The organism is Streptomyces sp. NPDC086147, from assembly GCF_040702165.1.
In the GTDB taxonomy this organism is placed as follows: Bacteria; Actinomycetota; Actinomycetes; order Streptomycetales; family Streptomycetaceae; genus Streptomyces.
Map to the genome: position 1 here is coordinate 223155 of NZ_JBFBJO010000006.1, position 111740 is coordinate 334894.

At 73.3% G+C, this 111740-nt stretch carries 109 protein-coding genes, 1 tRNA gene and 1 riboswitch (2 of these 111 cut by a window edge); of the genes, 61 read left to right on the plus strand and 49 right to left on the minus strand.

Features of this window, described 5'->3' with window-relative positions; translation table 11 throughout:
- Positions 1-722, minus strand: partial view of an MFS transporter gene (locus tag AB0398_RS16390; RefSeq protein WP_366375600.1) — the beginning only. 727 nt of this gene lie to the left of the window's left edge; only the first 722 of its 1449 coding nucleotides appear in the window; its start codon is at positions 720-722; its stop codon lies beyond the left edge, outside the window.
- Positions 723-930: 208 nt separating this feature from the next.
- Here AB0398_RS16390 and AB0398_RS16395 point away from each other — a divergent pair, with 208 nt between their 5' ends.
- From AB0398_RS16395 to AB0398_RS16405, 3 genes are all read left to right on the plus strand, one after another.
- Positions 931-1695 (plus strand): hypothetical protein, encoded by a 765-nt coding sequence (locus AB0398_RS16395; RefSeq protein WP_366375601.1) that lies wholly within the window; start codon positions 931-933, stop codon positions 1693-1695.
- Between the two features lie 57 nt (positions 1696-1752).
- Positions 1753-2334 carry a hypothetical protein gene (locus tag AB0398_RS16400; RefSeq protein ID WP_366375603.1) on the plus strand — a complete coding sequence of 194 codons (582 nt, stop codon included), beginning with the start codon at positions 1753-1755 and terminating at the stop codon, positions 2332-2334.
- 72 nt (positions 2335-2406) lie between these two features.
- Positions 2407-2811, plus strand: a complete 405-nt coding sequence (locus tag AB0398_RS16405; RefSeq protein ID WP_366375880.1) for a DUF4259 domain-containing protein — start codon at positions 2407-2409, stop codon at positions 2809-2811.
- 100 nt (positions 2812-2911) lie between these two features.
- Here the strand turns inward: AB0398_RS16405 and AB0398_RS16410 are convergent, their stop codons facing one another.
- The gene (locus AB0398_RS16410) at positions 2912-3991 is read right to left on the minus strand and encodes a helix-turn-helix domain-containing protein (protein ID WP_366375605.1); all 1080 of its coding nucleotides are present in this window, start codon (positions 3989-3991) and stop codon (positions 2912-2914) included.
- 52 nt (positions 3992-4043) lie between these two features.
- On the opposite strand from AB0398_RS16410, the gene AB0398_RS16415 reads away from it, so the two are divergent.
- The gene (locus tag AB0398_RS16415; protein ID WP_366375607.1) at positions 4044-4439 is read left to right on the plus strand and encodes a cupin domain-containing protein; all 396 of its coding nucleotides are present in this window, start codon (positions 4044-4046) and stop codon (positions 4437-4439) included.
- Positions 4440-4452: 13 nt separating this feature from the next.
- On the opposite strand, the gene AB0398_RS16420 is transcribed toward AB0398_RS16415, so the two are convergent.
- The 3 genes from AB0398_RS16420 to AB0398_RS16430 are packed head-to-tail and all read right to left on the minus strand — an operon-like array spanning position 4453 to position 5907.
- Complete coding sequence (locus AB0398_RS16420; RefSeq protein ID WP_366375609.1) at positions 4453-4869, minus strand: hypothetical protein; 417 nt, start codon at positions 4867-4869, stop codon at positions 4453-4455.
- 20 nt (positions 4870-4889) lie between these two features.
- Positions 4890-5099, minus strand: a complete 210-nt coding sequence (locus tag AB0398_RS16425) for a DUF397 domain-containing protein (protein WP_366375611.1) — start codon at positions 5097-5099, stop codon at positions 4890-4892.
- Complete coding sequence (locus AB0398_RS16430; RefSeq protein ID WP_366375613.1) at positions 5059-5907, minus strand: helix-turn-helix transcriptional regulator; 849 nt, start codon at positions 5905-5907, stop codon at positions 5059-5061. Before AB0398_RS16430 ends, AB0398_RS16425 begins: the two co-directional genes overlap by 41 nt.
- Before the next feature lie 85 nt (positions 5908-5992).
- Here AB0398_RS16430 and AB0398_RS16435 point away from each other — a divergent pair, with 85 nt between their 5' ends.
- Both AB0398_RS16435 and AB0398_RS16440 read left to right on the plus strand, forming a co-directional pair.
- A complete protein-coding gene (locus AB0398_RS16435; protein WP_366375615.1) occupies positions 5993-6400 on the plus strand; it encodes an ATP-binding protein in 408 nt (135 codons plus the stop codon).
- A 46-nt stretch (positions 6401-6446) separates the two neighbouring features.
- The gene (locus AB0398_RS16440) at positions 6447-7076 is read left to right on the plus strand and encodes a class I SAM-dependent methyltransferase (RefSeq protein WP_366375617.1); all 630 of its coding nucleotides are present in this window, start codon (positions 6447-6449) and stop codon (positions 7074-7076) included.
- A 54-nt stretch (positions 7077-7130) separates the two neighbouring features.
- Here AB0398_RS16440 and AB0398_RS16445 read toward each other — a convergent pair whose 3' ends face one another.
- On the minus strand, positions 7131-8936 hold the full coding sequence (locus AB0398_RS16445; RefSeq protein ID WP_366375619.1) for a hypothetical protein: 1806 nt from the start codon (positions 8934-8936) through the stop codon (positions 7131-7133).
- A gap of 327 nt (positions 8937-9263) precedes the next feature.
- Between AB0398_RS16445 and AB0398_RS16450 the strand changes: the two genes are divergently transcribed.
- Positions 9264-10142 (plus strand): N-acetylmuramoyl-L-alanine amidase, encoded by an 879-nt coding sequence (locus AB0398_RS16450; RefSeq protein WP_366375621.1) that lies wholly within the window; start codon positions 9264-9266, stop codon positions 10140-10142.
- Positions 10143-10255: 113 nt separating this feature from the next.
- Complete coding sequence (locus AB0398_RS16455; protein WP_366375623.1) at positions 10256-11125, plus strand: DUF5336 domain-containing protein; 870 nt, start codon at positions 10256-10258, stop codon at positions 11123-11125.
- A gap of 73 nt (positions 11126-11198) precedes the next feature.
- Here AB0398_RS16455 and AB0398_RS16460 read toward each other — a convergent pair whose 3' ends face one another.
- The 4 genes from AB0398_RS16460 to AB0398_RS16475 form a co-directional block, all read right to left on the minus strand.
- On the minus strand, positions 11199-11756 hold the full coding sequence (locus tag AB0398_RS16460) for a hypothetical protein (protein ID WP_366375625.1): 558 nt from the start codon (positions 11754-11756) through the stop codon (positions 11199-11201).
- Positions 11757-11862: 106 nt separating this feature from the next.
- A complete protein-coding gene (locus AB0398_RS16465; protein WP_366375627.1) occupies positions 11863-12963 on the minus strand; it encodes a prenyltransferase in 1101 nt (366 codons plus the stop codon).
- Positions 12960-13694 carry a class I SAM-dependent methyltransferase gene (locus AB0398_RS16470; protein WP_366375628.1) on the minus strand — a complete coding sequence of 245 codons (735 nt, stop codon included), beginning with the start codon at positions 13692-13694 and terminating at the stop codon, positions 12960-12962. Before AB0398_RS16470 ends, AB0398_RS16465 begins: the two co-directional genes overlap by 4 nt.
- A gap of 73 nt (positions 13695-13767) precedes the next feature.
- On the minus strand, positions 13768-15135 hold the full coding sequence (locus tag AB0398_RS16475; protein ID WP_366375630.1) for a glycosyltransferase family 4 protein: 1368 nt from the start codon (positions 15133-15135) through the stop codon (positions 13768-13770).
- A gap of 207 nt (positions 15136-15342) precedes the next feature.
- On the opposite strand from AB0398_RS16475, the gene AB0398_RS16480 reads away from it, so the two are divergent.
- The 9 genes from AB0398_RS16480 to AB0398_RS16520 all read left to right on the plus strand — a co-directional run bounded on the left by AB0398_RS16480 (position 15343) and on the right by AB0398_RS16520 (position 24588).
- Positions 15343-15957 (plus strand): TetR family transcriptional regulator, encoded by a 615-nt coding sequence (locus tag AB0398_RS16480; protein WP_366375632.1) that lies wholly within the window; start codon positions 15343-15345, stop codon positions 15955-15957.
- A gap of 109 nt (positions 15958-16066) precedes the next feature.
- A riboswitch (cobalamin riboswitch) is annotated at positions 16067-16145 on the plus strand.
- 92 nt (positions 16146-16237) lie between these two features.
- Positions 16238-17488 carry a prenyltransferase/squalene oxidase repeat-containing protein gene (locus tag AB0398_RS16485; protein ID WP_366375634.1) on the plus strand — a complete coding sequence of 417 codons (1251 nt, stop codon included), beginning with the start codon at positions 16238-16240 and terminating at the stop codon, positions 17486-17488.
- Positions 17485-18168 (plus strand): SCO2322 family protein, encoded by a 684-nt coding sequence (locus tag AB0398_RS16490; RefSeq protein ID WP_366375636.1) that lies wholly within the window; start codon positions 17485-17487, stop codon positions 18166-18168. Before AB0398_RS16485 ends, AB0398_RS16490 begins: the two co-directional genes overlap by 4 nt.
- The gene (locus AB0398_RS16495; RefSeq protein WP_366375638.1) at positions 18165-19301 is read left to right on the plus strand and encodes an energy-coupling factor transporter transmembrane component T; all 1137 of its coding nucleotides are present in this window, start codon (positions 18165-18167) and stop codon (positions 19299-19301) included. The genes AB0398_RS16490 and AB0398_RS16495 overlap by 4 nt, the downstream gene beginning before the upstream one ends.
- Positions 19298-21139, plus strand: a complete 1842-nt coding sequence (locus AB0398_RS16500; RefSeq protein WP_366375639.1) for an ATP-binding cassette domain-containing protein — start codon at positions 19298-19300, stop codon at positions 21137-21139. Before AB0398_RS16495 ends, AB0398_RS16500 begins: the two co-directional genes overlap by 4 nt.
- On the plus strand, positions 21136-21999 hold the full coding sequence (locus AB0398_RS16505; RefSeq protein ID WP_366375641.1) for an ECF transporter S component: 864 nt from the start codon (positions 21136-21138) through the stop codon (positions 21997-21999). Before AB0398_RS16500 ends, AB0398_RS16505 begins: the two co-directional genes overlap by 4 nt.
- Before the next feature lie 286 nt (positions 22000-22285).
- Positions 22286-22687, plus strand: coding sequence for a transglycosylase SLT domain-containing protein (locus AB0398_RS16510; protein WP_366375643.1), 402 nt, complete (start codon positions 22286-22288; stop codon positions 22685-22687).
- Positions 22688-22813: 126 nt separating this feature from the next.
- Entirely contained in the window at positions 22814-23923 is a 1110-nt protein-coding gene (locus AB0398_RS16515) for a DUF2330 domain-containing protein (RefSeq protein WP_366375645.1), read from the plus strand.
- Positions 23920-24588, plus strand: a complete 669-nt coding sequence (locus tag AB0398_RS16520) for an O-methyltransferase (RefSeq protein ID WP_366375646.1) — start codon at positions 23920-23922, stop codon at positions 24586-24588. Before AB0398_RS16515 ends, AB0398_RS16520 begins: the two co-directional genes overlap by 4 nt.
- Before the next feature lie 29 nt (positions 24589-24617).
- Here AB0398_RS16520 and AB0398_RS16525 read toward each other — a convergent pair whose 3' ends face one another.
- Together AB0398_RS16525 and AB0398_RS16530 are read right to left on the minus strand one after the other, a co-directional pair.
- A complete protein-coding gene (locus tag AB0398_RS16525) occupies positions 24618-25223 on the minus strand; it encodes a TetR family transcriptional regulator (RefSeq protein ID WP_366375648.1) in 606 nt (201 codons plus the stop codon).
- 129 nt (positions 25224-25352) lie between these two features.
- A complete protein-coding gene (locus tag AB0398_RS16530; protein ID WP_366375650.1) occupies positions 25353-26444 on the minus strand; it encodes a serpin family protein in 1092 nt (363 codons plus the stop codon).
- A gap of 733 nt (positions 26445-27177) precedes the next feature.
- Here AB0398_RS16530 and AB0398_RS16535 point away from each other — a divergent pair.
- From AB0398_RS16535 to AB0398_RS16545, 3 genes are all read left to right on the plus strand, one after another.
- Positions 27178-27327, plus strand: a complete 150-nt coding sequence (locus tag AB0398_RS16535) for a hypothetical protein (RefSeq protein WP_366375652.1) — start codon at positions 27178-27180, stop codon at positions 27325-27327.
- Positions 27328-27439: 112 nt separating this feature from the next.
- Positions 27440-27769: an antibiotic biosynthesis monooxygenase gene (locus AB0398_RS16540; protein ID WP_366375654.1), complete on the plus strand. Its 330-nt coding sequence runs from the start codon at positions 27440-27442 to the stop codon at positions 27767-27769.
- A 45-nt stretch (positions 27770-27814) separates the two neighbouring features.
- A complete protein-coding gene (locus AB0398_RS16545) occupies positions 27815-28318 on the plus strand; it encodes a GNAT family N-acetyltransferase (protein ID WP_366375656.1) in 504 nt (167 codons plus the stop codon).
- A 15-nt stretch (positions 28319-28333) separates the two neighbouring features.
- Here AB0398_RS16545 and AB0398_RS16550 read toward each other — a convergent pair whose 3' ends face one another.
- Both AB0398_RS16550 and AB0398_RS16555 read right to left on the minus strand, forming a co-directional pair.
- Complete coding sequence (locus AB0398_RS16550; protein WP_366375658.1) at positions 28334-30391, minus strand: MFS transporter; 2058 nt, start codon at positions 30389-30391, stop codon at positions 28334-28336.
- Positions 30392-30835: 444 nt separating this feature from the next.
- Entirely contained in the window at positions 30836-31474 is a 639-nt protein-coding gene (locus AB0398_RS16555) for a hypothetical protein (RefSeq protein ID WP_366375660.1), read from the minus strand.
- A gap of 31 nt (positions 31475-31505) precedes the next feature.
- Here AB0398_RS16555 and AB0398_RS16560 point away from each other — a divergent pair, with 31 nt between their 5' ends.
- The 5 genes from AB0398_RS16560 to AB0398_RS16580 all read left to right on the plus strand — a co-directional run bounded on the left by AB0398_RS16560 (position 31506) and on the right by AB0398_RS16580 (position 35627).
- Positions 31506-31694: a peptidoglycan-binding domain-containing protein gene (locus tag AB0398_RS16560; RefSeq protein WP_366375662.1), complete on the plus strand. Its 189-nt coding sequence runs from the start codon at positions 31506-31508 to the stop codon at positions 31692-31694.
- A gap of 301 nt (positions 31695-31995) precedes the next feature.
- Complete coding sequence (locus AB0398_RS16565; RefSeq protein ID WP_366375664.1) at positions 31996-32664, plus strand: HAD-IA family hydrolase; 669 nt, start codon at positions 31996-31998, stop codon at positions 32662-32664.
- A 383-nt stretch (positions 32665-33047) separates the two neighbouring features.
- Positions 33048-33698, plus strand: coding sequence for an HNH endonuclease family protein (locus AB0398_RS16570; RefSeq protein WP_366375666.1), 651 nt, complete (start codon positions 33048-33050; stop codon positions 33696-33698).
- Between the two features lie 319 nt (positions 33699-34017).
- Positions 34018-34497 carry a DoxX family protein gene (locus AB0398_RS16575; RefSeq protein ID WP_366375882.1) on the plus strand — a complete coding sequence of 160 codons (480 nt, stop codon included), beginning with the start codon at positions 34018-34020 and terminating at the stop codon, positions 34495-34497.
- A 500-nt stretch (positions 34498-34997) separates the two neighbouring features.
- Positions 34998-35627 (plus strand): VTT domain-containing protein, encoded by a 630-nt coding sequence (locus AB0398_RS16580; RefSeq protein WP_366375884.1) that lies wholly within the window; start codon positions 34998-35000, stop codon positions 35625-35627.
- Here the strand turns inward: AB0398_RS16580 and AB0398_RS16585 are convergent.
- Positions 35587-35853, minus strand: a complete 267-nt coding sequence (locus tag AB0398_RS16585) for a DUF2277 domain-containing protein (protein WP_366375668.1) — start codon at positions 35851-35853, stop codon at positions 35587-35589. The genes AB0398_RS16580 and AB0398_RS16585 overlap by 41 nt on opposite strands.
- A gap of 77 nt (positions 35854-35930) precedes the next feature.
- Positions 35931-36164: a hypothetical protein gene (locus AB0398_RS16590; protein WP_030208456.1), complete on the minus strand. Its 234-nt coding sequence runs from the start codon at positions 36162-36164 to the stop codon at positions 35931-35933.
- A 188-nt stretch (positions 36165-36352) separates the two neighbouring features.
- Here AB0398_RS16590 and AB0398_RS16595 point away from each other — a divergent pair, with 188 nt between their 5' ends.
- Positions 36353-37111 carry a GntR family transcriptional regulator gene (locus AB0398_RS16595; RefSeq protein ID WP_366375669.1) on the plus strand — a complete coding sequence of 253 codons (759 nt, stop codon included), beginning with the start codon at positions 36353-36355 and terminating at the stop codon, positions 37109-37111.
- Positions 37112-37147: 36 nt separating this feature from the next.
- Here AB0398_RS16595 and AB0398_RS16600 read toward each other — a convergent pair whose 3' ends face one another.
- On the minus strand, positions 37148-37759 hold the full coding sequence (locus tag AB0398_RS16600; protein WP_366375670.1) for a DUF4231 domain-containing protein: 612 nt from the start codon (positions 37757-37759) through the stop codon (positions 37148-37150).
- A gap of 247 nt (positions 37760-38006) precedes the next feature.
- Here AB0398_RS16600 and AB0398_RS16605 point away from each other — a divergent pair, with 247 nt between their 5' ends.
- On the plus strand, positions 38007-38414 hold the full coding sequence (locus AB0398_RS16605) for a hypothetical protein (RefSeq protein ID WP_366375672.1): 408 nt from the start codon (positions 38007-38009) through the stop codon (positions 38412-38414).
- A gap of 64 nt (positions 38415-38478) precedes the next feature.
- On the opposite strand, the gene AB0398_RS16610 is transcribed toward AB0398_RS16605, so the two are convergent.
- Positions 38479-38553 (minus strand) — tRNA-Val (locus AB0398_RS16610).
- A gap of 266 nt (positions 38554-38819) precedes the next feature.
- Between AB0398_RS16610 and AB0398_RS16615 the strand changes: the two genes are divergently transcribed.
- The 3 genes from AB0398_RS16615 (at position 38820) to AB0398_RS16625 (ending at position 41200) form a co-directional block, all read left to right on the plus strand.
- Positions 38820-39482, plus strand: a complete 663-nt coding sequence (locus tag AB0398_RS16615) for a DUF4097 family beta strand repeat-containing protein (protein WP_366375673.1) — start codon at positions 38820-38822, stop codon at positions 39480-39482.
- 34 nt (positions 39483-39516) lie between these two features.
- Complete coding sequence (locus AB0398_RS16620) at positions 39517-40923, plus strand: hypothetical protein (RefSeq protein ID WP_366375675.1); 1407 nt, start codon at positions 39517-39519, stop codon at positions 40921-40923.
- Between the two features lie 61 nt (positions 40924-40984).
- A complete protein-coding gene (locus AB0398_RS16625; RefSeq protein WP_366375677.1) occupies positions 40985-41200 on the plus strand; it encodes a zinc ribbon domain-containing protein in 216 nt (71 codons plus the stop codon).
- An 18-nt stretch (positions 41201-41218) separates the two neighbouring features.
- Here the strand turns inward: AB0398_RS16625 and AB0398_RS16630 are convergent, their stop codons facing one another.
- The 3 genes from AB0398_RS16630 to AB0398_RS16640 all read right to left on the minus strand — a co-directional run bounded on the left by AB0398_RS16630 (position 41219) and on the right by AB0398_RS16640 (position 45921).
- Complete coding sequence (locus tag AB0398_RS16630) at positions 41219-42037, minus strand: HAD family hydrolase (RefSeq protein WP_366375886.1); 819 nt, start codon at positions 42035-42037, stop codon at positions 41219-41221.
- 113 nt (positions 42038-42150) lie between these two features.
- Positions 42151-44739, minus strand: coding sequence for a phosphoribosyltransferase (locus AB0398_RS16635; protein WP_366375679.1), 2589 nt, complete (start codon positions 44737-44739; stop codon positions 42151-42153).
- A gap of 18 nt (positions 44740-44757) precedes the next feature.
- On the minus strand, positions 44758-45921 hold the full coding sequence (locus AB0398_RS16640; protein WP_366375680.1) for an HpcH/HpaI aldolase/citrate lyase family protein: 1164 nt from the start codon (positions 45919-45921) through the stop codon (positions 44758-44760).
- Between the two features lie 187 nt (positions 45922-46108).
- On the opposite strand from AB0398_RS16640, the gene AB0398_RS16645 reads away from it, so the two are divergent.
- Complete coding sequence (locus AB0398_RS16645) at positions 46109-46981, plus strand: TerD family protein (RefSeq protein ID WP_366375682.1); 873 nt, start codon at positions 46109-46111, stop codon at positions 46979-46981.
- Positions 46982-47011: 30 nt separating this feature from the next.
- Here the strand turns inward: AB0398_RS16645 and AB0398_RS16650 are convergent, their stop codons facing one another.
- The 6 genes from AB0398_RS16650 to AB0398_RS16675 all read right to left on the minus strand — a co-directional run bounded on the left by AB0398_RS16650 (position 47012) and on the right by AB0398_RS16675 (position 51570).
- Positions 47012-47749: a Tellurium resistance gene (locus AB0398_RS16650; RefSeq protein ID WP_366375684.1), complete on the minus strand. Its 738-nt coding sequence runs from the start codon at positions 47747-47749 to the stop codon at positions 47012-47014.
- 100 nt (positions 47750-47849) lie between these two features.
- On the minus strand, positions 47850-48989 hold the full coding sequence (locus AB0398_RS16655) for a DUF475 domain-containing protein (RefSeq protein ID WP_366375686.1): 1140 nt from the start codon (positions 48987-48989) through the stop codon (positions 47850-47852).
- A gap of 29 nt (positions 48990-49018) precedes the next feature.
- Positions 49019-49594, minus strand: coding sequence for a TerD family protein (locus AB0398_RS16660; RefSeq protein WP_030210759.1), 576 nt, complete (start codon positions 49592-49594; stop codon positions 49019-49021).
- An 84-nt stretch (positions 49595-49678) separates the two neighbouring features.
- Complete coding sequence (locus AB0398_RS16665; protein WP_053647320.1) at positions 49679-50254, minus strand: TerD family protein; 576 nt, start codon at positions 50252-50254, stop codon at positions 49679-49681.
- Between the two features lie 173 nt (positions 50255-50427).
- Positions 50428-50886: a peroxiredoxin gene (locus tag AB0398_RS16670; RefSeq protein ID WP_366375688.1), complete on the minus strand. Its 459-nt coding sequence runs from the start codon at positions 50884-50886 to the stop codon at positions 50428-50430.
- Between the two features lie 261 nt (positions 50887-51147).
- A complete protein-coding gene (locus AB0398_RS16675) occupies positions 51148-51570 on the minus strand; it encodes a DUF3052 domain-containing protein (protein ID WP_366375689.1) in 423 nt (140 codons plus the stop codon).
- 417 nt (positions 51571-51987) lie between these two features.
- Here AB0398_RS16675 and aceE point away from each other — a divergent pair, with 417 nt between their 5' ends.
- Positions 51988-54720, plus strand: a complete 2733-nt coding sequence (gene aceE / locus AB0398_RS16680) for a pyruvate dehydrogenase (acetyl-transferring), homodimeric type (protein WP_366375691.1) — start codon at positions 51988-51990, stop codon at positions 54718-54720.
- 113 nt (positions 54721-54833) lie between these two features.
- Here the strand turns inward: aceE and AB0398_RS16685 are convergent, their stop codons facing one another.
- Positions 54834-55172 (minus strand): peptidase inhibitor family I36 protein, encoded by a 339-nt coding sequence (locus AB0398_RS16685; RefSeq protein WP_366375888.1) that lies wholly within the window; start codon positions 55170-55172, stop codon positions 54834-54836.
- Between the two features lie 278 nt (positions 55173-55450).
- Positions 55451-57073 (minus strand): MFS transporter, encoded by a 1623-nt coding sequence (locus AB0398_RS16690; protein ID WP_366375693.1) that lies wholly within the window; start codon positions 57071-57073, stop codon positions 55451-55453.
- 136 nt (positions 57074-57209) lie between these two features.
- On the opposite strand from AB0398_RS16690, the gene AB0398_RS16695 reads away from it, so the two are divergent.
- From AB0398_RS16695 to AB0398_RS16725, 7 genes are all read left to right on the plus strand, one after another.
- Entirely contained in the window at positions 57210-57854 is a 645-nt protein-coding gene (locus AB0398_RS16695; RefSeq protein WP_366375695.1) for a TetR family transcriptional regulator, read from the plus strand.
- Between the two features lie 110 nt (positions 57855-57964).
- Positions 57965-59185 (plus strand): alpha/beta hydrolase, encoded by a 1221-nt coding sequence (locus AB0398_RS16700; protein ID WP_366375697.1) that lies wholly within the window; start codon positions 57965-57967, stop codon positions 59183-59185.
- 65 nt (positions 59186-59250) lie between these two features.
- On the plus strand, positions 59251-60207 hold the full coding sequence (locus AB0398_RS16705) for a DUF4429 domain-containing protein (protein WP_366375699.1): 957 nt from the start codon (positions 59251-59253) through the stop codon (positions 60205-60207).
- A 95-nt stretch (positions 60208-60302) separates the two neighbouring features.
- A complete protein-coding gene (locus tag AB0398_RS16710) occupies positions 60303-61715 on the plus strand; it encodes a sensor histidine kinase (RefSeq protein ID WP_366375701.1) in 1413 nt (470 codons plus the stop codon).
- Positions 61712-62392 (plus strand): response regulator transcription factor, encoded by a 681-nt coding sequence (locus AB0398_RS16715; protein ID WP_366375702.1) that lies wholly within the window; start codon positions 61712-61714, stop codon positions 62390-62392. Before AB0398_RS16710 ends, AB0398_RS16715 begins: the two co-directional genes overlap by 4 nt.
- 202 nt (positions 62393-62594) lie before the next feature.
- Positions 62595-63575, plus strand: coding sequence for an alpha/beta hydrolase (locus AB0398_RS16720; protein ID WP_366375704.1), 981 nt, complete (start codon positions 62595-62597; stop codon positions 63573-63575).
- Positions 63572-64786, plus strand: a complete 1215-nt coding sequence (locus AB0398_RS16725) for an acyltransferase (protein WP_366375706.1) — start codon at positions 63572-63574, stop codon at positions 64784-64786. Before AB0398_RS16720 ends, AB0398_RS16725 begins: the two co-directional genes overlap by 4 nt.
- A gap of 17 nt (positions 64787-64803) precedes the next feature.
- Here AB0398_RS16725 and AB0398_RS16730 read toward each other — a convergent pair whose 3' ends face one another.
- Positions 64804-65829, minus strand: a complete 1026-nt coding sequence (locus AB0398_RS16730; RefSeq protein WP_366375708.1) for an aldo/keto reductase — start codon at positions 65827-65829, stop codon at positions 64804-64806.
- Positions 65826-66278: a MerR family transcriptional regulator gene (locus tag AB0398_RS16735; RefSeq protein ID WP_366375709.1), complete on the minus strand. Its 453-nt coding sequence runs from the start codon at positions 66276-66278 to the stop codon at positions 65826-65828. The genes AB0398_RS16730 and AB0398_RS16735 overlap by 4 nt, the downstream gene beginning before the upstream one ends.
- Before the next feature lie 106 nt (positions 66279-66384).
- Here AB0398_RS16735 and AB0398_RS16740 point away from each other — a divergent pair, with 106 nt between their 5' ends.
- The gene (locus tag AB0398_RS16740; RefSeq protein ID WP_366375889.1) at positions 66385-67203 is read left to right on the plus strand and encodes a serine hydrolase domain-containing protein; all 819 of its coding nucleotides are present in this window, start codon (positions 66385-66387) and stop codon (positions 67201-67203) included.
- Between the two features lie 50 nt (positions 67204-67253).
- The gene (locus AB0398_RS16745; RefSeq protein WP_366375711.1) at positions 67254-67526 is read left to right on the plus strand and encodes a hypothetical protein; all 273 of its coding nucleotides are present in this window, start codon (positions 67254-67256) and stop codon (positions 67524-67526) included.
- Between the two features lie 104 nt (positions 67527-67630).
- On the opposite strand, the gene AB0398_RS16750 is transcribed toward AB0398_RS16745, so the two are convergent.
- From AB0398_RS16750 to AB0398_RS16770, 5 genes are read right to left on the minus strand one after another with little or no spacing between them, the layout of a single operon-like run.
- Positions 67631-68224: a hypothetical protein gene (locus tag AB0398_RS16750; RefSeq protein WP_366375712.1), complete on the minus strand. Its 594-nt coding sequence runs from the start codon at positions 68222-68224 to the stop codon at positions 67631-67633.
- The gene (locus AB0398_RS16755) at positions 68221-69732 is read right to left on the minus strand and encodes a HAMP domain-containing sensor histidine kinase (RefSeq protein ID WP_366375713.1); all 1512 of its coding nucleotides are present in this window, start codon (positions 69730-69732) and stop codon (positions 68221-68223) included. The genes AB0398_RS16750 and AB0398_RS16755 overlap by 4 nt, the downstream gene beginning before the upstream one ends.
- Positions 69729-70412: a response regulator transcription factor gene (locus AB0398_RS16760; RefSeq protein ID WP_125667274.1), complete on the minus strand. Its 684-nt coding sequence runs from the start codon at positions 70410-70412 to the stop codon at positions 69729-69731. Before AB0398_RS16760 ends, AB0398_RS16755 begins: the two co-directional genes overlap by 4 nt.
- 32 nt (positions 70413-70444) lie before the next feature.
- Positions 70445-72103, minus strand: coding sequence for a murein biosynthesis integral membrane protein MurJ (gene murJ / locus AB0398_RS16765; protein ID WP_366375715.1), 1659 nt, complete (start codon positions 72101-72103; stop codon positions 70445-70447).
- Entirely contained in the window at positions 72100-73278 is a 1179-nt protein-coding gene (locus tag AB0398_RS16770; RefSeq protein WP_366375717.1) for a peptidoglycan bridge formation glycyltransferase FemA/FemB family protein, read from the minus strand. The genes murJ and AB0398_RS16770 overlap by 4 nt, the downstream gene beginning before the upstream one ends.
- A gap of 204 nt (positions 73279-73482) precedes the next feature.
- Here AB0398_RS16770 and AB0398_RS16775 point away from each other — a divergent pair, with 204 nt between their 5' ends.
- The 4 genes from AB0398_RS16775 (at position 73483) to AB0398_RS16790 (ending at position 76361) form a co-directional block, all read left to right on the plus strand.
- Positions 73483-74643: an Ig-like domain-containing protein gene (locus tag AB0398_RS16775; protein WP_366375719.1), complete on the plus strand. Its 1161-nt coding sequence runs from the start codon at positions 73483-73485 to the stop codon at positions 74641-74643.
- 122 nt (positions 74644-74765) lie between these two features.
- Positions 74766-75590, plus strand: a complete 825-nt coding sequence (locus AB0398_RS16780; RefSeq protein ID WP_366375721.1) for a helix-turn-helix transcriptional regulator — start codon at positions 74766-74768, stop codon at positions 75588-75590.
- Positions 75574-75768, plus strand: coding sequence for a DUF397 domain-containing protein (locus tag AB0398_RS16785; RefSeq protein WP_366375723.1), 195 nt, complete (start codon positions 75574-75576; stop codon positions 75766-75768). Before AB0398_RS16780 ends, AB0398_RS16785 begins: the two co-directional genes overlap by 17 nt.
- Before the next feature lie 161 nt (positions 75769-75929).
- Positions 75930-76361, plus strand: a complete 432-nt coding sequence (locus AB0398_RS16790; protein ID WP_366375724.1) for an Imm1 family immunity protein — start codon at positions 75930-75932, stop codon at positions 76359-76361.
- A 50-nt stretch (positions 76362-76411) separates the two neighbouring features.
- On the opposite strand, the gene AB0398_RS16795 is transcribed toward AB0398_RS16790, so the two are convergent.
- The gene (locus AB0398_RS16795; RefSeq protein WP_366375726.1) at positions 76412-76957 is read right to left on the minus strand and encodes a 2'-5' RNA ligase family protein; all 546 of its coding nucleotides are present in this window, start codon (positions 76955-76957) and stop codon (positions 76412-76414) included.
- Between the two features lie 123 nt (positions 76958-77080).
- Between AB0398_RS16795 and AB0398_RS16800 the strand changes: the two genes are divergently transcribed.
- Together AB0398_RS16800 and AB0398_RS16805 are read left to right on the plus strand one after the other, a co-directional pair.
- Positions 77081-77536 carry a hypothetical protein gene (locus tag AB0398_RS16800; protein WP_366375728.1) on the plus strand — a complete coding sequence of 152 codons (456 nt, stop codon included), beginning with the start codon at positions 77081-77083 and terminating at the stop codon, positions 77534-77536.
- On the plus strand, positions 77533-80307 hold the full coding sequence (locus AB0398_RS16805; RefSeq protein WP_366375729.1) for a tetratricopeptide repeat protein: 2775 nt from the start codon (positions 77533-77535) through the stop codon (positions 80305-80307). Before AB0398_RS16800 ends, AB0398_RS16805 begins: the two co-directional genes overlap by 4 nt.
- Before the next feature lie 74 nt (positions 80308-80381).
- Here the strand turns inward: AB0398_RS16805 and AB0398_RS16810 are convergent, their stop codons facing one another.
- Positions 80382-81041 carry a pirin family protein gene (locus AB0398_RS16810; protein WP_366375731.1) on the minus strand — a complete coding sequence of 220 codons (660 nt, stop codon included), beginning with the start codon at positions 81039-81041 and terminating at the stop codon, positions 80382-80384.
- 92 nt (positions 81042-81133) lie between these two features.
- On the opposite strand from AB0398_RS16810, the gene AB0398_RS16815 reads away from it, so the two are divergent.
- From AB0398_RS16815 to fabF, 5 genes are all read left to right on the plus strand, one after another.
- Positions 81134-82315 carry a helix-turn-helix domain-containing protein gene (locus AB0398_RS16815; RefSeq protein WP_366375733.1) on the plus strand — a complete coding sequence of 394 codons (1182 nt, stop codon included), beginning with the start codon at positions 81134-81136 and terminating at the stop codon, positions 82313-82315.
- Positions 82316-82404: 89 nt separating this feature from the next.
- Positions 82405-83325, plus strand: coding sequence for an ACP S-malonyltransferase (locus tag AB0398_RS16820; RefSeq protein WP_366375734.1), 921 nt, complete (start codon positions 82405-82407; stop codon positions 83323-83325).
- Positions 83326-83343: 18 nt separating this feature from the next.
- Positions 83344-84375, plus strand: a complete 1032-nt coding sequence (locus AB0398_RS16825) for a ketoacyl-ACP synthase III (protein ID WP_366375736.1) — start codon at positions 83344-83346, stop codon at positions 84373-84375.
- Positions 84376-84430: 55 nt separating this feature from the next.
- Positions 84431-84679: an acyl carrier protein gene (locus AB0398_RS16830; RefSeq protein WP_366375737.1), complete on the plus strand. Its 249-nt coding sequence runs from the start codon at positions 84431-84433 to the stop codon at positions 84677-84679.
- 78 nt (positions 84680-84757) lie between these two features.
- Positions 84758-86020, plus strand: a complete 1263-nt coding sequence (fabF, locus tag AB0398_RS16835) for a beta-ketoacyl-ACP synthase II (protein ID WP_366375739.1) — start codon at positions 84758-84760, stop codon at positions 86018-86020.
- A gap of 71 nt (positions 86021-86091) precedes the next feature.
- Here fabF and AB0398_RS16840 read toward each other — a convergent pair whose 3' ends face one another.
- Positions 86092-86586, minus strand: coding sequence for a DUF3145 domain-containing protein (locus AB0398_RS16840; protein WP_366375740.1), 495 nt, complete (start codon positions 86584-86586; stop codon positions 86092-86094).
- Between the two features lie 259 nt (positions 86587-86845).
- Between AB0398_RS16840 and AB0398_RS16845 the strand changes: the two genes are divergently transcribed.
- Positions 86846-87733, plus strand: a complete 888-nt coding sequence (locus AB0398_RS16845) for an SGNH/GDSL hydrolase family protein (RefSeq protein WP_366375742.1) — start codon at positions 86846-86848, stop codon at positions 87731-87733.
- A 61-nt stretch (positions 87734-87794) separates the two neighbouring features.
- Here the strand turns inward: AB0398_RS16845 and AB0398_RS16850 are convergent, their stop codons facing one another.
- Positions 87795-90278 (minus strand): glycoside hydrolase family 3 C-terminal domain-containing protein, encoded by a 2484-nt coding sequence (locus AB0398_RS16850; RefSeq protein WP_366375744.1) that lies wholly within the window; start codon positions 90276-90278, stop codon positions 87795-87797.
- A gap of 141 nt (positions 90279-90419) precedes the next feature.
- Here AB0398_RS16850 and AB0398_RS16855 point away from each other — a divergent pair, with 141 nt between their 5' ends.
- Positions 90420-91034: a TetR/AcrR family transcriptional regulator gene (locus AB0398_RS16855; protein ID WP_366375746.1), complete on the plus strand. Its 615-nt coding sequence runs from the start codon at positions 90420-90422 to the stop codon at positions 91032-91034.
- Here the strand turns inward: AB0398_RS16855 and AB0398_RS16860 are convergent.
- On the minus strand, positions 91019-91570 hold the full coding sequence (locus AB0398_RS16860; protein WP_366375747.1) for an EF-hand domain-containing protein: 552 nt from the start codon (positions 91568-91570) through the stop codon (positions 91019-91021). The two genes, AB0398_RS16855 and AB0398_RS16860, sit on opposite strands and share 16 nt — an antisense overlap.
- A 193-nt stretch (positions 91571-91763) precedes the next feature.
- Between AB0398_RS16860 and AB0398_RS16865 the strand changes: the two genes are divergently transcribed.
- Positions 91764-92483: a carbon-nitrogen hydrolase family protein gene (locus AB0398_RS16865; protein WP_366375749.1), complete on the plus strand. Its 720-nt coding sequence runs from the start codon at positions 91764-91766 to the stop codon at positions 92481-92483.
- 80 nt (positions 92484-92563) lie between these two features.
- Here AB0398_RS16865 and AB0398_RS16870 read toward each other — a convergent pair whose 3' ends face one another.
- Positions 92564-94774, minus strand: a complete 2211-nt coding sequence (locus AB0398_RS16870; protein ID WP_366375751.1) for a M4 family metallopeptidase — start codon at positions 94772-94774, stop codon at positions 92564-92566.
- Positions 94775-95042: 268 nt separating this feature from the next.
- Between AB0398_RS16870 and AB0398_RS16875 the strand changes: the two genes are divergently transcribed.
- Complete coding sequence (locus AB0398_RS16875) at positions 95043-96026, plus strand: LysR family transcriptional regulator (protein ID WP_366375753.1); 984 nt, start codon at positions 95043-95045, stop codon at positions 96024-96026.
- Positions 96027-96085: 59 nt separating this feature from the next.
- Here the strand turns inward: AB0398_RS16875 and AB0398_RS16880 are convergent, their stop codons facing one another.
- From AB0398_RS16880 to AB0398_RS16890, 3 genes are all read right to left on the minus strand, one after another.
- Positions 96086-96877, minus strand: a complete 792-nt coding sequence (locus tag AB0398_RS16880; protein WP_366375754.1) for an EI24 domain-containing protein — start codon at positions 96875-96877, stop codon at positions 96086-96088.
- Between the two features lie 159 nt (positions 96878-97036).
- On the minus strand, positions 97037-97459 hold the full coding sequence (locus tag AB0398_RS16885; protein ID WP_366375756.1) for an organic hydroperoxide resistance protein: 423 nt from the start codon (positions 97457-97459) through the stop codon (positions 97037-97039).
- 72 nt (positions 97460-97531) lie between these two features.
- Complete coding sequence (locus tag AB0398_RS16890; protein WP_366375758.1) at positions 97532-98545, minus strand: NADP-dependent oxidoreductase; 1014 nt, start codon at positions 98543-98545, stop codon at positions 97532-97534.
- Positions 98546-98650: 105 nt separating this feature from the next.
- Between AB0398_RS16890 and AB0398_RS16895 the strand changes: the two genes are divergently transcribed.
- Positions 98651-99085, plus strand: a complete 435-nt coding sequence (locus AB0398_RS16895) for a MarR family transcriptional regulator (protein ID WP_366375760.1) — start codon at positions 98651-98653, stop codon at positions 99083-99085.
- A 28-nt stretch (positions 99086-99113) separates the two neighbouring features.
- Here AB0398_RS16895 and AB0398_RS16900 read toward each other — a convergent pair whose 3' ends face one another.
- On the minus strand, positions 99114-100064 hold the full coding sequence (locus AB0398_RS16900) for a hypothetical protein (RefSeq protein WP_366375762.1): 951 nt from the start codon (positions 100062-100064) through the stop codon (positions 99114-99116).
- A 302-nt stretch (positions 100065-100366) separates the two neighbouring features.
- Here AB0398_RS16900 and AB0398_RS16905 point away from each other — a divergent pair, with 302 nt between their 5' ends.
- From AB0398_RS16905 to AB0398_RS16920, 4 genes are all read left to right on the plus strand, one after another.
- Entirely contained in the window at positions 100367-101443 is a 1077-nt protein-coding gene (locus AB0398_RS16905; RefSeq protein WP_366375764.1) for a rod shape-determining protein, read from the plus strand.
- Between the two features lie 63 nt (positions 101444-101506).
- The gene (locus AB0398_RS16910; protein ID WP_366375766.1) at positions 101507-103132 is read left to right on the plus strand and encodes a GAF domain-containing protein; all 1626 of its coding nucleotides are present in this window, start codon (positions 101507-101509) and stop codon (positions 103130-103132) included.
- A gap of 124 nt (positions 103133-103256) precedes the next feature.
- Positions 103257-104441 carry a NarK/NasA family nitrate transporter gene (locus AB0398_RS16915; protein ID WP_366375891.1) on the plus strand — a complete coding sequence of 395 codons (1185 nt, stop codon included), beginning with the start codon at positions 103257-103259 and terminating at the stop codon, positions 104439-104441.
- Between the two features lie 187 nt (positions 104442-104628).
- The gene (locus AB0398_RS16920; RefSeq protein WP_366375768.1) at positions 104629-106083 is read left to right on the plus strand and encodes an acyl-CoA synthetase; all 1455 of its coding nucleotides are present in this window, start codon (positions 104629-104631) and stop codon (positions 106081-106083) included.
- Positions 106084-106144: 61 nt separating this feature from the next.
- On the opposite strand, the gene AB0398_RS16925 is transcribed toward AB0398_RS16920, so the two are convergent.
- From AB0398_RS16925 to AB0398_RS16935, 3 genes are all read right to left on the minus strand, one after another.
- Positions 106145-109831: a S8 family serine peptidase gene (locus AB0398_RS16925; protein ID WP_366375769.1), complete on the minus strand. Its 3687-nt coding sequence runs from the start codon at positions 109829-109831 to the stop codon at positions 106145-106147.
- A 199-nt stretch (positions 109832-110030) separates the two neighbouring features.
- Positions 110031-111293, minus strand: a complete 1263-nt coding sequence (locus tag AB0398_RS16930) for an MFS transporter (protein ID WP_366375771.1) — start codon at positions 111291-111293, stop codon at positions 110031-110033.
- Positions 111290-111740, minus strand: partial view of a GNAT family N-acetyltransferase gene (locus AB0398_RS16935; RefSeq protein WP_366375772.1) — the 3' portion only. The gene runs 2 nt beyond the window's last position; only the last 451 of its 453 coding nucleotides appear in the window; its start codon straddles the right edge of the window (only 1 of its three bases is visible, at position 111740); it ends in the stop codon at positions 111290-111292. Before AB0398_RS16935 ends, AB0398_RS16930 begins: the two co-directional genes overlap by 4 nt.

Below are 111740 nucleotides of genomic sequence, written 5' to 3' on the forward strand. Positions count from 1 at the left end.
CAGCCCGCCTCCTCGGTCTGGACGATGCCGTACGCGAGGGTGGCGAGCCCGCCGGTGACCAGGATCGCGCCCGGCAGGTCGAGGCGGCGGCCGGTGCCGGGGCGGCTCTCGCGGAGCCAGAGGAGAGCGCCGGTGAGGACGAGCGCGCCTATGGGGACGTTGACGAGGAGGACCCAGCGCCAGGACAGCAGGTCGACGAGGAGGCCGCCGACAAAGCCGCCCGCCGCGCCGCCGGCCGCGCCGACCGCCGTCCAGGTGCCGATGGCCCGGCTCCGGGCGGGCCCGGGGGCGACCGCGCCGGTGACCAGGGTCAGGGTGGCGGGCGACAGGACGGCGGCGCCGAGCCCCTGCACGGCGCGCCCGGCGACGAGCTGCCAGCCCTCCTGCGCGAGGCCGCCCGCGACGGACCCGGCGGTGAACACCACGAGCCCGAGCAGGAACATCGCCTTGCGCCCGTAGAGGTCGGCGGCCCGCCCGCCGAGCAGCATGAACCCGGCGAAGGCGATCGAGTACGCGTTGAGGACCCACTGGAGACCGAGTCCCGAGAGCCCGAGGTCGGCCCGCAGCGACGGCAGCGCCACGTTCACGACGGAGACGTCGAGCACCACGAGGAACTGCCCCGCGCAGGCGACCAGGACGACCGCCCAGGCGCGGGGCGCGGGTGCGGGAGGGACGACGGGGGACGTACTGGTGGCGGAGTCGGTCTGCGGCATGACGGTCATGGTCGCAGAGGCCTTCGGCCCCGTACATACGCCGTGGGTCCTACGGCCGTGGCCCGATCCCGGTCCCGGCCCACGGGACCCGCGTCCGGACCGCCCCGCCACCGTCCGCCCGCATTCCCCCGCGAACGACGGCGTCCGGGGCCGGTAGGGTGGGAATCTTCGGCCGGCGGAAGCCGCCCGGAGTACCGGCAAGGCGGTCCCGACACCGATGGACGTCGACGAGACTCCCCCACGCATCCGCCTCGACCGCGCCCTGGACGGCCTGGCCGTCACCTTCCGCGGCATGACCGCCCGGAGCGACGAGGTCCAGTGCGACTGCCACTGGGGCGGCGAGGAGGAACTGGCGCTCCTGAAGGTCCCGGACGTCGTGCTCGACCCGGACCTCCTGCACCGCACGTGGACGGCTCCCGACTGGAGCGACCAGGGCGCGGTGCTGCGCCGCATCCTGCCCCAGTTCGCCGGGGTGCTCGTCGCCGGCCGGGTGGAGCCCCTGTTCGGCATGCACGAGGTGGGACGGGCGATCGTCCGGGGCGAGTGGTGGCGGTGGCCCGGGCGGCAGGCGGAGGCCGTGCGGGAGTTCCTGCACGCCTGGTGGGCCCACGCCCTCACCGACTCGGACCCCGTCGTCCCCGTCCACGAACTCCTCGCGTTGTGCGCGGAGGCGTCCGGCACGCTCGGCCCGTGGCTCGCGGTCTGGGAGGCGCTCGACGAGGACGTGGCCGACCGGCACCTGGCCGAGGCCGCCGAGCACTGGAACCACGAACTGCTGGGCGACGAACTCCCCTGGCACACCTGGGAGGAGGAGAACGAGGAGCTCTTCCGGACCGAACTCACCGCCTGGTTCGTCCGCCACGCCCCCGTCCGGCTCGGCCCCTCGGGCGTCCACGAGGACCTGCTCCACCGCGTCAGACTCATGGGTCTGACCGGCCCCGCCCGCTGGGAGGACCCCCACTGGCCCGGCCACCGCGCCTGAGCCGGTCCCCCTTGTGACAGCATCGTCGCGGGGACCGGGCCGTACACGGGAGGGAACATGGGCGCGAGCTGGTCGGCACTGTTGATCGCGGTGGTCGGCGTGGCGGGAACGCTGGGAGCCGCGCTCCTGACGCAGGTCCGCGCGGACCGCACCAAACGCATGGAGCTGCAGGCCGCCGCCGACCAGCGGCGCGAGGAACGCGACCACGCCGAGGAGCTGCTCCGGGCGGAGCGGGCCCTGCAAGGGCAGCGCGAGAGCCTGGAGCGCCGGCGCGCCTGCTACATCACGCTGAACACCGCCGCGCGCCAGTACCTGACGGAGATGACCAACCACCTCCACGCACTGGCGCGCGGTGAGGACGTCACCGCGTCCCTGGAGAACCTGGAGGCGGCCAGGGTGGCCTACCGGGAGAGCTACGCGGAGTCCCAGATGATCGTCCCCGACGTCGTCTCGCGCCCCGCCAGCGCGGCCAAGACGCGCTTGAACGCGGCCTACGGAAAGCTCAGGAAGTACGCGGCCGACCCCGCCGCCCACGCGGCCGAACTGGGGACGATGGAGGCCGAACTCCACCAGGACGTCTGGCCCTACGTGGGCGCGATGAAGAAGGCGATGCGCGCCGACCTGGGCGTCGAGGACTGAGCGGACCGCCCGTTGTCAGTGGGGGCTGCCACGATCGTCACGAACCCGGACGACGGAGAGAGCGAGTACGCCATGGGCACCTGGGACATCGGCCCCTTCGACAACGACACCGCCGCCGACTTCTCCTACCGGGTGGACGAGGCACCGGTGGAGAGGAAGGCGGAGGTGTTGCGCGGTGCCTTCCGGGAGGTGGTCGGCACCGGTGGCGCGTACCTGGACGCGGACGTGGCGGTGGAGGCGATCGCCTCGGCGGCCCTGCTCGCGGCGCAGTGCCCCGGCGGGGAGCCGGTCACGACGTCGTACGGCCCGAAGGAGCCCCTGCCCGTCCTCCCGGCCGAGCTCCGTCCGGAGGCCGTGGCGGCCCTGGACCGTGTGCTCGTCGAGCCTTCCGAGCTGCTGGAGTTGTGGGAGGAGTCGGACGGGGAGGAGTGGAAGGCGGGGGTACGGGGGCTGCGGGCGGTTCTGGCGGGAGCGTGAGGGCCGGCCGGCCCCCGTGCTCGGCCGTCGGGCGCACCGCGTGACTCCGGCCCCGCCATGCCGGCGGCGGCCTCCGCGACCCGCCCGGCAGACCCGCCGCTCATGCGGCCCCCTCGTCGCGTTCGTGCCCGGTGCGGCCGCGCGTGGCCGGCCGGACCCGTGCCCCGGTCACTCCGGACGGGAGCGGGACGGGCCCGTAGCGGTGGCGGTACTCCGTCGGCGTGAGGCCCGTCTCGCGCCGCATCAGGGTCCGCAGGTTCGCCGCCGTGCCCAGGCCGCTCCCCCGCGCGACCGCGTCGAGACGGACCTCGCCCCGTTCGATCAACCGGCAGGCCAGGGCGACCCGTTCGCCCGTCAGCCACGCCAGTGGCGTCGTGCCCAGTTCCGACCGGAAGCGGCGGTGCAGGGTCGCCGGGCTGACGGCGGCCCGGTCCGCCAGGTCCGCGACGGCCAGCGGCCGGTCGAGCCGCTCCTGCGCCCACGCGAGGACCGGCGCGAGCGACGCGTCGGGCACGTCCGGTACGGGGCGCTCGACGAACTGCTTCTGTCCGCCGTCCCGGTGGGCCGCGAAGACCAGGCGCCGACTGACCGCGTTCGCGGTCTCCGCGCCGTGGTCGCGCCGGACGACGTGCAGCCCGAGGTCGAGCGCCGCCGAGCTCCCCGCCGCCGTCAGGACGTCCCCGTCGTCCACGAACAGCACGTCCTCCTCGAACCGTACTGCCGGGAACCGCCGCCGGAAGGAGTCCGCCCACTGCCAGTGCGCGGTGGCCCGCCGCCCGTCGAGCACCCCCGCCTCCGCGAGCGTGAAGGCCCCGCTGCAGAAGCCGACCAGCCGGGCCCCGCGCGCGTGCGCCCGCCGTACCGCGTCGAGCACGTCCGGGCGGCGCGGCATCTCCACGTCGGGCCGGTTCGGCACGATCACCGTGTCCGCCCCGTCCGCCGCCTCCAGCCCGGCGACCCCGGTGAGGGTGAAGAAGCCGTCCCGCATGAGGGTGTCCGGATCCGGCGAGCAGAGCCGGAAGTCGTACAGCAGCTCCCGCCCCTCCCCCAGCTCCGGCCTGCGCAGCCCGAAGACCTCCGTGGCACAGCCGAGCTCGAAGGGGTTGGAGTGCGCGTCGACGATCACGACGACCCGGTGGAGCGGCGTGGCCGGACGCGGCTGCGAGGATCCTTGCGGCATGTGCGATTCCCAGCACTCGCGCCGGGACCGCGCCACGGCCGAGGATCGGTCCATGACCGCCGAACCCCTCTCCCTCGCCACCGCCCTGGCCTCCTTCGACGCCCTCTGGAGCCCTCGCGTCGCCACCCGCGTCAACGACTACGACGTCCGCGTGGCGAAGGTCCGGGGCGAGCACGTCTGGCACGCCCACGACGACACCGACGAGTTCTTCCTCGTCCTCGACGGCGAGCTGCGCATCGCCCTGCGCGAGCCCGCCGGCGAGCGCACGGTCCGCCTCCCCCGCGGCTCCGTCTTCACCGTCCCGCGCGGCACCGAGCACCGCCCGTCCTCCCCCGACGGCGCCTCGATCCTCATGTTCGAGCCCACGGGCACGTCCACGGTCGGCGACCGCCACGACGAGGTCCCGTCCCACGTCGACGCGACGACGGGGCATGCCCTGGACCTCTGACGCCGGGCGCCTCTCAGCGGGACCCGCGCCGCCGACGCATGACCGTGAGCACCACGCTCGTGACGGTCGCGGCGACGGCGGTCCCTCCGAGAACCAGGAGCCCCGGGTTGACCCACCACGGGACGATCTCCATGCCCCGGCACACCAGGCTGACGGGAAGTGCGCTGCTGTGGTCCGGATAGGTCTTCATCCCCGCCTTGAAGTAGCAGGCGTCTTCCGGGAAGAGGAACGGCATGTACGAGAGGCCGTAGAGGTGCAGTGCGCCGCCCGCGAGGTACGCGAGCGCGGCGATCCAGGCGGCCTTCTTGGCAGCGGTACGAGCGGGGCGGGGCGCCCAGAGCCAGGGCGGTTCGTCGCCCCTGCGGGCCCGGACGAGGCCCGCGTACGTGATCCCCGCCCAGGTCGGTAGCGCCAGGGCGAGGATCACCATTCCTATGAGGGTCGCCACGGTCAGCGGCCGAGACGCCCCTCGGCGGCGGCGCCCACGAAGGCCGCGAAGGCGGCCGGGGCGGCGAGGAAGGCGGGGCCTTCGGGGTTCTTGGAGTCGCGCACGGCGACGTGGGCGGTGAGGTCGGCGACCTCGACGCACTCGCCGCCGTTGTCGCCGCTGTACGAGGACTTACGCCAGCGGGCGCCCGTCAGATTCTGGTCGGTCCCCATATCGTTCCTCCATGACGCGGGTGATCAGTTGGACCGACTTCTCCACCGAGAGAGCGGCGGCCCGTAGATGATCGTAACGGAGTGACCCCTCCCTGAACGCGGCTGAATCGGCGGTCATATGGCCCTGGACGAAGTCCTCGGTATAGACAAGGTCCGGGTCGTCCTCGAAGCGCAGCAGGGTGAAGGAGCCCATCAGGCCCGCGTGCGCTCCAGAATCGAACGGGAGGATCTGGATCTTCACCCACTCCCTCTCCTGCATGCGTAACAGGTGGGCGAGTTGTTCTCGCATCACCTCGCGCCCGCCGATCTCCTGGTGCAGTACCGCCTCGCTCAGGATGACCCAGAGCAGGGGCGGAGTTTCGCGGTCCAGGATGCGCTGCCGATCGATGCGGGCCGCGACCTTGGCGTCGAGGCCGTCCTCGGTCCTGGCACCCAGGACCGCTCGGGCGTACGCGTCCGTCTGGAGCAGGCCGTACACCACCTGGTCCTGGAAAGTGCAGAGGTACGTCGCCCGCGCCTCCATGTCCGCGTACGGCTGGAACCACGCGGGCAACTGGCTCTTCAGCACCAGCCCCACAAGCCGTGAGAACGTCCCGCCCGTCATCAACGCCGCGTCGAGTTGTTCCGAGAACCGCCGCGTCGGGACCTTCTTCGCCGTCTCTATCTGGCCGATCAGCGAGCCCGTGCAGTAGACGACGTCACCGAGTTGCGACTGGTTCAGTCCTGCCTCCTCCCTCAGACGGCGTAATTCCGCTCCGTAGTAGTCCAGCGGCGAGGCGCTGGGATCGAGGTTGCGGATGTTGACCACGGCGAGGTCACCCCCCAGATCGACGCGACGAGGCGTTGTGTTCGGGCCGTAGCCGAGCGTAACGAAGCGGGACCATCCTGGGGGCATGAATCAGGCAACAGACCTCTACCCTGCGGAACTTGCGTCGAGTTACCGCATGGGCTTCACCGTCGGTGAGCACTCCGCCGGTCACATGCGCCGCATCCTGCACATGTTCCTCACGCGCTGGGAACTCGTCCGATTGTCCGACTCCGCGACCCTCGCGCTCACCGAGCTGGTCGCGAACGTCGTCCGGCACGTGCCGGGCCGCCGGTGTTCCGTGCTGATCCTGCGGGAGCCGTACGGGCTGCGGGTGGAGGTGGCGGACGGGGTGCCCGGGACCGTGGTCGCGAAGGCGGGCGGGGAGCTGGACGAGGGCGGGCGGGGGCTCGTCCTGGTGGAGGCCGTGACGGACCGGTGGGGGGTCGAGGAGCGGGCCGGCGGGAAGACGGTGTGGTTCGAGTGCGACGCGTAGGGCACGATGGGCGCCCGTACCGCCGTACTCGCCAGTAGGAGCCACCATGTCCGAGCCCAGCCCCGAGATCCTTGCCGCCTTCGAGGCCGCGAAGGGCTTCATGCCCGTCGGGGAGGGGCTCGCGCTGTACGGGGCTGCCACCGAGGCCGCGAAGCTGGGGCTGCCGCTCCTGGAGGTCGGGACGTACTGCGGGCGGTCCACGGTCCTGCTCGCGGACGCGGCCCGGCGGGCGGGGACGGTCGCGGTCACCGTGGACCACCACCGGGGCAGCGAGGAGCAGCAGCCCGGGTGGGAGTACCACGACCCGACCGTGGTGGACCCCGAGGTGGGGCTCATGGACACCCTGCCGACCTTCCGGCGGACCCTGCGCAAAGCGGGCCTGGAGGAGCACGTGATCGCGGTCGTCGGGCGCTCCCCGCAGGTGGCGAAGGTGTGGGCCGGGCAGCTCGGCCTCGTGTTCGTCGACGGCGGGCACACCGACGAGCACGCCGTGAACGACTACGAGGGCTGGGCCCCCAAGGTCACCCCCGGCGGTCTGCTCGTCATCCACGACGTCTTCCCGGATCCGGAGGACGGCGGCCAGGCCCCGTACCGGATCTACCTCCGCGCCCTGGAGTCGGGCGACTTCGAGGAGGTCTCGGTGACCGACTCGCTGCGGGTGCTGCGCCGCCGCTGAGGCGGGAACGGGCGACGGCCGCCCCTCGTGGAAGAAGGGCGGCCGCCGGGTGCCTCAGAAACCGGACGTCACGTACAGGCAGTTCGTGTAGCTGTAGTTCGGCTCGATCTTCGTCTTGCTGATCTTGGTGTCCCCGACCGTCGTCGTGCCCGTGCCGGCCCGCTTCTGGAGGAAGTGGTAGGTGCCGGCGGGCAGCAGCAGCGTCGCCTTGGGGTACTTCGAGGACGGGCCGGTGCACGCCTTGATCTTCTTCGGGTCCAGGAAGACCGAGCTCGGGTACTTCGTGCAGGTCGCGCACGCGTTCAGCGTGACCTTGCCGGTCGTCGGTCCCGTGTAGAGCAGCTCGACCGAGCCGGGGCCGTCGTTGCTCACCACCATGACCATCCGGCTGCCGCCGGGGGCCGCCGCCGGGGGCAGGCCCTTGCCCGCCTCGGGCTCCTCGTCCGCTATCTCGGCCGCGATGGCGATCGAGCGCGCGTGCGCGGCCTTCGGGCTGTTCGGGTGGTCCTTGGCGAACTGGGTCATCGTCGTGGCCGCGTCGTCGAACTCCTTGGCGCGGAACTGCGAGGTCCCGCAGGCGAAGTCGCCCTTCTCGACGGCCGCCGCGGTCTCCCGCGCGGCCTGCGCGAAGACGGCGTCCGGCAGCGCGTCCACGGAGCCGCGGAGCGTGCGCAGTTCGACGACGGTCCCGCAGGGCGCGCCGCCGCCGTCGACGGCGGCCGACCGCGTCTTGATGGCCTCGCGGACGGCGGGCTCGACGCGGGTCGCCTGGGCCGACTTCGGGAAGGTGTCGAGGAGTTCGTTCAGGCTCACCTCGGCGGCCGGTTCGGCGGACTGCACGCCGAGCGCGGCCGTCCCGCACCCGTAGAGCGACTCGGCCAGCGGCTCGTCCGCCTTGGCCGGCCGGGTGCCGAGGAGGTCCTTGTCGACCGTCCCGGCCAGGCCCCGCAGGTGCTTGAGCGGCGCGACCGCCTTGCAGTGGTCCTTCTTCGCGTACGGGGCGGAGAGCTGCGCGTAGTACGCGTCGAGGCGCGCGGGGACCAGCTTCCCGGCCCGCGAGCCCGCGTGCTTCGTGCCGAGGTCCTGGTAGGTGGCGAGCGCCAGGCGGTAGAGGGGCTCGGCCCGCTCGAAGAGGAGCCCCTCGCCGGACTTCACCCGCTCGTCGGCGACGGTGAGGCGGGCGAGCAGGGCCTCCTCCCTCGCCTCCTCGCGGGCCGCGCCGTACGCGAGGGAGCCTCCGGCGGGCACGGCGAGCAGCACCAGGGCGAGCGGCAGCGCCAGGCGCCGGAGGGCCGCGCCGGTCCGGAGGGTCGCGCGCAGCCCGCGCCGGAAGCCGTCGGCCGCGGCGACGAGCAGCAGGACGCCGTACCCGACGAGGACGCCGACGGGCACGCCGTCGACGTCGGCGGGCAGCGCGACCACCAGGAGGGCGGCGGTGGCGAGCCAGCAGAGCGCGGCGCCGACCCAGTGGCGCAGGAGCACGTATCCCAGGCCGAGGCCGGAGAGGTTGAGCAGGGCGATCGCGGCGGCCTGCGCCGGGTTCGCCGGGCCGGGCGGCTGCGCGGGCGGCCCGTCCCCGGGCGGCGGGCCGTACCCAGGAGGTCCGTAGCCCGGCGGTCCGTAGCCCGGCGGCGGCCCGTAGCCGGGCGCGGTCGCGGGGCCGGACCGGGGGTATCCGTATCCGGGCGCGGCGGCGCCCGCGCCGACGGGCACCGCGCCGGAGGGCTCGCCGGAAGCCCGGTCGGAGCCCTGCCCGGAGGCCGCCGGGGGCGGGCCGAAGGCGAGCGTGGGCGTGGCGGGCGGCTGCGCCGGCGGGGGCGGAGCGGCCGGGGTCTCCGGGGTCCGGTCCGCCGGGGGCACCGGGGCCCAGGGCGGCGCCTCCGGCGCCGGAGCCGTACGCGGGTCCGGAGCGCTCCGGCCCCGGTCCTGGTTCTGGTTCGAGCGGTCTAAGGCGTCCCCTCCCGGGATCCTGTCGGCCGGCTCGGGACGTGCGTCGTTCGGTTCTTCCCCCACCACGGTCCCCCTCGTGGGTCCATGCGCGGTGGCACCCCACCGTCGCCTCTCATGACTACCCTTCACCGTCCCGGCACACGCGTCCACCGTTCTTCCCCGGCGGTGACCAACCCGGTACGTAGCCGGTGCGGGCCCCTGCGGGATTTCGCCCCGCGCAAGGCCTAAAGTCGCGGGGTGCCGAACGACCACCGGAAGACCGCCCGCCGTCCCCTCGCCCTCGTCCTCGCCGCCACGGGCTGCTGCGCCGCGCTCGCCGGGTGCGGTGCCACCCCGGACCCGGCCGGCCCGCCGTCCGGGAAGGGCCCGGAGCAGTCGGCGACCCGGAGCACCCCGCAGCCGAGCCGCACTCCCTCCACAGCCCCCTCGGTGCCGGAGAACCGTTCCCTCGCCGGGCGGACCGTCGTCGTCGACCCCGGTCACAACCCCGGGAACTTCCGGCACTCCGAGGAGATCGACCAGAAGGTGAACATCGGGACGAACCGCAAGGAGTGCGACACCACGGGCACGTCGACGAACGACGGGTACACCGAGGCCTCCTTCACCCTGGACGTCTCGCACCGGCTGCGGGACCTGCTCACCGCGCGCGGGGCGAAGGTGGTGTTCACCCACGACGCCGACCGTCCCTGGGGCCCGTGCATCGACGAGCGGGCGCGGATCGGCAACGAGGCGCGCGCCGACGCCGTCGTCTCCGTCCACGCGGACGGTTCGGCCGCCGGGCACCGCGGATTCCATGTGATCCTCCCCGCACGCGTGCGGGAGGGCGCCGCCGACACCGCGAAGATCGTCGGCCCCTCCCGTGAGCTGGGCGAACGGATCGCGGACCGGTTCGCCCGCGCCACCGGCACCGCGCCCGCCAACTACCTCGGCGGAGGTACGGGGTTGGACGTACGGGATGATCTCGGCGGACTCAATCTCTCAACCGTCCCCAAGGTGTTCGTCGAATGCGGCAATATGCGTGATCCGAAGGACGCGCAGCTCCTCGCGTCGGCGGTGTGGCGGCAGAAAGCGGCGCAGGGGATCGCGGACGGCATCGCCACCTACCTCCGGGGGTAGAACCGGCGGGCGATAGATTCTCCGTACGAGGGGGCCGCCCCCCTGCCATGACTTGAGCGCCACCCGTCGCGACGACGACCGACGCGACGACGACCCGACGAAGGACTTCTCACGTGAATATCCGCTCCCTCACCCGAGGCGATGGCGTGCTGATCGGCGCAGCGGTGGTGCTGTTCATCGCCTCGTTCCTCGGCATTTCGAGCTGCGACGGCCCGGCGTCGATCTGCGACCAGATCGACAGCCCGAACTCGTGGGAGGCGTCGCCGCTCGGCTGGGGCTCCTTCTTCCTGGGCATCGTCGGCGCCGCCCTCGTCGTCGCCTCCCGCGCCCTGCCGCAGCAGCGCAAGGTGGCGGGTCTGGAGCTCGGTCAGGTCGGTGCCGCGTTCACCATCGCCTCCGCGTGGACCCTGCTCATGTGGATCTTCGAGGCGACCAACGCCGGCGCCGGTCTGATCCTCGGCCTGATCGCCTCCCTGGTCCTCGCCGCCGCCGCGGTCGCCGGTCCGCTGGTCCCGGCCCTCCAGGCCCCGCTGGTGGGTGCGCCGCGTCCGCAGACCCCGCAGCCGTACGGCATGCAGCCGGGCCAGCCCGGCCCGCAGGGCGTCCCCGGCGGTTACGGCTACCCGGGCGCGCAGCAGCAGCCCTACGGGGGCGCGCACGACGCCTCGCACGGCACCGGCCACCCGTTCGGCGCGCAGGCCCCCGCCCCGCAGTCCCAGCCGCAGGCCCAGCCGCAGGCCCCGAAGCAGCCCGAGCCGCAGCAGGCCCCGGCGCAGCCGGCCTCGGACTTCGCCCCGTTCTGGTTCGCGGTCCCGGTCGCCCGTCCGCTGTACGCGGAGGACGGCGGACAGGCCCCGATCGCCGAGCTGGCGCCCGGCACCTGGTACCTGGCGGTCGAGCAGCGCGGCCAGGCCCTGGTGGCGCAGACGCAGGACGGGCGCCGCGGCGTCCTCCAGGACACCACCGGCATCCAGCGCGGCTGACCGGTCCCGCACGCGGCGCGCGGCCCCCGTCCGGATCCTCGGTCCGGACGGGGGCCGTCGTCGTTCCCGGGGCTCAGCCCCCGAGCTGGGACGTGCTGGGCACCTGGTCCTTGACCTCCGCGCCCGCGCTCCTGCCCGCCTCCTTGACGCTGTTGATCACGCTCTCGAAGGCGCCGACGTCCCCCTCGCCCACCTCGCCCTTGCGGAACTTGGTGCCGAGGTCCTTGAGCGAGTCGATCCCGGCGGTGAGCGGCGCGACCGCCTTGGAGAGCAGCGGGTCGCCCTTGGCGTTCTCCGTCGCCGCCTTGAGCCGGTTGTAGGCGAAGGCGCCCGCGAGACCGGCCTTCACCAGGGCGAAGGTGCGCCCGTCCGCGCCCTTCTTGAACGTGCCCGCCCGGTACGGCTTCACGATCCACTGGTACGTGGCGCCCGCGGCCAGACCGGCGTTGGCGACGAACCGGGTCTTGGCCAGCTTCTGCCGCTCGGCGCTGCCCGACGGGGCCGGGGACGCCGAGGGGTTCGCGGAGGCGCTCGCGCTCTGCCCGCCGTCGTCGCCGCAGGCGGCGGTGGTCAGGAGCAGGGCGCAGCACAGCGGCAGCGCCACGGCTCCGCGCGTAAGGGTTCCGGGCACGGCAGGACCTCCCTGGGGGCTGTGGCGCCAGCCTCGCCCCGGGCCCGTACGGGCGCCACCGGGGCGACTCCGTACGGGTACCGGTCCTTCGGGTCCTTCGGGCCCCTCAGGGGGTGAGGTCCCCGCAGCAGTCCGGTTCGAGGCCGGACGGGAGGCGTTCGCCGCCGAAGACGGCGACCGTGGCCTCCTCGCCGCCGAGCGCGGCCACCGCGAGCAGCAGGGACCCGGCGGTCCAGCTCGTCTGCTCCTCGGGCCACATCGCCTTGTCGGCGTCCGTGTCGCCCTCGAAGACGTACCCCGTCCAGTACATGCCGTTCGCGGCCCGCAGGTGCTGGATGTCCTGGAGGATGGTGAGGGCCCGGTCGGACTCCCCCACCGCCCAGAGGGCGAGGGCGAGTTCGCAGCTCTCGCCGCCGGTGACCCACGGGTTGGGGAGCACACAGCGGACACCGAGGCCGGGCACGACGAACGCGTCCCAGGACGCGTCGATCCGGGCCCGCGCCTCCTCGCCGGTGACGGCGCCGCCGAGGACCGGGTAGTACCAGTCCATCGAGTAGCGGGACTTGTCGAGGAAGCGCTCGGGGTGGCGGCGGATCGCGTGGCCGAGGGCCCCGGCCGCCAGCTCCCAGTCCGGCTGCGGTTCCTCGCGGGCCTCTGCGACGGCGAGGGCGCAGCGCAGGGCCTGGTGGATCGAGGAGCTGCCGGTGAGGAGGGCGTCGGCGACGGGCTCGCCGGACGGCTCGCGCTTCCAGCCGATCTGGCCGCCGGGCTGCTGGAGTCCGAGGACGAACTCGACGGCCGCGTAGACGACGGGCCACATCCGGTCGAGGAAGGCGTCGTCGCCGGTGGACAGGTGGTGGTGCCAGACGCCGACCGCTATGTACGCGACGAAGTTGGTCTCCCGGCTCCGGTCGGTGATCCGCTCCGGGTCGCCGTCGTGGTAGGCGGCGTACCAGGAGCCGTCGGCGTTCTGGTGCCGGGCGAGCCACTCGTAGGCGCGGGCGGCGGCGGCATGCTCGCCGGCCGCGTCCAGGGCCATGGCGGCCTCGATGTGGTCCCAGGGGTCGAGGTGGTGGCCGCGGAACCAGGGGATCGCACCGTCCTCGCGCTGGACGGCGAGTATCCCGGCGACGGTCTCGGCGGCCTGCTCGGCGGTGAGCACCCCGGGCAGGACGAGGTGCTCGGCGATCCGCTCGGGGCTCGTCACTCGGCATCGGCCTTCGGGAGGTGCGGCTTGGTCGCGTAGGCCACGAAGCTCTTGCCGACGACCGGGTTGAGGAGCTGCTCGGCGACCCGGGTCAGGGCGGGCTTCTTCATGATGTCCCAGACCAGGAGCTTGTGGTACGCCCGGACCGGCAGCGCCTTGTCGTTGTCGACTCCGAAAGCGCACTTGAGCCACCAGTACGGCGAGTGCAGCGCGTGCGCGTGGTGGGTGCCGTACGGCCTGAGGCCGGCCTGCCGGATCTTGCCGAGGAGTTCGTCGGCCTTGTAGATGCGGATGTGGCCGCCCTCGACCTCGTGGTACGCGTCGGAGAGCGTCCAGCAGACCTTCTCGGGGCCGTAGCGGGGGACGGTGACGGCGATCCGGCCGCCCGGCTTGAGGACGCGGACCATCTCGGCGAGGACGCCCTTGTCGTCCGGGATGTGCTCCATGACCTCGGAGATGATGACGACGTCGAAGGACTCGTCGGGGAAGGGCAGGTTGAGGGCGTCGCCCTCCATCGCGGTCGCGGTGGCGCCGGCCGGGGCCTCCCCGGCCTCCTTCATGGCCGCGAACCACTTGGCGACCTCGCGGATCTCCTCGGCGTTCTGGTCGAGGGCCACCACCCGGGCGCCGCGCCGGTAGCACTCGAAGGCGTGCCGGCCCGCACCGCAGCCCAGGTCGAGCACGCGGTCGCCGGGGGCGAGCGGGAAGCGGGTGAAGTCGACGGTCAGCACGAGGGCCTGCCTTCGCGGTCGGGACGGGGGCGGTGCGGGTGGAGGTCGTACGGTTCGGGCGCGTGCGCGGTGGTCACCGGCGGGGGCCCGGGGAGGCGGCGCCCCGGCGGGCGATCGCCTCGCGGTACAGCTCGGCCGTGCCCAGGGCCGCGCGGGCCCAGGTGAAGCGGTCCAGGACCCGGTCCCGTCCGGCGGCGCCGAGCCGGGCGCGCAGCTCCGGGTCGCCGAGGACCCGGCTGAGGGCGGCGGCGAGCGCGCCGGCGTCGCCGGGCGGCACCGCGAGGCAGGTCTCGCCGTCGGGGCCCGCGACCTCGGGGATCGCGCCGCCGGTGGTGGCGACGAGCGGGGTGCCGGTGGCCATGGCCTCGGCGGCGGGCAGCGAGAACCCCTCGTACAGCGAGGGCACGCAGGAGACCTGGGCGGAGCGGACGAGGTCGACGAGCTCGGCGTCGCTGATGCCCTTGACGAACTCGACGGCGCCTTCGAGGCCGTACCGCTCGATGGCCCGGGCCACGGGGCCGTCCTCGGCGCGCTTGCCGACGACGACGAGGTGCGCGTCGGGGTTCTCGGTGCGGAGCTTGGCGAGCGCCTCGATCAGGTGGATCAGGCCCTTGAGGGGGACGTCGGCGCTGGAGGTGGTGACGATCCGGCCGGGGACCTCGGCGACCGAGGGGTCCGGGGACCAGAGGTCGGTGTCGGCGCCGATGTGGACGACCCGGACGCGGTCCTCGCGCACGCCGAGGTGCTCGACGATCTCCTGGCGGGAGGTGCCGGAGACGGTGAGCACGGACGGCAGGCGGCGGGCGACCCGCTTCTGCATCGTGGTGAAGGCGTACCAGCGGCGGACCGAGAGGCGGCGCTTCCAGCCGTCGGCGGCGTCGAGTTCGAGGCCGCGGTCGACGGTGATGGGGTGGTGGATCGTGGTGACGAGGGGCGCGCCGAGCGCGCGCGGGCCGCCGAGGAGCCCGTACCCGAGGGTCTGGTTGTCGTGGACGACGTCGAAGTCGCCGCGGCGGGCGGCGAGCATGCGCCGGGCCCGCAGGGAGAAGGTGAGCGGCTCGGGGAAGCCGCCGGTCCACATGGTGGCGACTTCCAGGGCGTCGATCCAGTCGCGGTACTCGTCGCGCTTCGGGGTCCGGAAGGGGTCCGGGGAGCGGTAGAGGTCGAGGCTGGAGATCTCGGTGAGCGGCACGCCCTCGTCGAGCGTGGGGTACGGCTGGGAGCCGATGACCTCGACGGTGTGGCCGAGGCGGGCGAGCTCGCGGGAGAGGTGCCGGACGTAGACGCCCTGGCCCCCGCAGAAGGGGTTCCCCTTGTACGTGAGGAGAGCGATCCGCAACGTGGAGGTCTCCCCTGTTCGGGCACGGCCGAGAACTCGGGGGCTGTCACCGGGGTCGGTGACGGCCTGTCGGGGGCCTGTCTCTACGGCCTCGGCGGTCATGCGCGGCCCCCTTCGAGCGTGCGTTTCGCCGGAGCGTAACCGCTGGCGTTAATCTAGAACAAGTTACAGACTCGGCCGTCGTCAGGTCGTCCGGGAAGGACAGAATCTACCGGCAGGTAGCACCGCGGTGAGATCCGGAGCGGGTGATTCGCGCCACGGCGGCGCCGCCGCCATACTGTCGCTCCCCACCGCACGGAACGGGACCCCATGACCGCAGACAACAGGGCGGACCACGGCGCCGCCGCGCCCCTCACGGAGCGCCAGGAGGCGCGGCGGCGGCGCATCCTGGACGCCAGCACGCGGCTCGCGTCGCGGGGCGGGTTCGACGCCGTGCAGATGCGGGAGGTCGCCGAGGAGGCGGGCGTGGCCCTGGGCACGCTGTACCGCTACTTCCCGTCGAAGATCCACCTGCTCGTCGCGGTGATGCAGGACCAGCTCCGGCACCTGCACACGACGCTGCGCAGGCGGCCCCCGGCGGGCGCGGACCCGGCGGAGCGGGTCGCGGAGACCCTGATGCGGGCCTTCCGGGCGCTCCAGCGGGAGCCGCAGCTCGCCGACGCGATGGTGCGGGCGCTGATCTTCGCGGACCGGGGGGTGAGCGCCGAGGTGGACGAGGTCTCCCGGCTGACGACCGCGATCGTCCTGGACGCGATGGGGACGGGGCACCCGACGCCGGCCCAGCGCTCGGCGGTCCGGGTGATCGAGCACACCTGGCACTCGGCGCTGATCACCTGGCTGTCGGGGCGGTCCTCGATCGCCCAGGTGAAGATCGACATCGAGACGGTGTGCGGGTTGATCGGGACGCCGGCGCCCGCCGGGTGACGGGACGCCGGTCGCCCGCCCGCACGGACCGGTGCGAGGCCGCTCACACCCTCCGTGAGCAGCGCGTACGGGCCGGTACAGTAAGCGGGTCGTCATCATGCCCGTACGGGGGGAAACCGGTGGAAATCCGGTACTGACCCGCAGCCGTGTACCCGCCTTCTCCCCGAAGGCGGCGAGTCGGAATGCCCCGGACGGGACGTGACCGCCGGCACCGTCGAGGAACACGGAGCCGGAGCCCGGTGCCCGAGGCGTGCCGTGCCCGGCCGCAGGAGAGGGCCCCATGAACACCGTCCGTCGCGCCGCCGCCGCGCTCACCGCCGCCGTCGCCGTACTCGGCACCGGCGCAGCCGGGCAGGCCGCCGCCGCCCCCTCCCCGACCCCCTCCACCGGAAAGCTCCCGGCCGGTCTGTACGGCACGAAGGACCCGACCTACGACGGCGTCTGGCGCCAGTCCCTCTCCTTCCTCGCCCAGCGCGCCACCGGCTACCAGCCCGCCGACCAGGCCGTGGAGTGGCTCCTCGGCCAGCAGTGCGACGACGGCGCCTTCCCCGCCTACCGCGCGGACGCCGCGAAGCCCTGCGACGCGAAGACGATGCGGGACACCAACGCCACCGCCGCCGCCGTCCAGGCGCTCGCCGCCGTACGCCGCCAGAGCGCCGCCCCCGAGAAGGCCGACCGGGCCGTCAAGGCCGGCAGCGACTGGCTGAAGTCCGTGCAGAACAAGGACGGCGGCTGGGGCTACAGCGCCGGTGGCGCCAGCGACGCCAACTCCACCTCCGTCGTCGTCGGCGCCCTCGCCGCGACCGGTGTGCGCCCCGTCGACTTCACCTCCGCCGAGGGCCGCTCCCCCTACGACGCGCTCCTCTCCTTCGCGCTGCCCTGCGCGGACAAGGAGGGCCCCGGCGCCTTCGCGTACCAGCCCGACAAGGCCGGGAAGCTGTTCGCCAACGCCGACGCCACCGCCGCCGGCACCCTCGCCGGGCTCGGCAAGAGCATGGTCGCCACCAAGGCCTCCCCCGAGCAGGCCCCCGCCTGCACCGACCTGTCGAAGCCGACCTCCGAGCGGGCCGCCCTGAACGGCGCCTCCTACCTGGCCAAGGCCCTCGCCAAGACCCATCACCTCGTCCAGCCGCCGATGCCGGGCGCCACCGACACCACCGAGCAGCCCGACTTCGGCAACACCGCCGACGCCGTCGTCGCGCTCTCCGCCGCCGGCGCCTCCAAGGAGGCCATGCCCGCCCTGGAATGGCTGGAGAAGAACTCCGCGGCCTGGGCGAAGGAGAGCGGCCCGGCCGCCTACGCCCAGCTGATCCTGGCCGCCCGCGCGACGGAGACCGACCCGCGCAAGTTCGGCTCGGTCGACCTGGTCGAACAGCTCAACGCCGCCGGTCCGGCCCCCAAGAGCCCCGACACCTCCGCCTCCTCCACCACCGACGAGGAGGACTCCGGCTTCGACCTCTGGTGGATCATCGGCATCGGCACGGTCGTCGGCGTCGGCATCGGCTTCCTCCTGAGCGGCCGCAAGAAGTGACCGCCACCGCCGTCAGGACCACCACCCGGGTCGCGGGCGCCGCGGCCGGGGCGCTGCTGACCCTCGCCGGGGTCGCGGCCGCCCCGGCGCACGCCGCCGGCTACCGCTACTGGGCGTACTGGGAGAGCGACGGCGGCAAGCCCTGGGCCTACGCCACGCAGGGCCCGGCGACCGCCCGGCCCGCCGACGGCGACGCGGTCGGCTTCCGCTTCGCGGTCAGCAAGGAGGCCGACGACACCGCCCAACCCACCGCCGCCCCGGACTTCACCCGGATCTGCGGGGACCTGGCGGCGAAGGACGGCACGAAGCGGGTCGCGGTCGTCGTCGACTTCGGCGGTCCGGCCGACGCCCCGCCCGGCGAAGCACCGCCCGCGCGACGGATCACGACCGGCTGCGCGCAGGTACGCTCCGACGCCACCGGCGCGGAGGCGCTCGCCGCCGTGGCGAAGCCGCTGCGGTACGGCAGCGGGGCCATGCTCTGCGGGATCGCGGGCTATCCGGCGCGGGGCTGCGGCGAGGAGGTCGCCGAGGAGCCCACGGCCGCGTCCACGGCATCGCCCACCGCCGCGAAGAAGCGGGACGGCGACGACGGCGGTCCGTCCGTCGGCGTGCTCGTCGGCGGGGCGGCCGTCCTCGCGCTCGGCGGGGCGGCGATCTGGAAGGCCCGCCGACGCGGATGAGCACCGCTCCCGCCCACGGCAGGCTGCGCGGCGCGCTCGACGCGCTCTCGGCCCCCGTCGCGACCCGGGCCAACGCCCTGCACGCGGGAGCGTGGTGGCTGTGGGCGCTCGGCCTGGCCGTCGCCGCCTCCCGCACCACCAACCCGCTGCTGCTCGGCCTGATCGTCGGCGTCGCGGGCTACGTCGTCGCGGCCCGCCGCACGGACGCGCCCTGGGCCCGCTCGTACGGCGCGTTCGTGAAGCTGGGCCTGTTCGTCGTGGCCCTCCGGGTCCTCTTCTCCCTCCTCCTGGGCTCCCCGATCCCGGGCACGCACCTCCTCTTCACCCTGCCCGAGGTGCCGCTGCCCGACTGGGCGCAGGGAGTGCGGATCGGCGGCCGGGTGACGGCCGAACAACTCCTCTTCGCGGTGTACGACGGCGCCAAGCTGGCGACCCTGCTGATCTGCGTGGGCGCCGCGAACGCGCTCGCCAACCCGGCGCGGCTGCTCAAGTCGCTGCCGGGAGCCCTCTACGAGGCGGGGGTCGCCGTCGTCGTGGCGATGACCTTCGCGCCGAACATGGTCGCCGACGTGGTCCGGCTGCGGACCGCCCGCCGGCTGCGGGGCCGCACCACGGGCGGGGTCCGGGCGGTCCTCCAGATCGGCCTGCCGGTCCTGGAGGGAGCCCTCGAACGCTCGGTCGCGGTGGCGGCGTCGATGGACGCGCGGGGCTACGGGCGCACGGCCCACGTCCCGGCAGCCGTGCGCCGCACCACGAACGTCCTGACCCTCGGCGGGCTCCTCGGCATCTGCGCCGGTTCGTACGGGCTGCTCGCGGCGGAGGGCGCGGCATACGGCCTCCCGCTGCTCGGCGCCGGGCTCCTCGCCGCCGTGGCCGGGCTCCGGCTCGGCGGACGCCGGACCGTGCGGACCCGGTACCGGCCCGACCGCTGGGGCGCCCGGTCCTGGCTGGTGGCCGGGTCCGGGGTGGCGGTCGCGGTCCTGATGATCCGCGCGAACGCGTACGCCCCGGAGGCCCTGCACCCGGGGGTCGTCCCCCTGAAGGCCCCGGAGCTGCCGCTGCTGCCCGCGCTGTCGGTCCTGGTGGGCCTGGTGCCGGCGTTCGTGGCCCCCGTACCCGAGGAGAACCCGTGATCCGCTTCGAGAACGTCTCGGTGAGGTACGAGGAGGACGCCGAGCCCACGCTCCGGAACCTCGACCTCACCGTCCCGGAGGGCGAACTGGTCCTCCTCGTGGGCCCCTCGGGCGTCGGCAAGTCGACCCTCCTGAACGCGGTCTCGGGCCTGGTCCCCCACTTCACGGGCGGCACGCTGACCGGGCGGGTGACCGTCGACGGCCGGGACACGCGCACGCATCCGCCGCGCGAGCTGGCGGACGTGGTGGGCACGGTGGGCCAGGACCCGTCGGCCCACTTCGTCACCGACACGGTCGAGGACGAGCTCGCGTACGGGATGGAGTCCCTGGGGCTCGCGCCCGGCGTCATGCGGCGCCGGGTCGAGGAGACCCTCGACCTCCTCGGCCTCGCCGAACTCCGCGACCGCCCGATCGCGACGCTCTCCGGCGGGCAGCGCCAGCGGGTCGCGATCGGCTCCGTCCTCACCCCGCACCCCAAGGTCCTCGTCCTCGACGAGCCGACCTCCGCGCTCGACCCGTCGGCGGCGGAGGACGTCCTCGCGGTCCTCCAGCGCCTGGTCCACGACCTCGGCACGACGGTCCTCCTCGCGGAGCACCGCCTCGAACGCGTCGTCCAGTACGCCGACCAGGTCCTCCTCCTCCCGGAGGCGGTCATGGGCCCGCCGTCCGCCATCATGTCCGTCTCCCCCATCCACCCCCCGGTGGTCACCCTGGGCCGCCTGGCGGGCTGGACCCCGTTGCCCCTGACGGTGCGGGACGCGAGGCGGAGGGCGGGGGGCCTGAAGGAGCGCCTGGAGCCCTTGGCCGGAGCGGGGATCCCTGCGGGGCCTCTCCCCCACCCCGCCCCTTCCCGAAACCGGGGGTCCGCCCCGGACCCCGGTCCTCAAACGCCGGACGGGCTGAACACGAACGACAACCCGGCCCCGCCGGCGTTCGAGGCGCGGGGTCCCAGGGGTGCAGCCCCTACGACCCCGGGGTCCGGGGGCTCCGCCCCCGGTTTCGGGAAGGGGCGGGGTGGGGGCTTCTCCCTCTTCTCACGGCGCCGACACCAGCCTCAGGACACCCCACCCCCCACCACCCCCCTCGTCCTCACCGACTCCCTCCACATCCGCCGTGCCCGCGTAGAGGCCCTCCGCAAGATCGACCTCCGCGTGGACCCCGGCGAGACCGTCGCCCTCATGGGACGGAACGGGGCCGGAAAGTCGACCCTCCTCTCCGCGTTCGTCGGCATGATCGCCCCCACCTCCGGCACCGTCCGGATCGCGGGCCGGGCCCCGCACGCCACGGACCCGCGCGAGCTGATCCGGCAGGTCGGCCTGGTGCCGCAGGAGCCGAGGGACCTGCTGTACGCGGACACCGTCGCCGCCGAGTGCGCGGCGGCCGACGCGGACGCGGGCGCGGAGGACGGCGCCTGCCGGGCCCTGGTCTCCGAGCTGCTGCCGGGCGTCGCGGACGACACGCACCCCCGGGACCTGTCCGAGGGCCAGCGGCTCGCTCTCGCCCTGGCCGTCGTCCTGACCGGCCGCCCGCCGCTGCTCCTCCTGGACGAGCCGACCCGGGGCCTGGACTACGCGGCCAAGGCCCGCCTGGTCGAGCACCTGCGGGGCCTCGCGGAGGGCGGGCACGCGATCGTGCTCGCCACGCACGACGTGGAGCTGGCGGCGGAGCTGGCCCACCGGGTGGTGATCCTCGCGGACGGCGAGGTGGTCGCGGACGGCCCGACGGCCGAGGTCGTGGTCTCCTCGCCCGCGTTCTCGCCGCAGGTGGCCAAGGTCCTGGCCCCGCAGCCGTGGCTCACGGTCGAGCAGGTGGAGCGGGCGCTGGAGGAGACACGGTGAGCGCCCGCCCCCTCCGCCTGGGCCCGCGCTCGGTCGCCGCCCTCCTCCTCGTCTCCCTGATCGGGATCGCCGCCTTCTGCTGGCCCCTGTTCGCGGACGCCGGCTCGGCCGTCACGTCGCACGCCGGTGACGCTCCGTGGCTGTTCGCGGCCCTGCTGCCGCTGCTCGTCGCGGTGGTGGTGGCGACGATCGCGGACTCGGGCATGGACGCGAAGGCGGTCGCGATGCTGGGGGTGCTCGCCGCCGTGGGCGCGGCGCTGCGCCCGCTGGGGGCGGGGACGGCCGGCCTGGAGCCGATGTTCTTCCTGATGGTGCTGAGCGGCCGGGTCCTGGGCCCGGGCTTCGGCTTCGTCCTCGGCGCGGTGACGATGTTCGCGTCCGCGCTGCTCACGGGGGGTGTGGGCCCCTGGATGCCGTTCCAGATGCTGTCGATGGGCTGGTTCACGATGGGCGCCGGGCTGCTGCCGGGGCAGCGGACGCTCCGGGGCCGGGCCGAGCTCCTGATGCTCTCCGCGTACGGCTTCGCGGCGGCGTTCGCGTACGGCACGGTCATGAACCTCCAGGGCTGGGTCCTGCTCCAGGGCCTGAGCAGCGGGATCTCCTTCCAGCCGGGCGCCCCGCTCCACGAGAACCTGGTCCGCTTCCTCGCGTACGTCACCGCCACCTCCCTCGGCTGGGACCTCGGCCGGGCCGTGCTCACCGTCGTCCTCACGCTCACGGTCGGCGGCACCCTCCTGAGGGCGCTGCGGCGGGCGACGAGGCGGGCGAACTTCGAGGCCCAGGTCACATTCGAGGGCCCGGAAGGGTCCCCCGCGAGTGAGGCGGCCCACAGGACCCAGGTCACGTACGAGCCGGAATAGTAGACGTACGGAACCACCCAAAGCCCCACCCGAACCCCCATAACCTGCGGAAACGTACCCCGTCCGACCCCCGGGACGTTCCTCCCGGGTCCGAACCTTCCTCGTACAAGGGGTCGTTGCGTCGGCGTTCCGGCCCTGCTTCTCTGGTGGACGTCGCCAGGCAGCAGGTGCTCACCGCAGCGCCTCGGGCCGGCCGGTCCCCCAGGTTCCCGGGTCTCCCGGGCTCTGGTTCCGGCTTGCCGAAAACGCCCGGCGCGGCCTCCGTCCCCGAAGTTAGGTAGAAACCTTGATCCGCTCGCTCACCACTCGTGTCGCCGCCCGCAAGAAGACCTTCGCCGCCTCCGCAGCCGTGCTGCTGGGTGCGTCGGGTGCGGTGCTCGGCACGACGGGCTCGGCCTCGGCCGCCAGCCCGCAGGATGTCGCGCGACAGATCGTTCCCGCCTCGCAGTACGCGTCCTTCAGCAAGATCGTGGCCCACGAGTCCGGCTGGAACCACAAGGCCACCAACTCCTCCAGCGGCGCCTACGGCCTGGTCCAGGCCCTGCCGGCCTCGAAGATGTCCTCGGCCGGCTCCGACTGGAAGACGAACCCCGCCACCCAGATCAAGTGGGGTCTCGACTACATGAACGAGCGCTACGGCTCCCCGAACGCCGCCTGGGCGTTCTGGCAGGCCAACGGCTGGTACTAAGAGTCCCGCCACCGCACAGCGCGCACACGCAAGGCCCCGCCCTCCTCACGGAGGGGCGGGGCCTGCGGCGTTCCCGGGCCCCCGCAGCCGAGGAACCGGATCTTCGCCCCGCGCGTCCAAACCGCCATGCGGGGGACACACGGCATCCTGATCAGAAGAATCCTGACGGCCTTCGTCGCGCTGCTCGCGCTCCAGGCCGGTTCGCTCGTCGCGCCGGCGTACGCCTGCGGCTGCGGCGCCATCGTCCCGGACGCGTCGCGGCGGATCGGCGTCGACCGCGAGGAGTCGGCCGTCCGCTGGGACGGGCGCACCGAGACGATCGTGATGCGCTTCCGCGTGCACGGGGACGCCGAGCGGGCGGCCTGGATCATGCCGGTGCCGGGCCGGGCCGACGTCTCCCTCGGCGATCCGGAGCTGTTCGACGAGATCGCCCGGCTGACCGCGCCCGAGCGGCGCGACCGCTTCCACTTCTGGCCGCGCGAGGACGACTGGCCGTTCGACTCCGATCGCGGCGACGGGGCCGGGGCCCCGCCCGGCGCGGGCACCGGCGTCGGCGTCGTCGGCCGCGAACGGCTCGGCCCCTTCGACGTGGCCCGGCTGACCGCCACCGACCCGGACGCGCTCGGCGACTGGCTGCGCACGAACGGCTTCGACCTGCCCGACCGGCTCACCGGCGCGCTCCGCCCGTACGTCGAGCGGAAGTGGGAGTACGTCGCGGTCCGCCTCGCGCCCGAGGAGAAGGGCTCCGTCCTCCGGGGCGAGCTGACCCCGCTGCGCATCGCCTTCGCCTCGCCCGAGCTGGTCTACCCGATGCGGCTCTCGCGGCTCGCGAAGACGCCCCAGACCCTCGGCCTGTCCGTCCTCTCCGACCACCGGATGGAGCCCCGCTCCGCCATCGGCGGCGACCGGCCCGAGGTGACCTTCGCCGGGCGGATCGAGCGGCCCGGGGGTGCCGTGGCCGCGCTCGCGGGCGACCGGCCGGTCCATCTGACCGTCCTGGAGCAGGAGTTCCCGCACCCGGAGCGGATCGACGACGACCACCACCTGCGACGGGTCGCCGACACCCCGTACCGCGAAGTGATCCACACCGACCGGCTGCTGACCGTCGCCGGCGTCCCCGTCTGGCTCCTGACGGTGGGCGGCGGCCCGCTGCTCGTGGCGCTCGCGGTGATCCCGGTCGTCCGGGCGTCGCGACGCCGCCGGAGCCCGGGGGCGGGTGTACGTTCGACCGCATGACCAACCCTCAATGGACCGACGTCGACCACTACTTCACCGAATTGCTCGCCCCGGACGACGAGGCGCTGTCCGCCGCGCTCGCCGCCTCGACGGCGGCCGGCCTGCCGGAGATCGCCGTCGCCCCCAACCAGGGCAAGCTGCTCCACCTCCTGGCCCGGGTGCAGGGCGCCCGGAGCATCCTGGAGATCGGCACCCTCGGCGGCTACAGCACGATCTGGCTGGCCCGCGCGCTGCCCGCCGACGGGCGCCTGATCACCCTGGAGTACGACCCGGCCCACGCCGACGTCGCCCGCTCCAACATCGCCCGCGCCGGGCTCGACGAGGTCGTCGAGGTCCGCACGGGCGCGGCCCTGGACAGCCTGCCGAAGCTGGAGGCGGAGGGCGCGGGCCCGTTCGACCTGGTCTTCGTCGACGCGGACAAGGTCAACAACCCGCGCTACGTGGAGTGGGCCCTGAAGCTCTCCCGGCCGGGCACGGTGATCGTCGTCGACAACGTGGTGCGGGGCGGCAAGGTGGCCGCCGAGCACCCGGACGACCCCTCCGTCACCGGCACCCGCGCGATGTTCGACCTGGTCGCCCGCGAACCGCGCCTGGACGCCACCGCGTTCCAGACGGTCGGCACGAAGGGCTACGACGGGCTGCTGGTCGCCCGCGTGACGGACTAGTCCGCTCCGGAGCCGCTCCTCCGGGACCGTTACGGAGCCGCTCCGGGATCCTGCGTCTCCTCGGCCGCCACGACGCGCTCGACGGCGGCCGTCACCAGGCGTTCGCGCTCCGCCTCCGTGAAGACGTCCGGCAGGGTGAGCTGTTCGACGATCAGCCAGTTCAGCGCCAGCATGAGCAGCTTGACGGCCATGGCGTCGCCGGGGAGGCCGGACTCCTCGTGATAGGCGATGTTGGCGTCCACGTCGGCCCGGACCCGCTCGGTGAGCACCTCGCGCAGTCCGGGCCGGCGGGTGGCTTCGAGGCGGAGTTCGAGGAGCGCCAGGTAGCCGGTGCGGAAGGAGGAGACGCGGCCGACGAGCTCGCGCATCAGCTCGACGTAGGTCTCCCGGTCGCGGGCGGCCGTCCGGTGGCGCTCGACGGTGGCCTCGTCGGGCCGGAGCCGCTCGTAGACCCGGGCCCCGGCCTGGGTGAACAGGTCGTCGCGGCTGGCGAAGTAGTTGGACGCGGTGCCGACGGGGACACCGGCCTCGGTGTCCACGGCCCGGAAGGTCATCCCGCGTGCGCCCTCCCGGGCCAGCACCTCGATCGCCGCGTCGACGAGGGCCGCGCGCCGCTGGTCGTTCCGTCTCACCATTGACACCGCTCCAGGCGTAGCACCGCGTTCAAACCACTTCAGGCAGAGTACTACGGGCGGGGGACCGCCCACGGAAGCCGGAGCCGACGACCGGCGGCACACCCGGCCCGGCCGTCCACCGGGCGAGCCCTAACCGCCCACGGACGGCGCACTCCGCCGCCACCCCGCGAAGAGCGGCACCCCGCCCTCCGCGTCGAGGACGACGACGCCGAAGGGCCGGTCGAAGGCGATCCGCCGCACCGCCTCGCGGCGGGGCGGGGCCGCGCTCCGGGCCATCCTGACCTGGGTGACGGCCGCCGCCTCGACGCCCTCCTCGGCGACCTCGACCATCGCCTCCTGCACCACCTTGTCGACGAAGAGGTCCTCCGCCGAGAGGCCGGAGAAGTCGGCTCCGGGGCGCAGGGCCCGTTCGACGCCGAGCGCCGCCAGGTGCCCGTTCACCTCGGTCCTCGTACGGAGGGTGAAGCGCGGCAGGAGGAGGTCGGCCGCGTCGGCGGCGAGCGGCTCCCCCGCCCCGGGCCCGGCCCAGGCGGCGGGCAGCACCTCGCCCGGCCCGGCCCCCTCGGGCCCGAGCGCGAACCGCACCAGGGCGGCGTGCTCCCCGGCGCAGGGCAGCTCGACGACGGTGACCCCGTCCACGGACCGGACCGAGGCGGACGGGATCCGTTGCCGCATGGTCGGTACGGGCCGGACGCGGCCGTCCCCGTCGGTGAAGGGCTCGTCGCGGGTGAGGTGCCGGGGGAAGGCGGACGCCCAGGAGGCCTTCAGGGCCAGGGCGTTCAGCAGCACGAGCTCCTCGGAGCCGTCGAGCGCGAGCGGCAGCCCGTCGATCCGCCCGCCGGTGGCCTCCCGCACCCACGCGTCGAGCTCCCCTTGCGCGCCCCCGCCCAACTCCCCGAACCGCACGTCGGGCAGGCTCCGCCTGAACTCCTCACGAACCGCCGCCCGGGCCCACACCCCCGTACCCACCGCGAGCCCGTCCGTCCCGGCGAGCCGCCGCCCGGCCCCGGTCACGGCCCCGGCCGCCGCCTCCCCGTCGACCCCGAGCAGCCCGCGCAGCTCCCCTGCGGTCCGCCCCCGCGCCCCGGCCGCGACGACCCCGAGCGCCAGCCACAGCCCGGCCGGCGAGACGACGAAGTCCCCGTCCCCGAACCGGGACAGCCAGCGCGCGGCCAGGCTCCGTACCGTGTCCGCCCGGAGGACGGGGGGAGTGCGGGTCATGTCCTGCCTCCTACGAGCATCGTGAAGATCGTGAACGGGTCGAGCCACTCACCCGGAGACGCGCACCGCGAGTACCGCCACGGTCGGCCGATCCGGAAGCCACCGATGGCTCATACCCCCACCGCGCACACCGCACATGGCCGGACGTGCCGAGTGTCGCTCCCGCCCGCCGCGCTCGGGCCGCGGAAACGCCGCGGGACGCTTCCGACCCGGCCCGGTGCCGAGCGGGGGCGGGGTCTGCGGGGTGCGGCAGACATGCGGGCGCACACCCTCAGGATGTGCGGCAGCTACCTTTCTTCCACCACACGTCAGACGCTCCTCTACCGCGCCGAATCGAAACTGCCAAGGGTCCACTCCGTCGTGGCGCTGTCCACAATGTCAAAATCCCACCCCCTGTTTTGTACACATACGGCTCGTGACGCGTCGGGGGTCCGGAGCGATAGCCTGGATCCGCGAAGAGCGCGATACGCCGTGGGGGCAGCGAAGCCCCTCACCTGCGCTCGGAGCGCTTCCGGGCCCGCGACGTCACTGATCCGCACGTCGAACTCGCCTTCCAGGAAGGCGAAATGACCGAGAGCGGCCGGGACATCGCTCTTCCCCGCACAACGTCGGCCTCGACCGGTAACCCCGCGTCGTTCCGTCCCTTCCTTCACCTACGTCACGCAACGGCGCGCGACAGGAGCCACAGGACATGCAGCCCAAGCCGAGCACATCCCGACGTGAGGACTCCGACATGAACCACAGCGCGGGCACCGCACCACCACCGGCTCTGGAACTGCGCTGCGGCGGGCTGCACTTGACCGTTCAGCGCGTCCCCGGATGGCTCGTCGCCCTGATCACCACGGCCGCCGGGGCAGCGGGGACGTGGTGGGCACAGAGCTGAGCCACGCCCGCGAGCCGTCCTCACGCCGCCTTGACCGGCGGATGTACGAGACTGCACGTACGCGATCAAGGCTCGGCGCAGCGCCCGGCCCGTGCTTTCCGAGAGGTGTCATGTGCCCAGCGTGGTAAAGATCAACGTCCTGACCGTGCCGGCCGAGCAGCGCGAGGTGCTGGAGCAGCGCTTCGCCTCGCGGGCCGGGGCCGTGGAGGGGTCCGACGGCTTCGAGTGGTTCGAGCTGCTGCGGCCCCTGGAGGGCACCGACCAGTACCTGGTGTACACCCGCTGGCGCAGCGAGGAGGACTTCCAGAACTGGATGGACGGTTCCATGCGGGCCGCCCACCAGGGTGGCGGCGAGGGCGGGGGCGAGCGTCCGAAGCCCGCCGCGTCCGGGTCGACCCTGTGGTCGTTCGAGGTCGTCCAGCAGGCGGCCCCGAAGGGCTGAGCCCCGGAGAAAACCGGCTGCGTCCCGGGCCGTGCGCGTCCCAGAATGACGCGCATGACCTGGACCTTCTCCCCCGAGCGCGTCGACACCCCGGACGCCGTCGCCCTGCGCCGCGACTACTACGACGAGGTCGCGAGCCGCTACTGGAAGCGGCCCGCGACGGCGGCCGAGATCGACGAGGGGCTGACGGACGACGGGGCCGGGCTGCTCGCCCCGCCGACCGGGGACTTCCGGGTCGCCCGGTTCGGGGGCGAGCCGGCCGGGTGCGGCGGGGTGCTCCTGCTCGACGACGGCGGCGACGGCGACGGGGTGCGCGCCGAACTGACCCGGGTCTACCTGCGCCCCGCGTTCCGCGGCCGGGGCGGCGCCGGGCTCCTGATGGACGCCCTGGAGGACGCCGCCCGCACCCTCGGCGCCCGCCGGATGGTCCTCAACACGCGCCTGGACCTGATCGAGGCACGGAGCCTGTACGTACGGCACGGGTACGCGGAGATACCGGCGTACTGCACCGGCCCGTACATGGACGTCTGGTACGGCAAGAAGCTCTGACCCGCCCCCGGGCGCTCACGCGTGGTGGTCGCGGGGCGGTTCCGAGGTTCGGGGGCGTTCCGCGTCCGAGCCGCTCAGTTCGGCCGTCAGTTCCTCGACGAGTTTCACCAGGTCGGTGGGCCGTTCGGGTCCCCACCAGTCGCCGAGGAGCTCGGCGAGCGAGTCCTCCCGCGCCCTGGCGAGCAGCGTGGTCACCCGTACGCCCTCCTCGGTGAGGATCATCTGGACGCCCTCCCGGGTGACCAGGTGCCGTTCCTCCAGCTGCCGGGAGGCCTCGGTGATCGCCCGCAGCGGTACGGGGGTGGTCTCGGCGAGCCGGGCGGGCTCGACGGTGCCGTGCCGGCGGATGCGCAGCAGCAGCCAGCTCGCGGCGGGCAGCAGGTCGAGCCCGGCGCGCTCGGTGATCTTCACGTAGACCGCCTTGCGCCCCTCGCGGGAGCCGAGGACGGACAGCGCGCGGGCGCACTCGTCGTACGAGGAGCGCTCGACCGGGTTGGAGGCGAGGGTCTGCGTGGTGTCGGGCGCGGTGACCGAGGTGCGGAGCCGGTCCTCCTTGAGGAACCAGGCGATGACGAAGGCGACGAGGACGACCGGCGACGCGTACAGGAAGACGTCCGTGATGGACGTGGAGTACGCGTGGAGCACGGAGGGGCGCAGTTCGGGCGGGAGCTGGGCGACGGCGCGCGGGTCGGCGGCGACCTCCCCGGGTCCGACGCCGGGCGGGAGGCCGGGGCCGGCGGCGGCGAAGACGTCCTCCAGCTTGGAGGTGAGCCGGTTGGTGAAGACGGTGCCGAAGACGGCGACGCCGAAGGACGCGCCGATGGAGCGGAAGAAGGTGGCCCCGGAGGTGGCGACGCCGAGGTCCTCGTAGGCGACGGCGTTCTGCACGACGAGGACGAGGACCTGCATGACGAGGCCGAGCCCGGCGCCGAAGACGAAGAAGTAGACGCTCATCTCCCAGGTGGAGCTGGTCTCCGTGAGCCGGTGCAGGAGGAGCAGGCCGATGGCGGTGAGGGCGGTGCCGACGACGGGGAAGACCTTCCAGCGGCCGGTGCGGCTGACGACCTGGCCGGAGGCGGTGGAGGTGAGCAGCAGACCGAGGACCATGGGCAGCATGTGGACGCCGGACATGGTCGGGGTGACGCCCTGTACCACCTGGAGGAAGGTCGGCAGGTAGGTCATCGCGCCGAACATCGCGAAGCCCACGACGAAGCTGATGACCGAGACGAGGGTGAAGGTCCGGATCCGGAACAGCTTGAGCGGCAGCACGGGCTCGGCCGCCCGCCGCTCCACCCGCACGAACCAGACGAGGAGTACGGCTCCGAGCACGGCGAGGCCGATGATCTGCGGCGATCCCCAGGCCCAGGTGGTGCCGCCGAGGGAGGCGACGAGGACCAGGCAGGTGGCCACCGAGGCGATGAGGAAGGTGCCGAGGTAGTCGATGGTGTGCTTCGTGGAGCGGACCGGGATGTGGAGCACGGCGGCGATCACGAAGAGGGCGACGACCCCGATCGGCAGGTTGATGTAGAAGACCCAGCGCCAGGAGAGGTGCTCGGTGAAGAGGCCGCCGAGGAGCGGGCCGAGGACGCTGGTGGCACCGAAGACGGCGCCGAAGAGGCCCTGGTACTTGCCGCGCTCCCGGGGCGGGACGAGGTCGCCGACGATCGCCATGGACAGCACCATGAGCCCGCCGCCGCCGAGGCCCTGGAGCGCGCGGAAGCCGATGAGCTGCGGCATGTTCTGGGCGATGCCGCAGAGGGCGGAGCCGATGAGGAAGATGACGATGGCCGCCTGGAAGAGCTTCTTGCGCCCGTACTGGTCGCCGAGCTTGCCCCAGAGGGGGGTGGCGGCGGTGGACGCCAGCATGTAGGCGGTGACCACCCAGGAGAGGTGCTCCATGCCGCCGAGCTCGCTGACGATGGTCGGCAGGGCGGTGGAGACGATGGTCTGGTCGAGCGCGGCGAGCAGCATGCCGAGCAGCAGCGCGCCGATCGCGACGAGGACGGTGCTGTGACGCTGCCCGCCCCCGGGCGCGGGGGCGCCGGGCGGGGACGGGCGTAGGTCCTGGGCCATGGGCGCCTCCTCGGCGTCTTCGTCTTCTCGGCGTCTCCATCCTGGTCCGAATGTCCGGTTATGGCCTGCGGAAGGGCACGTCTGTTCCCCCACCGGAAGGGGGTGGGCTGCATAATCGCTCGCAGTTGTATCGGGGAGGGGACCCATCATGACCGGACACGTCTGTCCTGAATGCGGTGTACACAGACCTGGCTGCGCCTGCACCCGGGCGGAACTGGCGGCGGCCGAGGACTTCGACCCGCTCCGGATCCGGCCGTACGTGACGCTGGACGCACCGGAGGGCTCGGGGGCGGGGGCCTACGGGGCGAGGGCGGGCGCGTACGGCTCGGGAACGGGTGTCCACGGCGTGGATGCGGGCGCGCATGGAACAGGAACGGGCGTCCACGGCATGGATGCGGGCGCGCACGGAACGGAAGCGGGACCGTACGGGGCTGAGGCGGGGGCCTACGGCGGGGCGGCGGGGGCGTACGGCGCGGGGGGCGCCGACGCGGACCCGCCGACCGCCCGGCTGGGGGCGATCCACCCGGACGCCCCTGAGGGCCGCCCGTACGGGGCGGGCCCGTACGGGACGGGTGCCGGGGGCGACCCCTCCGAGACCATGCCGCTGCTGCTGCGCGGGCCCGGCGAGGTGCCGCCCCCGCCCGGCGGGAGCCGGCCGCGGGGCCGCAGGCGCGGCGCGGCGATCGCGGCGGTGGCCGCCGTCGCCGTGGCGGGCACCGCGGCCCTGGCGGCGGCCCTCGCCGGCGCGGGCGAGACGGAGGAGCGGGCGGCCGTGCCCGAGGTGACGACGAGCGCGGACCTGAACCTGGCCGTGTCGGAGGAGCCGTCCCCCTCCTCGGGGAGCCCGGAGCCGACGTCGTCGTCCCCGACGCCGCGCCGGACGTCCGCGTCGCCCTCCCCCTCCGCGACGGCCACGCCCTCCGCTTCGGCCTCCGACGCCTCCGCGAGCCCCGGCGCGTCGACCGGCCCGGCCGCCCCTCCCTCGGTGACGGCCTCGCCGACGCCGACGACCGCGCCGACGACGGCGACCGCGAGGCCCTCCCGGACCCCGGAGAGGACGGAGGAGCCCGAGCCGGAGGTCACCACCCTCCGCTACGGCGACGAGGGGCCCGAGGTGGAGGACCTCCAGTGGCGGCTGCGGGCCGCCTGGGTCTACTTCGGCCCCGTCGACGGCCGCTACGGCAACAAGGTCCGGGAGGCCGTGCGCGAGTTCCAGCGCTGGCGGTCGATCCAGGGGGATCCGCTGGGCGTGTACGGGCCGAGCACACGCGCGGTCCTGGAGCAGGAGCAGCAGGGGAACTGAACCGGGGGGGCGGGGCGGGGCCGCGCGGTACGGGGCGGGGCCGCGCGGTACGGGGCGGGGCCGGGCGGGTCCGGGGCCGCGCGGGCAGCGGCGGTGGCGGGGCCGCGCGGGCAGCGGCGGCAGCGGCAGCGGCAGCGGTCCCAGGGTGCGGCGGCAATCCCAGGATGCGGACGGGGGGCGGGCCGGTTGGCCAAGACCGCCCCCTGTTTTGTATCGTTGAAGAACAAAGTGGCCCCGCCCGCACTCCCTGACCGGTGGGCGGGTCCGCCTTGTTCTCCGTACCACCCCTTCTGGAGACCCGATGCCTGCCACCACCCCGGCAACGCTCACCGCCCGCGCCCTCCTCCTCGACATGGACGGCACCCTCGTCAACTCGGACGCCGTCGTCGAGCGCTGCTGGCGCCGCTGGGCCGAGCGGCAGGGCCTGGACGGGGACGCCGTGCTCCAGGTGGTCCACGGCCGCCAGGGGTACGCGACGATGGCCGTGCTCCTCCCGGACCGTCCGATGGAGCAGAACCACGCCGACAACCGGGTCATGCTCGCCGAGGAGACCGCCGACCTCGACGGGGTCGTGCCCGTCCCCGGTGCCCCCGCCTTCATGGCCGCGATCACGGACCTGCCGCACGCCCTGGTGACCTCGGCGGACGAGGCCCTCGCCCAGGCGCGCATGGGGGCGGCCGCGCTGCGCGTGCCGGAGACCCGGGTCACGGCCGAGGGCGTCGGGGCCAGCAAGCCGGACCCGGAGGGCTTCCTGAAGGGCGCGGCCGCGCTGGGCTTCGCGCCGGAGGACTGCGTGGTCTTCGAGGACTCCGAGGCCGGCATCCAGGCGGGCCGCGCGGCCGGCATGCGCGTCGTGGGCGTGGGCCCGCGCGCGGCGGTCTTCGCGCCGGACGCGTACGTGCCCGACCTCACCCACCTGCGGGTCGAGACGGCGGCGGACGGCACGATCACGCTGACGACCGTGCCGTAACCCCGCCGCCTCCCCCACCTTCACCCCCGCTCGCGCGCGGCCGGACGCTCCGGCCGCGCGCGAGCACTTTGCGCTCCACGGGGCCTTCCCGCCACCGACCGGAACTCCCGCCCCGCCGACGCGGCACCCCCGCCCGCGCAGCACCCCCCGCGCGCACAGCGGCCCCGCACCACCCGGCTCTCCGCCCCTCCAACCCGCGACCGCCGAGCGGAATCTGACGCTCCGACAGAACACGCACACCCCTTGATGTGACGTGCCCATGTCGTCACGCTGTTACCTGGCGCACCCCGTACGGAAACCCGGCGCCGCCACGATGACCGGGCACGCCCGGCGCCCCACGGGGACGGCACCCGCCAAGGTCCCCCCACATCAAGGGAGTTCACATGCCCGTCCGCAACGTCTACGCGCGTCGACTCGCCGTTCTCGCCACCTCCGCCGCCCTCACCGTCACCGGCCTCCTCGCCACCGCGCCCGCCGCCCAGGCGGCCATGCCCACCCCGGTCAGCGCCGCGACCGCGCGCAGCTACCTGGCCGCCCTCACGGTGAAGGCGGAAGGTTCCACCTCGGGTTACAGCCGGGACCTCTTCCCGCACTGGATCACCCAGTCCGGCGCCTGCAACACGCGCGAGACCGTACTCAAGCGGGACGGCAAGAACGTCGTCACGGACTCCGGCTGTGCCGCCACCAGCGGCAGCTGGTACTCCGAGTACGACGGCGCCACCTGGACCGCCGCCTCCGACGTCGACATCGACCACATGGTCCCGCTCGCCGAGGCCTGGCGCTCCGGCGCCAACTCGTGGAGCACCTCTCAGCGCCAGTCCTTCGCCAACGACCTGACCCGGCCGCAGCTCATAGCCGTCACGGACAACGTCAACCAGGCCAAGGGCGACCTCGACCCGGCGAAGTGGATGCCCTCGCGGACGGCCTACCGCTGCACGTACGTCAGGGCCTGGGTGCACGTGAAGTACCACTGGAACCTCAGCGTCGACTCCGCCGAGAAGAGCGCCCTCCAGTCCGCCCTCAACGGCTGCTGACACCAGACCACTTGAAGAAACGTCACGGCGGGATTGCCGGGAAGTGAACACGACCGCACACTTCCCGGCGGTCCGATGTTGAACTTGCAAGTACTAGTGAGGCAACCCTAACCTACGGACTCATCGGTTCCGTCCCCCCACCTCGTTCACCGACGGACGAGGCCAGACCGAAGGAGTCCCACCCATGAGCAACACCGGCAACACCGGCAACACCGGCGCCCCGGCCCCGTCCGGCGAGGCGGTCGGCACGAAGGCCGACAGAGATGCCGCGACCGGCACCGGTACCGGCACTCCCACCGGCACCACGGGCGCGGCCGGCCTGACGGCCCGCCTGGACCGGGCCCAGCCGTACGCCCTCGGCGTCTTCCGCATGGTCGTCGGCCTGTTCTTCGCCTGCCACGGCGCCGCCTCGCTCCTCGGCGTGCTCGGCGGGGCCAAGGGCGGCGGCACGGTCGAGCTGGGCACCTGGCCCAGCTGGTACGCGGCGGCGATCCAGCTCGTCGCGGGCGTCCTGGTCCTGCTCGGCCTCGGCACCCGCAGCGCCGCCTTCATAGCCTCGGGCTCGATGGCGTACGCGTACTTCAAGGTCCACCAGCCCGAGGCCCTCTTCCCGCTGCAGAACGGCGGCGAGCTCTCGGCCCTGTTCTGCTGGGTCTTCCTGCTGCTCGTCTTCACCGGCCCGGGCGCGCTGTCCGTGGACGCGCTCTTCGGAGGCGGGTCCCGGAACGGCGCGGACGCGCCGGCCCGCGAGGAGAGGACCGAGGAGCGCGAGGAGCAGGGCACGCCGGTCACGGCCTGATCCCGGCCCCGGGCCACGGCCAGAGCCCGGCCACGGCCCGAACCCCGGTCTCGGATCCCGGTCCCACCCAGGCCACGGACCGACTCCGACCCGCGAACACCCACGAACACCCGAGAGCACCCACGGACGCCCACGGAGGCCGGCGGATCCACCGGTCCGCCGCTCCACGGGCCCGGAAGGCGCACAGGACCAGGAGACCCGACACGTCTCGGCGTCCTACAGGACAGGGCCGGTATCCACAGCGTGGATTCCGGCCTTTTCCCGTACGTGGCGCGCGTTTGGTACGGACCTTAGAACGGACGATTCCCTTCAGTTTCCCGCACGTCCGAACACCGGCGCCGAAGGCCGACGCCGAACCACCCGGCAACTCCCGGCAGTACCGCCCCACCCCGGCCGCGCACCGAACAGCAGCACTGGACATCCGCTCAAGCCACCGCTACCCGCCCGCCACCCGACCGGCGGCGGACCCCCGGTCCCGCGTAGGCTCTGCCCCTGTGAATCTGCTCGACAGCCTGGGCTCGCTGCGGTCGCTCACCGCCGGTCCATGGATCTACCCGGTGGTGGCGACGTCGATCCTGCTCGACGTCTTCCTGCCCGTACTGCCGAGCGGCTTCCTGGTCATCACCGCGGCCACGGCGGCGACCGCGGCCACGGCCACCGCCGCCTCCCCCGACGTGCCGTCGCTGATCCCCCTCCTCCTCTGCGCGGCCACGGCCTCGGTGCTCGGCGACTTCCTCGCGTACCGGCTGGCGCGCCGGGGCGGGGCCAGGCTGGACCGGGCGATAGCGCGCTCGCGCCGTCTCTCCCTGGCGCAGGAACGTCTCGGCACCGCGCTCGCCCGGGGCGGCGGGCTGCTCGTGGTGCTCGCGCGCTTCGCGCCGGCGGGCCGCTCCGTGGTCTCGCTGGGCGCGGGCGCGGCGAAGCGGCGGAGCAAGGAGTTCCTGCCGTGGTCGGCGCTCGCGGGCGTGGTCTGGGCGTCGTACAGCGTGGGGCTCGGCTGGCTGGGCGGTCAGTGGCTGGGCGCGACCTGGTTCAGCGCGGGGGTGTCGACCCTCGCGCTCTTCCTCGCGGGCGGCCTCGCCGCGTACCTCATACGGCGTCCGGCCGAGGCTCCGGCGCCCGCTTCCTGACCGCGGGGTGCGGGTGCGCCCCGCGCACCTCCAGGCCGTCCAGGAGTCTCGCGGTGGCCCCGGCGATCTCGTCCACGGCCCGCTCGAAGACCTCGCGGTTGTGGGCGGCGGGGGCGCGGAAGCCGGAGATCTTGCGGACGTACTGGAGGGCGGCGGCGCGGATGTCGTCCTCGGTCGCCTCCTCGGGCAGCACGGGCGGGCGGAGCGTCTTGATGCTGCGGCACATGTCTCCAGTGTGGCGCGCCCCACTGACAACGCCGCCGGCGACGACCACGCCGACCCGTACGACCGGACCCGGCGCCCCTACACCCCGACCCCGCCGAGGCCGCGTCTGCTCCGCGCGTTGATCTCGGCGGTGCGGGCCCGCAGCTCGTGCAGGGGCGTGGCGAGCTGGACGTCGACGGGCTCGGCCTCCCACTCGGTGCCGCCGTGCACGGCGCGGATGCGGAAGCGCCCGGAGACGCTGTCCACATAGAAACCGACCCGCCCGGTGGCGGTGTCACGGACGAGGTCACCGACCTCGGGCAGTGGCTGCACGCGTCCCCTCCGTCCCGGAACCTGAAGCATGGGGACACTCAGGGAAGCGCGGCGACCCGGCTCTGTCAACGTATCTCTAGAGATGTCCCCCGATGGATGGATCGACCAGTCGGGACGGCGTACACGTGTGCTTCCGCGTCGAGGGGTGCGCCGTAGGGTGTCCCGCAGATGAAGGGAGTGGTCCACCCGTGACTGACCAGGACAGCGCTCGACGGCCCAAGTACCAAAGGATCGCTGATGAGTTGAGGGACGCGATCCGGTCGGGCGCCTTCGCGCCGGGCGACCGGCTCCCCGGCGAGAACGACCTCATGGCGACCTACGAGGTGGCGCGTATGACGGCCCGGCAGGCCCTCTCCGTGCTGCGGACCGAGGGGCTCGCCGAGGCGCGCAAGGGCGCCGGGGTGTTCGTCCGCGTCTTCCGCCCGCTGCGCCGCCGGGGCATCCCGCGCCTGGCGGGCGACCACTGGGGCGGCGGCCGTTCGGTCTGGTCGGCGGACGTGGAGGACCGGGACCTGGTGGTCGACCGGATCGAGGTGGGCGAGGCGGAGGCCGGCGCGCGGGTCGCGGAGGCGCTCGACCTGCCGCCGGGCGCGTCCGTCTGCGTCCGGAGCCGCCGGTTCGTCCTGGACGACAGGCCGGTGCTGCTCTCCGTCTCGTACCTCCCGGCCGACCTGGTGCGCGGGACGGCGATCGCGGAACGGGACACGGGCCCGGGCGGCACGTACGCGCGCCTGGCCGAGCTGGGCCGGCGACCGGTGCGCTTCCGGGAGGAGATCCGCTCCCGGATGCCGACGGCGGAGGAGTCGGAGGGCCTGGCCCTGGAACTCGGGACACCGGTGGTCCTCATCGACCGCACGGCCTTCACGGAGGCGGGGATGGCGGTGGAGCTGAACGAGATGACGCTGGACTCGTCGTCGTACGTCCTGGAGTACGACTTCGACGCGTAGGCCCTCACGGGGGGCGGACCCACGGGCGGCCCCGCGTCACATGCCTGCCCCGGCCCCTTCCTCTGAATCACCGCCGCCCCGGGCCCTCTCCACCTTCATGCTCTCGGCACGGACGCTCTCCACGAGGACGCTTTCGGTGCGGGCGGCGGGGACGCCCTGCTGCACGTCGGAGTTGACCTGCCCGCCGAGCGTCATGACGTTCAGGGTGGCCGAGTTCTCGTTGGCGATGGCCTTCTCGACGCGGGCGACCAGCACGGCGAACGCGTCCCGCTTCGAAAGGCCGCGGTAGGGCCCCGCCTTCGTCTCGAAGTAGACGCGCTCGTGCCCGAGGAGCTGCTCGGTCGAGCGGTAGTTCTTCCACTGCTCCCGGTACCGGTAGACGCTCTCCAGCGACACCGCGGCGACGACGACCACGCTCAGGACGGTGGCCGTGACCCGCGCGAAGCCCAGGTCCAGGTTCACGAAGACCGGCACGAGGGCCGCGCCGACGACGGACACGGTCCGCATCCGCAGGTGCATCGCCTTCATGTGGGTCGCCTTGGCGTCGTACCACCCCTGGTACTGATCGATCCGCGTCTCGATGTACCGCTGCGGCGTCATCTCGCCGCTCTGCGCGCCCTGTTCGGGCGCGTCCCCCACCTCAGCCATGCGGGGAGTACACCCGCGCTCCGGGACCCCCGTCAACTCGCCGCCCGTTCTACCGGATTGCCCACGGCGGGCGACAAGAAGGCGGAAGTGATCAAGGCCTGATACCGAACGGCCGAGCCCGCACACGAAAGGCCCCGTACCGATCACGGTCCGGAGCTTTCCTCTGCTCATCTCCCCCTCGCCCCTGTGATCCTTAGGATGGAAGAACGACCGAGAAAGGAAACACGGAGAAAGGAAGCGCAGAGGCATGCGCCCCCAGCGATTCAGCGACCTCGTCGTCGACATCGTGAAGAACAGCCCGACGGCCGACCGCGCGCGGACCCTCGCCGAGTCCGGCGACACCGAGCACCCCTTCGGCGTGGTCGTCACGGTGGGCACGACCGAGACCCGGTGGCAGTTCACCGGCCAGCTGCCCGAGGGCGCCAAGCACGAGGGCTTCCTCGACGAACCGGTCGCGGGCACCCCGCTCCCCGCCGGAGAACCGCCCCAGAAGACCGACGCCCCCGAGGCCTGGCTCGCCGCCGCCCTCGCCCAAGCCGCCTCCCCGGAGATCTCGGCCGTCGAACGCTGGTCCACCCAATCGGAAGCGGCCTCCCAGTCGGGCCTGACGATCACCTTCCACAACGGCGCCCGCGTCTTCGCCCGCGCGTTCTGACCCGCTCGGGCCGGCAACGGGACGCGGAGAAGCCCCCGGCCGTAAGAGGCCGGGGGCTTCTCGATGGTGGGCGCGGACGGTTTCGAACCGCCGACATCTGCTTTGTAAGAGCAGCGCTCTACCCCTGAGCTACGCACCCGTGGAAGAGGCAACAGCCTACATGGCCGGTGGGTGGGTGCCGCAAACCGATGGGGCCGGGGGGTAGCCCCACCCCGGGGACGGTGGGTCGCCCGATCGTGGCGGAGGGTGGTCGGGGCGTAGGTTCGGGGGGTCGTCTTGGTCTTCTGGGGGTTGGTCTTCGTGGTCGTGGGTCGTCGGGTTCGTGTGCTGGTCGCTTCCGGTGGGGTGCTCGCCCTCGCGTTCGGGGTGGGCGGGTGTGGGACGGCCGACGCCGAGGGGGCGCCGGTGGAGAAGAAGAGCTTCGCCTTCTCGGGGGAGGCCCTCACCGTCGACTCCGACAACTCCCGGCTGGTCATCACCCCCGCCGACGTCGACGACGTGCGGGTCGAGCGGCAGGTCGACGGGTGGGTGTTCATGGGGTCCGGGCCGGACGCCAGCTGGAAGCTGGTCGACGGGCGGCTGACGCTGCGGGTCGAGTGCGACGCGGTCGCCTCCGACTGCCAGTCCGTGCACCGGATCCAGGTGCCCCGGAAGGTCGCCGTCACCGTCGAGAACGACAACGGGGACGTGACGACCGAGGGGTTCGCCACCCCCCTGAAGGTGCGGACCGACAACGGGGACGTGCGGGTGCGGAAGGCCGGCGGGGCGCTCGACCTCGGCACCGAGAACGGGGGCGTGGTCGTCGACTCCGGCACCACGTCGACCGACCTGGCCGTACGGACCGCCAACGGGGACGTCCGGCTCACCCTCGGAGCCGTACCCCGGAAGGTCGACGTCGTCACCGACAACGGCGGCATCACCGTGGAGGTGCCGAAGGCCGAGTACGCCCTCTCCGGGAGCAGCGGGAACGGGGACGTCCGGCTCGACGTCCCCCGGCGGGACAGCAGCGGGAACAACGTGAGCGTCCGCAGCGACAACGGCGACGTCACCGTCCGTACGGTGAACTGACCGGCCCGTGTGTTCGTCCTCACCGGGTGGGAGAATGGACCCGGACCGGGCACGGCGGACACAGCACGGGGAGAGGCACGTGGCGGCGAGCGATACGAGGAGCGCGTCGGCGCCCGGGATTCCTTCCGCGTTCCGGCTGGCGCTCCTGCTGCCCCTGGTGGCGGGAGCGATGCTGCCGGGGGCCTTCGCCGGGGGCGGCACCCGCCGCTGGTTCGGCGGGCGGGGCGAGGGGCAGCGGGCCGAGGCGCAGGCCGCCAAGGACGCCGCCGCGGCCGCGTTCTACGAGCTCGACACCGCCCAGCGCGGGCTGCGCATCTCGATAGAGACCATCACCGCCGTCGACGGCTCCCCCGAGGCGCTCCGCGCCGTCGAGGGCTTCGAGGCGCTCGGGCGCCGCATCGACCAGGTCAGCCACGTGTACATCACCGCCGTCGACGCCCACGACCTCGACCGCGACGAGCTGGACGCCGCCACCGCCTCCCGGGCCCGTACCGAACTCACCCGCGCCAAAGAGGAACTCGACCAGGTGAAGGGCGAGCTCGACCGGTTCGAGGCCGGGCTCGCCCCGCTCCTCGGGCGGGCCGAGACCCAGCTCGCCCGGCTGGCGCCCGCCGTCGAGCGCGCCCGGCAGGCCCTGCGCGGCGCGAGCGACGCCCTCGACGCCGTCCGGGAGAGCGGGCTGCGCGCCGACGACCTCGCGCTGCGGCTCGCCCGGCTCGGGCCCGAGCTGACCCGGCTCAACGAGGGCGCGGGCCGGCACGGCGTCCCCGAGACCCTCCAGCGGGCCGACCGGGTGCTGCGGGACGCCGAGGCCGTACGGACCGAGGCCGAGCGGCTGCCCGAGCGCGCCGCCGAGATCGACCGGCGGCTCGTCTCCCTCCGCACCCGCACCGAGGCGCTGACCACCCGCGCCGAAGGCGTCGAGCCCGTCCTGTCCGAGCTGCGGCGGCGGTTCTCGCTCGACTGCTGGCAGGACCTCCAGCACGTGCCCGAGCAGGCCGCGGCGAGCCTCGCGCAGGCCGGGGAGCGGCTCGGCGAGGCCGGGACGGCGCGGGCCGAGCAGCGCTGGCCCGACGCGACCTCGCTGCTCTCCACCGTCCGCGCCCTCCTCGACTCGACCGACGAGGCCGTCTCGGCCGCCGGGGACCGGCTGCGCCGTCTGGAGGCCGTCGCCAAGGACCCGAACGCCGAGGTCGACCGCGCCCGGTTCGCCGTACGGGACGCCCAGCGGCTCGCCATGGACGGGCGGACCACCCCCGATCCCCGGCACGCCGGGCCCCTCGACCAGGCCGTCGCGCGCATCGACCGGGCGGTCGCCTCCCTGGAGGGCCGCCACCCCGACTACTGGCACTTCCTGACCGAGCTGGAGGACGTCCGTGCCACCGCCGCCCGGGTCGTCGGGCAGATCCGGGAGGAACGGGGCGGCGGCGCCGGGCATTGACCGGTGCGGCCGGCGGGGCGGTCGGCCGGACGGTTCGCGGGTCAGCCTCTAACCTGTCCCCATGCCTCGTTACGAATACCGGTGCCGCACCTGCGGCGACACCTTCGAGCTCAGTCGGCCCATGGCCGAGTCCTCCGACCCGGCCGCCTGCCCCGCCGGACACGACGACACCGTGAAGCTGCTCTCGGCCGTGGCCGTCAGCGGAAGCGGCACCGCCGCCCCCGCGCAGAGTGGCGGTGGCGGCGGCGGTTGCTGTGGTGGGGGTTGCTGCGGCTGATCCCTCCCGAAGGGGGGTTCAGCCCGCTGCCGCCGCCCTGAAGCGGCGCAGGATCTCCTCCCCCGCCGCGACCCCGCGTTCCGCGAGGACGTCGAGGTGGGGGGCGGTCCAGTCGCTGTCGGCCAGTTCGCCGTGGCCCGGGCGCCAGGCCCGGTCCGCGGCGAGCAGCAGGTCGGCGTCGAGCAGGGAGTCCCCGGCGGCCAGGGTGAGCGCGGCGCCGGTGCGGCGGGCGAGCTCGCGGACGGCCGCGCTCTTGGTGAGCGGCTTCGGCACCGCGTACACCTTGCGGCCCTGGAGCGAGACGGTCCAGCCGCGCTCCCCCGCCCAGTGGCCGAAGAGTTCCAGCCAGCCCTCGGGGAGCAGGTCGCGCTCGATGACCAGGTAGGTGAACAGGTCCTCGGCGACCCGGTGCTTGCGCACCCAGGACTGGTCCGTGGTCGCGGAGAGGTACGCGCGGACCTCGGCGAGCGGCGCGCACTCGCCGGCGAGCCGGTCGAGGACGGAGGCGTGCCAGTCCCGGTCGGAGACGCCGTCGACGAGGATGTGCCCGCCGTTGGCGCAGATCGCGTACTTCGGCGCGGCGCCGGGGAGTCGGATGCGCTGGTACTGCTTGCGCGTGCGTGTCGTGGTGGGCACGAAGACGGTCTCGTCGGCCAGCCGCGTCAGGAGGGCGGCCGCCTCCTCGGTCATGTAGGAGAGCGGCCTGGACTCGTGGACCTCGACGCAGAGCAGCCGGGGCGCGAGCGCGTCGGGCATGCCGAGGGCGAGGGCCGCGGACGAGTAGATGAGGGTGCGGTCGAGGTCGCTGGCGACCAGGACCGGCGCCGAGGTCCGCACTGGGGCCGGGGTCGGGTCCTGGGCCTCGGCGGGGGCCGGGGCGTGCGCCGGAGCCGGGTCCGGAGTCGGAGCGGTGGCCGGGGTCGGGATCCGGGGCGTGCCCGTCGTCGTGCTCACTGGGACACCACCGCCTTGCCGTCGGCGCCCGTCGCGCCCCTGGTGTACTTGGGGTGGATCAGGCCCACGCAGCTGTACGGCAGGTCGTCGACCTCCTCGACCGGGACGCCGCGCTGTTCGGCGAGCAGCCGCACGTGCGCGAGGTCCGCGTCGGCGCCCCGCTTGGCGAGGATCTTCCAGGGGACGCGGCGGAGCAGGACGCGGGTGGTCTCGCCGACGCCCGGCTTGACCAGGTTGACGTCGTGGATGCCGTACTCCTCGCTGATCCGCTCGACGGCCGCCCAGCCCTCCCAGGTGGGGGCGCGGTCGGCGGCCAGGAGTTCCTTGACGTCCGTGTCGACGGTCGCGGCGACCTCGTCGAAGCGGGCGGCGACGGCGTCCAGGAAGACCCCGGAGACGTCGGAGCCGGCCAGCTCGCGGTAGAACTTGGCGCCGTGGAAGTCGTCCGGTCCGACCAGGTCGGAGCGGAGCACGGTGCGCGAGATCAGGCCGGAGACCGTGGAGTTGAGGCAGGCGGAGGGGATGAGGAAGTCCTCGCGCGTGCCGTAGGTGCGGACGCAGGAGCCGGGGTCCGCGAGGACCGCGATGTCCGGGTCGAATCCGTCGAACTCCTCGGACTCCCTTATCGCGTCGGCGAGTTCGCGGGTGATGGCGCCCTTGCCCGTCCAGCCGTCGACGAAGACGACGTCGGCGGGGTCGTGGTGGGCGGCGAGCCAGCGCAGCGCGTTGGCGTCGATGCCCCGGCCGCGCACGATCGAGACGGCGTAGTGCGGGAGGTCGAGGCCGTGGCGGGCCTGCGCCCAGCGGCGCATGAGGACGCCGACGGGGGTGCCGGCGCGGGCGAGCGAGACGAGCACGGGGGTGCCGGCGCGCTCGGCGAGGACGGTCTCGGTGACCGTGCCGACCGCGCGGGCGATCCGGGCGGCGGAGCCCTCCAGGGCGGCGTGGAAGAGCTCCTGGTAGCGCTCGCTGGGCTGGTACTCGACGGGCAGCGACTCCGCGTAGTGGGCGCCGCCGCTCTGGATGGCCTCCTCGCGCTCCTCGGTGGGGGCTTCGAGTTCGACGTCCGAGAGGTCCTGGAGCAGCCAGCCGACCTCTTCGGGTGCGTAGGAGGAGAAGGCGGGGCCGCGGAGGGGCTCGGGCAGCATGGAGCTCCTTTCGGGAGCTTCGGTGGCGGTGACGGTGGTTCTGCCGGTTCCGCCGTTCTCGACGGTCCGCGCGGCCCCGGCCGTTCCGGGGACGTACGAGGGGACCACCGCGAGGACCACGTGCGGCACGTGTTCCGCGAGCCGGGCCAGGAGGCCGTCCGGGGCGTGCAGGGCCGGGGTGTCGGCGGCGGAGTCGACGACGAGGACGACGGCGTCGAAGCCGCCGCCCGCCACGTTGTAGGCGTAGCGCTCGCCGGGGCCGTCGGCCGGGTCGTCGTGGGCGGGGAAGACGAGCCGGGTGCGGATCGCGTAGCCGGGGTCGTCGACGGCGAGGACGGGCGAGCGGGTGGTGGTGGAGTAGCGGACGTCGTGCCCGGCGTCCTCCAGGGCGGTGCCGAGGCGCAGCGGCGCGTACATCAGCTCCTCGAAGCCGAGGACGAGGACGCGGGGAGCGGCGGTGGGCGTGCCGGGGTCGGTGTCGGCGCCTATGCCGGTGCCTGTGCCGGTACCGGTTTCGGGGGTCTCCTGAGCCTGGGGGGCCCGAAGGGTCCGGGGGGCCCGTGACGCCGCCCCCAGGGCCGCTCCCACCCGGTCGGCCAGGGCCGGCAGGGCCGCCTCCAGGCGCTCCCGGTGCTCCGGCGTGAAGCCGTGCCGGCCGCCGTCGGGCAGGCCCCGGGGCCAGTCGAGCCCGGCCCGTACGGCGCCGGGCGCCGGGGCGGCGGCCTTCGGCTCCGGGGCCGTCTCGTGCTCCGCCACCAGCGCCCGGCCCTTCTCCAGGACCCCTTCCGGGAGGCGTACCGTGCCGGCCGCGCGGGCGATCAGGTCGACGCGAGCGCCGATCTCCTCCGCGAAGGCGTCCAGGCGGCCGAGGTCGGCGGCCGAGCGCATGTCGACGAGGGCGACGACGACGTACCGCTCGCGCGGGTAGTTCGCGTGCAGGTCCCTGATCGTGTTGAGGACGGTGTTGCCGGTGGAGAACTCGTCGTCGACCAGCACGAGGGGGCCGTCGCCGGCGAGCAGCTTGGGGTCCTCGGGGAGCAGCAGGTGCGAGGTGGCGTGGGAGTGGGACTCCTCGAAGCCGCCCGCGCGGGCGACGCCGGGCACCGGCCGCCGGGTGGAGTGGAGGTACGGGGCGAGGGCGAGGCCGTCGGCGACGGCGTGGCCCAGGGCGGTGGCGGTCTCCGCGTAGCCGAGGACGACGGCGCGGGCGGCCTCCTCGTCGCCGAGGAGCGCCCGCACGCGCCGGCCGAGGTCGAGGCCGGCGCCGTACACCACCGAGGGGCGCTGGGGCACGTGCTTGCCGAGCACGCCGGAGACGAGCAGGTGCGCGCGCTTGGGGTTGCGGCGCAGTGCGAGGCCCAACAGGTCCGGCAGCTCCTCGTCGCCGATCAGTTCGACGCCCAGTCGCTCCGCGACCCACGTTCCGGTCCACACCACGTCGTCGACGTCCCTTCGTCAGCCGGCCAGTCCGGCGGTGAGCAGCTCCACGAAGCCGACGTCCTCCTTGGCGACGCCGAAGACCTCGGCGCGCAGCAGGATGCGTTCGGCCCACGCGCGGTGCGGCTTCACTTCGTTCATCTTGTTCGTGTACGCGGAGCGGAGCACCCCGCCGCCGCCCCGCTCGGGCCGCAGGATGTCCTGGGCGTCGCTCCACTCCTCGTGGCTGACCACGGAGAGCGCGTGCACCGGCACCACGTGGGTGGGGTGGATGCAGGTCTTGCCGAGCAGGCCGTTGGCCCGGTCGAGCTCGATCTCGCGCAGCAGGCCGTCGAGGTCGTGCTCGATGAGGGCGGTGCGCAGGTCCTCGGCGCTGCCCTCCAGGAAGGGGCTGCGGCGCAGCTGGGGCTTGAACATGCGCTCGCCGGGCCTGAAGTACTCCCAGACGGGTCCGGTGATGGTGAAGCCGGTGCCGTCGGCGCGGCCGAGGACGTTGACGACGTCGGAGATGACGTGGGCGACGACCTTGATGTCGTACGCGGTCATCTCGGGCGAGCGGCGGAGGCCGTAGGTGGAGCAGAAGTCGGTGACGCCGAGGCGCAGGGCGAGGACGCGGTCGCGGTGCTCGCCGGTGATCGAGGCGATTCCGGCGAGGGTCTCGACCCGGGTCTCCAGGTGGAGGAGCTCGGGGGACTCCAGGACGGGCATGGCGTACAGGCGTCTGCCGCTCGTCCGCTCGGCCTCGACGAGCGCTTCGAGGAAGGCGCGGCCCCGCTTCTCGGTGAATTTGGGAAGTACGAATCCGGACAGCAGGTGAATCGTTTCGCCGAGGCGCTCGACCAGATCGGTGATCTGGCCGGGTTCCCGGACCCGGATGAAGAGCAGGGGCAGGTCCGTGCCGCCGGCGGCGAGGTCCGCGAACTCCCGGACGAGGTTCTCCTCGCCCGCCTCGACGTCGGCGTCGCCGATGGAGTCCTCCAGGCAGAGCACCATGGAGACCACGCCGCGGGCGGCCTGCTTGCGCACGGCGTCGGCGAGCCGCGGCCGGGTGGCCGGGCTGTAGAGCGTGGCGCCCAGGGCCGTGGCGAGGGTGCGCGCGGGCGACGCGGCCGTGAACTCGGCCGGTTCCCGGTGGAACAGCCCGGCCCGCTTCACGGACGGGATGTGCCCGAAATGACGCATATGAGTACCCCGTCTGCCTCTCTGTGTCCGGACGACACGTGGCCGGTAATAGTACGTAGGTGCGGGTATCCCCGGTTCCCCCAGCATATGAAATCCAGGTAACCCGTCCGTGTCCGTCGGTCTCGTCCCGGTCTCGGTACCGCCCCCGCGTTGTCCGCGGGTCGGCCGGGAGGGCAGGATTGCGGTCATGACGCACGCGATGCTGAAGGGCTCCAACGTCCCTCTCGACACCGCGGCCGTACGGGCCGTGCTCCGCTGGACCCCGGGCCCCGGGGTCCCCGACGTGGACGCGTCGGCCCTGCTGCTCGGGCCCTCCGGGCGCGTGCGGTCCGACGAGGACTTCGTCTTCTACAACCAGCCGCGCCACCCCTCGGGGCTCGTGCGGCGGCTGCCGAAGAAGCGGGACGCCTCGGGCCTGACGGACACCGTCGAGGCCGACCTCGGCAACCTCGACGCCTCGGTCGACCGGGTGGTGGTCGCGGCCTCCTCCGACGGCGGCACCTTCCGCTCCGTCTCCGACCTGCGGATCCTGCTGTACGACGCCACCGGGCCCGAGCGCGAGCCGCTGGCCCTGTTCGCGGTGACGGCGGAGACCGGCGAGGAGACGGCGGTCATCTGCGGCGAGCTGTACCGGCGCGGGGACTGCTGGAAGTTCCGCGCGGTGGGCCAGGGCTATCCGACGGGCCTCGTCGGCCTCGCCACCGACTTCGGCATCTCGGTCGACGAGGACGCCCAGGAAGGCGCCCAGGACGGCCACGACGGCCTTCCCGGGGCCCCGGAGGCCTCCCGGGGCCCGGACGGCGCCCCCACCGGCTCCCCGGCGCACGGCACGCCCGCCGGCGCCTCCGACCTCGACGCGACCGTGGTCCGCCCTCCCGTGCCGCCGCAGCTGGCGGTGCCGCCCCGGCCGGACCGGGCGCCCGCCTACGGCTACCCGCAGCGGCCGGCGGACGTCCCGGCCCCCGCGTACGGCTATCCGCAGCCCGTGGGCGCTCCCGAGCAGAACCCGGCCCCGGACTTCCGGATGCCGCCGATGGGTCCCCAGTTCGTCAGGCCCTGAGGCGGCCCCGATGGGCACGGCGCCCGCCCGTCACGTCTTGGTCTTGTAGCCGCGGCCCCACTGGAGGCCCCACCCGTACAGCCGGTCCAGCTCCGCCTGGAAGCCGTACACGAACCGCACCTCGCGCCGGACCGTCAGGTCGCCCTTGACGTTCTCCAGGGAGAAGACCGCGCAGGAGCGGGCCTGCGGGGCCCGCTCGTCGAGCTCGATCTCGATCCGGGGGCCGTTGCTCGGGTAGAGCGTGACCTTGGCGTGGGTGCGGTCGAAGGCCGGGGTCTGGTCGTAGATGTAGACGAAGAACAGCAGCCTTTTGATCGCGTCGCGCTGGTCCAGATTGACGAAGATCGTCTCCCCGGAGGAGCCGCCGAAGCGGTCGTCCCCGCTCAGCTTCACGTACGGGGCCGTGTTCAGGTCGCCGAAGAAGTTGCCCAGCGGCTGCACCACGCCCTTGGAACCGTCGGCCAGCTCGTAGAGGCAGCCCAGGTCGAGGTCGACGTTGACCATGCCCTGGGTGTGCGCCTGGACGACCTCGGGCTTGAAGAACTGGGCGGGGTTGCGCAGCAGCCGACCGCTCTGGCGGGAGCGGCCCTCGATGTCGGAGGTCCGCATCCGCCAGGAGAGGTTCACCCGGAGGTTGCCGGTGGCGGCCCCCTGTTTGGTGAGCGAGACGGACGGGCGCCGTTTCGTCAGGTCGATCGCGTTCGACACGGCGTTGCCCGAATCGAACTGTGCCGCCCTCCCCGCGAACAGGTTGTCCCAGAAGGCCATGCCGCCCCACCCCCACCGCTCGTCTGCGTCCCCACATGCCCGCGGGGCGGCCGGGTGCTCCGGCCGCCCCGCAGTGAAGCGTTCCTCGTCGTCGGGGGTGTCACACCCCCGACGTCACCTCTGTCTTGTCTCCCGGGGAGCCGCCCTCGGCCGCCGCGATCGCCTTGTTGCGGCGGACGGACGACCAGAAGGACAGCGCGATCAGGATCACGCCGATGGAGCCGGTGATGAGCTCGCTGATCTCGTGCTGGATGGTGACGAGCAGGATGACGGCGAGCGCGCCGATCGCGTAGTGCGCGCCGTGCTCCAGGTAGACGTAGTCGTCCAGGGTGCCCTCGCGGACCAGGTAGACCGTGAGCGAACGGACGTACATGGCGCCGATGCCGAGGCCGAGCGCCATCCAGAAGATGTGGTTCGTGATGGCGAAGGCGCCGATGACGCCGTCGAAGGAGAACGAGGCGTCGAGGACTTCCAGGTACAGGAAGAGGAAGAACGCGGCCTTTCCGGCGAGGCCGACCGCCGAGACCGGCTTGCCCTCGGCCTTGGCCTTCTCCTCCTCCTCGTGCTCGCGCTCCTCCTCTTCCTCCAGCTTGTTCTCGAAGAAGCCGGAGAGGCCGCCGACGACGAGGTAGGTGATCAGACCGGCGACACCGGAGAGCAGCACGGTCGCGGACTTGTCCACGTGCCCGACGCTGGTGTGCGCGTGCGTCGCGAAGGTCATCGCCGCGACGAGCAGGGCGATGAGCGCGACGCAGACCGACAGCATGTCGACCTTGCCGAGCTTGGCCAGCGGACGCTCCAGCCAGGAGAGCCACTTGATGTCGCGGTCCTCGAAGATGAAGTCGAGGAAGATCATCAGCAGGAACATGCCACCGAAGGCGGCGATCGCCGGGTGGGCGTCCGTGACCAGGGCCTCGTACCGCTCGGGCTCGTCCAGGGCGAGCTGGACGGCCTCGATCGGTCCGACCTTGGCGCTGATGGCGACGATCGCGACGGGGAAGACCAGCCGCATGCCGAAGACGGCGATCAGGATGCCGATCGTGAGGAAGATCTTCTGCCAGAAGGCGTTCATCTTCTTCAGGATTCCGGCGTTGACGACCGCGTTGTCGAAGGACAGCGAGATCTCGAGGATCGACAGGATCAGAACGACCCCGAACGCCTCCCACCCCCACTGCCAAGCGGCGAAGGCCAGGCCGAGCGCCGTGATGGCGAACGACCAGCCGAAGGTTTTCAGAACCACTGTCTACCCCATCGTGAAATTACATGGCTTTACGAAACGTTGACCCCGAAGTCTAGAGCGATGCCCCGCAGCCCGGACGCGTACCCCTGACCGACCGCCCTGAACTTCCATTCGCCGTTGTAGCGGTAGAGCTCGCCGAAGATCATCGCGGTCTCGGTGGAGGCGTCCTCGGAAAGGTCGTAGCGGGCGAGCTCCTGACCGTCCGTCTGGTTGACGACCCGGATGAAGGCGTTGCTGACCTGGCCGAAGCTCTGGCCGCGGTTGTCGGCGTCGTGGATCGAGACCGGGAAGACGATCTTGTCGCAGTGGGCCGGCACCTTGGTGAGGTCCACGACGAGGGACTCGTCGTCGCCGTCCCCCTCGCCGGTGAGGTTGTCACCGGTGTGCTCGACGGAGCCCTCGGGGCTGCGGAGCTGGTTGTAGAAGACGAAGTACTCGTCCCCGAGCACCCGGCCGGCCTGGCAGAGCAGGGCGCTGGCGTCGAGGTCGAAGGGGGCTCCGGTGGTGGAGCGCGCGTCCCAGCCGAGCCCGACGAGGACCTGGGTGAGGTTGGGTGCGGCCTTGGAGAGGGAGACGTTGCCTCCCTTGGCGAGCGTGACGCCCATGGTTCTGTTCCTCCCCGGTGGATGATGAGGCACGTCCGGCGCCGCACTTCCGAGTGCGGCGCCGGACGGTTCGTGCGGTTCGGCTCAGACGTTGACGCCGAAGTCCTGCGCGATGCCGCGCAGGCCCGAGGCGTAGCCCTGGCCGACGGCGCGGAACTTCCACTCCGCGCCGTGGCGGTACAGCTCGCCGAAGACCATGGCGGTCTCGGTCGAGGCGTCCTCGGAGAGGTCGTACCGGGCGATCTCGGCGCCTCCGGCCTGGTTCACGACGCGGATGAACGCGTTGCGCACCTGGCCGAAGGACTGCTGGCGGTTCTCGGCGTCGTAGATCGAGACCGGGAAGACGATCTTGGCCACGTCGGCCGGCACGCCCGCCAGGTCGACCTTGACCTGCTCGTCGTCGCCCTCGCCCTCGCCGGTGAGGTTGTCACCGGTGTGCTCGACGGAGCCGTCGGCGCTCTTCAGGTTGTTGAAGAAGACGAAGTCCTGGTCGTTGCGGACCTTGCCCTCCTCGCTCACCAGGATGGCGCTGGCGTCGAGGTCGAAGTCCGTACCGGTGGTGGTGCGGACGTCCCAGCCCAGACCGACGGTCACGGCGGTGAGGCCAGGGGCCTCCTTGGTCAGCGAGACGTTGCCGCCCTTGCTGAGGCTGACTCCCACGAGTCCCTCCATAGGTTTCCAGGGGCAGCGCCCCCAGTCGTGCGTTGGCATCGGATCAACGTCTGGATCCTAGTGACGGGTTCCCGGTCGAAACAGTCGATTCGCCCGGTGGATCCGAGGGTGTCGGCCCCGGAGAGCGCCCGGAAGCCCCTCCGGAACCCCGCCCGGGCCCCTCAGAGGGCTTCCAGCGCCTTCACGTAGGCGGCGGCGTCGCGGGCGTCCGGCAGGGCGTTGACGACGCTCCAGCGGACGGTCCCCGTCTTGTCGAGGACGAAGGTGCCGCGCACCGCGCAGCCCTTCTCCTCGTCGAAGACGCCGTAGGCGCGGGAGACCTCGCCGTGCGGCCAGAAGTCGGAGAGCAGCGGGAACTCCAGGTCCTCCTGGTCGCCGAAGACGCGCAGGGTGGGGACGGAGTCGGCGGAGACGGCGAGGAGCTGGGTGTCGTCGTTGACGAACGCCGGGAGGTTGGCGCGGAGCTCGCGCAGCTCACCGGTGCAGACGCCGGTGAAGGCGAAGGGGTAGAAGAACAGCAGGACGTTCTTCTCGCCGCGGAGGTCGGCGAGCCGCACGGTGCGCCCGTGGTTGTCCTTGAGCTCGAAATCCGGGGCCTCGGTGCCGACCTCGATCGCCATCGCGTGCGCGTCCCTCTCGACGGGGCCCGCGACACCGGGCCGACGGAACCCGGGGCCCTGGGCCGAAACGGTGAACCCCACCCTACGCCGGTGCGCGAAGGGCCCCGCCCCGTCCCCGGACGAGGGGGCGTGTCCGCACACGGCGGACCGAAGGACCCGCGCCGGTGCGCGAAGACCCGCGTCCGTACGGGAAGGCTCGCGCCCCTACGCGAAGGCCCCCGCAGGACCGGGTCCTGCGGGGGCTCGTCGCGGCGTGGGTGATCAGCGCTTCGGAGAGGCCAGGCGGGTGCCCACCCAGTCCTTGGCGAGGCTGATGCTCTTGGTCTGGGAGAGACCAGCGGTCTGCGCGGCATCGTTGATGTCGCTCGGCTCGATGTAGCCGTCGCGGCCGGTCTTCGGCGTCAGCAGCCAGATCATGCCGCCGTCCTCCAGAAAACCGATGGCGTCCACCAGGGCGTCGGTGAGATCACCGTCCTCGTCGCGGAACCACAGGACGACGCCGTCGGCGACGTCGTCGTAGTCCTCGTCCACGAGATCGGCCCCGATGATGGACTCGATGCCTTCACGGAGATCCTGGTCGACGTCGTCGTCGTAGCCGATCTCCTGGACCACCTGTCCGGGCTCGAACCCCAGCCTGGATGCCGGGTTGGTCCGCTCCTCCGCGTGGTCCGCGGTCGCGCTCACGGCTTGCCTCCTGCTCATTCGGAAAATGCTTGTGGGCCGCGCGTGTGCGCGCGGCGCTGGCCGTAGTCCACACGTGCCGGGGCGGATCGCGCAAGTACCCGGCCCCGGAGACCGCCGAAACGGTGACGTTTGGGGCCGTCTCGCCGCAACTTCCGGCACTGCGGGACCCCCTCCGTGATCGGGTGCGAGCGGTTCGTCCGCTTTCGAGGACTTCTGACTCTTCAGTCTGCCGAACGCCCGGACGAAACGCATGCGCGGGTTGGGCGTAAGGTTGCGATTTGACCACACCCTGGCACCTGGAGGACGCCCCGAAGGGTTACCCCTCGGTAAAGATGACGTCCGGTGTCGGCGGGGTACACGATGGAGATCCCGACCACACCGTGGCCCCGTGACCACCCCGAACAGCGAAGGAAGAGCGTGGCTCCCGGATCCGATCGCAACCCGATCATCATTGGCGGCCTTCCCAGCCAGGTCCCGGACTTCGATCCGGAAGAGACCCAGGAATGGCTCGACTCCCTCGACGCTGCCGTCGACGAGCGGGGCCGGGCCCGGGCCCGCTACCTCATGCTCCGGCTGATCGAGCGCGCCCGCGAGAAGCGCGTGGCCGTGCCCGAGATGCGCAGCTCGGACTACGTCAACACCATCGCCACCAAGGACGAGCCCTTCTTCCCCGGGAACGAGGAGGTCGAGCGCAAGGTCCTCAACGCCACCCGGTGGAACGCGGCCGTGATGGTCTCGCGCGCCCAGCGCCCGGGCATCGGCGTCGGTGGCCACATCGCGACCTTCGCCTCCTCGGCCTCCCTCTACGACGTCGGCTTCAACCACTTCTTCCGCGGCAAGGACGAGGGCGACGGCGGCGACCAGATCTTCTTCCAGGGCCACGCCTCCCCCGGCATCTACGCCCGCGCGTATCTGCTCGACCGGCTGAACGAGGCCCAGCTCGACGGCTTCCGCCAGGAGAGGTCCAAGTTCCCGAACGGCCTCTCCTCCTACCCGCACCCGCGGCTGATGCCGGACTTCTGGGAGTTCCCGACCGTGTCGATGGGCCTCGGCCCGCTCGGCGCGATCTACCAGGCCCGGATGAACCGCTACATGGAGGCGCGCGGTATCGCCGACACCTCCAAGTCGCACGTGTGGGCGTTCCTCGGCGACGGCGAGATGGACGAGGTGGAGTCCCTCGGCCAGCTCTCCATCGCGGCCCGCGAGGGCCTGGACAACCTCACCTTCGTCGTCAACTGCAACCTCCAGCGGCTCGACGGCCCGGTGCGCGGCAACGGCAAGATCATCCAGGAGCTGGAGTCGATCTTCCGGGGCAACGGCTGGAACGTCATCAAGCTGATCTGGGACCGCTCCTGGGACCCGCTGCTCGCGCAGGACCGGGACGGCATCCTGGTCAACAAGCTGAACACCACCCCGGACGGCCAGTTCCAGACGTACGCCACGGAGACCGGCGGCTACATCCGGGACCACTTCTTCGGCGACGACCAGCGGCTGCGGGCCATGGTCGAGGGCATGAGCGACCAGCAGGTCCTGCACCTGGGCCGCGGCGGCCACGACCACCGGAAGATCTACGCGGCCTACGCGGCGGCGAAGGCCCACGCCGGCCAGCCGACCGTGATCCTCGCGCAGACCGTCAAGGGCTGGACGCTCGGCCCCAACTTCGAGGGCCGCAACGCGACCCACCAGATGAAGAAGCTGACGGTCGACGACCTCAAGCGCTTCCGCGACCGGCTGCACATCCCGGTCACGGACAAGCAGATCGAGGAGGGCCTGCCCCCGTACTACCACCCGGGCCGGGACTCCGAGGAGATCCAGTACATGCACGACCGCCGCAAGGCGCTCGGCGGGTACGTGCCGACCCGGGTCGTGCGGGCGAAGCCGCTGGAGCTCCCCGACGACAAGGCCTACGCGGCGGCCAAGAAGGGCTCGGGCCAGCAGTCGATCGCCACCACCATGGCGTTCGTCCGCATCCTGAAGGACCTCATGCGGGACAAGGAGATCGGCAAGCGCTTCGTGCTGATCGCCCCCGACGAGTACCGCACCTTCGGCATGGACGCGTTCTTCCCGAGCGCCAAGATCTACAACCCGCTGGGCCAGCAGTACGAGGCGGTGGACCGCGAACTCCTCCTCGCCTACAAGGAGTCGCCGACCGGCCAGATGCTGCACGACGGCATCTCCGAGGCCGGCTGCACGGCCTCGCTGATCGCCGCCGGCTCCGCGTACGCCACGCACGGCGAGCCGCTGATCCCGGTGTACGTCTTCTACTCGATGTTCGGCTTCCAGCGGACCGGCGACCAGTTCTGGCAGATGGCCGACCAGCTGGCGCGCGGCTTCGTCCTCGGCGCCACCGCCGGCCGCACGACGCTGACCGGCGAGGGCCTCCAGCACGCGGACGGACACTCCCACCTCCTCGCTTCCACCAACCCGGCCTGCATCGCCTACGACCCGGCGTTCGGCTTCGAGATCGCGCACATCGTCAAGGACGGTCTGCGCCGGATGTACGGCCCCGAGGCCGAGGACGTCTTCTACTACCTGACCGTCTACAACGAGCCGATCCAGCACCCGGCCGAGCCGGAGGACGTGGACGTGGAGGGCATCCTCCAGGGCATCCACCGCTTCAAGCCGGCCGAGGCGGGCACGATCCCCGCGCAGATCATGGCCTCCGGCGTCGGCGTGCCGTGGGCGATCGAGGCGCAGCGGATCCTCGCCGAGGAGTGGAACGTGCGGGCCGACGTCTGGTCCGCCACCTCCTGGACCGAGCTGCGCCGCGAGGCCGTGGCCGTCGAGGAGCACAACCTGCTCCACCCGGACGAGGAGCAGCGCGTCCCGTACGTGACGCGCAAGCTCCAGGGCGCCGAGGGCCCGTTCGTGGCGGTCTCGGACTGGATGCGCTCGGTGCCGGACCAGATCTCCCGCTGGGTCCCGGGCACGTACACCTCGCTGGGCGCGGACGGCTTCGGCTTCGCGGACACGCGCGGCGCGGCCCGTCGCTACTTCCACATCGACGCCCAGTCGATCGTGCTCGCGGTGCTGACCGAGCTGGCCCGCGAGGGCAAGGTCGAGCGGTCGGCCCTGAAGCAGGCCGTGGACCGCTACCAGCTGCTCGACGTGGCGGCGGCGGACCCGGGCGCGGCGGGCGGCGACGCGTGAGCCGTACCCCGTGAGGGGAGCCGAGGGGCGGTGGGACCGACGGTTCCGCCGCCTTTCGGCGTTTTCCCAAGCCGCCCCGCGTCGTCTCCCGACGCCCAGCTCCCCCTGCGCCCCTACCGCTCCCAGATCTTGAACGCTCTGACCTCGTGGGGCGACTGCGGCACCCAGGTGCCCTTCCCCGGGTAGGTCTCGAACTCGCCCGTCTCCGCGCACTCGGCGGACTGGTAGGTGGTGACCGGCCGTCCGGTGCGGTTCGCGAGGGACTGGGCCGAGGTGCCGGCCGGCAGGGCGACGCAGCTGTCGACGTCGGTCGTGGCCAGCTCGTGGGTCCGGACCGCGCCCCTGAAGTCGGGCCTGGGCCAGAGGCAGAGCTTTCCGGGACCGCAGGCCCCGAGCGTCACCCCCGTGGCGGCGGCCCTGCCGGTCGCCGTGGCGGTCGCCGCGCCCGGCAGGGCGGCGAGGAGGAGGACCGCCAGGACGGCGGTCGTCAGCAGTCGCTTCGCACGCAGATCGTTCAAGGTTCTCAACCCCCGGTTTCGTCACTCTCCGTGACAAGAACTCTGCCGGAGGTCACCGCCTGTTGAGAAGGGGGCCAAAGCTTCTTCACCCGAAAGGGCGACGGCCCCCGCCGGACCGGGTCCGGCGGGGGCCGTACGAAAGACGTGTGAAAGGTGCGCGAGAGGCGTGCGAGAGACGCGCCGGAGACCCGTGCGAGAAGAGAACGCGCAGGTCAGATGTGGGCGCCGCCCATGCCCGCCTCCGCGTTCTCGCCGCGCTTGGTCAGCAGGGCGACGCCCGCCGCGACGACCGCGACGACACCGGCGACGGTGAAGGCCAGGCCCATGCCCTGGAGGAAGGTGTCGTGGATGACGCCGCCGATCACCTGGACGAGGTCGGGGGTCATGCCCGGCGCCTTGGCCAGCTCCGGCGGGACCATGCCGAACTCGGCGGCCTGCTCCAGCTGCGTGTTGGGCGGGGCCGGGATCCCGGCCGCCTTCCAGTTGTCCGCGAAGACGTCGGAGACCTTGGAGGACATGACGGCGCCGAGGACAGCCGTGCCGAGCGCGCCGCCGACCTGCATGGCGGCCTGCTGCAGACCGCCGGCCACGCCGGAGAGCTCCAGCGGGGCGTTGCCGACGATGACCTCGGTGGCGCCGACCATGACCGGGGCGAGGCCCAGTCCGAGGAGGGCGAACCAGAGGGACATGACAAGGGTGTCGGTGCCCTCGGAGAGCGTGATCATGCCGAACATCGCGGCGGCCGTGCAGACCATGCCGCCGACGAGCGGCACGCGCGGACCGAACTTGGTGATCAGCGCGCCGGCCAGCGGCGAGGAGACGATCATCATCGCGGTCAGCGGCAGCAGGCGCAGACCGCTGTCGACCGGGCTGAGCCCCTTCACGCCCTGGAGGTAGAAGGTCACGAAGAACAGGCCTCCCATGAAGGCGAAGGCCATCAGGACCATCAGCACCACACCGGCCGAGAGCGGCACGGAGCGGAACATGGCCAGCGGGATGAGCGGCTCCTTGACCTTCGTCTCCCAGAGGGCGAAGAGCGCGAAGAGGAGCACCGCGCCGAGCAGGCAGCCCCACGTCTTGGCGCCGCCCCAGCCCCAGGACTCGCCGGCCTTGATGAGGCCCCAGACCAGGGTGCCCATGGCGCCGGAGAGCAGCAGGATGCCGGGGATGTCGAAGGAGCGCGGCGCGTTCTCCGCGCGGTGGTCCTTCAGGATCACCAGGCCGAAGACGAGCGCGACGACGCCGACCGGCACGTTGATGAAGAAGACGGACTGCCAGCTGACGTGCTCGACGAGCAGGCCGCCGACGATCGGGCCGCCGGCCGTCGAGGCGCCGATGACCATGCCCCAGATGCCGATCGCCATGTTCAGCTTCTCGGCGGGGAAGGTGGCGCGCAGCAGGCCGAGGGCGGCCGGCATCAGCAGGGCGCCGAAGAGGCCCTGGAGGATGCGGAAGGCGATCACGGCCGCGATCGAGTCGGAGAGGCCGATCGCGCCGGAGGCGGCGGCGAAGCCGGCGATGCCGATGAGGAAGGTCTGGCGGTGGCCGAAACGGTCACCGAGCTTGCCGGCGGTGATCAGGGCGACGGCGAGCGCGAGCAGGTAGCCGTTGGTGATCCACTGGACCTGGGCGAGCGAGGCGTCGAGATCGGCCTTGATGGCGGGGTTGGCGATCGCGACGATCGTGCCGTCGAGCGCGACCATCATCACGCCCACGGCGACGGCGAACAGGGTCAGCCAGGGATGGCCGCGCAGTCCCTTCGCCGGACCCGATGCGGGTCCCGGGGTACCCCCCTGGCCCTGCGGGGCCTTTTCCACGGTGGTCTGACTAGTCATACACCGAGGCTAGTGACAGTCGCTGACAATTGACAAAGCGATTCACGCGTCGGTAACTGTCACGTAGCTCACAGGTACGCTGAGCCGGAAGAAACCCCCGCAAAGCGTCTGTGGCGCCGGAGAAGAGGAACCCGAGGTGACCCTGACCGGTCTGCGCGAGCGGAAGAAGCAGCGGACGCGTGACGCGCTGATCCGGGTGGCCCTCGAACTCTTCACCGCCCAGGGGTACGAGCGGACCACGGTCGACGAGATCGTCGAGGCCGTCGAGGTCTCCCAGCGCACCTTCTTCCGCTACTTCTCCTCCAAGGAGGAGGTCGCCTTCGCCGTCCAGCAGATGGTGGAGGAGCGCTTCGTCCGCTCCCTGGAGCAGCGGCCCCCGGCCGAGGGCCCCCTCGACGCGATGCGCAACGCCGTCCTCTCCTCCTGGGACACCATCGGCGAGGCCATCACCGCGGTCGTCCCGGTCGAGCTGTACCTGCGCACCTTCCGGCTGATCGAGTCGACGCCCGCGCTGCTCGCCGTCCACCTGCGCCGCTCCACCGAGATGGAGGAGACGATCGCCCGGATCATCGCCGAGCGCGAGGGCGTCGACGTGGACGCGGACCCGCGGCCCCGGATCGCGGTGGCCGCGTTCAGCGGGGTGATGCGGGTGACCGGGCAGATGTGGGGCCGGGGCACGGACCAGAGCCTGGAGGCCATCCGCGCGCTCACCGAGCAGTACCTCGACCACCTCGGCCCGGCCCTGACCCCGCACTGGCGGGACCGGCGGAACGCCTCCTAGGGGCCGTACGAGACGTCTTCCGGCCCCTCCCGGTTCCCCGTTCCACGGAAGCGTGACCTCCGTCCCACCTGGTACGGAACCGTCCCCACCGCCCCGTAGGGTGGCGGCCCGTGACACCTGCCGACACCGCTCCCGCCCCCCTCGCCGCGCGCGCCCTGCTCGCGCTCGTCGTCGTGCTCGTGCTCCTCGCGACCACCGGGTGGACCACGGTCCGGCACCAGCCCCCGCCGGGGGCCTCCCGCGGGGCCGCGCTCGCCGCCTGGGCGCGCGACCGGGTCGACCACCGCCCGCTGCCCGACCCGGCGGCCCCGCCCCGGACCGTCGCGGCGTTCTTCGCCGGGCTCGGCCCGGCGGGCGGCGCCCGGCTCGCCGCGCGGCACCCGTTCGTCGTCGGCAACCTCAACGGCGCCCCGGTCGCCCTCCGCTACCGCGCCAACCGGATCACGCTCGCCCGCGCGTACGGCGCCGAGCGCGGCAGGGCCGACGACCCCCGGCTCTCCCCCGAGGGCCGGCACGAGGCACAGCGCCGGATCGACCGCTTCGCCTCGCTGCTGCGGCCGGGCCGCCAGATCCTCGCCTTCGACCCGACGGGCACGGGCCGGGCCGCCGAGGTCCTCGGGGACCTGGAGCGGGCCCGGCGCGTCTCGGTGGTCGTGCCCGGCGTCGACACCAACCTCCTCACCTTCCAGCGGACCCACGGCCGGTACGGGGCCCCCGTCGGCATGGCGCGGGCCCTCTACGACGCCGAGCGGCGGGCCGCGCCCGGGACCGGGGTCGCGGTGATCGCCTGGGCCGACTACACCGCGCCCGCCGGGATCGGCGTCGACGCGCTGACCGGCCGGCTCGCCGAGGCGGGCGCCGCACGGCTCGTCGGACTGGCCGAGGCCCTCCCCGGGGACGCCCGGGTGGCGCTCTTCTGCCACAGCTACGGCTCCGTGCTCTGCGGGGTCGCCGCGCCCCGGCTGCCCGCCCGGGTGACGGACGTGGCCGTCTCCGGAAGCCCCGGCATGCGGGTGGAGCGGGCCGCCGACCTCGCCACCCCGGCCCGGATCTGGGCCATGCGGGACGCGGACGACTGGATCGCCGACGTGCCCCACCTGGAGGTGGGCGGGATCGGGCACGGGGCGGACCCGGTGGCGCCCGAGTTCGGCGCGCGGCTGCTCTCGGCGGGCGGGGCCGTCGGCCACAGCGGCTACTTCACGCCGGGGACGGTGAGCCTCGGGAACTTCGCCGCGATAGGCGTCGGCGCCTATCCGCGGCTGGTCTGCGCACGTGCCGGCGGCGCCTGCCACGACGGAATATCCGGCGCGGAAGGGTCTCGACGCGCGTAGATCCCGCGATTTCGGGACCTTTCACAGGGGCGACGCCGGAGCGGGCGCCGCTTACGATGAGGCGTATGGGTGATGTGCTGGCCGGAATTCATGCCGCCTGGGAGTTCGAGAGCGACGCCCTCGTCATCCGCTTCGAACGGGGGATCCGCACGCCGAAGCTGTACCAGGTGCTGCGCGAACGCCGCGTACCGTACGAAGCGCTGGCGTCCGTGACGCTCACCCCCGGGAAACGGAACACCGTCGTGCTGCACGCCGTGCCGAGACCGGGCGCCGATCCGCTGATGGAGGCGGCCGCGGGGCAGCTCAAGGAGAGCTGCGATCCGTACCGGCTCGCGCTCCCGGCGGACCGCGAGACGCTCGCCGAGTACTACCGGGACGAGCTGCGGGCGCTGCTGCCGCCGGAGCCGGGGGCCGCGGGGGCCGCCGGACACGGCGGGAGCGCGCCGTACGACGGACTCGACGACCACGGTGGGGTGCTCGACGCGCCCGGGGACCCGTACGGGGCGGACGGGGGCGTGGCGCCCGCCGAGCGGTTCCTCGTGGCGCCGCCGTCGGGACCGCTGTCCTTCAAGGCGTACGACGGGAAGGCGTCCTTCGACGGCAGTGCGGAGGTCGCGTTCCGCTGGTTCTGGACGGGGGCGTCCTCGGAGAAGTGGAAGGCCGGTGACCAGACCTTCTCGGTACGGGACCTCTGCGGGATCGAGTGGCGCTCGCCCGACGTCTTCGACGGGCACCTGCGGCTGCTGAGCCGGGACGGCGGGCCCCGGCCCAGCCAGCCCGACCACGACCCGGCGTCCGTCGTCTTCGGCCTCGGCTACGGGCTGGTCCACGAGTCCCTCCCCTTCGCGGCGGCGGTCCTCGCGGCGATCCGGGCCTCGGACCGCACCCCCGTGCCGGTCGGGTCCCGGACCCCCGGAGCGGTGGCCGAAAGGATTCGGCACCTGGGCGAGCTGCACCGGGCGGGGCTCGTGACGGACGAGGAGTTCTCCACGAAGAAGGCGGAGCTGCTCGCGGAGCTCTGAGTCCCCGGTTCCGAGCCGCCGGGGCTCCGGGCTCCCGAGCGCCCCCGGGTCGTACCCCGGTATCAGGAGCACCCGGCCGCACCCCGGTCCCCGGTATGACGCCGGGGGCCGGGGCCGCTGCCTACGCTGGGCGGGCCATGACCAGCGCACCGCGGCCCGAGCCGCCCACCCCGCCCCGGCCCGAGCCGTCCCCCGCTCCCCCGCCCGGACCCCCCGGGGCGGGTGCCCGGCGGGCGGTCGCCGGGGTGCGCGAGGCGTTCCATGGGTTCGGGGCCGCGCTCACCACCCCGACCACCCCCGGGGCGCCCCTGCTCGCCGACGCCGCCTCCCGCTGGGTGCGGCTGCTCCCGTACGTCGTCGCGCTCGCCCTCACGGCCTCGCTCCTCCCCAGCACCGTCATCCTCCTCGCCGACGACTACGGCCTCAACGGCGCCCTCGCCGGGGCGATCGGCACCGCGCAGACCGCGCCGCTGCTGCTCGCCGTCACCCGCCCCCTCCAGGCCTGGTGGGTCGTCTTCGCCGCCGACGTGCTCGGCGCGCTCGTCCTGCTCGCCGCCGACGGCCCGCGCGCCCACCTGTGGCCCTGGACGCCGCCGCTCGTCGTCGGCTACTGCGCGCTGATGATCGCGCTCGGCCTGCGCGAGTCCCGCCGGGCGCTGTTCGGGGTCTGGCTGGCGACGGGCGCCGCCGGATACGTCCTGGAGGCGTTCCTGCCCGCCGGGTACACCAGCGTCCACACCCTGCTGCTCGTCCTGAGCGGGGTGCTGCTCCTGCTCACCTCGGCGGTGCGCGCGCGGGGCGACGCCCAGCGGCGGCTCGTGGAGCAGGAGACCATCAGCGAGGCCGAGCGGTCCCGCCGCACGCTCCTGGAGGAGCGGGCCAGGATCGCGCGCGAGCTGCACGACGTCGTGGCCCACCACATGTCCGTGATCACCGTGCAGGCGGATTCGGCGCCGTACCGCATCCCGGAGCTTCCCGACGCGGCCCGCGAGGAGTTCGGCTCCATCGCGGCGAGCGCGCGCGAGTCCCTGGCCGAGATGCGCCGACTGCTCTCGGTCCTGCGCAGCGACGGCGGCGAGGGCGGCGAACTGGCCCCGCAGCCGGGGCTCGACCGGCTCCAGCAGTTGGTGGAGGCGACCGTACGGGCCGGGGTGCCGGCCGAGCTGCGGCTCGCCGCCGACCTCGGGGACGTCCCGCAGGCGGTGGACCTGTCCGCGTACCGGATCGTGCAGGAGGCCCTCGCGAACGTCCTCCGGCACGCGCCCGGCGCCGCGACCCGGGTCTCGGTCCGGGCGGACGGGGGGTGGCTGACGGTCCTCGTCGTCAACGGGCCGTCTCTGGAGGGCGGTTCGTCCGTCGAGCGGGACGCGTCCGGCACCGGGCACGGGCTCGTCGGCATGCGGGAGCGCGTACGGTTGACCGGCGGCTCGCTGGACACCGGGCCGCTGCCCGACGGCGGCTTCCGGGTCGCGGCCCGGCTTCCCCTGCGCACGGAGGACCCCGAGTGACCATCCGCGTCATCATCGTCGACGACCAGGCCATGGTGCGGGCCGGGTTCGCCGCGCTGCTCGCCGCACAGCCCGACATCGACGTCGTCGGCGAGGCCCCGGACGGGCGGCGGGGCGTGGAGGCGGCGCGGTCGGCGCACCCGGACGTGGTCCTCATGGACGTGCGGATGCCGGAGCTGGACGGGCTCGCGGCGGCCCGCGAGATCCTGTCCCCGCCGGCCGGGGTCACGCACCGGCCGAAGGTGCTGATGCTGACCACCTTCGACGTGGACGACTACGTGTACGAGGCGCTGCGCGCGGGCGCGTCCGGCTTCCTCCTCAAGGACGCGCCGCCGGCTGACCTGATCGCGGCGGTGCGGGTGGTGGCGGCGGGCGAGGCGCTGCTCGCCCCGTCCGTGACCCGCCGCCTGATCGCCGACTTCGCCGCCTCCCGCCCGGCCCCGCGCCGGGACACCACGGCGCTGCGCCTGAACGGCCTCACCCCGCGCGAGACGGAGGTCCTGGAACTGATCGCCCGGGGCCTGTCCAACCAGGAGATCGCGAGCGGTCTGGTCCTCGCCGAGCAGACGGTGAAGACCCACATCGGCCGGGTCCTGGCCAAGCTGGACCTGCGCGACCGGGCCCAGGCGGTGGTCTTCGCGTACGAGTCGGGGCTCGTGACGCCGGGCACGGCCTGACACCCGGACGCGGACGAGGAGACCCCCCGGGGGAAAACCCCACCCCCCTCCTGGGGGTCCGCCGCTCCTCCACCCCCTACCCCGGTATCAAGCGGTGATTGGCCCCCCGGTGTGACGTGCCGTCACCCACCCCCTTCCTACCTTCCTCCCGTCGCCGGACGACCGGCGGACGAACGAGGAACCGGAGAGGGAGGGCGGGCCCATGCGCCGCGTTTCGAGGACCCTGATCACCGTGGCCCTGGCGGCCGTCGCCGTCGCCGGGACGGCCGGATGGGCGTCCGGGGACGCCCAGGAGGCCGTGACCGGGGCGCCGGTCGGAGTCGGGGCGTGGGTGGGGGCGGGGCTGCCGGACCCGGAGGGGATGGGGCCGGCCGGGACCGCGCGGTTCTTCGCGGGACTCGATCCCGTACAGAAGAAGAGGCTGGTGCGGGACCATCCGGCCGTCGTCGGGAACCTCGACGGGGCCCCGCCGGAGCTGCGGTACGAGGCCAACGCCCTGGCCACGAAGGGGGCGTTCGGCGACGCCCGGGTGCTCGCCTTCGATCCGCGCGGCCGGGGCCAGGTGGCCCTGGTGTACGGGGACCTGGCGCGGGCCGCGCACGTGGCGGTGGTCGTGCCCGGCTCCGACGTCGACGCCGGGCACGTCCGGCCGCTCGCGGACATGGCGTCCGCGCTGCACCGGGCGACCGGCGGCCGGACGGCGGTCGTCGCCTGGGCCGGGTACACCACGCCCGTCGGCGTCGGCCTGGACGCGGCCACCGGGCGGCTCGCCGAGGCCGGGGCCGAGCGGCTCGCCCGGTTCGTGGACGGCCTGGCGGCCGTCGGGGCGGCCGAGCCCTCGGTGTTCTGCCACAGCTACGGCTCGGTGGTCTGCGGGCTCGCCGCCCACGAGCTGAAGGCGAAGGACCTGGTGGTGTTCGGCTCGCCGGGGATGCGCGCCGGGAACGTCGCCGGGCTCGGCACCTCCGCGCGGGTGTGGGCGGCGAAGGATCCGACCGACTGGATCGACCGCGTCCCGAACGTCTCGTTCGCGGGCCTCGGGCACGGGACCGACCCCACCGAGCCGTCCTTCGGCGCGCGCCGGATCCCGGCCGGGGACGCCACCGGCCACGGCGGCTACTTCGCGGCCGGGACCTCCTCCCTGCGCGCGTTCGCCGCGATCGCCGAGGGGGACGTCCGATGAGCGCCCCCGCCCTCGTGAGGCGCGCGGCCCGGCGGATCGAGGCCGCCACCCCCGCCCACCGCGACCGGGCGGTCGACGGGCTGCGGGCCCTCGCCCTGCTCGCCGTGCCCACCGGGCACTGGCTGCTCGGCGGCTTCACGCGCTCCGCCGACGGCGCGCTCCACAATGCCAGCCCGCTCGGCGCCTTCCCCGGGTTCGCGCCGGTGAGCTGGGTCCTCCAGATGCTGGGGATCTTCTTCCTGGTCGGCGGGTACGCGTCCGTCCTCTCGTACCGGCGCCGGAAGGGCTCCACGGGCGACTGGCTGAGGGCCCGGCTCGCCCGGCTCGGGCGGCCGGTGCTCGGGGTCACCGCCGTGTGGGCGGTGCTCCTGCCCCTGCTGCGCTTCGGGCCCGGGGTGCCCGTGGACACCCTGCGGACGGCGTCCACGCTCGTGATCCAGCCGCTCTGGTTCGTCGGGGTCTACACGGTGGTCACCGCGCTCACCCCGCTCTGCGTGCGGGCCGCCCGGCGCCTCGGGGTGTGGGCGGCGGCTCCGCTGCTCGGCTCGGTGGCCGTCGTCGACCTGCTGCGGTACGGGCCGTACGCCGACGCCGTGCCGTCCTGGCTGGGCCTGCTGAACATCCTGCCCGGCTGGCTCTTCGCCTATCAGCTCGGCGTCTCGTGGGGCGAGGGCCGGGTGACCCGGCGCCACGCGTGGGCCCTCCTCCTCGGCGGGGCCGCCCTCTTCGCCGCGCTGCTGCTCGCCTTCGGCTATCCCGCGTCGATGGTCGGCGTCCCCGGCGAGGCGCGCACCAACTCCCACCCGCCGTCGCTGCTCGTCCTCGCGCTCGCCGCCGCGCAGAGCGGGGCCGCGGTCCTGCTCCGCGACCGGCTGGGCGCGCTCCTGCGGCGGCCCGCGCTCTGGGCGCCGGTCGTGGTCGTGAACCTCTCGGCGATGACGGTCCTGTGCTGGCACCAGACGGCGATGCTGGCCGCCGCGGTCCCCGCCGCGTACGCCGGGGAGGTCCCGGGCCTGGTCGGCGCGCCCGACTCGGCGGGCTGGATCCTGGCCCGGCTCGCCTGGCTGCCGGTCTTCGCCGGGCTCCTCGTCCTGATCGGGCGGTACGCGCGGGGCTTCGAGTCCCCGTGGACGGGGGCCGGGCCCGCCCGCCGCGCCCTGGCGGGGCTGCTCGCGGCGGGCTTCGGGGTCTTCGCCCTGGGGCTCGGGTGAACCCTTCCCCGGGGTGCTCAGACCTCCCGGCCCACCGACGTGAAGCTCATGTCCGGGTAGCGGTCGCCCGCCACCAGGCCGGCGATCGGCTCCAGCTCCGCCAGTTCGGCGTCGGTGAGGACGATGCGGGTGGCGGCCGCGTTCTCCAGGAGGCGGGAGCGCTTGCGGGTGCCGGGGATCGGGACGACCGTGAGGCCGTGCACGGAGGCCCGCCGGTGGACCCAGGCGAGGGCGATCTGCGCCGGGGTCGCCCCGTGGGCGGCGGCGATCTTGCGGACCGGGTCGAGGAGGGCGGCGTTGCGCTCCGCGTTCTCGCCGGTGAAGCGGGGCTGCTGGGCCCGGAAGTCATCGCCCTGGAGCTCCTTGCCCGCGTCCGCGAACGCCCCGGTCAGGAAGCCCCGGCCGAGCGGCGAGTACGGCACGACGGTCACGCCGAGGTCGGCGGCGGCGCCGACGGCGCTGCGCTCCACGTCCCGGGAGAAGAGCGACCACTCCGACTGGAGGGCGGCGATCGGGTGCACGGCGTGGGCCTCGCGCAGCTCGGGCCCGGTGACCTCGCTCAGGCCCAGGTGGCGGACCTTGCCCTCCCGGACGAGCTCGGCCATCGCGCCCACGGACTCGGCGAACGGGACCCCCGGGTCGCGGCGGTGCATGTAGTAGAGGTCGATGGTCTCGACGCCGAGGCGGCGCAGGCTCGCCTCGACGGCACCCCTGATGTACGCGGGGTCGTTGCGGACGGCCCGGTAGGCGGGGTCGTCGGCGCGCCGCTCGATGGCGAACTTGGTGGCGAGGACGACCTCGTCGCGGTGGGCGGCGAGGAAGGGGGCGAGGAACTCCTCGTTGGCGCCGCTGCCGTAGATGTCGGCGGTGTCGATCAGGGTGACGCCGGCCTCCAGGGCCGCGTCGAGGGTGTCGCGGGCGGCGGCCTCGTCGGTGGCGCCGTAGAACTCGCTGATGCCCATGGCGCCGAAGCCCTGGACCCCGGCCTCCGGTCCGTCCTGGCCCCCGAGGCGCACGGTGTCGATCCTGTTCACGCTGGTCATGAGGGTGTTCCTCCGCATACGGTCCCGTAGTGGTCGATCTTGACGTCGAGCACGGCGAGCGTGTCCTGGAGCTCGGCGATCCGGGCGAGGACGTCCCGCCGGGTGGCTTCGAGGAGCTCGCGCCGCTCCTGGTGGGTGTGGCCCCCGGCGCGCACCAGCTCGGCGTACCGGACCATGTCGGCGACCGGCATCCCGGTCAGCCGCAGCTTGCCGACGAAGGCCAGCCAGTCCAGGTCGCGCGGGGTGAAGCGGCGCTGTCCCGTGTGCGAGCGGTCGACGTGCGGCATGAGGCCGATCCGTTCGTACCAGCGCAGGGTGTGCGCCGAGAGGCCGGTCAGGGCGGCGACCTCGCTGATGGTGTGGTGCGGCGTCCGGGCGCCGCCGGTGGTCGTACCGCCCGTGGCCGTACCGCTCACGGCCGTACCGCTCGTGCTCGCGATCGCGCTCATGTCTCCACGCTAGGGGGTTGGAGTGCACTCGAAGCAAGCCCGTTCCGAAGGGGGCGTTAGGCTCGGTCGCATGGAGAGTCCCGTGGAGAACAGCGTGGAGAACGGTCTGCCGAGCCTGGCGTCGATCGAGGGCTGGCCCGTCCCCGTCGCGGCCGCCGCCGTGGTCCGCGCGGACGGCACCCTCGCCGGGGCCCACGGCCCCACCGGGCGGCGCTTCCCGCTCGCCTCGGTGACCAAGCCGCTGGCGGCGTACGCGGTGCTCGTCGCGTACGAGGAGGGGGCGATCGACCTGGACGAGCCGGCCGGGCCCGAGGGCTCGACCGTCCGCCACCTCCTCGCCCACACCTCGGGCCTCGCCTTCGACGAGAACCGGGTCCAGGCCGCGCCGGGCACCCGCCGGATCTACTCCAACACCGGCTTCGAGGCCCTCGGCGACCACGTCGCCAAGGCCACCGACATCCCCTTCGCCGACTACCTGCACCAGGCGGTCCTGGAGCCGCTCGGCATGGCGTCGACGACCCTGGAGGGCTCGCCGGCCAAGGACGGCGTGTCGACCGTGGACGACCTGGTGCGGTTCGCCGCCGAGGTGCAGGCGCCCCGGCTGCTCGACGCCCGGACCGTCCTGGACGCGATGACCGTGACGTACCCCGGTCTGACCGGCATCCTGCCCGGCTACGGGCACCAGCGGCCGAACGACTGGGGGCTCGGCTTCGAGATCCGCGACGGGAAGTCCCCGCACTGGACGGGCGCCGGCTCCTCGCCGCGCGCCTTCGGGCACTTCGGGCAGTCCGGCACCTTCCTGTGGATCGACCCGGACGCGCGGGCCGCGTGCGTGGCGCTCACCGACCGGCCCTTCGGGCCGTGGGCGGTCGAGGCCTGGCCGGCGTTCACGGACGCGGTCCTGGCGGACCTGCGGGCGGTGTAACAGGCCCGCCGGGGCCGTTTGTCGCGGCCGAGGCGGGCAAAACGGAGTCCATGAGAGGCATCGACTCCGTCATAAGAACCGTGGCCCACGTCCTCGCGGGCATCCTGGTCGTCTGGATCCTCATGGACCTGCTCGACGCCAACCGGGGCAACACCGTCGTCGGCTGGTTCCACTCCGCTGCCGACTGGCTCGCCGCCTGGTCGATCGGGCTCTTCGACGTCTCCGCGCACACCTTCCAGGTGCTGCTCGACTACGGCATCCCGGCGGTCGTCTACGTGGTGATCGCGAACGTCATCGCGGGCCGGGCGTTCGCCCGCGCCTGAATCCCGCCCGGCGGATCGCGGCCGGACGCACTCCAAGGCATGTCCGGCGGACCACGGCCGGACGCGCCCCGGGGCCTGTCCGGCGGATCGCGGCCGGACGCGCCCTAATCCTCGCAGCGGGCGGCGGGCAGGGAGCCGTCGGGGCCGGTGACCGTCACCTCGGTCCGGCCCGCCGGGTCCTCCGCGAAGGCGGTCGTGCACACGAGCTGGCGGACGGCCGCCTCCGGGAGCCCCTTCACGGGGAAGGGGACCCGGAGCCGGCGCGCCGGGGCGGAGGGTCCGCCCGGCTCCGCCTCCACGCGCGGAGTCCCCTTGCCGCCCTGCGGCAGGGCGGTGGTGGCGCCCGCCGCCGTCTCCGGGTCCCTCGGCCCGGCCATCAGCGCGGCGAGGACCTTGTCGGTGCCGATCCGCTCGCGGCGCGGGGCCCCGGCGGAGATCTCGTACTCCGGCCCGAAACCGTCGTACGGGACCGTGTCGCCGGCCGGGGAGGTGGTGGACGGCCAGGGGCGGCCCATGTCGCGGACCATCGGCATCATCCGGCCGTCGGGGCCGACGAAGTAGAGCGTCATCCGGTCCTCGGGGACCGGCTGGACGACGACGGTCGCGGCCCCGCCCGCCTCGACGACGTCGGTCTCCTGTATGCCGCAGCCGGCCAGGGCGAGCGGCAGGAGCAGGGCCGCGGCCGCCCGGCGCCTCACAGCGGCGTCCGTACGGTGAACACGGCCCCGCCCTCCGGCCGGTTGGCCGCCGTGACGGTGCCGCCGTGGAGCCGTACGTTCTCCAGGGTGATCGCGAGGCCGAGGCCGCTGCCCGCCGAACGGGTCCTGGCCCGGTCGGCCTTGTAGAAGCGGTCGAAGACGTGCGGCAGGACCTCCGGGTCGATGCCGGGGCCCCGGTCGGACACCTCCGTCACCAGCACGCCCCCCTCCGCGTACAGCCGTACCGTGACGGGCGCCGCGCCGTGCCGCAGCGCGTTGCCGACGAGGTTGGCGACGACGACGTCGAAGCGGCGCGGGTCGAGCCGGGCCCTGATCCCCTCCGCCAGGTGCGGGACGACCCGCGCCGGGTCGTCCCAGTGGCGGTGCTGGAGGGTCTTGCGGACGCAGTCGGCGGCGTCGACCTCGTCCGTGCGCAGCTCGGCGGCGCGCGCGTCGAAGCGGGAGATCTCCATCAGGTCCTCGACGAGCACGGCGAGCTTCCCGGTCTCGGTGCTGATCAGGCGGACCGCGCGGGCGGTGTCGCTGTCGAGGCTCCCGGCGTCCTCGTCCAGGACCTCGGTGACGGCGAGCATCCCGGCGAGCGGGGTGCGCAGTTCGTGCGAGACGTCGGAGGCGAAGCGGCGGGCGCGGGCCTCGGCCTCGCGGAGTTCGGTGACGGAGCGTTCGAGCCGGGCGGCCGACTCGTTGAACGTGCGGGCCAGGTCGGAGAGTTCGTCGCCGCCCTTGATGCGGATGCGGGTGTCGAGGCGGCCCTGCCCCATGCTGTGGGCGGCGTGCCGCAGCTCCCGCACGGGCCGCAGGACGCCGCGGGCGGCGAGCAGCGCGGGGATCAGGGCGACGGCGAGGGCGGGCAGGGCGCCGTCGCGGGCGGCGGTGACCATGGCCTCGACGCTGGCCTCCTCCTCGTTCAGCTCCATGACGGCGTAGAGGACGAGGCCGGTCGGTCGGGCGGTTCCCTCGGTCGCGTGGGTCCGGAAGACGGCGGGGACGGCGATGGTCAGGTAGGGGGTGCCGTTCTTCACGACCCGCTGGAACCCGGCGTGCGGGGAGGCGTCCCGGGCCTGGGCGCGGGCCCGCAGTTCGGGGGTGATGACGGAGGAGGTGGGCCGGTCGGTGGAGGAGACGCGGACGGTGCCGTACTCGGCGTAGACGCGCCAGGGGCGGGGCTTGCCCTGGCGGGCGATCCGGAGGGCCGTGTCCCGCAGGGAGTCGGCGTCGACGGGCAGGCCGACGTACAGCTCGTCGACCTGCTCGCGGAAGGCGGAGACGGCGGTGTCCTGGGTCTGCTCCAGGACGGCGTTGCGGGCGGCCCGGTAGGTGAGGGCGGCGGTGGTGCCGCAGCCGACGGCGGCGACGAGCAGGAAGGCGAGGACGAGCCGGGTCCGCAGCCCGAAGGGGTGCGGACGCAGGCGCGGGGCGCGGGTCCGGCGGCGCGACCCGGGATCGGGCGCCCCGGAACCCCCGCCCTTTCCCCGGCGGAGCTTCACAGCGGCCCGAAGCGGTAGCCGAAGCCGCGCAGGGTCTGGATGTAGCGGGGTTCGCCGGGGACGTCCTCGATCTTGTTCCGGAGCCGGCGGACGCAGGCGTCGACCAGCCGGGCGTCCCCGTGGTAGCTGTGCTCCCAGACGTGTTCGAGGAGCTGCTGCCGGCTGAAGACCTGCTCGGGGGCGGCGGAGAGGTGGAGCAGCAGCTTCATCTCGGAGGGGGCGAGGGCGATCCGCTCGCCCGCCTTGGCGACGGTGAGCCCGGCCCGGTCGACGGCCAGCTCCCCGTGGACCTCGACGGCGGACCGCCCGGAGCCGGGCTCCTCGATCCGCCGGAGCACGGCCCGTATCCGCGCCTCGATGACCTCCGTGCGGGCGGGCTTGACGATGTAGTCGTCGGCTCCGGCCTCCAGGCCGACGACGACGTCGAAGTCGTCGCCCCGGGCGGTCAGCATGATGATCGGGAGCTGGCTGCCCTCCCGGACCCGGCGGCAGACCTGGACGCCGTTCATGCCGGGCAGCATCAGGTCGAGCAGGAGCAGGTCCGGCCGGAACTCCCCGAGCGCGGCGAGCCCCGCCTCCCCGGTGGGCGCGGTCCGCACCTCGTGCCCGCGCCGCCGCAGCCCGAGTTCGACGCCCTCGCGGACGGAGGGGTCGTCTTCTATGAGGAGCACGCGGGGCATGTCGTGGAGTATCCCAAGGTCGTCGGAGCGGGTCACGGGCGGCGGACGGGGAGCCGGAGCCGTCCCAGCAGGTCCCGCAGTTCGGTGAGGCGCAGGGGCCGGGCCAGGACGGCGAAGACGGCGAGGATCGTGAGCGCCCCGGCGGTCCCGGCGGGCACGGCCCCGGCCGGACCGACCAGGTCGGTGACGAGGAGCCCGTACCCGGCGGCGGGCACGGCGGCGACGAGCAGCCGCGCGAGCCCGGCGACGGAGCCCCCGGACTCCCCGGTCTCCCCGGACCCCTCGGCGCTCCCGAGCCGCCGCCGCAGCACGTACGCCGTCACGCCCCACCCCGCCCACAGCGCCAGCGAGTACGCCCCCGCCATCCCGGCGACGGCCCAGCGGGCGGGCAGCAGGAGGTACGCGGCGAAGGAGAGGCCCGCGTTCAGCCCGGCGATCACCAGGTTGAGCAGGAAGGGGGTGCGGGTGTCGCGCAGGGCGTAGAAGGCGCGGGTGCACACGTACTGGCCGGAGAGGGCCACCAGGCCGGGCGCGAGGGCCATCAGGATCCAGGACATCGCGCGGATGTCGCCGTCGTCCGTCGCCCCGTACCGGAAGACCACCGTCATCAGGGGCACGGCGAGCGCGAGGAGCGCGCAGGCGGCGGGGACGACGGCGGCGGAGCTGGTCCGCAGCGCGTACGAGACGTCCCGCCGGACCCCGGCGAGGTCGCCGTCGGCCGCCGCCCCGCTCATCCGGGGCAGCAGCGCGGTGACCAGGGAGACGGTGACGATGCCGTGGGGGACGGCCCACAGCAGATAGGCGTTGTTGTACCCGGCGAGGCCCGAACCGCCGCCGGCCGCCGAGCCGCCCGCCGAGGTGGCGATCCAGGTGGTCACCCAGTACGCGCCCTGGTTGGTGAGGACGAGCAGCACCAGCCAGCCGGCCGACCGCAGCGGGGCCGTGAGGCCGCTGCCGCGCCAGTCGAAGCGGGGCCGCCAGCGGAACCCGGCGGCGCGCAGCGGGGGCACGAGGGCCAGGGCCTGGAGCGCGATCCCGGCGGTGGTGCCCCACCCGAGGAGCGCGGTCTCCCCCGCGCTGAGCGCGCCCCCGTCGCTCACCAGCAGGAAGAGGCCGAAGACCGCCACCACGACCACGTTGTTGAGGACGGGCGTCCACATCATGGCGCCGAACCGGCCCCGGGCGTTGAGGACCTGCCCGAGGAGCGTGAAGAGCCCGAGGAAGAAGATCTGCGGGAGGCAGGCGCGGGCGAAGGCGACGGTCATCTCCCGCTGCGCGCCCGTGTAGTCGGTGTACGTGTCGACGACGGCGGGCGCGGCGAGCACGGCGGCGCCCGTGAGCGCCACGAGGGCGAGCGCGCACAGCGTGAGCAGCCGGTCGGTGTAGGCGACGCCGCCGTCCTCGTGCTCCTTGGCGGCCTTGACGAGCTCGGGGACGAAGACGGCGTTGAGGGCGCCGCCCAGGAGCAGGGTGTAGATGATCGTGGGGACGGAGTTCCCGACCGCGTAGCCGTCGGCGACGACGGCCGCGCCGAGCGCGGCGGCGACGACGGCGGCGCGGACGAAGCCGGTGGCGCGGGAGACGAGCGATCCGGCGGCCATGAGGGCGCCGCTGCGGAGGGCGGAGGGGGCCTTCGCCTTCAAGGCCTTCGCGGCGGCCGGGGTGTCCGCCACGGACACGGGTGCCGTCATCGGCGGGCCAGGTAGGCCTGGAAGGCGCGGTGGAGCGCCTGGTTGGTCGTGCCCCGCATCGGTGTCTCCCACTCCCCCAGCGTCTCGACGACCCGGCCGCCCGTGCCGAGCTTCCAGCGGAGGAGGCCGTGGGCGCGGTCGTCCGGGTCGAGGGTGGAGGGTACCCCGCGCAGGTCGTAGACGGCGGCGCCGAGGGCGTGGGCGTCGAGCAGCATGCGCCACTGGAGGGCGTTGGAGGGGCGGACCTCGCGCCGGTGGTCGGCGGAGGCGCCGGTCTGGTACCAGACGCGTCCGCCCACGGTGACCATGGTGTGCGCGGCGAGGACCTCGCCCCCGTGGCGGGCCAGGTAGAGCTTCATCCGACCCGGCTCCTCGGCGTTGAGGACGGCGTACTGGCGCTCGTAGTACGCGAGCGAACGCCCGAGCCGGAATCCGTCCCGCTCCTCCGTGATCCGGAGCAGCCGGTAGAACTCGGGCAGGTCGGCGGCGGAGCCGACCGTGACCTCGACGCCGGCCTTGCGGGCCCTGCGGACGTTCCTGCGCCACTCCTGGTTGAGCCCGGACCACAGGTCGTCGGCGCTGCGGCCGGTCAGCGGGACCTGGAAGACGTGCCGGGGCTGGGCGTCGGCGCCGTCCTCGGAGTCGCCGCCGCAGCGCCGCCAGCCCCGGGCCCGGAGGCGTTCGGCGACGGCGGTGCCGAGCGGGTCGACCTCGTCGGCGAGGACGTCGGAGATCCTGCGGCCGGTTCCGGCGGCGGCCTTGACGGTGGAGGCGTTCCAGCGGCGGTGGGCGGGGGCGGGTCCGATGCGCACGGCGAAGGCGCCGGAGGTCCTCAAGTGCCCGAGGAGCGGCCCGAGCCATCCGTCCAGGTCGGGGTCGGCCCAGTCGGCGACGGGGCCTTCGGGGAGGTAGGCGAAGTACTTGCGGGTGCCGGGGAAGGGCCGCAGGAGCACCAGGGCGACGCCGGTCAGCGCGCCCCCTTCGGGCCCCCATCCCACCAGTTGGTGGCACCACCCCTCCTTCACCCGGGCCCACGAGGGCACTTGGAGGAAGCTGGGCCCGTCCGCGCCTGTCCGGGTGGCGAGGAACGCCCGGTACGCCTCGGGCGTCACGGGGCCGAGCCGGAGCGGAGCGGTCCGTTCGACGGGCGCGGCCGTCACGAGCGACGCTGACACAACGGGGCCTCCTGGTTCCGCCCCTCGGTGGTGGGGCGCACAGCAGGCTCACAGCCGAATGCGACGGAGCCGCGCGGCGTGTGTGACCGGACGGTGACCGTTCCGTCGCAGCCCACGTCACACGCGCGTTCGGAAACCTCCGAGCCGTTCCGGCCGTCCTACAGTCCGGAACATCCCACTCTTCCCCACCCGCGGAGGCCTTCCGTGCTGCCGATACGCACATCCCGTCCCACCCTCGCCGCCGTCGCCCTGGCGGTCTCGCTCACGGCCTGCTCGGCCCAGGCCGCGGACAAGTCGCCGGCGGAGCGGTCGCCTGCGCCACCGGCGAAGGTGACGGTCGTGGACAAGGCGGCGGGCAAGCCGGTGACGGTGACGGCCACGGGCGGCAAGCTGGCGGGCGTCAAGGTCACCGACGCGAAGGGCGGGGCCCTGCCCGGCCGTACGAACGCGGACGGCACGCGCTGGACGTCGGACCGCAAGGCGGCCCCGGGCACCTCGTACACGGTGGAGGTCACGGCCGGCGGCGCCGACGGCAAGGAGACGACGACCCGTTCGTCCTTCTCGACGCCGGACCCGGAGAAGGTCAACAAGCTGACGCTGGCCCCGGGCAAGAACACCACCGTGGGCATCGCGCACCCCCTCTCGATCGTCTTCGACCACCCGGTGACGAAGAAGGCGGACGTCGAGAGGCAGCTCAAGGTGACGACCTCGAACGCCACCGAGGGCTCCTGGGGCTGGGTGAAGGACTGGTCGGGCCGGGACAGGGCGGACTGGCGGCCGAAGGAGTACTGGAAGCCGGGCACGAAGGTCACCCTCGAAGCGGCCCTGAGCGGCACGGACTCGGGCGGCGGCTGGTTCGTACGGGACTACGCCACGGGCTTCACGGTGGGCGACGCGCAGGTGGTGAAGGTGGACCTGGACAGCCACCGGCTCACGGTCCTGAAGAACGGCAGCGCCGTCCGCACGATCCCGGTCTCCGGCGGCACCCCGGGCGGCGACAAGCGCTCCTGGCGGGGCACGGCCGTCCTGATGGCGAAGGAGGGCACCATCAACATGAACTCGGAGACCGTCGGCCTGGGCGACGCCTACGACAAGATGGTCGACTACTCGATGCGCCTGACCTGGTCGGGCATGTACGCCCACGCGGCCCCGTGGAACGCCCGCTACTTCGGCAACGCCAACCACAGCTCGGGCTGCATCGGCATGAGCGACGAGAACGCGGCGGCCCTCTACGGCCTGGTGAAGCCGGGCGACCCGTTCGAGATCGAGGGCGCCGACACGAAGGGCACGGTCGCCGAGGGCAACGGCTACGGCGCGTGGAACGTGAACTGGGCGGACTGGAAGGCGAAGAGCGCGCTGAGCTGAGCCGGGGCGCCAACAGGCCCACCCCCAGGGGTGGTTTACGTGATTCACGCCTCCGGCCCGCGACCTCCTGACTACGCTCGGCGACGCAGCGACAGGAGAGCCGCAGGCCGGAGGTGCTGACCATGGTCAACATTCAGGAACTTGATCCCAGCGCTTCGCCGCTGGACTACTACGGGTGGGAACTCCGCCGCCGACGAGAGGACCACCGGCTCACCCAGCAACAGCTGGGGGACGTCATCTTCTGCACGGGGTCCCTCGTCGGCCAGATCGAGACGACGAGGAAGGTCCCCACCCGCGAGTTCTCGGAGCGGGTGGACGCGGCGCTCGGCACGGGCGGGACGTTCTCCCGCCTGATCGGCCTGGTGCTGCGCAGCCAGTTGCCCGCGTGGTTCCAGCCGGTCGCGGAACTGGAGGCCCGCGCCACGTACATCTCCACCTTCCAGACGCAGGTCGTGTACGGCCTGTTGCAGACGCCGGAGTACGCGCGGGCCCTGCTCGCCGTCGACTACCCGGACAAGGCCGAGGAGATGGTGGCGGCCCGGCTGGAACGCCAGCGCGTCCTGGAACGCGACGAGCCGCCCGCCCTGTGGGTCGTGCTGAGCGAGGCCGTCCTGATGCAGAAGGTGGGCGACCGCGAGGTCATGCGCGGCCAACTGGCCCACCTGTTGACCTTCCGCGACAACCCGTGGGTCCAGATCCAGGTGCTTCCGTTCGGCGCCGGCGAGCACACGGGACTGATGGGGTCGTTCACCCTCTTCAGGTTTGATGGCGACCCCGACATCTTCTACATCGACGGCTACGACCAGGGTCACATGACCGCCAATCCTCCCGTGATCAAGGAGCGTTCCTTCGGTTACGCTCGACTGCAAGCCACGGCCCTCTCTGTCGAGGACTCGGCGGCACTGATCGCGCGCGTGATGGAGGAACGTTATGGAGACCCGTCCTGACCTGACCGGAGCGCGGTGGCGGAAGTCGTCGTACAGCGGCACCAACGGCGGCGAGTGCGTCGAGGTCGCCGACGGCTTCCCCGGCGCCGTCCCGGTCCGCGACAGCAAGAACCCGGCGGGCCCGGCCCTGGTCATGGGCGCCGAGGCGTGGCAGGCCTTCGTGGACGGGCTCCGCTAGAGCGCCGTCCCCGGCGCGGACGGCACGGCGGTCGGCGGCTCCGACGAGGTGCGGTGCGACGCCGACGGCACGTGCCTGTTCGCCGGGGCGACGGATACGGCGTCGACGGTCGCGGCCGCCGCCGCGTGCCTCGCGTCGGCACGTCCGGATCGGGAGGGTGAGTGAGGACCAGAGCCGAAGCCCACTACAAGGACGACCACGGGAACGGACCGGACGAGATCGAAACGCCCGAAGACGTGGACCGGATGATCGACCACCTCCTTTCCGGCGAGGAATTCCGTACGGCCGCAAAGGTGGTCTCCACGGACCGCAGGACACTTCCGTCCGGTTCCCCGGACCACGAGTTCATCATCGGCGTGAACCCGGAACTCCGCAGAGGGGCGATCAGCTTCGGCTACGAAGAGGGCACCTACGTGACGGCGGGTGACCTGCGGGACGGCTGCGAACCGCTCTATCACGTCGCCGGGCACGAGGCTTACTTCCCGGAGAACTGCGAGATCCCGCTCGACCTCGTCCGGGCGACCGTGAAGCAATTCGTCTTCTCGGGCGGGAATCGCCCCGATTGCGTCGACTGGAAGCCCTTCGATTTGTGATCCGCGTCCATGGGGTCCCGAAGGAGCAGGCTTCCCGCCGGAGCGGTCGGTCAGTGGCCCGTACCCAGTGCGAAAGACGCCCGTTCCCGCCATCGCGTGCCGTCGTGGACGATGAGCCCGACCGACGAGACGCGGGAGGTGAACGGGAGCCCGCCCGCGAGGTCGGCCTCGATCTCCGCCAGGACGGCCTCTTCCTGCCCCTGAGCGACGGTCAGGTGCGGAATGATCTCGGTGAACCGGCCGCCGTATGGCGGGGCCTCGGGCCAGCGCTCGGCGACCGACTCCGTGAGCCGCCGCAGTGGTGTGCCGGGTTCGGGAACGAGGTACAGCACGTCCGAAAGCCGACCGCACTTCCCGAACCGCAGGTCGAAGGACGGGTGGCCGCCCAGTACGTCCGTGAGCGCGGCATGGACGGACGCGTCCACCCGGCTCTCGTCGAGGAACGGGAAGAGCACGGTGACGTGGGCCGGGACCCCGTCCCGGGCCGAGGGGTCGAACCGCTCGCGCCACCCTCGGACCACCGGCTCCGCCTCCGGGATCCGGACGACGAGCGCCGTCCGCCCCGCCCGGAACCCCTTGGTGCTGTCGTCTGCCATGACACCGCATGGTGTCAGCTTCGCCGTGGCCGCTTTTCCGCGGACAGGGGAGACAACCCTACTCGCCACCCTCGCGTCACTTACTGTGAGTGTCCTCTTACACAAGGCCAAGGATGGTGGATCATGGATCCGGTATCGATAGGGCTTCTGGCAGCACTGGCCGGCGGCGTCGGTGGCGAGCTCGGCCGACAGAGCTGGGCGGGACTGAGCGCGCTGGTTCGGCGTCCGTTCTCCCGAGGAGCTGGGGAACAGGCCCCCGCGGTCAGCACCGGGGAGGTGGAACTGGTGCGTCTGTCCGAGGAACCGAACGACCAGGGACGCGCGCAGGAGCTGAGCACGGCGTTGGCGCTCCGGGCGGCCGTTGACACCGACTTCCGTGCCGGTCTCGCGGCATGGCAGCAGCAGGCCGCCGCACTGCAGGATCAGGACGGTGTGGTGCTGAACTCGATCACGGGCGGAACACTGCACGGTCCGGTCCTGCAGGGCAAGGACTTCTCCGGCAGCTTCACCTTCGGCACGCCTCCCGCCCCGCCCGCTTCCCCGACCTCCGAAGGCGGCCCCGCCGGCACCACGCCGTGACCGGCACGGGCGAGGCCCGCGAGGGCGGTGCAACCGTCAACACGGTCAGCGGTGGGGTCTTCTTCCACGCCGTCGTCCAGGGCCGGGACATCACCGTACAGCTGCCACCCGCCATCACCCCGGCGCTGTCCGGTCTGCCTCCCCGGGCACCGGCCTTCACCGGCCGGGACCGGCACGTCGAGCAGCTCCTCGCAGACCTCGCCCCCCGCCCCGCCCCCGTCCTCGATGACGACGGGGGCGGGGCGCCGCAACGCGCGGTCCTGGTGAGCGCGGTGTCGGGGCTGGCCGGCATCGGCAAGACCGAACTCGCCGTCCAAACCGCCGCCCTCGCCCTCCGGCAACCCGGCTGGTTCCCCGGCGGTGTGCTGTTCACGGACCTCGCCGGATACGACCCCGAACGCCGCCTCTCCCCCGAACGCGCCCTGGAAGGCCTGCTGCGCGCCCTGGCCGTGCCCGGCGAGCGCATCCCCCACAGCCTGGAAGACCGGCAACGGCTCTACCGGAGCGTCCTGGCCGCCTACGCCGCCGAAGGCCGACGCGTCCTCGTCGTCATCGACAACGCCTCCACCACCGACCAAGCCGCCCCCCTGCTGCCCACCGACGGGGTCACCGCCGCCCTGGTCACCTCCCGCCACACGCTCGACGGCCTCGACGCGCGCCTCCACGACCTCGACACCCTCGACGAGAGCGCCGCCACCGATCTGCTCGACCTCGCCGTGCGGCACGCCCGCGGAAGCGACGACACCCGCATCAGCGACGATCCCGCATCAGCCGGCCTGATCGCCCGTCTGTGCGCCGGCCTCCCGCTGGCACTGCGCATCGCCGCCGCCACGCTGGCCGCCACACCCACCCGACCCGCCGCCTCCCTGGCCACCGCCCTTCGGGACGAACACAGCCGGCTGGACAAGCTGGCCCGCCCCGACCGCGCGGTCCGCGCCGCCTTCGACCTGTCCTACCGAATCCTGCCCGACGACCAGGCCCGGCTCTTTCGCCTCCTGCCCCTCAACCCCGGTCCCGCCCTCTCCACCGAAGCCGCGGCCCACCTCGCCGACGGCACCCCCGACCAGGTGGAAGAACTCCTGCGACACCTCGCCGACGCCCACCTCATCGAACTCGGCACCATCTGGGGCCGCTGGCGTATGCACGACCTGGTCCGCCTCCACGCCACCGAACACGGCCTCGCCCGAGCAGCCCCCGATCAACGCGACGCCGCCCGCGCCCGCCTGTTCGCCCACTACGAGGACACCGCCGAAGCCGCCGGCAGCCACCTGGTCCATCCGTTCGGCCCTCCCACCGAACACTTCCCGGACCGCGTCGCCGCCCTCGCGTGGCTGGACGCCGAACGGGACAACCTGATCGCCACCGCCACCGTCGCCCCGGAGCTCGGGCACGCCGCCACCACCCCCCGCCTCGTGCTCAGCATCGCCCCGTACCTCGACGACCGTCGCTACTTCGACGACTGGGTCACCCTCGCCCAAGCCGCCCTTTCCATCTGCCGGGACCGAAGCGACCGCGACAACGAAGGCGGACTGCTGAACAGCCTGGGCAACGCGTTGTGGAAGGTACGGCGGTTCGAAGAGGCCATCGACACCTACGTCGAGTGCCTGGCGATCTGGCGCGAAGTCGAGGACCGCGCCGGCGAAGCCCAGACACTGAACAACCTCGGCATCGTGCTCAACGAGGTGCGACAGTTCGACAAGGCCGTCGAAACCCACACCCAGAGCCTGACGATCTGGCGGTCCCTCGACGATCGTCACGGTGAAGCCGAAGCGCTGGACAGCCTCGGCACCAACTTCGGCGCGTCGGGGCGCCTTGAGGAGGCCGTCGACGCCCACACCCGGGCGGCCGTCATCTTCCGGGAGCTGCGCGACCGCCACAGCGAAGCACGAGTCCTGGACAATCGCGGCAGCTCCCTTCAGGCAGTGGAGCGGTTCGAGGAGGCCATCGAAGCCCACACCGGGGCGGTCACCCTCTTCCGAGAGCTGCGCGACCGCCACCGTGAAGCCTGGGCACGGGACAACCGCGCCCTCGCCCTGCAGGCGGTGGGGCGCGTCGAAGAGGCCGTCGACGCCCACACCCGGGCGGCGGCCACGTTCCGCGAGCTCGGCGACCGCCACAGTGAGGGCAGGGCGCTGGACAACCTCGGGACCGCGCTCGGCGGAGCGAAGCGGTTCGAACAAGCCGTAGACGTCCACACCCAGGCGGTCACCCTCTTCCGGGAGCTGGGCGACCGCCACCTCGAAGGCCAGGCCCTGGGCAACCTCGGCACCTCGCTGATCGCGTTGGACCGGCCGGAGGCGGCCATCGACGCCCACACCCGGGAGCTGGCCGTCCGTCAGGAGGCGGGCGACCGGTACGGAGAAGCCTGGGCCCTGCTCAACCTGGGCGTCGCCCTCGGCGAAACAGAGCGACTCGAAGAGGCCATCGACCATCTCACCCAGTCGGTCGCCGCCTTCCGCGAGGTCCACGACCGCCCCGCGGAAGGCAGGGCTCTGTTCGGCCTGGGATTCGCACAGTACGAAGCCGGGCGGTTCGAGGAGGCCATCAAGGCCTTCACGCCGGCGGTCACCGTCTTCCGCGAGCACGGCGACCGCTCCAACGAGGGCTCGGCTCTGGGCAACACGGGTCTCGCACTCAACGATCTGGGCCGGTTCGAGGAGGCCATGAGCGTCTTCGAGCAAGCGGTCACGATCTTCCGCGAACTCGGGAAACAGGAAGAAGCGGAAGAATTGATGAGCTACTGGACCGTTGCACGCGATTCCGCCGGATAAGACCGGGTGACTTCGCCGGAAAACGGGTACTCCGCGGAGCCGCCCTTCCGGTGTGGCGATGCCACACCACCGCTTCAAGCGGCCGGACGCCGCATCTCCCACACCAGGACCTCCGCGTCGCCCGTCGCGAGCAGAACGAGGCCCTTCTCGTCGGTGGCGCGGGCCGCGTCGCCCGGGGTGAGGTCCTCGGTGCCGACGCGCACCGTGCCGCGCGTCACGTAGACGTAGACGGAGTCGGCGTCCGGGAGCGGGGGCCGTTCGTCCTTCTTCAGGCGGTGGACGCGGAGGGTCGCGCCCGGGACCTCGTACGCGAGGTTCCCTCCCGTGTCCCGTACCACCTCGTACGCCGGCTCCCCGCCGAACGACGGCGGGGCGAGCCACATCTGTACGAAGACCAGGGGGGTGTCGGCGTCGTTGCGTTCCACGTGCCGGACGCCGGACGCCGCGCTGAGGTGCTGGAGGTCGCCCGCGCGGACGAGCGTCGCGCGGCCCGTCGAGTCGCGGTGGGTGAGTTCGCCCTCCACGACCCAGGTGACGATCTCGGTGTGGCTGTGCGGGTGCTCGTCGAATCCGGCCCCCGGGGCGAGCCGCTCCTCGTTGCAGGCGATCAGCGAGCCGAAGCGGAGGTTGTCGGGGTCGTAGTGCGGGCCGAAGGAGAAGGCGTGCCGGGTGTCGATGCCCGCTGCCGGGTCGCCGCCGGGGTACCGGTCGCCCGCGCGCTGGATGCGTATCACGGGTCCCACCGTAGCCACCCGGCCGCCCCCCGCCGGAGGCGAACCCGCCCCGACCCCGCACGTCGGCGTCCGGATAAGGCAGTCTTGTCCCCGTGCCTGAACCCGTGAACGCCTCCCATCCGCACGCCGCGACCCTGAAGCGCCTGGAGCAGTCCTCCGGGCGGCTCGCCGCCGGTGCCATCGCCCGCATGGACGAGACGCTGCCGTGGTACCGCGCGATGCCGCCCGAGAACCGGTCGTGGATCGGGCTCGTCGCCCAGGCCGGCATCGCCGCGTTCACCGAGTGGTTCCGGCACCCGGAGACCCCGCAGGCGATCTCGACGGACGTCTTCGGCACCGCGCCCCGCGAGCTGACCCGGGCGATCACCCTGCGCCAGACCGTGGAGATGGTCCGGACCACCATCGAGGTGATGGAGTCGGCGATCGAGGAGGTCGCCGCCCCGGGCGACGAGTCGGTCCTCCGCGAGGCGCTCCTCGTCTACGCCCGGGAGATCGCCTTCGCGACGGCCCAGGTGTACGCGCAGGCGGCCGAGGCCCGGGGCGCGTGGGACGCGCGCCTGGAGTCACTCGTGGTGAACGCCGTGCTGTCCGGCGAGGCGGACGAGGGCGCGGTGTCGCGGGCCGCCGCGCTCGGCTGGAACTCCCCGGACCACGTGTGCGTGCTGCTCGGCACGGCCCCGGACGGGGACAGCGAGCTGACGGTGGAGGCGATCCGCCGGGCGGCCCGGCACGCCAAGCTCCAGGTGCTCACCGGAGTCCTCGGGAACCGGCTCGTCGTGATCGCGGGCGGCGACGACAACCCCCTCGCGGTGGCGAAGGCCCTGATCGGACCGTACGCGCCGGGCCCGGTGGTGGCCGGCCCGGTGGTCCCCGACCTGCTCGCGGCGACGCGTTCCGCGCAGGCCGCCGCGGCCGGACTGAAGGCCTGCTCGGCCTGGCAGGACGCCCCGCGCCCGGTCCTCGCGGACGACCTCCTGCCGGAGCGCGCCATCGCATCCGACCCTTCGGCGCGCGAGCAGTTGGTGGAGGAGATCTACAGACCGCTGGAGGAAGCCGGGTCGGCGCTTCTGGAAACTCTCAGTGTCTACCTGGAGCAGGCGAGCAGCCTGGAAGGCGCGGCGCGGATGCTCTTCGTCCACCCGAATACCGTGCGCTACCGGCTCCGACGTGTGACCGACGTCACCGGCTGGTCACCCTCCGACGTACGCTCCGCCTTCACCCTGCGGATCGCGCTCATCCTGGGACGCTTGGCCGACGGCGAGACGCAGTCCTAGACTTTTGTCGAACACCAACAATTCCCCCGACGGTTCTTCGTCCTTGTCCCCACGGGCGCTCGGAGCCGTCCCCAAGAGAGAGTGTGAGGGTGCTCGTACTCGTCGCTCCCGGCCAAGGCGCTCAGACGCCCGGCTTCCTGACCCCCTGGCTCGAACTCCCCGGCGCCGCCGACCGCGTGGCGGCCTGGTCCGACGCCATCGGGCTCGACCTCGCCCACTACGGCACGAAGGCGGACGCGGACGAGATCCGCGACACCGCCGTGGCACAGCCCCTGCTCGTCGCCGCCGGCCTGCTCTCCGCGGCCGCGCTCGGCGATGACCTCGCGCCCGGCGTCGTCGCCGGCCACAGCGTCGGCGAGTTCACCGCGGCCGCGTTCGCGGGCGTCCTCGACGACACGGCGGCGCTGCGGCTCGTGCGGACCCGCGGACTCGCGATGGCGGAGGCCGCCGCGATCACGCCGACCGGCATGTCGGCGCTGCTCGGCGGCGACCCCGAGGTCACCGTCCCGCACCTGGAGAAGCTCGGCCTGACGGCCGCCAACGTGAACGGCGCGGGCCAGATCGTGGCCGCCGGCACCCTGGAGGAACTGGCCGCCCTGGAGGCGGACAAGCCCGAGGGCGTCCGCCGGGTCGTGGCGCTCAAGGTCGCCGGCGCCTTCCACACGCGCCACATGGCCCCGGCCGTGGCGAAGCTGGAGGAGGCCGCGGCGCTGCTGTCGCCGGCCGCCCCGACCACCCGCTACGTCTCCAACAAGGACGGGAAGGTCGTCTCGGACGGCGCCGAGATCCTGGCCCGCCTGGTCGGCCAGGTCGCCAACCCGGTCCGCTGGGACCTGTGCATGGAGACCTTCCACGACCTGGGCGCGACGGCGCTGATCGAGGTGTGCCCCGGCGGCACCCTGACCGGCATCGCCAAGCGGGCCCTGCCGGGCGTGACCACGATCGCCCTGAAGACTCCCGACGACCTGGACGCGGCCCGTACGCTCATCGCCGAGCACGCGGCCGTCTGACGAGGAGTGTCGAGAAGCATGTCGAAGATCAAGCCCAGCAAGGGCGCCCCGTACGCGCGGATCCTCGGCGTGGGCGGTTACCGTCCCACGCGGGTCGTGCCGAACGAGGTGATCCTCGAGACGATCGACTCGTCCGACGAGTGGATCCGCTCGCGCTCCGGCATCGCCACCCGCCACTGGGCCTCTCCGGAGGAGACCGTCGCCGCGATGTCGGTGGAGGCCTCCGGAAAGGCCATCGCGGACGCCGGGATCAGCCCGGAGCAGATCGGCGCCGTGGTCGTCTCCACGGTGTCGCACTTCCACCAGACCCCGGCCGTCGCGACGGAGATCGCGGACCGGATCGGCGCGGGCAAGCCCGCCGCGTTCGACATCTCGGCCGGCTGCGCGGGCTTCGGCTACGGCCTGACCCTCGCCAAGGGCATGATCGTCGAGGGTTCGGCGGAGTACGTGCTCGTCATCGGCGTCGAGCGGCTGAGCGACCTGACGGATCTGGAGGACCGCGCGACGGCCTTCCTGTTCGGCGACGGCGCCGGCGCCGTGGTCGTCGGTCCGTCGGACGAGCCGCACATCGGCCCTACGGTCTGGGGTTCCGAGGGCGACAAGTCCGAGACGATCAAGCAGACCGTCCCGTGGAACGACTTCCGCGTCGACGACGTCTCGAAGCTCCCGCTCAACGAGCGGGGCGAGATCAAGTTCCCCGCCATCACGCAGGAGGGCCAGGCGGTCTTCCGCTGGGCCGTCTTCGAGATGGCCAAGGTCGCCCAGCAGGCCCTGGACGCCGCCGGCATCGCGGCGGACGACCTGGACGTCTTCATCCCGCACCAGGCCAACATGCGGATCATCGACTCGATGGTGAAGACCTTGAAGCTGCCGGAGCACGTCACGGTCGCCCGTGACGTGGAGACCACCGGCAACACCTCGGCCGCCTCGATCCCGCTCGCCATGGAGCGGCTCCTGGCGACCGGGAAGGCGAAGAGCGGCGACACCGCGCTCGTCATCGGCTTCGGGGCGGGTCTCGTCTACGCCGCGACGGTCGTTACCCTCCCCTAGGCACCCGGATCTCCCGGAAGTCCCTTACCGAAGCAACCACAGAAGGAGCGCCACCATGGCCTTCACCCAGGAGCAGATCGTCGAAGGTCTCGCCGAGATCGTCAACGAGATCGCGGGCATCCCGGCCGAGGACGTCCAGCTGGACAAGTCCTTCACCGACGACCTGGACGTCGACTCGCTGTCCATGGTCGAGGTCGTCGTCGCCGCCGAAGAGCGTTTCGACGTCAAGATCCCCGACGAGGACGTCAAGAACCTCAAGACCGTGGGCGACGCCGTCGACTACATCCTGAAGCACCAGGGCTGATCCGGCCCTCGCTGTTCCGGTCAGCCACCCGGCGGTGGCGCCGCATTTCGACCATCACCCTAGGGAGAAAGAATTCCTGTGAGCCCGACCAATCGCACCGTGGTCGTCACCGGTATCGGCGCAACCACACCGCTGGGTGGCGACTCCGCATCGACCTGGGAAGGTCTGATCGCGGGGCGTTCCGGCGTCCGTCTGCTTGAGGGCGAACGTTTCGCCGAACTGCCCGTGAAGATCGCCGCGACGGCCGCCGTCGACCCCGGTGACGTCCTTCCCCGCCCGCTCGCCCGCAAGCTGGACCGCTCGGCGCAGTTCGCCGTGATCGCGGCCCGCGAGGCGTGGGCCGACGCGGGCTACACCGCCCCGGCCGGCGAGGACGGGAACATCGTGCCCGAGCGGCTCGGTTCCGTCATCGCCTCCGGCATCGGCGGTGTCACCACGCTGCTCGACCAGTACGACGTGCTGAAGGAGAAGGGCATCCGCCGCGTCTCCCCGCACACCGTCCCCATGCTCATGCCCAACAGCCCCTCGGCGAACGTGGGTCTGGAGGTGAACGCCCGGGCGGGCGTCCACACCCCGGTCTCGGCGTGCGCGTCGGGCGCCGAGGCGGTCGGCTACGCCGTCGAGATGATCCGCACCGGCCGTGCGGACGTGGTCGTCGCCGGTGGTACCGAGGCCGCGATCCACCCGCTGCCGATCGCCGCCTTCGCCAACATGATGGCGATGTCCAAGAGCAACGACGAGCCCGAGAAGGCCTCGCGCCCGTACGACACCGGCCGTGACGGCTTCGTCCTCGGCGAGGGCGCGGGCGTCGTGATCCTGGAGTCCGAGGAGCACGCGAAGGCGCGCGGCGCGCGCATCTACTGCGAGGTGCTCGGCCAGGGCCTGTCGGCCGACAGCCACCACATCGCGCAGCCCGAGCCGACCGGCCGGGGCATCGCGGCCGCGATGCGGAACCTGCTGGACTCGACGGACCTGAAGCCGTCCGAGGTCGTCCACCTGAACGCGCACGCCACGTCGACGCCGCAGGGCGACGCCGCCGAGATCAAGGCCCTGCGGAGCGTCCTGGGCGACGACCTGGACCACGTCGCGATCTCCGCGACGAAGTCGATGACGGGTCACCTCCTCGGCGGCGCGGGCGGCATCGAGACCGTCGCGACGGTCCTGGCGCTGCACCACCGCCTCGCCCCGCCGACGATCAACGTCGACGAGCTGGACCCGGAGATCGACGCGGACATCGTCCGCGGCGAGGCCCGTCCGCTCCCGGAGGGCACGGTCGCCGCGATCAACAACTCGTTCGGCTTCGGCGGCCACAACGTGGTCCTGGCGTTCCGTACGGTCTGATCCGGGATCCCGCTGAACGCGTGAGGCCCACCCCCGGCCGGGGGTGGGCCTCCGTCGTGTTCCGGGGGGCGTCAGACGACCTGGTGGAGCCAGCGGACCGGGGCGCCCTCGCCGGCGTAGCGGAAGGGCTCCAGTTCGTCGTCCCAGGGCTTGCCGAGGAGCTTGGCGATCTCGGCCTCCAGCGGCGTCTCGCCCTGCGCGGAGCGCGCCAGGGCGGCCCGGAGGCGGTCCTCGGGGACCAGGATGTCGCCGTGCATGCCGGTGACGGCGTGGAAGATGCCCAGGTCGGGGGTGGCGCTGTAGCGCTCGCCCTCGGCGGTGGGGCAGGGCTCCGCCGTGACCTCGAAGCGGAGCATCTGCCAGCCGCGCAGGGCGGAGGCGATGCGGGAGGCGGTGCCGGTCTCGCCCTTCCAGGAGAGTTCCGCTCTCCAGGTGCCGGGGGACGCCGGCTGGCGGACCCAGTCGAGCTGGACCCTCGCACCGAGGACGCCCGCCACCGCCCATTCGACGTGCGGGCAGAGCGCGCGCGGTGCGGAGTGTACGTACAGGACTCCACGTGTCGTCACCGGGACCTCCAGTGTGGGACGAGGTTCGCCTTTTCCCAGCGGCCTCAGTAAACATCATCGGGAGGGGATCTTCACAAACCCTCAAAAAGAGGACAGGTTGTGACGTGATGTAATTTACCGGAGCCGGTCGGCGAGGGCGCCTCTGGTTCGACGGGGGAAAAGCTACCGTGCCGCACCGTCATCGGGGTGACGTACGGTCGGACCGATGACCGTGCACACGAAGCTTTCACCCGCGAGGACGCCGAAGGAGGGGCCGGGGATGCGCGGCCGACGCCGATTCCGCGCCGCCGTCACCGCCGCGACGGCGGCGCTGCTGTGCGCCGGCGCGCTGGCCGGCTGCTCCTCCGGCACCCCCGAGCCGCCCGCCCCCGCCAGGAGCACGCCGGCCCCGAGCCCGACGCCCACCTCCTCCTGGAACGCCTCCCCCTCCTCCCTCGCCGCCGTCGGTGACTCCATCACCCGCGCCTTCGACGCCTGCTCGCTCCTGGCGGACTGCCCGGAGGCCTCCTGGGCGACCGGGACGGACGCGGCGGTCAACAGCCTGGCGCTGCGGCTCCTGGGCCCGGAGAAGGCGGCCGGCCGAAGCTGGAACCTGGCGCGGACGGGGGCGCGGATGGCGGAACTCCCGGAGCAGATGACCGCCGCGGCGGCCCGGAAGCCGGAGCTGGTGACGGTGATGATGGGCGCGAACGACGCCTGCCGGCCGACCCCGGGCCTGATGACCCCGGTCGGGGAGTTCCGCGCCTCCTTCGAGGCGGCGCTCGCCCGGCTGCGGACGGCGGCGCCGAAGGCGCAGGTGTACGTGGCGAGCGTGCCGGACCTGAAGCACCTGTGGTCGACGGGCCGGCTCGGCGGCGCGGCGGGGATCTGGGACCTGGGGATCTGCGGCTCGATGCTGGCGGACGCGGCGAACCTGGGGCCCGAGGCCGAGCGGCGCCGCACGACGGTGTCGGAGCGGGTGGACGCGTACAACACGGTGCTGGCGGAGGTCTGCGCGAAGGACGAGCGCTGCCGGTACGACGGCGGGGCGGTCCACGGGTTCCGCTTCGACGGGGCCCAGTTGAGCCCCTGGGACTGGTTCCATCCGAGCCGGGACGGCCAGGCGCGGCTGGCGGAGCTGGCGTACCGGCGGATCACGGCGGGGTGAGGGGCCCCGGGGCGGGTGTCAGGTCCCGCCCCGGAGCCGTCCCGGGGCCCGCGCCGGAGGGTCAGTCGATCTCCAGCACGGCCGTCAGGCGCACGTCGTCGAGGGAGTGTGCGGCCCTGACCTCGTATGCCCCGGGAACGAAGGTCCAGTCGTCCTTCTCCTCGTCCCAGACCTCGAAGGCCCGCCGGGACAGCGCGATCTCGGTCTCGACGGTCTCCCCGGGGCCCGCCTCGACGCTCGCGAAACCGGCGAGGAGGCGGGCCGGGCGTTCGGGGGCGCCGGAGGAGGGCGCGGGCGCCAGATAGATCTGGACGGTCTCGCGGCCCGGCCGGCCGCCGGTGTTGGTGATCCGGACGGTGGCCCGGTCCGGCCCCGTGACCAGGGAGTCGTACGACCAGGTGGTGTAGCCGAGGCCGTGGCCGAAGGCGTACGCGGGGGTCCGCCCGCTCCGGTCCCAGGCGCGGTGGCCGATGAAGGGGCCCTCGGCGTAGTCGAGTCGTCCGTCGACGGGGACGACGTCGGTGACGGGGGCGTCGGCGAGGACGGCGGGCCAGGTGGTGGGGAGGCGTCCGCCGGGCTCCTCGGCGCCGGTGAGGACGTCGGCGAGGGCGGCGCCGCCCTCCTGGCCGGGGAACCAGGTGAGCAGGACCGCGGCCACGTCCTCGCGCCAGGGCATCTCGACCGGGGAACCGGCGTTGACCACGACCACGGTGTGCGGGTTGGCGGCGGCGACGGCCCGTACGAGGTCGTCCTGGCGGCCGGGGAGCCGGAGGTCCGCGCGGTCGAAGCCCTCGGACTCGACGCGTTCGGTGGTGGCGACGACCACGACGGCGGTGTCGGCGGCGCGGGCGGCCCCGACGGCTTCGGCGATCAGTTCGTCGGGGTCACGGCGCGGACCGAGGTGGACGAGGGAGAAGGCGACGGCGGGCAGCGGGGCCGTGAACTCCTTGTCGAGGGTGTGGAGCAGGGAGACCTCGACGGTCTCGCCGGCGGTGAGCGGGACCGCGGCGCGCTCGACCGGGGAGCCGAAGAAGGCCTCGAAGGGGTCGGTCTCGGAGCCCATGGCCTGGACGCCGTCGAAGACGGTCTCGCCGCCGACGGAGAGGACGAAGGCGCCGAGGCCCCGGGTGCCGAAGGAGTGCGCGCCGGTCTCGCGCGGGGTGAAGGTGCCGACGACCTCGACGGAGGCGAGGGCCTCGTGGGTGACGCCGTCGGGCAGGTCGCCGCCGATCCACTGGACCTGGCCGGTGGGCAGGGAGCCCTCGCCGAGCAGGTTCCCGGCGGCGTCGCGGCAGCGGGCACGGAGGGTGAACCCCTTGTCGGCGGGGGCGGGTTCGTCGCTGGGGTCGGCGCCGACCGCGTACGTCAGGGCCCCTTCGGGCAGTGCGGCGGCGAGGCCGTCGAGCGGGGAGACGACGTGGTCGGGGAAGACCTGGGCGGAGCCGCCGCCGAGGACGCGGGCGTCACGGGCGGCGGCGCCGGAGAGGGCGACGGTGGTGCCGGGGGCGAGGGGGAGCACGGGGCCGCCGTGCCGCGTGGAGTGTTCGTTCCGTACGAGGACGAAGCCGCGGTGGGCGATCTCGCGGGCCAGGGCGTCGCCGTCGATCGGGGCCGGGGGTTCGGTGACGGCCGGCGGGGCGCCTTCGAGGGCGCCGACGCGGGCGGCGAGCCGCAGGACGCGGCGGACGGCGGTGTCGACGGCGGCCTCCTCCACCTCCCCGGCGCGGACGGCGGCGGCGAGGGGCTCGCCGTAGACGGTGGCCGGGCCGGGCATGGCGACGTCGAGGCCGCCCCGGAGGGCGCCGGCGGTGGAACGGGCGGCCATCCAGTCGGAGACGTTGACGCCGTCGAAGCCCCACTCGCCGCGCAGGACCTCGTTCACCAGCTCGTGGTGTTCGGTCATGGTCACGCCGTTGACCTGGTTGTACGCGGTCATGATGCCCCAGGGGCGGGCGTTCTCGACGATGGCCTCGAAGGGGGCGAGGTAGAGCTCGCGGAGTGGGCGGGGCGCGACGCGGTTGTCGACGGTGAAGCGGTCGGTCTCGGCGTCGTTGGCGACGAAGTGCTTGACGGTGGTGCCGACCCCGCCGTCCTGGACGCCCAGGACGTAGCCGGTGCCGATCGCGCCGGTGAGGAGGGGGTCCTCGGAACAGGCCTCGAAGTGGCGGCCGCCGAGGGGGCTGCGGTGCAGGTTGACGGTGGGGGCGAGGAGGACGTGGACGCCCTTGCGGCGGGCCTCCTGGGCGAGGAGGCGACCGGCCCGGCGGGCGAGGGCGGGGTCCCAGGCGGCGGCGAGCGCGGTCGGGGACGGCAGGGCGACGGAGGGGTCGTCGGCGGTCCAGCGGACGCCCCGGACGCCGACGGGGCCGTCGGACATGACCAGGGACGCGAGGCCGATCTCGGGCAGGGGGTGCAGGCTCCACATGTCCCGGCCGCCGAGCAGCCGGGCCTTGGCGTCCAGGTCGAGCCTGCCGAGGGCCGCCTCGACGACCGCCTCCCGGGCGGCTTCCTCCGCCGTGCCCGCGTCCGCGCCGCTCTCCGCCATGGCCGTACCTCCTCGTCGACGTACCGATGGCCCCATCGTGCACCGGTTTCCCTGTAGGGAGGTAGGTGATGTGATGATTCCGTTACTTGCATGAAGAGGTACGGTCCTGTCCGGACGGACTTTCGGAAGGGAGCCCCGGGGATGGTGCGGGCCAGGAGCGAGGAGCGGCGCGCGGTCATCGTGCGCGCCGCCCTCGAAGTGATCGCCGAGCGCGGCTACCGGGGCGCCACGCTCGCCGCCGTCGCCGAGCGCGTCGGACTGACCCAGCAGGGGCTGCTGCACTACTTCCCGACCAAGGAGGCCCTGCTCGTCGCGGTCCTGGAGGAGCGGGACCACTGGGACACCAGCGGCGGCGGGGGCCGCGAGGGCTGGCGCCTCGACCTGGTCGACTCCCTCGTGGAGTACAACGCGATGCGCCCCGGGATCGTGCAGACCTTCTCCGCGCTGCTCGGCGAGAGCGTCACGGACGGGCATCCGGCGCGGGAGTTCTTCACCGAGCGGTACGCCCAGGTGCGGGCGCACATGGCGGAGGTGCTGCGCCTGGAGTTCGGCGAGCGGCTGCCCGGCGGCCTCACCCCGGAGCGCGCGGCGCCGCTGCTCACCGCGGTGATGGACGGCCTCCAGTACCAGTGGCTCCTGGACCCGTCGGCGGTCGACATGCCGGGCGCCTTCCGGGACTTCGTACGACTGCTGTACGGGGAGGGGGGCGGATCGCAGGAGCCGCCCCCGGGAACGGGCGGTCAGACGCGCCCGTAGAACAGGCTGCCCGGCACGTCGGGGTCGCTGGAGAAGAAGTACTCACGGGTCGCGCGGACGAACTCCTGGCGCGAGATCGCACCGTCCCCGTCGGTGTCCAGCCGGTCGAAGGCGTCCAGCGCCTCGGGCGACCGGCTCTGCCAGACGTCCCTCAGGAGACGGGCGAACTCGTCCTTGCTGATCTCGTTGTCGCCGTCGACGTCGATGACGTCGAAGATCGCGTGCGCGCCGCCCTCGGTGACGTTGAGCCGGCTGGTGTCGACGGCCGCGAGGCGGTTGGCCGTGACGAACTGGTCCTTCGTCAGCCGGTCGCCCTCCACGCTCGCGTGGCGCAGCAGTTCCAGCCAGTAGATCTGGAAGAAGGTCCGGAGGGCCCTGGTCCGGCGGTCGTTCCGGTCGAGCTTGTACGCCTCGATGTAGCGGTCGGCGAGCTTCTCGTAGTCGGACCAGTCCAGGTGGCCGTCCTGGTTGGCGTCCGCGGCGTCGAACTGGCGCTCAAGCTTGGTGGTGATGACGTCCTGGACCGTGGTGGTCATGGGCCGGATCCTTCCGTGATCATGTGATGCGGATTTCCCAGCATGGAGCAAAGCCGCCCCAAGTGATATCGAACACCGCATATGCCACCCGATCCGGTGATTCCTCCCCCAAAAGGGGCCGTGTGCCCCTTACTTGACTGTCCGGGCACCCCGGAGTCGTTCCCCTACGGCGGGCGGACGGGATGATGGGGTCATGATCGTCGCAGCCACCCAGTTCGCCCCGGTCGCCGGGAACATCGACGCCAACGCGCGGACCGTCGCCGGCCTGGTCCGGGCGGCCGGGGAGGCGGGGGCCCGCGTGGTCGTCTTCGCCGAGCTGTGCCTCAGCGGGTACGAGCCCGCGCTGATACGGGACTCCCCCGGTCTGGTCCTCGCCGAGGACGACCCCCGGCTCGACCCCGTGCGGGAGGCGTGCCGCGCGGTGTCGGCGGCGGCCGTGGTCAACGGACCGGTGCGGACGGCCGACGGGCGGCCCGGCATCACCTCGCTGGTGATCGGCCCGGACGGCGGGCTCCTGGCCCGCTACGACAAGCGGCACCTGTACGGCGTCGAGCGGGAGGTCTTCGCGCCGGGGACGGCGGACGGGCGGTTCGCGCTCGACGGGGTCCGGTTCGCGACGGCCACCTGCTACGACAACCGCTTCCCCGAACTGGCCGAGCGGGCGGCGGCCGACGGCTGCGCGGTGTACCTGGCGAGTTCGGTGCTGACCGCCGGCAACGACTCGTTCACCGAGGTGTATCCGGTGCGGGCCCGGGACTTCGGCCTGTACGTGGTGCTCGGCAACGTCCTCGGGAGCAACGAGGACGGGGTGGGGCAGGGCGGCGCCGGGGTCTGGGGGCCGGACGGGGAGCGGCTGGCGGACGCGGGCCCGGACCGGCCGGGCTTCGTCCTCGCCGAGGTCGGGGAGGACTGAGGGGCCCTGGGCGCGCGGACGCCGGGCGGCCGTCGGGTCGGCCGCCCGGCGCGGGACCCCGTGGCGGGACCCCCGGCCCGCTACGGGGCGCTCAGACCCAGCGTGTAGGCACCTGAGCCGCTGTACGCGTGGACCACGTACCGGTAGTAGCCGGCGGTGCCGTTGTAGCTGGTGTTCTCGTCGGCGGTCGCCGTGCCGCCCACGGCCACGTCGGACCAGCCGTACCCGTTCCACTTCTGGAGGTACAGGTCGTAGTCCTGGCCGGCCGGGCCGCGCAGGCAGCCCGTGTGGGTGCCGGACGTCGCCGCGTAGTAGTACGAGCCGTCGGGCTGGACCGCGGTCTGGCCGGACGTCAGGCTGCCCTGGTAGGTGCGCTGGGCGTTGGCGCAGCCGGTGGGCGGGGTCGTCGAGCCGACCGACAGCTGGTAGGTGACGGTGTGGGTGGCGGAGCCCGTACCGGTGACGGTGATCGGGTACGTGCCGTCGGCGGTGCCCGCCGCGACCTGGACCGTCATCGTGGCGGAGTTGCCGGAGGTCACCGAGGAGGGGCTGAAGGAGACGGTGACGCCGCTCGGGGCGCCGCTCGCGGAGAGCTGGACGGTCTGCGCGTTGCCGCCGACGGTGCTGGTGTTGACCGTGGAAGTGGCGGAGGCGCCCGGCTGGACCGAGCCCGAGGACGGGTTCAGGGCGAGCGAGAAGTCCGGGTTGGTGGAGCCGCCGCAGTCGGTCTCACCGGACTGGGCGGGGACGCCGACAGCGTTCCAGGCCGCCTTCACCGCGTTGCACTCGGCGCTGCCGTAGGTGTTCTTGGCGCTGGTCAGGGTCGCCCTGCGGGCGGCCAGGTGGTTCCAGGAGGAGGTCTTCATGAGCAGGGCGCCCATGAAGACCTTGCCGGCCTTCTGGATGCCGATGCCGGTCACGGAGGAGGGGCCGCCGGAACATATGGGGCTGTTGGGCTTGCCGCCGCCCGGGTTGGAGCCCTCGGCCAGCAGGTAGAACCAGTGGTTCTGCGGGCCGGCCGCCGCGTGCACCTCGGTGCCCGAGGTCAGCTGCGGGTAGCAGTTGGGGTCGTTGTTGATCAGCGACGGGTTGTACATGTTGCGGATCGGCTGGTTGTTGCCGGTGAAGTTCAGCTCCTCGCCGACCGTGTAGTCCGGGGTGTCGTTCGGGTTGTTGGCGTAGTGCTCGGTGAGCGCGCCGAAGATGTCGCCGGTGGACTCGTTGAGGCCGCCGTTCTCGTTGGAGGAGCCGGCGCTGCCCGGGGTCCGGTCGAAGATCTCGTGGCCGTACTCGTGGGCCACGACGTCGATGCCGGTGAGCTGGTTGGTGCCGTTCCGGTTGCGGCCGTAGGTGGTCTTCGTGCCGTCGTAGTAGGCGTTGACCTCGCTCAGCCCGGCGCGGGCCGGGACCATGCCGCCCTGTCCGTTCTGGCCGTTGTAGCCGAACCACTCCTTGAGCATGGAGTGTTCCTTCTGCGCCGCGTACATGATGTCGACGCAGGCGGTCACCAGGTCGTTGGCGCCGTTGTTGCCCCAGGGCGGGGTGCCGGTGTAGGCGCTGCCGTTCTGGCCGCCGCACTTGAAGGAGCCGCGGGTGGTGTCGGTCATGGAGTTCGCGGCGGTGTCGATGGCGACGTTGCCGTTGTGGTAGCCGCGGCCGTCGGCGTGCAGGATCTTCTCATTCGACTGCGCGACGGCTCCGGTGCGGGCGTCGACGTGGGTGTCGAGGGAGCTGGGGGCGCCCTTCGCGGTCCGGCCGACGACCAGGGTGTGCCAGGTCAGGACGGGCTTGCCGTTCTTGAGGAGCACGGTCAGTTCGGGGGCGCTCGCGGACTCGACGGAGGCGAGCTGCCCGCGGGCGGTGGCGAGCGCCGTGCCGGCGGGGACCTTGGCGGTGGTGGTGGCGAGCCTGATCGCGGGGGCCTTGACCCCGGTGACGTCGCGGACCGCGCCGGTGGAGTCGGTGAGGACGACCGCGTCGCCGCCGCCGGCGACCGGGAGGCCCTTGTAGGTGCGCTCGTAGGCGGCGTAGTACAGCCCGTTCGCCCAGGGGGTGACGGAGGTGCGGACGAGCTCCTCGTCGGTGCCGTGCCGCAGTTCGTCGAGGCCGCTCTCGGCGGCGGTGTCGGCGGCGGCCAGGGCGAGGGAGCGGCCGTGCCCGGGCGGGACGGGCTGGGCCTGCGGTCCGGCCGGGGCCTGCGGGGCGGCGGTGGCGGGGCCGGCGAGGGCGGTCGCGAGGCTCGCCGAGAGCGCCAGGGCGGCCACGGCCGCCGTCAGTCTGGAGGGGTGCACGGGTGCTCCGTTCGAGGTGGGGGATCCGGGGTGGGGATTCCGGGGTGGGGATTCCGGTCCGGTGGTCCGGGGTGTGGGATCTGACCGGTGGTCCGGGGTGGGGAATCGGGCTGGTGGTCCGGGGTGTGGGATCGAGGTGTGGGATCCGGAGTGGGGAAGTCGGATCGTCGCGCCGAGTATGGGCGTGGACATGGCCGGTCCGGGACATCCCATGCGGCATAAGACGCGGGTTATGGTGCGGCCGCGCGGTGCTGCGTACGCTGCTGAAATGCAGCTGGAGTTGAGGCATCTGGAGGCCGTCTGCCGGATAGCGGAGGCGGGCAGTCTGGGGCGTGCGGCGGTGCGTCTCGGGGTCTCGCAGCCGGCCCTTTCGGCGCAGTTGCGGCGGATCGAGCGGGTCGCGGGCGGTGAGCTGTTCCTGCGCGGTCGCAGCGGTGTGGAGCCCACGCCGCTCGGCGAGTTCGTCCTCGCCAAGGCGCGTCTGGTCCTGGGTGAGATGGACGCGCTGGCGGCCGGTGCGCGGGCCGTCGCGCCGGACGCCCCGCTGCGGCTCGGCTGCATCCTGCTCGTCCTGGTGGACCGGCTGATGGAGCGGCTCGAAGAGGTCCTGGCGGGGCGGGAGATCGCGGTGACCGTGGAACACTCGGTGACCACGCTGACCCGGCAGCTGGGCGCGGGCCGGTACGACGCCGTGCTGTACGGCGAGGTCAACGACCACGAAGTGTCGCTGCCGGAGGGCGTGACGGCCCGGACGCTGGTCCCCAAGGAGCCGTTCTGCGTGCGTCTTTCGGCGGACCACCCGCTGGCCGCGAAGGAGCGGATCGCGCTCGCGGAGCTGGCGGGCGAGTCCTGGATGACGCTGGTGGAGGACGACGACGGCGGTCCGGAGGCGCTGGTCGCGGCCTGTGCGCGGGCCGGGTTCGCTCCCCTGCTCCGGCACCGGGTGGCCGACCGCAAGATGCACTACGACCTGATCGCGGCGGGCCGGGCGATCTCGCTGAGCCAGCCGACGGCGCCGCCGGCCGCGGGGACGGTGCTGCGCCCGCTGGAGGGCGATCCGGTGACCGGGCGGATCCGGCTGGCCTGGAACAGGGCGGCGGTGCCCGCCCGGCACGCGGAGCTGCTGTACCGGGCGGCGGCCGGGGCCTATGTGGCGAACGTGAGCACGAACGCCTTCCACCGGGAGTGGTGGGAGGCCCGGCCGGAGCTGCACCCGGCCCTGGGGGACCTTCCCGGGGAGGGCCGCGCGTAGGAGCGGCCCTCGGGGTCACATGTGACGGCCTCCAGGGTCACTGGTGGCGGCCCTCGGGGTCACTCGTAGGAGAGGTCCTTTTCCGGAGAGCTCCCGTCCCGGTCCTCGTCGCCGTTCTCGCCGCGCAGGTCGCGGGCCATCAGGGTGGCGCCGGCGACCGCGCCCGGCATCAGGAAGACGGCGACGACGGGCACGAGGAAGGCGAGGGTCAGCGGGACTCCGAAGCCCAGCACGGCGGACCGGCGACCGCGCAGCAGCCGCAGCCGCTCCTTGAACTCGACGCCCCGGCGCTGGAGGGCGACGGAGGTCAGCTCCTCGGTGAGGAAGAAGCCGGAGACGCAGAAGCCGACGACGGGGACGACGGTCTGGCCGACCACCGGGATGAAGCCGCAGGCGAAGAGCAGGACGCCGTAGAACGCGACCCGCAGCAGGATCCGCAGGCTGTCCCGGGCCGAGATCCACAGCTCGCGCCAGAGCGGGAGCCCGGACTCGGGCACCTCGCCGCCCTCGCTGCGGTCGACCGCCTCGGAGAGCGACTCGTAGAAGGGCTGGCCGACGAGGAGGGTGACGGCGGTGAAGGTGATGACGGCGAGGAAGAGGCCGAAGAGGAAGACGAGGGCCGTGAGGGCGCCGCGCAGGACGTCGAGCCAGGGCGAGGTCCAGTTGTCGGCGAACGGGGTCGCCCAGGCGGCCAGGTCGTCGGCGCCGTAGCCGAGTCCGACGAGGGCGCCCGCGTAGAGGACGAGGGTCACGAGTCCGGGCAGCAGCCCGAATCCGAACCAGCGTCCGTGCCGGGCCACCCACTTCTGGCCCTTGACCAGGTAACCGAAACCCACCCCGAGATCACGCATGGGGGTCACCCTATCGGGGGCGTTCGGGGGCCCGTTTCCGGCCGGGGCCGTCGCCCGCCGGGGTCCGGTCTCCGGCCGGCTGCACACCCCCCGACGCGACGAGGACCGCACCCCGGGCCTGCCGGGGTGCGGTCCTCGTACGACGGTGTGCGTCCGGGATCAGACCGTGAGCTCCACCGTGATGTTGCCGCGGGTCGCCTTGGAGTACGGGCAGACCTGGTGGGCCTTCTCGATGAGGCTCTTGGCGGTCTCGGCGTCCACGTTCGGGATGGTCGCCGAGATCTTGACGATGATGCCGAAGCCGTCGTCGTTCTTGCCGATGCCGACCTCGGCGGTGACCGTCGAGCCGGAGACGTCGGCGTTCTCGTTGCGGGCGACGACCCCGAGGGCGCCCTGGAAGCAGGCGCTGTAGCCGGCCGCGAAGAGCTGCTCGGGGTTGGTGCCCTCGCCGGAGCCGCCCATGGCCTTGGGCGGGTTGACGACGACGTCGAGCTTGCCGTCGTCGGTGGCGACGCGTCCGTCACGCCCGTTCTCGGCGGTGGCGACCGCGGTGTAGAGGACGTCGGAGTGCTGGATGGACATGCTGGGTACTTCCTTCTGCGGTTCGCCGCGACTCGCGCCCACGATCGCGACGGCTGGGGGAAGCCTAGCGGGTCACACCGTGACGATCATCTTCCCGGTGTTGTCGCCGCGCAGCATGCCGAGGAAGGCGTCCACGCCGTTCTCGATGCCCTCGGCGAAGGTCTCGCGGTGCTTGAGCTCGCCGGCGGCGAGCCAGCCGCCGACCTCGCGGACGAACTGCTCCTGGAGGTTGTAGTGGTCGCCGACGAGGACGCCCTGGAGGCGGAGCCGCTTGCCGATGATCTGCGCCATGTTGCGCGGGCCGGGGGTCGGCTCGGTGTCGTTGTACTGGGCGATCATGCCGCAGATGGTGGCGCGGCCGTGCACCTTGAGCGAGGAGATCGCGGCTTCGAGGTGGTCCCCTCCGACGTTGTCGAAGTAGACGTCGATGCCGTCCGGGGCGGCCTCGTGGAGCTGGTCCTTCACCGGGCCGTTCTTGTAGTTGAACGCGGCGTCGAAGCCGAGCTCCTCGACCAGCCACTTGACCTTCTCGTCGGAGCCGGCCGAGCCGATGACCCGGGAGGCGCCCCTGAGCCGGGCCATCTGGCCGACCTGGCTGCCGACGGCGCCGGCCGCGCCGGAGACGAAGACGGCGTCGCCCTCCTTGAAGGAGGCGACCTCGAAGAGGCCGGCGTAGGCCGTGAGGCCGGTCATGCCGAGCACGCCGAGGTAGGCGGAGAGGGGCGCGAGGTCCGGGTCGACCTTGGTCGCGTGCTGGGCCGGCACGTGGGCGTACTCGCGCCAGCCGAGGCCGTGCAGCACGTGGTCGCCGACGGCGAAGCCCTCGGCGTTCGACGCGACGACCTCGCCGACCGCGCCGCCGTCCATGGGGTGGTCGAGCTTGAACGGCGGGACGTACGACTTCACGTCGTTCATCCGGCCGCGCATGTACGGGTCGACGGAGAAGTGCTTGTTGCGCACCAGGATCCGGCCTTCGGCGGGCTCGGCGACCGGGGTCTCGCGCAGGGCGAAGTCCGCGGGGACGGGCCAGCCGTGCGGGCGGGCGACGAGGTGCCACTCACGGCTGGACGCGGGAAGAGCGGACATGGGCACGGCCTCCAGAAAAGCTTCAGATAAACAAAGGTTCACTGCCTGAAACAACCATGCTCCTTGATATTTCATGTTGTCAAGTATCCGGGTAGGATAGGGCCCATGGCCACCTCACGCACGGACCCCCTCACCCTCGAAGTCGTCGAGCTGATCGGCACGGTCGTGGCGCGCTACTACGAGGAGTACGAGCAGGCGGCCGCCCAGCACGCGCTGACCGGTGCCCAGGCCCGGGTCCTCGGCCTGCTCTCGCTCGAACCGCTGCCGATGCGCCGCATCGCCCAGAAGCTGAAGTGCGAGCCGTCCAACATCACCGGGATAGTCGACCGCCTGGAGGCGCGCGGCCTCGTGGAGCGCCGCCCCGCCCCGGACGACCGGCGGGTCAAGCTGGCCGTCCCCACGGACGAGGGCCGGACCGTCGCCCGCCGGCTGCGCGAGTCGCTCGACTTCGCGCGCGAGCCGCTCGGCGAGCTGACCGAGGTCGAGCGGGCCCTGCTGCGGGACCTGCTGAAGCGGATGCTGGGCGAGGTCCCGGCGTAGGGCGCGCGCCCGGGTCGGCCTCCGGGCCCTACACGCACCACCAGAGGAAGCGGGTGCAGGTCGGCGTCGGGTCCGGCGTCGGAGTCGCGGTCGGCGCGGGGCCGGTGGCCGGGGGCGTGGGCCGGCCGGGCTTCCCCGGATTCTGGGTCCCGCCGGGCCCGGAGGGCGTCGGGTCGCCCGCGGACGGGGTCGCGCCGGGCGGGCGGGAGGGGGAGGCGGAGGACGTGACGTCCGGCGACTGCCCCGGACCGCCGTCGCCGCCCTGGCCCGCGGCCGGGCCGGGACCGGAGCCGCCGGCGCCCGAGCCGCCGGGCCCTTCGCCGGGCACCGCGCCGGAGCCGTCGCCCGCCCCCTCGCCGGCCCCCGGCCCCGTACCGACGCCCGTGCCGGCGCTCGTACCGACGCCCGTGCCGGATCCCCTGCCCGCCCCGGCCGTGGAGTCCGCGGAGACCTGGTGGGGGCGGGTGGACGCGGAGTCCGGCGCGTCCGTCACCGGGGCGGGGCCGGAGTCGTCCGGTGCCCCGGTGCTCTCGACGGGGTCGGGCGGCAGCGGGACCTCGGTGACCTCCAGCTCCTGGACGGCCGTGGCGGCACCGCCCGGCGGCGGCTCCTCCAGGGCCAGCCTCGCCATGCTCAGCGCGCCGGCCGCGAGCACCAGTCCGACCGTCCCCAGCAGGACGGTACGGCCCCGGCGCGTCCGCGACCGCTTCCCCCGGCGCGCGGAACGGCCCCGCGCGGCGGTGCGGGCGGCGCGGCGACCGCCGTCGGCGGGCGGACGGGGCGGCTCGACGACGTCCAGTTCGTAGACGTGCTCGGGAGCCGTGCCCGGGGCGGGGGCCGGAGCCGGGGTCGTGGCCGGTCCCTGCCCGGGGGCGCTGGTGCGGGGGGTCTCGTACCGCAGCTCCTCCACGGGGGTCCCGCACCCGGCGCAGGCGAGGGCCCCGTTGAGATGCCGTCGGCACGCGTGGCAGTAGTCCATGGGGCCCGCAGGCTATGCGGCCCGGCGCTCCGTCAGATAGGCACGGACGTGAGGATCCTGTGAGGAAACCGCAGGTCGACGGCGGTGCGTCGTGATTCTCCCGCTTCGGGAAGGATCGGCTCCGGACCGCTCCGAACCCTCCGGAGCCGGTCGGCTCCGGAGGGTTCGGCCGACGGCGGAGGAACCGCTTCCGCCCCCGGCCGGCGCAGCCCAGCGCGCGCACGGGGCCGGACGGTCGGACGATGCGAAGAGGACCGCGCACCACCTCGCACGTGCCGGCACCGCACCCCGGAGGATCCGCCATGACCGTCAGCCTTGAGCAGCTGCGCCGCTGCCATGTCGCCGTCGACCTGGGTGCCTCCCGCACCCGGGTCTTCGTCAAGGGCGCCGGACTCGTCGTCGACGAGCCGAGCGTCGCCGCCGTCAACACCCGCACCGGCGCGCTGATCGCCGTGGGCGAGCTGGCCGAGAAGATGACCGGCCGCACCCCCGACTACATCCGGGTCGTGCGCCCGGTCTCGGGCGGCACGGTCGTCGACATCGAGATGGCGCAGCGGATGCTCCGTCACCTCCTGGGCGAGAAGCTGCGCCGGCAGCTGCGCCGCAAGCCCCGGCTGCGCGCGGCCGCGTGCACCCCGCACGGCAGCGACCCGCTGGCGCAGCGCGCCACCGTGGAGACCCTCGTGGGGCTCGGGGCGCGCCGGGTCGAGCTGGTCGACACCCTGATCGCGGCGGCCGTGGGCTGCGGACTGCCCGTCGAGCAGCCGACCGCGACCATGATCATGGTCTGCGGGGCGGCGACCACGCAGGTCGCGGTGCTCTCGCTCGGCGCGATCGTCACGGCGGAGCGGATGCCGATCGGCGGCGACGCCATCGACCACGCGATCATCCAGCACCTGCGCCACCACCACGAGCTGATGCTGCCGAGCCAGTCGGTGCGTCCGCTGCAACTGGCCCTCAGCGGCAACGGCCTGACGCTCCAGGGGCCGGCCTGGACCGAGATCCACGGCCGGGACGTCGCCACGGGCCTGGCCCGTTCGGTGACCGTCGATACCGCCGCCGTGCGGGAGGCCATCCACACCCCGCTGACGGCGGTCCTCGACGGCATCGGCAAGGTGCTGCGGGACTGCCCGCCGGACCTGGTGGCCGACCTCGCGGACCGGGGGATCATGATGGTCGGCGGCTCCGCGCTGCTGCCGGGCCTCGACCAGATGCTGCGCGAGGCGACCGGGATGCCGGTGCACATCGCCGAACGGCCGGACGTGTGCGCGGTCCTGGGCCTCGGCGCGATGCTGGAGGGCAAGGTCGAGCCGATGGTCCTGGACCCGCTGTCGGTGCGGGACCCCTTCGCCGACGACGAGGAGAAGGAAGAGGTGTGAGCCCCGGCCGCACGCGGAGCGTCCCGAAAGTCCCCTTCGTCCGGCGATGAGACCATGACGCTCATGGACGAGGACAGGGACGAGGGGGCCTCCGGAGGACGGGCCGGAGACCTCTCTGGGAAGCACGCAGGAGACCCCTCGGGGAAGCACCCCGAGGACCCCTCGGGGAAGCCGGACGGAACCCCTTCCCGCCTCCCCCTCCTGCTCGAAGCGGTCCTCTGCGTCGGTACGGACCTCGAACTGCGTGCCACGCTCCAGCACGTCGTGGACTCCGCCACCGAGCTGACCGGCGCCCGCTACGGCGCGCTCGGGGTCGTCGACCCCGAGCGCCACCGGCTCACCGAGCTCTTCACCGCCGGCATGACGGAGGAGGAGCGGCGGCGGTGCGGCCGCCTCCCCGACGGCCGCACCGGTCTCACCGGCGCCTTGGTCCGGGACCCCCGGCCGCTGCGGCTCGACGACCTGACGGCCGATCCGCGCTCCGTCGGCGTGCCCGAGGGGCATCCGGAGATGCGCGGCTTCCTGGGCGTCCCCATCAGGGTCCACACCGAGGTCTTCGGCAACCTCTACCTCACCGAGAAGCGCGCGGGCCGCTTCACCGAGGAGGACCTCGCCCTCCTCCGGGTCCTCGCCTCGCAGGCCGGTATCGCCATCGGCAACGCCCGCCTGTACGAGACGGCCCGGCAGCGGGAGCGCTGGATCGAGGGCGCCGCCGCGGTGACCACGGCCCTGCTCACCGGCGCGTCCGCCGAGAACGCCCTGACGACCGTCGCCGAGCGGGCCCGCGTCCTGGCCGGCGCCTCGGCCGGGGTGGTCCTCCAGCCGACCCCGGAGGGCGGGATGGAGATCGTCGCCGCCTCGACCCCGGACGACCCGGGCGACTTGATCGGCACGACGATCGCGCCCGGCTCCCCGGTGCTCGTCCAGCTCCTCGGCGGGGAGCCCGTCTTCGTCGAGGACTCGGCGACCGACCCGCGGATGACCACCCACGTCCGGTCCCGCTTCGGCCCGTCGATGATGCTGCCGCTGCGGAGCGGCGGGAAGTTGATCGGCACCCTCGCCCTCCCCCGGCGGCGCGGCGACCCGCCGTACTCGGCGGTGGACCGGCTGCTCGCCTCGCAGTTCGCCTCGCAGGCGGCGCTCGCGCTCGTCCTCGCGGACGCGCGCCACGACCGGGAACGGCTCGCGGTGTACGAGGACCGGGACCGGATCGCCCGGGACCTGCACGACCTGGTCGTCCAGCGGCTGTTCGCCACCGAGATGATGCTGGAGTCGACCCGGCGTCGGGCGGCGGACCCCTCCGATGAGAACGCGCTGCTCGGCCGGGCGGTGGACGAGCTGGACTCCACGATCCAGGAGGTCCGTACGGCCATCTTCGCCCTCCAGCAGCCGCCGGCGGACGCGCCGACGACCTTCCGGGGCCGGGTGCTGCGCGAGACCGGCGGAGCGGCGGCCCTGCTCGGCTTCCAGCCGTCCGTGCACTTCTCCGGCGCGGTCGACGCCCTCGTCGACGAGGAGACGGAGCGCAGGCTCCTCGGCGCGCTGCGCGGGGCGCTCGCGGCGGCGCACCGGCGGTCCGGGGTCGGCGCGATCAACGTCGGGGTGACGGCCGGGGACGGGGGCGTCCGGCTGCGGATCGAGGACGACGGGACCCCGCCGACCGTGGTGACCTGGCCCGGGGAACCGTAGGGAGTCACGTACGGGATCCCCGTACGGAGCAGCACCACGCGCCGTGGCCCCGGGCGGGATCTTGACTGGAGGGGTGGACACCGACACCAAGCCCCCGACCTCGGCGGCTTACCGCAACCTGGTGATGGCCACCATCGGCTTCACGCTCACCTTCTGGGCGTGGAACCTGATCGCACCGCTCGCGAGCTGGTACGGCGACCGGCTCGGCCTCAGCTCCTTCCAGCAGTCGCTGCTCGTCGCGGTGCCCGTCCTGGTCGGCTCGATCGGCCGCGTCCCGGCCGGCGCGCTGACGGACCGGTACGGGGCGAAGACGATGTTCCCGCTGTTCTCGGCGCTGACGATCGTCCCCGTGCTGCTCCTGACCGTGGTCAAGGACAGCTACGGCCTGATGCTGGTCGTCGGCTTCCTCCTGGGCCTGGGCGGCACCACGTTCGCGATCGGCATCCCGCTGGTCAACTCCTGGTTCCCGCCCGCCAAGCGCGGCCTGGCGCTCGGCGTGTTCGGCATGGGCATGGGCGGCGTGGCGCTCTCCGGCTACTTCACGCCCCGGATCGCGAAGCACGGCGAGAACCTGCCGTTCCTCGTGGTGGCGATCGCGCTCGCCGTGTACGCGGTGCTCGCCTTCTTCCTCATCACCGACCGGCCCGACCGGCCCGTGCCCACCGCGTCGCTCGCGACCCGGCTGGGCTCGGCGGCGCGACTGCGGGTGACGTGGGAGCTGTCGGCGCTGTACGCGATCGGCTTCGGCGGCATCGTCGCGTTCGGCGTCTACCTGCCGACGTACCTGAAGACCTGGTACGAGCTGGACCCGACGGACGCGGGCACCAAGGCCGCCGGTTTCGCCCTGGTCACCGTCGTCTTCCGGCCGATCGGCGGCTGGCTCTCGGACCGGTTCCACCCGGCGCTCGTGACGGCCGCCGCGCTCGGCACGGCCGCCCTGTTCGCGATCGTCCAGGCCTTCGACCCGCCGCTGTACCCGGGCGGCACGATCGCCCTCCTGGTGATGGCGGCCGGGCTCGGCACGTCGAGCGGTTCGGTCTTCGCCCTGGTCTCCCAGGTCACCCCGCAGGCCAAGGTAGGCAGCGTGACGGGCATCGTCGGCGCGATGGGCGGCCTGGGCGGCTTCCTGCCGCCGCTGGTGATGGGCGCGATCTACAGCGCCAAGGACTCGTACTCGATCGGCTTCATGCTCCTCTCCGACCTGGCGCTCGCGGGCTGCGTGTACGCGTACGGGCGGATGCGCGTGCTCCGTCCGGGCGGCGAGGAGCCGGAGCCCGAGCCGGCGAGGGCGACGGCGGGCCGCCCCTGAGGAGACGGCGAGAGGACACCGGGAGGCCACCGCGAAAGGGCCGGAAAGCGCCCGGGACGCCTCGGAAGGGCCTCGGGGAAGCCTGGGGAAACCCTGGGGCGGCCCCGGCCGGGACCCCGGCGGGCGGCAGAATGCCTCCCGGTGACCCGGCGAGACCCCCTCGCCCCCGATCCGAGGAGGACGACCGGTGAGCGCTCTCTTTCCCGCCGTCGCTGCCCGTTCCGACCGGCCCGCGCTGCGCTGCGGCGCGGACTCGCTGACGTACGGGGAGCTGGCCCGGACCGCCGGCGCCCTGGCCGCCCGGCTCGACGGCGTGGAGCGGGTGGCCGTCTGGGCGACGCCGACCGCGCGCACGGCGGTCGCGGTGGTCGCCGCCCTCCTCGCGGGCGTCCCCGCCGTACCGCTCAATCCGCGCACGGGCGAACGGGAGCTGGCGCACATCCTCGGGGACAGCGCGCCCGGCGCGGTGCTCGCGGGCCCGGAGGACGTCCTGCCGGCGGGGCTCGCGGAACTCCCCCGGATCGACGTGGAGCTCGACGCGACGGGCCCCGCCCCCGAGGAGGGGGCCGGGGGCATCGACCCCGAGTCGCCCGCCCTGATCGTCTACACCTCCGGCACCACCGGACCGCCCAAGGGCGTGCTGCTCTCCCGCCGGGCGGTCGCCGCGTCGCTCGACGCGCTCGCCGAGGCCTGGGCCTGGACCTCCGACGACGTCCTCGTGCACGCGCTGCCGCTGTTCCACGTCCACGGGCTCGTCCTCGGGATCCTGGGCCCGCTGCGGCGCGGCGGCGAGGTCCGGCACCTGGGCGCGTTCTCGGTGGAGGGCGTGGCGCGGGAGCTGGGCGCCGGGGGCGGCACGGTGCTGTTCGGGGTGCCGACCATGTACCACCGGCTCGCGGACGCCCTCTCCCACGACGAGGAGCTGGTCCGGGCGCTGGCCGGGGCGCGGCTGCTCGTCTCGGGCTCCGCCGCGCTGCCGGTCCACGACCACGAGCGGATCGCGGCGGCGACGGGCCGGACGGTCGTGGAGCGGTACGGGATGAGCGAGACCCTGATGAACACCAGCGTGCGGCCGGGCGAGGAGCCCCGTCCGGGGACGGTCGGCACCCCGCTGCCGGGCGTGGACCTGCGGCTCGTGGACGAGAACGGCTCGGTGCTCGGCGCGTACGACGGGGAGACGGTCGGGGAGGTGCAGGTGCGCGGCCCGAACCTGTTCTCCGGCTATCTGAACCGTCCGGAGGCGACGGCGGAGGCGTTCGACGGGGACTGGTTCCGCACCGGCGACGTGGCGGTGCGGGAGGCGGACGGGACGGTGCGCCTGGTGGGCCGCCGGGCGACCGACCTGATCAAGAGCGGCGGCTACAAGATCGGGGCGGGCGAGATCGAGAACGCGCTCCTCGACCACCCGGGCGTGCGCGAGGCGGCCGTCACCGGCGAGCCCGACCCCGACCTGGGCGAGCGGATCGTGGCCTGGGTGGTGCCGGCGGACGCCTCGGTGCCGCCGGCGGAGACGGAGCTCGCAAACCACGTGGCCGGACTCCTGGCCCCGCACAAGCGTCCCCGGGCGGTGCGCTACCTGGACGCGCTGCCCCGCAACGACATGGGGAAGGTCCTGAAGAAGGCGCTGCCGACGGCGGGTTGAGCGGGGAGGGGCCGGGCTCCTTCACCGACGAGGGAGCCCGGCCCGCTTCCCGTACGGACGTCTACCGCACGCCCACCGCCCTGATCAGCTCCTGCGTGACCGAGCCGCCCCGGTCGTCGCTCGCGCCGGCCCGCAGCGAGACGGAGCCGGCGCCGCGCGGGATCCGCAGCTCGCCGGTCCAGGAGGCGGCGCGCCGGTCCTTCCTCAGGGCGACCTTCCGCCAGGTCCTCCCCTCGTCGTAGGAGACCTCCAGGGTGCCGGTGCGGAGGGTTCCGGTGCCGGTCGCGCCCTTCACGTACTCCGCGAAGATCCCGACGGGCAGGCGGCTCCCGGCGCGGACGTCGCCGTTCAGGTCGGTGTCCAGGTCGAAGCCGAGGTTGAGCATCGGCAGGTAGGTGACCCGGTCGGACGGGGTCTCGGCGGAGCGGAAGGTCCACTCGCTGTGGCCCTTGGTGCCGAGCCGCCAGCGGTCGCGGTCGAGCGCGGTGTCGGTGACGACCCTGTAGGCCGCCTCACGGGCCGGGGCGTCCCAGGCGTAGGCGCCGGAGCTCGTCTTGCGGTCGACGCGGACGCCGTCGACGTGCACCTCGGTGTACTGGGTCATCGAGTCGTCGTTCCACACGTTGCCGAAGCCGGTGTGGTCGGTGCCGGAGTCACCCCAGCCGGGGGTGTTGAACCGCAGGTCGTTGCCGGTGCGCTGCTGGCCCCAGCCGAGTCCGGTGCCCAGCCACGGGTGCCAGACGGGCCCGAACCAGTTGAGGTCGGCGCGGCTGCCGCCCCGGTAGAGGGACCGGCCGCCGCGCTGCTCCAGGGAGTCGCCGAGGTCGACGGACTCGTGCCAGTACTGGCCGGTGCCGGTGGAGACGTACTCGGTGCGCTCGGCCGGGAAGGCGACGTACTCCTTGAAGCCGAAGCCGATCGGGAAGGTGTCGGTGATCGAGTACCGGAACTCGCCGCCGAGTTCCTTCCGCTTCGTGGGCGCGTGGAAGGTGGAGGAGATCGTGGCCAGGTCCCCGCGGCCGGGCCGGAAGACGAGGTCCTCGCCGATGGCGCCGGGGTGCCCCTCGGAGAGGTCGTAGGTGTACGGGGTGAAGCGGGTGCCGGTGAGGTCGACGCGCTTGCCGCGGGCGGCGGCGGTCGTGAGCAGCCGGGCGTCGGCCGCGTCCACGGTGGCGACGGCGAGCGGGCGGTCCTGGTAGTCGGCGGTGCCGAACCACTTCATCAGGCGGCCGGGGGCGCCGTCGGTGACGAACAGGGCCTTGGCGCCCGCGTCCTGGGCGGTCTGGGCCAGTCGGACGGGGTCGGCGCCGTCGGCGAGCCGGACCAGGACGGCCCTGCCCCTGACGTTCCTGCCCGTGTACGCGCCGGGGGAGCCGTCGCCCGCGTCGACGAGGCCGAGGCGGTGGCCGCCTTCGAGGAGGGCGGTGCCGGCCTGCGGGGTGGCGCCGGAGAGGCGGGTGCCGTCGACGGAGGCCTCCAGGAGCGGCTTGCCGAGGCGCCAGACGGTCCGGTACTCGAAGGTGCCGGTGGCGGGTTCGGCGGTGGGCGCGGCGAAGACCGAGTCGTAGGCCGACGGGACCTGGACGGCTCCGCCGTAGGAGGCGCCGTTCGCCTTGCGGTCGAACTCCATCAGGAGCTGGCGGGTCTCGGTCCGCCGGTCGACCTCGGCGCGGATCTCGCGCAGCCGCCGCCCGTCGAGGGTGATCTCGCGGTCCCGGTCGAGGACGATCTCGGGCGCGGTGAGGAAGCCGAGGCCGAGGGAGTCGGGGCCGTGGGAGCCGCGCACGTCGAGGAAGGTGTCGACGGTGTACGTGCCGGGCTTCAGGCGCAGTTCGAGGGTGCCGGACTCGCCGACGGCGGCCGGGAACGGGTCCACGCCCGGGGCGAGCCGCTGCACGCCGAGGGAGGCGGGGGCGGGTGCGCCGTCGCGGTCCTTGACGTGGACGGTGAGGGTGTGGCGCTCCTCCTCCTTGACCAGGCCGAGGGCGGTGCGGGCGACGGGCGCGCCGCCGGCGGTGGCGGTGATCCGGCCGGAGGACCGCCCGACGGGGGCCTCGGCGCCGTCGCCGGTGACGGTGGTGGACGCGGTGCCGTGGGCGGGGACGGTGAGGGCGGTGTCGGCGAGGGCGGCGACCCCGGCGGGCATGCCCTCGACGGCGAGGCTCAACTCGACCGGCTCGTCCGAGGAGTTGGCGTAGGTGACGGTCTTCGTGACCGGCTCGTTCTCCTCGTACGGCCAGGAGGTGAAGCCGAGGTCGGCGGAGCCGGTGGCGGTGACGTGCGCGGAGATCGCGGCGGGCACGTCGACCCGGCCGGCGCCGAGCGCGTACGCGTCGGCGTCGAGCGGCTTGGAGGAGGACATCAGGGCGTCCTTGAGGCGGGCGCCGGTCCAGTCGGGGTGCCGCTCGGCGAGGAGGGCGGCGACGCCGGCGACGTGCGGGGTCGCCATGGACGTGCCGTTCATCGAGGTGTAGAGGCCGCTGCCGGAGGTGAGTTGTGAGCGGGCGGCGAGGATGCCGACGCCGGGGGCCGACAGGTCGGGCTTGAGGGCCTGGTCGCCGTACCGGGGGCCCTGGCTGGTGAAGGAGGCGGCGCGGTCGTCGGAGTCGACGGCGCCGACGGTGAGCGCGGAGTCGGCGGCGCCGGGCGAGCCGATGGAGCCGGGGGCGCCGGAGTTGCCGGCGGCGACGACGAAGAGGGCGCCGGTCTCGGCGGAGAGGGTGTCGACGGCCCGGGCCATCGGGTCGGTGCCGTCGCTGGGTTCGCGGGATCCGAGGCTCATCGAGACGATCTTCGCGTCGACGTCCTTGGCGGCCCACTCCATGCCGGCGATGATCTGCGACTCGCTGCCGGAGCCCCCGTCGCCGAGGACCTTGCCGACGGCGAGGGTCGCGCCGGGCGCGACGCCCTTCTCCTCGCCGCCGGAGCCGGCGCCGCTGCCGCCGACGGTGGAGGTGACGTGGGTGCCGTGGCCGTTGCGGTCGGCGACCTCCTCGCCCTCGATGAAGGACTTGGACTCGGCGACCCGGCCGGCGAGGTCGGGGTGTTCCGCGTCCACGCCCGTGTCGAGGACGGCGACCTTGACGCCCTTGCCGGTGAGCCCGGCCTCCCAGGCCTTCGGGGTGCCGATCTGGGCGTTGGATTCGGCCATGGCGGCCCGGACCCGGCCGTCGAGCCAGACCTTGGCCGGGGCGGAGGCGGTGCTCCGGGCGGCGGGGGCGGTGAAGGCCCGCCAGAAGGCGGCGGGATCGGTGGCCGTGACGGCGGCGCCGCCGATGCTGGGCAGGGCGCGGACGGTCGCGGCACCGCGCGGGGCGGCGCTCCGGGAGTTCCCGCCGCCGTACGCGACGATCAGGGGGAGCGCGCCGGTGACGCCCTGCTCGACGAGGCCGGTGACGTCGAAGAGCCGGGGGTCGAGCGCGCCGGAGGCCAGGTGGGGGCGGGCCTCGTCGGGGATCACGGTGATCCGGCCGTTCGAGGTCCGGGTGCGTATCGCGCCGGTGGCGCCCTTCGCCCGGTCGACGGTGACGGTCCGCCGTCCGTCGCCGATCTCGGTGAGGGTGACGCGGTCTCCGGTCACGAGGGTGACGGTGCGGCTGGTCGCGGACGCCCCGGGGGCGGCCGGCGGGGCACTCGGCGGGGCGGAGGCGGTGGTCCCGGCGGCGGCGGTCTGCCCGGCCGAGAGCATCACGAGGGAGATGCCCGCGGCGAGCAGCCCGGCCCTCCCTCTGGCGATGGGTGTGGACATCGGCGGAGTACTCCTCGCGGCCCCGGGATCGGGGTGTTCCGGGTGCCGCGAGGAGTCTTGGCTCGGGGAAGGGGTGTTGACCCCTGCCCGCCCTGGCGGTTATGCGCCGTGGCGGCCAACCGCCAGGACAGGCGGGGTCGTTCGGGGAGATAGCGCACGGAGCTCGTGAAGGCCGTGGAGCTCGTGAAGGCCGTGAAGCTCACGGAGTCGGGTCGAGGGCGTCATAGCGGCGGAATCCGCGCCCGTACAGGGCGAGCAGTCCGACGGCGACGACGCAGGCGATCCCGCCGCCGGTGATCGCGACGGCCGGGGAGGTCAGGTCGGCGGCGGAGCCCGCGAGGAAGTCGCCGAGCCGGGGTCCGCCCGCGACGACCACGATGAAGACGCCCTGGAGCCGGCCGCGCATCTCGTCCGGGGCGGCGACCTGCATCATCGTGTTGCGGAAGATCATCGAGACGGTGTCGGAGTAGCCGGCGAGGGCGAGGAAGAAGAGCCCGAGCCAGAGGTTCCGGGTCAGTCCGAAGACGGCGACGGCGGTGCCCCAGCAGGCGACGGCGATCAGGATCGCCTGCCCGTGGTGGCGGATCCGGCCCTGCCAGCCGGACAGGATCCCGCCGAGGAGCGCCCCGAACGCGGGCGCGGCGACGAGGAGTCCGGCGGTCTTCGCGTCCCCGCCGTACCAGAGCACGGCGACGGCCGGGAAGAGGGCGCGGGGGTGGGCGAGGATCATCGCGCAGAAGTCGGAGAAGAACGTCATGCGCAGGTTGGGGCGGGTGGCGAGGAAGCGCAGCCCGTCGAGGACCGAGGCCCGCTCGGTCCCCTTGCGGTCGGGGAGCATCGACGGCAGCCGCCACATCGCGTACAGGCTCGCGGTGAAGGCGACGGCGTCGACGAGGTAGGCGGCCTGGTAGCCGGCGAGCCCGACGATCAGACCGCCGAGGCTGGGTCCGACGAGGGTGCCGAAGGTCATGACCATCGAGTTGAGCGCGTTGGCGGCGCGCAGCTGCTCGGGCGGCAGGAGCCGGGGGATCATCGCGCTGCGGGCGGGCGAGTTGAGCGCGGCGCACACGGCCTGGAGGGCGACGATCGCGTACAGGAACCAGACGCGGTGGAAGCCGGCGAACGCCGCTCCGGCCAGGGCTATGGAGAGCACGGCGGAGCCGGCGGCGCTGGCGAGGCCGAGCTTGCGGCGGTCGACGGTGTCGGCGATCGCGCCGCCGTACAGGCCGAAGACGACGAGCGGGACGAGGGAGAAGAGGCCGACGAGGCCGACGGAGAAGGGCGAGCCGGTGATGTCGTACACCTGGAGGGAGACGGCGAGGGCGGTCATGCCCTGCCCGACCCAGGAGACGGTGTTGCCGAACCAGAGGCGGCGGTAGTCCGCGGAGGTGCGCAGCGGGGTGAGGTCGGCGAGGAGCCGTCGGCGCTCCCGCTCCTGCTCGCGCGCGTCGGTGCCGGTCACGCGACGTCGTACCGCAGCTCGGGGCGCTCCCAGTGGATGCGGCCGGAGGGCGGGACGGTCCCGGTGCGGACGGCGCCGGTGCGGAGGTAGAACTCCTCGGCGGGCGGGTGCGCGACCACCTTCACGGAGCCGAGTCCGGCGGCCCTGGCCTGCCCGGTCATGTGCTCCATGAGCAGCCGTCCGATGCCGAGCCCCTGGGCGGCGTCGGCGACGAACGCGAGGTCGAGTTCGGCCTCCTCGACGAGCAGCGCGTAGAACCCGAGGACCCTACCGTCCCCGTCCCCGTCGGCGGCGACGAAGACGGGGTGGTGCTCGATGTACGAACCACCGACCTGGTACCCCTCGACCATGGCGGCGTAGTCCCCCCGGTAGGCCCGGGAGCTCCGTACGAGCCGGGTGAGCCGCCGGGAGTCGTCGGCGGTGGCACGCCGGATGGTGATGTCGGAC

Excerpts from the sequence above, each read along its gene's own strand:
- AB0398_RS16395 (WP_366375601.1), top strand. The coding sequence starts at position 931 with ATGGACGTCGACGAGACTCCCCCACGCATCCGCCTCGACCGCGCCCTG.
- AB0398_RS16400 (WP_366375603.1), top strand. The coding sequence starts at position 1,753 with ATGGGCGCGAGCTGGTCGGCACTGTTGATCGCGGTGGTCGGCGTGGCG.
- AB0398_RS16405 (WP_366375880.1), top strand. The coding sequence starts at position 2,407 with ATGGGCACCTGGGACATCGGCCCCTTCGACAACGACACCGCCGCCGAC.
- AB0398_RS16410 (WP_366375605.1), bottom strand. The coding sequence starts at position 3,991 with ATGCCGCAAGGATCCTCGCAGCCGCGTCCGGCCACGCCGCTCCACCGG.
- AB0398_RS16415 (WP_366375607.1), top strand. The coding sequence starts at position 4,044 with ATGACCGCCGAACCCCTCTCCCTCGCCACCGCCCTGGCCTCCTTCGAC.
- AB0398_RS16420 (WP_366375609.1), bottom strand. The coding sequence starts at position 4,869 with ATGGTGATCCTCGCCCTGGCGCTACCGACCTGGGCGGGGATCACGTAC.
- AB0398_RS16425 (WP_366375611.1), bottom strand. The coding sequence starts at position 5,099 with ATGGGGACCGACCAGAATCTGACGGGCGCCCGCTGGCGTAAGTCCTCG.
- AB0398_RS16435 (WP_366375615.1), top strand. The coding sequence starts at position 5,993 with ATGAATCAGGCAACAGACCTCTACCCTGCGGAACTTGCGTCGAGTTAC.
- AB0398_RS16440 (WP_366375617.1), top strand. The coding sequence starts at position 6,447 with ATGTCCGAGCCCAGCCCCGAGATCCTTGCCGCCTTCGAGGCCGCGAAG.
- AB0398_RS16475 (WP_366375630.1), bottom strand. The coding sequence starts at position 15,135 with ATGACCGCCGAGGCCGTAGAGACAGGCCCCCGACAGGCCGTCACCGAC.
- AB0398_RS16480 (WP_366375632.1), top strand. The coding sequence starts at position 15,343 with ATGACCGCAGACAACAGGGCGGACCACGGCGCCGCCGCGCCCCTCACG.
- AB0398_RS16485 (WP_366375634.1), top strand. The coding sequence starts at position 16,238 with ATGAACACCGTCCGTCGCGCCGCCGCCGCGCTCACCGCCGCCGTCGCC.
- AB0398_RS16495 (WP_366375638.1), top strand. The coding sequence starts at position 18,165 with ATGAGCACCGCTCCCGCCCACGGCAGGCTGCGCGGCGCGCTCGACGCG.
- AB0398_RS16515 (WP_366375645.1), top strand. The coding sequence starts at position 22,814 with ATGCGGGGGACACACGGCATCCTGATCAGAAGAATCCTGACGGCCTTC.
- AB0398_RS16520 (WP_366375646.1), top strand. The coding sequence starts at position 23,920 with ATGACCAACCCTCAATGGACCGACGTCGACCACTACTTCACCGAATTG.
- AB0398_RS16525 (WP_366375648.1), bottom strand. The coding sequence starts at position 25,223 with ATGGTGAGACGGAACGACCAGCGGCGCGCGGCCCTCGTCGACGCGGCG.
- AB0398_RS16530 (WP_366375650.1), bottom strand. The coding sequence starts at position 26,444 with ATGACCCGCACTCCCCCCGTCCTCCGGGCGGACACGGTACGGAGCCTG.
- AB0398_RS16535 (WP_366375652.1), top strand. The coding sequence starts at position 27,178 with ATGAACCACAGCGCGGGCACCGCACCACCACCGGCTCTGGAACTGCGC.
- AB0398_RS16545 (WP_366375656.1), top strand. The coding sequence starts at position 27,815 with ATGACGCGCATGACCTGGACCTTCTCCCCCGAGCGCGTCGACACCCCG.
- AB0398_RS16550 (WP_366375658.1), bottom strand. The coding sequence starts at position 30,391 with ATGGCCCAGGACCTACGCCCGTCCCCGCCCGGCGCCCCCGCGCCCGGG.
- AB0398_RS16565 (WP_366375664.1), top strand. The coding sequence starts at position 31,996 with ATGCCTGCCACCACCCCGGCAACGCTCACCGCCCGCGCCCTCCTCCTC.
- AB0398_RS16570 (WP_366375666.1), top strand. The coding sequence starts at position 33,048 with ATGCCCGTCCGCAACGTCTACGCGCGTCGACTCGCCGTTCTCGCCACC.
- AB0398_RS16585 (WP_366375668.1), bottom strand. The coding sequence starts at position 35,853 with ATGTGCCGCAGCATCAAGACGCTCCGCCCGCCCGTGCTGCCCGAGGAG.
- AB0398_RS16600 (WP_366375670.1), bottom strand. The coding sequence starts at position 37,759 with ATGGCTGAGGTGGGGGACGCGCCCGAACAGGGCGCGCAGAGCGGCGAG.
- AB0398_RS16605 (WP_366375672.1), top strand. The coding sequence starts at position 38,007 with ATGCGCCCCCAGCGATTCAGCGACCTCGTCGTCGACATCGTGAAGAAC.
- AB0398_RS16620 (WP_366375675.1), top strand. The coding sequence starts at position 39,517 with ATGGACCCGGACCGGGCACGGCGGACACAGCACGGGGAGAGGCACGTG.
- AB0398_RS16625 (WP_366375677.1), top strand. The coding sequence starts at position 40,985 with ATGCCTCGTTACGAATACCGGTGCCGCACCTGCGGCGACACCTTCGAG.
- AB0398_RS16640 (WP_366375680.1), bottom strand. The coding sequence starts at position 45,921 with ATGCGTCATTTCGGGCACATCCCGTCCGTGAAGCGGGCCGGGCTGTTC.
- AB0398_RS16645 (WP_366375682.1), top strand. The coding sequence starts at position 46,109 with ATGACGCACGCGATGCTGAAGGGCTCCAACGTCCCTCTCGACACCGCG.
- AB0398_RS16650 (WP_366375684.1), bottom strand. The coding sequence starts at position 47,749 with ATGGCCTTCTGGGACAACCTGTTCGCGGGGAGGGCGGCACAGTTCGAT.
- AB0398_RS16660 (WP_030210759.1), bottom strand. The coding sequence starts at position 49,594 with ATGGGCGTCACGCTCGCCAAGGGAGGCAACGTCTCCCTCTCCAAGGCC.
- AB0398_RS16670 (WP_366375688.1), bottom strand. The coding sequence starts at position 50,886 with ATGGCGATCGAGGTCGGCACCGAGGCCCCGGATTTCGAGCTCAAGGAC.
- AB0398_RS16690 (WP_366375693.1), bottom strand. The coding sequence starts at position 57,073 with ATGACTAGTCAGACCACCGTGGAAAAGGCCCCGCAGGGCCAGGGGGGT.
- AB0398_RS16705 (WP_366375699.1), top strand. The coding sequence starts at position 59,251 with ATGGGTGATGTGCTGGCCGGAATTCATGCCGCCTGGGAGTTCGAGAGC.
- AB0398_RS16710 (WP_366375701.1), top strand. The coding sequence starts at position 60,303 with ATGACGCCGGGGGCCGGGGCCGCTGCCTACGCTGGGCGGGCCATGACC.
- AB0398_RS16720 (WP_366375704.1), top strand. The coding sequence starts at position 62,595 with ATGCGCCGCGTTTCGAGGACCCTGATCACCGTGGCCCTGGCGGCCGTC.
- AB0398_RS16725 (WP_366375706.1), top strand. The coding sequence starts at position 63,572 with ATGAGCGCCCCCGCCCTCGTGAGGCGCGCGGCCCGGCGGATCGAGGCC.
- AB0398_RS16730 (WP_366375708.1), bottom strand. The coding sequence starts at position 65,829 with ATGACCAGCGTGAACAGGATCGACACCGTGCGCCTCGGGGGCCAGGAC.
- AB0398_RS16735 (WP_366375709.1), bottom strand. The coding sequence starts at position 66,278 with ATGAGCGCGATCGCGAGCACGAGCGGTACGGCCGTGAGCGGTACGGCC.
- AB0398_RS16745 (WP_366375711.1), top strand. The coding sequence starts at position 67,254 with ATGAGAGGCATCGACTCCGTCATAAGAACCGTGGCCCACGTCCTCGCG.
- AB0398_RS16760 (WP_125667274.1), bottom strand. The coding sequence starts at position 70,412 with ATGCCCCGCGTGCTCCTCATAGAAGACGACCCCTCCGTCCGCGAGGGC.
- murJ (WP_366375715.1), bottom strand. The coding sequence starts at position 72,103 with ATGACGGCACCCGTGTCCGTGGCGGACACCCCGGCCGCCGCGAAGGCC.
- AB0398_RS16780 (WP_366375721.1), top strand. The coding sequence starts at position 74,766 with ATGGTCAACATTCAGGAACTTGATCCCAGCGCTTCGCCGCTGGACTAC.
- AB0398_RS16785 (WP_366375723.1), top strand. The coding sequence starts at position 75,574 with ATGGAGACCCGTCCTGACCTGACCGGAGCGCGGTGGCGGAAGTCGTCG.
- AB0398_RS16795 (WP_366375726.1), bottom strand. The coding sequence starts at position 76,957 with ATGGCAGACGACAGCACCAAGGGGTTCCGGGCGGGGCGGACGGCGCTC.
- AB0398_RS16800 (WP_366375728.1), top strand. The coding sequence starts at position 77,081 with ATGGATCCGGTATCGATAGGGCTTCTGGCAGCACTGGCCGGCGGCGTC.
- AB0398_RS16825 (WP_366375736.1), top strand. The coding sequence starts at position 83,344 with ATGTCGAAGATCAAGCCCAGCAAGGGCGCCCCGTACGCGCGGATCCTC.
- AB0398_RS16830 (WP_366375737.1), top strand. The coding sequence starts at position 84,431 with ATGGCCTTCACCCAGGAGCAGATCGTCGAAGGTCTCGCCGAGATCGTC.
- AB0398_RS16845 (WP_366375742.1), top strand. The coding sequence starts at position 86,846 with ATGCGCGGCCGACGCCGATTCCGCGCCGCCGTCACCGCCGCGACGGCG.
- AB0398_RS16850 (WP_366375744.1), bottom strand. The coding sequence starts at position 90,278 with ATGGCGGAGAGCGGCGCGGACGCGGGCACGGCGGAGGAAGCCGCCCGG.
- AB0398_RS16855 (WP_366375746.1), top strand. The coding sequence starts at position 90,420 with ATGGTGCGGGCCAGGAGCGAGGAGCGGCGCGCGGTCATCGTGCGCGCC.
- AB0398_RS16860 (WP_366375747.1), bottom strand. The coding sequence starts at position 91,570 with ATGACCACCACGGTCCAGGACGTCATCACCACCAAGCTTGAGCGCCAG.
- AB0398_RS16865 (WP_366375749.1), top strand. The coding sequence starts at position 91,764 with ATGATCGTCGCAGCCACCCAGTTCGCCCCGGTCGCCGGGAACATCGAC.
- AB0398_RS16875 (WP_366375753.1), top strand. The coding sequence starts at position 95,043 with ATGCAGCTGGAGTTGAGGCATCTGGAGGCCGTCTGCCGGATAGCGGAG.
- AB0398_RS16880 (WP_366375754.1), bottom strand. The coding sequence starts at position 96,877 with ATGCGTGATCTCGGGGTGGGTTTCGGTTACCTGGTCAAGGGCCAGAAG.
- AB0398_RS16885 (WP_366375756.1), bottom strand. The coding sequence starts at position 97,459 with ATGTCCATCCAGCACTCCGACGTCCTCTACACCGCGGTCGCCACCGCC.
- AB0398_RS16890 (WP_366375758.1), bottom strand. The coding sequence starts at position 98,545 with ATGTCCGCTCTTCCCGCGTCCAGCCGTGAGTGGCACCTCGTCGCCCGC.
- AB0398_RS16895 (WP_366375760.1), top strand. The coding sequence starts at position 98,651 with ATGGCCACCTCACGCACGGACCCCCTCACCCTCGAAGTCGTCGAGCTG.
- AB0398_RS16900 (WP_366375762.1), bottom strand. The coding sequence starts at position 100,064 with ATGGACTACTGCCACGCGTGCCGACGGCATCTCAACGGGGCCCTCGCC.
- AB0398_RS16905 (WP_366375764.1), top strand. The coding sequence starts at position 100,367 with ATGACCGTCAGCCTTGAGCAGCTGCGCCGCTGCCATGTCGCCGTCGAC.
- AB0398_RS16910 (WP_366375766.1), top strand. The coding sequence starts at position 101,507 with ATGGACGAGGACAGGGACGAGGGGGCCTCCGGAGGACGGGCCGGAGAC.
- AB0398_RS16915 (WP_366375891.1), top strand. The coding sequence starts at position 103,257 with ATGGCCACCATCGGCTTCACGCTCACCTTCTGGGCGTGGAACCTGATC.
- AB0398_RS16925 (WP_366375769.1), bottom strand. The coding sequence starts at position 109,831 with ATGTCCACACCCATCGCCAGAGGGAGGGCCGGGCTGCTCGCCGCGGGC.